104 protein-coding genes, 1 tRNA gene and 1 pseudogene (1 of these 106 only partly in view) are annotated in these 112,109 nt (G+C 74.3%); 61 read left to right on the top strand and 45 right to left on the bottom strand.

Features of this window, described 5'->3' with window-relative positions; genetic code table 11:
- Window positions 1–126 precede the first annotated feature (126 nt).
- Window positions 127–3,363 carry a fused isobutyryl-CoA mutase/GTPase IcmF gene (gene icmF / locus DNK53_RS10880; protein ID WP_110182248.1) on the bottom strand — a complete coding sequence of 1,079 codons (3,237 nt, stop codon included), beginning with the start codon at window positions 3,361–3,363 and terminating at the stop codon, window positions 127–129.
- A gap of 102 nt (window positions 3,364–3,465) precedes the next feature.
- Window positions 3,466–4,008, bottom strand: coding sequence for a MarR family winged helix-turn-helix transcriptional regulator (locus DNK53_RS10875; RefSeq protein ID WP_110182247.1), 543 nt, complete (start codon window positions 4,006–4,008; stop codon window positions 3,466–3,468).
- A gap of 75 nt (window positions 4,009–4,083) precedes the next feature.
- On the opposite strand from DNK53_RS10875, the gene DNK53_RS10870 reads away from it, so the two are divergent.
- The 5 genes from DNK53_RS10870 (at window position 4,084) to npdG (ending at window position 8,396) form a co-directional block, all read left to right on the top strand.
- Window positions 4,084–4,701 carry a rhomboid family intramembrane serine protease gene (locus tag DNK53_RS10870; protein WP_110182246.1) on the top strand — a complete coding sequence of 206 codons (618 nt, stop codon included), beginning with the start codon at window positions 4,084–4,086 and terminating at the stop codon, window positions 4,699–4,701.
- An 85-nt stretch (window positions 4,702–4,786) separates the two neighbouring features.
- Window positions 4,787–5,650, top strand: a complete 864-nt coding sequence (locus DNK53_RS10865; RefSeq protein ID WP_110182245.1) for a 3-hydroxybutyryl-CoA dehydrogenase — start codon at window positions 4,787–4,789, stop codon at window positions 5,648–5,650.
- Between the two features lie 42 nt (window positions 5,651–5,692).
- Window positions 5,693–6,871 carry a thiolase family protein gene (locus tag DNK53_RS10860; RefSeq protein WP_110182244.1) on the top strand — a complete coding sequence of 393 codons (1,179 nt, stop codon included), beginning with the start codon at window positions 5,693–5,695 and terminating at the stop codon, window positions 6,869–6,871.
- Window positions 6,871–7,623 carry an enoyl-CoA hydratase/isomerase family protein gene (locus DNK53_RS10855; RefSeq protein ID WP_110182243.1) on the top strand — a complete coding sequence of 251 codons (753 nt, stop codon included), beginning with the start codon at window positions 6,871–6,873 and terminating at the stop codon, window positions 7,621–7,623. Before DNK53_RS10860 ends, DNK53_RS10855 begins: the two co-directional genes overlap by 1 nt.
- 98 nt (window positions 7,624–7,721) lie before the next feature.
- Window positions 7,722–8,396 carry an NADPH-dependent F420 reductase gene (gene npdG / locus DNK53_RS10850; protein WP_110182242.1) on the top strand — a complete coding sequence of 225 codons (675 nt, stop codon included), beginning with the start codon at window positions 7,722–7,724 and terminating at the stop codon, window positions 8,394–8,396.
- Between the two features lie 34 nt (window positions 8,397–8,430).
- Here the strand turns inward: npdG and DNK53_RS10845 are convergent, their stop codons facing one another.
- Entirely contained in the window at window positions 8,431–8,979 is a 549-nt protein-coding gene (locus DNK53_RS10845) for a hypothetical protein (protein WP_110182241.1), read from the bottom strand.
- 109 nt (window positions 8,980–9,088) lie between these two features.
- On the opposite strand from DNK53_RS10845, the gene DNK53_RS10840 reads away from it, so the two are divergent.
- Window positions 9,089–10,060, top strand: coding sequence for an aldo/keto reductase (locus DNK53_RS10840; RefSeq protein ID WP_110182240.1), 972 nt, complete (start codon window positions 9,089–9,091; stop codon window positions 10,058–10,060).
- A 51-nt stretch (window positions 10,061–10,111) separates the two neighbouring features.
- On the opposite strand, the gene DNK53_RS10835 is transcribed toward DNK53_RS10840, so the two are convergent.
- The 5 genes from DNK53_RS10835 to DNK53_RS10815 are packed head-to-tail and all read right to left on the bottom strand — an operon-like array spanning window position 10,112 to window position 15,793.
- Window positions 10,112–11,128: a LacI family DNA-binding transcriptional regulator gene (locus DNK53_RS10835; RefSeq protein ID WP_204163856.1), complete on the bottom strand. Its 1,017-nt coding sequence runs from the start codon at window positions 11,126–11,128 to the stop codon at window positions 10,112–10,114.
- A 14-nt stretch (window positions 11,129–11,142) separates the two neighbouring features.
- On the bottom strand, window positions 11,143–12,627 hold the full coding sequence (locus DNK53_RS10830) for a GH1 family beta-glucosidase (protein WP_110182238.1): 1,485 nt from the start codon (window positions 12,625–12,627) through the stop codon (window positions 11,143–11,145).
- A complete protein-coding gene (locus DNK53_RS10825; RefSeq protein WP_110182237.1) occupies window positions 12,624–13,442 on the bottom strand; it encodes a carbohydrate ABC transporter permease in 819 nt (272 codons plus the stop codon). The genes DNK53_RS10830 and DNK53_RS10825 overlap by 4 nt, the downstream gene beginning before the upstream one ends.
- A complete protein-coding gene (locus DNK53_RS10820) occupies window positions 13,439–14,443 on the bottom strand; it encodes a carbohydrate ABC transporter permease (RefSeq protein ID WP_239456478.1) in 1,005 nt (334 codons plus the stop codon). The genes DNK53_RS10825 and DNK53_RS10820 overlap by 4 nt, the downstream gene beginning before the upstream one ends.
- A 51-nt stretch (window positions 14,444–14,494) precedes the next feature.
- Window positions 14,495–15,793, bottom strand: coding sequence for an extracellular solute-binding protein (locus tag DNK53_RS10815; RefSeq protein ID WP_110182235.1), 1,299 nt, complete (start codon window positions 15,791–15,793; stop codon window positions 14,495–14,497).
- A gap of 263 nt (window positions 15,794–16,056) precedes the next feature.
- On the opposite strand from DNK53_RS10815, the gene DNK53_RS10810 reads away from it, so the two are divergent.
- The 4 genes from DNK53_RS10810 to DNK53_RS10795 all read left to right on the top strand — a co-directional run bounded on the left by DNK53_RS10810 (window position 16,057) and on the right by DNK53_RS10795 (window position 20,725).
- Window positions 16,057–17,163 carry an ABC transporter ATP-binding protein gene (locus tag DNK53_RS10810; RefSeq protein ID WP_110182234.1) on the top strand — a complete coding sequence of 369 codons (1,107 nt, stop codon included), beginning with the start codon at window positions 16,057–16,059 and terminating at the stop codon, window positions 17,161–17,163.
- Between the two features lie 70 nt (window positions 17,164–17,233).
- Entirely contained in the window at window positions 17,234–17,854 is a 621-nt protein-coding gene (locus DNK53_RS10805) for a DUF4386 family protein (protein WP_162599889.1), read from the top strand.
- 454 nt (window positions 17,855–18,308) lie between these two features.
- Window positions 18,309–20,534: a carbon starvation CstA family protein gene (locus DNK53_RS10800; protein ID WP_110182232.1), complete on the top strand. Its 2,226-nt coding sequence runs from the start codon at window positions 18,309–18,311 to the stop codon at window positions 20,532–20,534.
- A complete protein-coding gene (locus DNK53_RS10795) occupies window positions 20,531–20,725 on the top strand; it encodes a CstA-like transporter-associated (seleno)protein (protein WP_110182231.1) in 195 nt (64 codons plus the stop codon). The genes DNK53_RS10800 and DNK53_RS10795 overlap by 4 nt, the downstream gene beginning before the upstream one ends.
- Before the next feature lie 21 nt (window positions 20,726–20,746).
- On the opposite strand, the gene DNK53_RS10790 is transcribed toward DNK53_RS10795, so the two are convergent.
- Together DNK53_RS10790 and DNK53_RS10785 are read right to left on the bottom strand one after the other, a co-directional pair.
- A complete protein-coding gene (locus tag DNK53_RS10790) occupies window positions 20,747–21,505 on the bottom strand; it encodes an SDR family NAD(P)-dependent oxidoreductase (RefSeq protein WP_110182230.1) in 759 nt (252 codons plus the stop codon).
- Window positions 21,506–21,548: 43 nt separating this feature from the next.
- A complete protein-coding gene (locus DNK53_RS10785; RefSeq protein WP_110182229.1) occupies window positions 21,549–22,715 on the bottom strand; it encodes an acyl-CoA dehydrogenase family protein in 1,167 nt (388 codons plus the stop codon).
- A 139-nt stretch (window positions 22,716–22,854) separates the two neighbouring features.
- Here DNK53_RS10785 and DNK53_RS10780 point away from each other — a divergent pair, with 139 nt between their 5' ends.
- From DNK53_RS10780 to DNK53_RS17515, 3 genes are all read left to right on the top strand, one after another.
- Window positions 22,855–24,510, top strand: coding sequence for an AMP-binding protein (locus DNK53_RS10780; RefSeq protein WP_110182228.1), 1,656 nt, complete (start codon window positions 22,855–22,857; stop codon window positions 24,508–24,510).
- A gap of 5 nt (window positions 24,511–24,515) precedes the next feature.
- A complete protein-coding gene (locus tag DNK53_RS10775; RefSeq protein WP_239456477.1) occupies window positions 24,516–25,118 on the top strand; it encodes a TetR/AcrR family transcriptional regulator in 603 nt (200 codons plus the stop codon).
- A 78-nt stretch (window positions 25,119–25,196) separates the two neighbouring features.
- Window positions 25,197–25,340 carry a hypothetical protein gene (locus tag DNK53_RS17515; RefSeq protein WP_162599888.1) on the top strand — a complete coding sequence of 48 codons (144 nt, stop codon included), beginning with the start codon at window positions 25,197–25,199 and terminating at the stop codon, window positions 25,338–25,340.
- Window positions 25,341–25,349: 9 nt separating this feature from the next.
- On the opposite strand, the gene DNK53_RS10770 is transcribed toward DNK53_RS17515, so the two are convergent.
- The 3 genes from DNK53_RS10770 to DNK53_RS10760 all read right to left on the bottom strand — a co-directional run bounded on the left by DNK53_RS10770 (window position 25,350) and on the right by DNK53_RS10760 (window position 28,046).
- Window positions 25,350–25,553 (bottom strand): hypothetical protein, encoded by a 204-nt coding sequence (locus DNK53_RS10770; RefSeq protein ID WP_110182227.1) that lies wholly within the window; start codon window positions 25,551–25,553, stop codon window positions 25,350–25,352.
- 119 nt (window positions 25,554–25,672) lie between these two features.
- Window positions 25,673–27,565, bottom strand: a complete 1,893-nt coding sequence (gene typA, locus DNK53_RS10765; RefSeq protein WP_110182226.1) for a translational GTPase TypA — start codon at window positions 27,563–27,565, stop codon at window positions 25,673–25,675.
- A gap of 58 nt (window positions 27,566–27,623) precedes the next feature.
- Entirely contained in the window at window positions 27,624–28,046 is a 423-nt protein-coding gene (locus tag DNK53_RS10760; RefSeq protein WP_110182225.1) for a DUF6188 family protein, read from the bottom strand.
- A 102-nt stretch (window positions 28,047–28,148) separates the two neighbouring features.
- Here DNK53_RS10760 and DNK53_RS10755 point away from each other — a divergent pair, with 102 nt between their 5' ends.
- The 5 genes from DNK53_RS10755 to DNK53_RS10735 all read left to right on the top strand — a co-directional run bounded on the left by DNK53_RS10755 (window position 28,149) and on the right by DNK53_RS10735 (window position 32,541).
- Window positions 28,149–28,664, top strand: a complete 516-nt coding sequence (locus DNK53_RS10755; RefSeq protein WP_110182224.1) for a ferritin — start codon at window positions 28,149–28,151, stop codon at window positions 28,662–28,664.
- 3 nt (window positions 28,665–28,667) lie between these two features.
- Window positions 28,668–29,630, top strand: coding sequence for an MBL fold metallo-hydrolase (locus DNK53_RS10750; protein ID WP_110182223.1), 963 nt, complete (start codon window positions 28,668–28,670; stop codon window positions 29,628–29,630).
- Window positions 29,623–30,396, top strand: a complete 774-nt coding sequence (locus DNK53_RS10745; protein ID WP_110182222.1) for a type 1 glutamine amidotransferase — start codon at window positions 29,623–29,625, stop codon at window positions 30,394–30,396. The genes DNK53_RS10750 and DNK53_RS10745 overlap by 8 nt, the downstream gene beginning before the upstream one ends.
- Before the next feature lie 73 nt (window positions 30,397–30,469).
- Entirely contained in the window at window positions 30,470–31,111 is a 642-nt protein-coding gene (locus DNK53_RS10740; RefSeq protein WP_110182221.1) for a DUF4126 domain-containing protein, read from the top strand.
- Window positions 31,108–32,541 (top strand): protealysin inhibitor emfourin, encoded by a 1,434-nt coding sequence (locus DNK53_RS10735; protein ID WP_110182458.1) that lies wholly within the window; start codon window positions 31,108–31,110, stop codon window positions 32,539–32,541. The genes DNK53_RS10740 and DNK53_RS10735 overlap by 4 nt, the downstream gene beginning before the upstream one ends.
- 7 nt (window positions 32,542–32,548) lie before the next feature.
- Here the strand turns inward: DNK53_RS10735 and DNK53_RS10730 are convergent, their stop codons facing one another.
- The gene (locus DNK53_RS10730) at window positions 32,549–33,553 is read right to left on the bottom strand and encodes a helix-turn-helix transcriptional regulator (protein WP_110182220.1); all 1,005 of its coding nucleotides are present in this window, start codon (window positions 33,551–33,553) and stop codon (window positions 32,549–32,551) included.
- A gap of 112 nt (window positions 33,554–33,665) precedes the next feature.
- Here DNK53_RS10730 and DNK53_RS10725 point away from each other — a divergent pair, with 112 nt between their 5' ends.
- Together DNK53_RS10725 and DNK53_RS10720 are read left to right on the top strand one after the other, a co-directional pair.
- Entirely contained in the window at window positions 33,666–34,385 is a 720-nt protein-coding gene (locus DNK53_RS10725) for an alpha/beta fold hydrolase (protein WP_110182219.1), read from the top strand.
- Between the two features lie 31 nt (window positions 34,386–34,416).
- Complete coding sequence (locus DNK53_RS10720; RefSeq protein ID WP_110182218.1) at window positions 34,417–35,109, top strand: aspartate/glutamate racemase family protein; 693 nt, start codon at window positions 34,417–34,419, stop codon at window positions 35,107–35,109.
- Between the two features lie 70 nt (window positions 35,110–35,179).
- Here the strand turns inward: DNK53_RS10720 and DNK53_RS10715 are convergent, their stop codons facing one another.
- Window positions 35,180–35,968: an SDR family oxidoreductase gene (locus DNK53_RS10715; protein WP_110182457.1), complete on the bottom strand. Its 789-nt coding sequence runs from the start codon at window positions 35,966–35,968 to the stop codon at window positions 35,180–35,182.
- 28 nt (window positions 35,969–35,996) lie between these two features.
- Here DNK53_RS10715 and DNK53_RS10710 point away from each other — a divergent pair, with 28 nt between their 5' ends.
- From DNK53_RS10710 to DNK53_RS10695, 4 genes are all read left to right on the top strand, one after another.
- Window positions 35,997–36,896, top strand: a complete 900-nt coding sequence (locus DNK53_RS10710) for a ribonuclease H family protein (protein WP_110182456.1) — start codon at window positions 35,997–35,999, stop codon at window positions 36,894–36,896.
- A 117-nt stretch (window positions 36,897–37,013) separates the two neighbouring features.
- The gene (locus tag DNK53_RS10705; RefSeq protein WP_162599887.1) at window positions 37,014–37,382 is read left to right on the top strand and encodes a hypothetical protein; all 369 of its coding nucleotides are present in this window, start codon (window positions 37,014–37,016) and stop codon (window positions 37,380–37,382) included.
- Window positions 37,383–37,570: 188 nt separating this feature from the next.
- The gene (gene mshA, locus DNK53_RS10700; protein WP_420846493.1) at window positions 37,571–38,824 is read left to right on the top strand and encodes a D-inositol-3-phosphate glycosyltransferase; all 1,254 of its coding nucleotides are present in this window, start codon (window positions 37,571–37,573) and stop codon (window positions 38,822–38,824) included.
- Complete coding sequence (locus DNK53_RS10695) at window positions 38,821–39,339, top strand: type III secretion system chaperone family protein (protein ID WP_110182216.1); 519 nt, start codon at window positions 38,821–38,823, stop codon at window positions 39,337–39,339. The genes mshA and DNK53_RS10695 overlap by 4 nt, the downstream gene beginning before the upstream one ends.
- Here DNK53_RS10695 and DNK53_RS10690 read toward each other — a convergent pair.
- The 3 genes from DNK53_RS10690 to DNK53_RS10680 all read right to left on the bottom strand — a co-directional run bounded on the left by DNK53_RS10690 (window position 39,284) and on the right by DNK53_RS10680 (window position 42,365).
- Window positions 39,284–40,315, bottom strand: coding sequence for a DMT family transporter (locus DNK53_RS10690; protein WP_110182215.1), 1,032 nt, complete (start codon window positions 40,313–40,315; stop codon window positions 39,284–39,286). The genes DNK53_RS10695 and DNK53_RS10690 overlap by 56 nt on opposite strands.
- 155 nt (window positions 40,316–40,470) lie before the next feature.
- Entirely contained in the window at window positions 40,471–41,148 is a 678-nt protein-coding gene (locus tag DNK53_RS10685) for a response regulator transcription factor (RefSeq protein ID WP_110182214.1), read from the bottom strand.
- On the bottom strand, window positions 41,145–42,365 hold the full coding sequence (locus DNK53_RS10680; protein ID WP_110182213.1) for a sensor histidine kinase: 1,221 nt from the start codon (window positions 42,363–42,365) through the stop codon (window positions 41,145–41,147). The genes DNK53_RS10685 and DNK53_RS10680 overlap by 4 nt, the downstream gene beginning before the upstream one ends.
- Window positions 42,366–42,487: 122 nt before the next feature.
- Between DNK53_RS10680 and phoU the strand changes: the two genes are divergently transcribed.
- Entirely contained in the window at window positions 42,488–43,138 is a 651-nt protein-coding gene (gene phoU, locus DNK53_RS10675) for a phosphate signaling complex protein PhoU (RefSeq protein WP_110182212.1), read from the top strand.
- Window positions 43,139–43,244: 106 nt separating this feature from the next.
- On the opposite strand, the gene DNK53_RS10670 is transcribed toward phoU, so the two are convergent.
- Both DNK53_RS10670 and DNK53_RS10665 read right to left on the bottom strand, forming a co-directional pair.
- Window positions 43,245–43,988: a phosphoglyceromutase gene (locus DNK53_RS10670; protein ID WP_110182211.1), complete on the bottom strand. Its 744-nt coding sequence runs from the start codon at window positions 43,986–43,988 to the stop codon at window positions 43,245–43,247.
- Window positions 43,988–44,503, bottom strand: coding sequence for a copper chaperone PCu(A)C (locus DNK53_RS10665; RefSeq protein WP_110182210.1), 516 nt, complete (start codon window positions 44,501–44,503; stop codon window positions 43,988–43,990). Before DNK53_RS10665 ends, DNK53_RS10670 begins: the two co-directional genes overlap by 1 nt.
- Window positions 44,504–44,739: 236 nt before the next feature.
- Between DNK53_RS10665 and DNK53_RS10660 the strand changes: the two genes are divergently transcribed.
- Together DNK53_RS10660 and DNK53_RS10655 are read left to right on the top strand one after the other, a co-directional pair.
- Window positions 44,740–45,225 (top strand): CarD family transcriptional regulator, encoded by a 486-nt coding sequence (locus DNK53_RS10660; protein ID WP_110182209.1) that lies wholly within the window; start codon window positions 44,740–44,742, stop codon window positions 45,223–45,225.
- Window positions 45,226–45,331: 106 nt separating this feature from the next.
- Window positions 45,332–45,946: a 2-C-methyl-D-erythritol 4-phosphate cytidylyltransferase gene (locus DNK53_RS10655; protein WP_110182208.1), complete on the top strand. Its 615-nt coding sequence runs from the start codon at window positions 45,332–45,334 to the stop codon at window positions 45,944–45,946.
- Here DNK53_RS10655 and DNK53_RS10650 read toward each other — a convergent pair.
- On the bottom strand, window positions 45,912–46,637 hold the full coding sequence (locus DNK53_RS10650; protein WP_110182207.1) for an IspD/TarI family cytidylyltransferase: 726 nt from the start codon (window positions 46,635–46,637) through the stop codon (window positions 45,912–45,914). The two genes, DNK53_RS10655 and DNK53_RS10650, sit on opposite strands and share 35 nt — an antisense overlap.
- Before the next feature lie 198 nt (window positions 46,638–46,835).
- Between DNK53_RS10650 and DNK53_RS10645 the strand changes: the two genes are divergently transcribed.
- From DNK53_RS10645 to DNK53_RS10635, 3 genes are read left to right on the top strand one after another with little or no spacing between them, the layout of a single operon-like run.
- Window positions 46,836–48,350, top strand: coding sequence for an MFS transporter (locus tag DNK53_RS10645; RefSeq protein WP_110182206.1), 1,515 nt, complete (start codon window positions 46,836–46,838; stop codon window positions 48,348–48,350).
- The gene (locus tag DNK53_RS10640) at window positions 48,350–50,431 is read left to right on the top strand and encodes a molybdopterin oxidoreductase family protein (RefSeq protein ID WP_110182205.1); all 2,082 of its coding nucleotides are present in this window, start codon (window positions 48,350–48,352) and stop codon (window positions 50,429–50,431) included. The genes DNK53_RS10645 and DNK53_RS10640 overlap by 1 nt, the downstream gene beginning before the upstream one ends.
- Before the next feature lies 1 nt (window position 50,432).
- Window positions 50,433–51,890, top strand: coding sequence for an FAD-dependent oxidoreductase (locus tag DNK53_RS10635; RefSeq protein WP_239456476.1), 1,458 nt, complete (start codon window positions 50,433–50,435; stop codon window positions 51,888–51,890).
- On the opposite strand, the gene DNK53_RS10630 is transcribed toward DNK53_RS10635, so the two are convergent.
- Complete coding sequence (locus tag DNK53_RS10630; protein ID WP_110182204.1) at window positions 51,866–52,441, bottom strand: dihydrofolate reductase family protein; 576 nt, start codon at window positions 52,439–52,441, stop codon at window positions 51,866–51,868. The two genes, DNK53_RS10635 and DNK53_RS10630, sit on opposite strands and share 25 nt — an antisense overlap.
- 10 nt (window positions 52,442–52,451) lie before the next feature.
- Window positions 52,452–52,874: pseudogene (gene soxR, locus DNK53_RS10625) on the bottom strand (redox-sensitive transcriptional activator SoxR); the annotation flags it as partial.
- A gap of 26 nt (window positions 52,875–52,900) precedes the next feature.
- On the opposite strand from soxR, the gene DNK53_RS17790 reads away from it, so the two are divergent.
- The 4 genes from DNK53_RS17790 to DNK53_RS10605 all read left to right on the top strand — a co-directional run bounded on the left by DNK53_RS17790 (window position 52,901) and on the right by DNK53_RS10605 (window position 57,304).
- Window positions 52,901–53,080: a hypothetical protein gene (locus DNK53_RS17790; RefSeq protein ID WP_110182202.1), complete on the top strand. Its 180-nt coding sequence runs from the start codon at window positions 52,901–52,903 to the stop codon at window positions 53,078–53,080.
- Window positions 53,081–53,203: 123 nt separating this feature from the next.
- Entirely contained in the window at window positions 53,204–55,840 is a 2,637-nt protein-coding gene (nirB, locus tag DNK53_RS10615; protein WP_110182201.1) for a nitrite reductase large subunit NirB, read from the top strand.
- Window positions 55,837–56,199 carry a nitrite reductase small subunit NirD gene (gene nirD, locus DNK53_RS10610; RefSeq protein ID WP_110182200.1) on the top strand — a complete coding sequence of 121 codons (363 nt, stop codon included), beginning with the start codon at window positions 55,837–55,839 and terminating at the stop codon, window positions 56,197–56,199. The genes nirB and nirD overlap by 4 nt, the downstream gene beginning before the upstream one ends.
- Window positions 56,186–57,304 (top strand): uroporphyrinogen-III synthase, encoded by a 1,119-nt coding sequence (locus DNK53_RS10605; RefSeq protein WP_110182199.1) that lies wholly within the window; start codon window positions 56,186–56,188, stop codon window positions 57,302–57,304. The genes nirD and DNK53_RS10605 overlap by 14 nt, the downstream gene beginning before the upstream one ends.
- Here DNK53_RS10605 and DNK53_RS10600 read toward each other — a convergent pair.
- Window positions 57,283–58,239, bottom strand: coding sequence for an alpha/beta fold hydrolase (locus DNK53_RS10600; RefSeq protein WP_110182198.1), 957 nt, complete (start codon window positions 58,237–58,239; stop codon window positions 57,283–57,285). The genes DNK53_RS10605 and DNK53_RS10600 overlap by 22 nt on opposite strands.
- Window positions 58,236–58,763 carry a 2-C-methyl-D-erythritol 2,4-cyclodiphosphate synthase gene (ispF, locus tag DNK53_RS10595; protein ID WP_275425748.1) on the bottom strand — a complete coding sequence of 176 codons (528 nt, stop codon included), beginning with the start codon at window positions 58,761–58,763 and terminating at the stop codon, window positions 58,236–58,238. Before ispF ends, DNK53_RS10600 begins: the two co-directional genes overlap by 4 nt.
- 33 nt (window positions 58,764–58,796) lie before the next feature.
- Here ispF and DNK53_RS10590 point away from each other — a divergent pair, with 33 nt between their 5' ends.
- Window positions 58,797–60,380: a molybdopterin-dependent oxidoreductase gene (locus DNK53_RS10590; RefSeq protein WP_110182197.1), complete on the top strand. Its 1,584-nt coding sequence runs from the start codon at window positions 58,797–58,799 to the stop codon at window positions 60,378–60,380.
- Between the two features lie 23 nt (window positions 60,381–60,403).
- Here DNK53_RS10590 and DNK53_RS10585 read toward each other — a convergent pair whose 3' ends face one another.
- Window positions 60,404–61,696 (bottom strand): peptidase C39 family protein, encoded by a 1,293-nt coding sequence (locus DNK53_RS10585; protein ID WP_110182196.1) that lies wholly within the window; start codon window positions 61,694–61,696, stop codon window positions 60,404–60,406.
- Window positions 61,697–61,783: 87 nt separating this feature from the next.
- Here DNK53_RS10585 and cysS point away from each other — a divergent pair, with 87 nt between their 5' ends.
- The 4 genes from cysS to DNK53_RS17785 all read left to right on the top strand — a co-directional run bounded on the left by cysS (window position 61,784) and on the right by DNK53_RS17785 (window position 66,888).
- Window positions 61,784–63,214, top strand: a complete 1,431-nt coding sequence (gene cysS / locus DNK53_RS10580) for a cysteine--tRNA ligase (RefSeq protein ID WP_110182195.1) — start codon at window positions 61,784–61,786, stop codon at window positions 63,212–63,214.
- Window positions 63,215–63,222: 8 nt separating this feature from the next.
- Window positions 63,223–64,179 carry a 23S rRNA (guanosine(2251)-2'-O)-methyltransferase RlmB gene (gene rlmB / locus DNK53_RS10575; RefSeq protein ID WP_110182194.1) on the top strand — a complete coding sequence of 319 codons (957 nt, stop codon included), beginning with the start codon at window positions 63,223–63,225 and terminating at the stop codon, window positions 64,177–64,179.
- A 43-nt stretch (window positions 64,180–64,222) separates the two neighbouring features.
- Complete coding sequence (locus tag DNK53_RS10570; protein WP_204163855.1) at window positions 64,223–65,806, top strand: metallophosphoesterase family protein; 1,584 nt, start codon at window positions 64,223–64,225, stop codon at window positions 65,804–65,806.
- Between the two features lie 122 nt (window positions 65,807–65,928).
- Window positions 65,929–66,888, top strand: coding sequence for a hypothetical protein (locus DNK53_RS17785; RefSeq protein WP_204163854.1), 960 nt, complete (start codon window positions 65,929–65,931; stop codon window positions 66,886–66,888).
- Window positions 66,889–67,099: 211 nt separating this feature from the next.
- Here the strand turns inward: DNK53_RS17785 and DNK53_RS10560 are convergent, their stop codons facing one another.
- A complete protein-coding gene (locus tag DNK53_RS10560; protein ID WP_275425747.1) occupies window positions 67,100–68,155 on the bottom strand; it encodes a GTP pyrophosphokinase in 1,056 nt (351 codons plus the stop codon).
- Between the two features lie 229 nt (window positions 68,156–68,384).
- On the opposite strand from DNK53_RS10560, the gene DNK53_RS10555 reads away from it, so the two are divergent.
- A complete protein-coding gene (locus DNK53_RS10555) occupies window positions 68,385–69,275 on the top strand; it encodes a calcium-binding protein (protein ID WP_162599886.1) in 891 nt (296 codons plus the stop codon).
- A gap of 121 nt (window positions 69,276–69,396) precedes the next feature.
- Entirely contained in the window at window positions 69,397–70,041 is a 645-nt protein-coding gene (locus DNK53_RS10550) for a hypothetical protein (protein WP_110182192.1), read from the top strand.
- Window positions 70,042–70,605: 564 nt separating this feature from the next.
- Here the strand turns inward: DNK53_RS10550 and DNK53_RS10545 are convergent.
- Window positions 70,606–71,172, bottom strand: coding sequence for a mismatch-specific DNA-glycosylase (locus DNK53_RS10545; RefSeq protein WP_110182191.1), 567 nt, complete (start codon window positions 71,170–71,172; stop codon window positions 70,606–70,608).
- 3 nt (window positions 71,173–71,175) lie between these two features.
- The gene (locus DNK53_RS10540; RefSeq protein ID WP_239456475.1) at window positions 71,176–72,522 is read right to left on the bottom strand and encodes a phosphodiester glycosidase family protein; all 1,347 of its coding nucleotides are present in this window, start codon (window positions 72,520–72,522) and stop codon (window positions 71,176–71,178) included.
- Window positions 72,523–72,547: 25 nt separating this feature from the next.
- Here DNK53_RS10540 and DNK53_RS10535 point away from each other — a divergent pair, with 25 nt between their 5' ends.
- Entirely contained in the window at window positions 72,548–73,738 is a 1,191-nt protein-coding gene (locus tag DNK53_RS10535) for a site-specific DNA-methyltransferase (RefSeq protein ID WP_239456474.1), read from the top strand.
- A gap of 98 nt (window positions 73,739–73,836) precedes the next feature.
- Here DNK53_RS10535 and DNK53_RS10530 read toward each other — a convergent pair whose 3' ends face one another.
- The 3 genes from DNK53_RS10530 to DNK53_RS10520 all read right to left on the bottom strand — a co-directional run bounded on the left by DNK53_RS10530 (window position 73,837) and on the right by DNK53_RS10520 (window position 77,462).
- Entirely contained in the window at window positions 73,837–74,679 is an 843-nt protein-coding gene (locus DNK53_RS10530) for a DUF559 domain-containing protein (protein WP_162599885.1), read from the bottom strand.
- Window positions 74,680–74,833: 154 nt separating this feature from the next.
- On the bottom strand, window positions 74,834–76,258 hold the full coding sequence (locus DNK53_RS10525) for a WS/DGAT/MGAT family O-acyltransferase (protein WP_110182187.1): 1,425 nt from the start codon (window positions 76,256–76,258) through the stop codon (window positions 74,834–74,836).
- Between the two features lie 73 nt (window positions 76,259–76,331).
- Window positions 76,332–77,462, bottom strand: a complete 1,131-nt coding sequence (locus DNK53_RS10520; protein ID WP_204163853.1) for a glutamate--cysteine ligase — start codon at window positions 77,460–77,462, stop codon at window positions 76,332–76,334.
- Window positions 77,463–77,544: 82 nt separating this feature from the next.
- Between DNK53_RS10520 and DNK53_RS10515 the strand changes: the two genes are divergently transcribed.
- Complete coding sequence (locus tag DNK53_RS10515; RefSeq protein WP_239456473.1) at window positions 77,545–78,855, top strand: threonine/serine exporter family protein; 1,311 nt, start codon at window positions 77,545–77,547, stop codon at window positions 78,853–78,855.
- Here DNK53_RS10515 and DNK53_RS10510 read toward each other — a convergent pair.
- Together DNK53_RS10510 and DNK53_RS10505 are read right to left on the bottom strand one after the other, a co-directional pair.
- Complete coding sequence (locus DNK53_RS10510; protein ID WP_162599884.1) at window positions 78,833–79,375, bottom strand: DUF402 domain-containing protein; 543 nt, start codon at window positions 79,373–79,375, stop codon at window positions 78,833–78,835. The two genes, DNK53_RS10515 and DNK53_RS10510, sit on opposite strands and share 23 nt — an antisense overlap.
- Window positions 79,376–79,429: 54 nt before the next feature.
- Window positions 79,430–80,272, bottom strand: coding sequence for an SDR family NAD(P)-dependent oxidoreductase (locus DNK53_RS10505; protein ID WP_110182183.1), 843 nt, complete (start codon window positions 80,270–80,272; stop codon window positions 79,430–79,432).
- A gap of 61 nt (window positions 80,273–80,333) precedes the next feature.
- Here DNK53_RS10505 and DNK53_RS10500 point away from each other — a divergent pair, with 61 nt between their 5' ends.
- From DNK53_RS10500 to DNK53_RS10480, 5 genes are all read left to right on the top strand, one after another.
- The gene (locus tag DNK53_RS10500) at window positions 80,334–80,774 is read left to right on the top strand and encodes a pyridoxamine 5'-phosphate oxidase family protein (RefSeq protein WP_162599883.1); all 441 of its coding nucleotides are present in this window, start codon (window positions 80,334–80,336) and stop codon (window positions 80,772–80,774) included.
- 40 nt (window positions 80,775–80,814) lie between these two features.
- Window positions 80,815–84,723, top strand: coding sequence for an ATP-dependent RNA helicase HrpA (gene hrpA, locus DNK53_RS10495; protein ID WP_110182181.1), 3,909 nt, complete (start codon window positions 80,815–80,817; stop codon window positions 84,721–84,723).
- A gap of 135 nt (window positions 84,724–84,858) precedes the next feature.
- Entirely contained in the window at window positions 84,859–85,461 is a 603-nt protein-coding gene (locus DNK53_RS10490) for a hypothetical protein (protein ID WP_110182180.1), read from the top strand.
- Between the two features lie 172 nt (window positions 85,462–85,633).
- Window positions 85,634–86,167, top strand: a complete 534-nt coding sequence (locus DNK53_RS10485) for a type II toxin-antitoxin system PemK/MazF family toxin (protein ID WP_239456472.1) — start codon at window positions 85,634–85,636, stop codon at window positions 86,165–86,167.
- Between the two features lie 94 nt (window positions 86,168–86,261).
- Entirely contained in the window at window positions 86,262–87,650 is a 1,389-nt protein-coding gene (locus DNK53_RS10480; RefSeq protein ID WP_110182179.1) for an ABC transporter substrate-binding protein, read from the top strand.
- Window positions 87,651–87,654: 4 nt separating this feature from the next.
- On the opposite strand, the gene DNK53_RS10475 is transcribed toward DNK53_RS10480, so the two are convergent.
- Window positions 87,655–89,022 (bottom strand): ribonuclease D, encoded by a 1,368-nt coding sequence (locus DNK53_RS10475; RefSeq protein WP_110182178.1) that lies wholly within the window; start codon window positions 89,020–89,022, stop codon window positions 87,655–87,657.
- Entirely contained in the window at window positions 89,022–89,648 is a 627-nt protein-coding gene (locus tag DNK53_RS10470) for a DUF3000 domain-containing protein (protein ID WP_110182177.1), read from the bottom strand. The genes DNK53_RS10475 and DNK53_RS10470 overlap by 1 nt, the downstream gene beginning before the upstream one ends.
- A gap of 72 nt (window positions 89,649–89,720) precedes the next feature.
- Here DNK53_RS10470 and hemE point away from each other — a divergent pair, with 72 nt between their 5' ends.
- A complete protein-coding gene (gene hemE, locus DNK53_RS10465) occupies window positions 89,721–90,764 on the top strand; it encodes a uroporphyrinogen decarboxylase (RefSeq protein ID WP_239456471.1) in 1,044 nt (347 codons plus the stop codon).
- A 13-nt stretch (window positions 90,765–90,777) separates the two neighbouring features.
- Here the strand turns inward: hemE and DNK53_RS10460 are convergent, their stop codons facing one another.
- Together DNK53_RS10460 and DNK53_RS10455 are read right to left on the bottom strand one after the other, a co-directional pair.
- Entirely contained in the window at window positions 90,778–91,755 is a 978-nt protein-coding gene (locus DNK53_RS10460; protein ID WP_110182175.1) for a DUF4349 domain-containing protein, read from the bottom strand.
- A gap of 37 nt (window positions 91,756–91,792) precedes the next feature.
- Entirely contained in the window at window positions 91,793–92,719 is a 927-nt protein-coding gene (locus DNK53_RS10455; protein ID WP_110182450.1) for a LysR family transcriptional regulator, read from the bottom strand.
- Between the two features lie 153 nt (window positions 92,720–92,872).
- On the opposite strand from DNK53_RS10455, the gene DNK53_RS10450 reads away from it, so the two are divergent.
- The 4 genes from DNK53_RS10450 to hemG are packed head-to-tail and all read left to right on the top strand — an operon-like array spanning window position 92,873 to window position 97,459.
- Complete coding sequence (locus DNK53_RS10450) at window positions 92,873–94,036, top strand: LLM class flavin-dependent oxidoreductase (protein WP_110182174.1); 1,164 nt, start codon at window positions 92,873–92,875, stop codon at window positions 94,034–94,036.
- On the top strand, window positions 94,033–94,650 hold the full coding sequence (locus DNK53_RS10445) for a flavin reductase family protein (RefSeq protein ID WP_110182173.1): 618 nt from the start codon (window positions 94,033–94,035) through the stop codon (window positions 94,648–94,650). Before DNK53_RS10450 ends, DNK53_RS10445 begins: the two co-directional genes overlap by 4 nt.
- Entirely contained in the window at window positions 94,647–96,020 is a 1,374-nt protein-coding gene (locus DNK53_RS10440) for an MFS transporter (protein ID WP_110182172.1), read from the top strand. Before DNK53_RS10445 ends, DNK53_RS10440 begins: the two co-directional genes overlap by 4 nt.
- 23 nt (window positions 96,021–96,043) lie before the next feature.
- Entirely contained in the window at window positions 96,044–97,459 is a 1,416-nt protein-coding gene (hemG, locus tag DNK53_RS10435) for a protoporphyrinogen oxidase (RefSeq protein WP_110182171.1), read from the top strand.
- Window positions 97,460–97,482: 23 nt separating this feature from the next.
- Here the strand turns inward: hemG and DNK53_RS10430 are convergent, their stop codons facing one another.
- Both DNK53_RS10430 and DNK53_RS10425 read right to left on the bottom strand, forming a co-directional pair.
- Complete coding sequence (locus DNK53_RS10430; protein ID WP_162599882.1) at window positions 97,483–97,869, bottom strand: hypothetical protein; 387 nt, start codon at window positions 97,867–97,869, stop codon at window positions 97,483–97,485.
- A 78-nt stretch (window positions 97,870–97,947) separates the two neighbouring features.
- A complete protein-coding gene (locus DNK53_RS10425) occupies window positions 97,948–98,811 on the bottom strand; it encodes an AraC family transcriptional regulator (protein WP_110182169.1) in 864 nt (287 codons plus the stop codon).
- Between the two features lie 122 nt (window positions 98,812–98,933).
- On the opposite strand from DNK53_RS10425, the gene hemQ reads away from it, so the two are divergent.
- Both hemQ and DNK53_RS10415 read left to right on the top strand, forming a co-directional pair.
- Window positions 98,934–99,644 carry a hydrogen peroxide-dependent heme synthase gene (gene hemQ, locus DNK53_RS10420; RefSeq protein ID WP_110182168.1) on the top strand — a complete coding sequence of 237 codons (711 nt, stop codon included), beginning with the start codon at window positions 98,934–98,936 and terminating at the stop codon, window positions 99,642–99,644.
- A 55-nt stretch (window positions 99,645–99,699) separates the two neighbouring features.
- Window positions 99,700–100,605, top strand: coding sequence for a hypothetical protein (locus tag DNK53_RS10415; RefSeq protein WP_110182167.1), 906 nt, complete (start codon window positions 99,700–99,702; stop codon window positions 100,603–100,605).
- Between the two features lie 12 nt (window positions 100,606–100,617).
- Here the strand turns inward: DNK53_RS10415 and msrB are convergent, their stop codons facing one another.
- Window positions 100,618–101,022, bottom strand: coding sequence for a peptide-methionine (R)-S-oxide reductase MsrB (msrB, locus tag DNK53_RS10410; RefSeq protein ID WP_110182166.1), 405 nt, complete (start codon window positions 101,020–101,022; stop codon window positions 100,618–100,620).
- 67 nt (window positions 101,023–101,089) lie between these two features.
- Here msrB and DNK53_RS10405 point away from each other — a divergent pair, with 67 nt between their 5' ends.
- Genes DNK53_RS10405 through DNK53_RS10395 form a run of 3 tightly spaced genes read left to right on the top strand, consistent with a single transcriptional unit; the run spans window position 101,090 to window position 103,822 of the window.
- Window positions 101,090–102,172, top strand: a complete 1,083-nt coding sequence (locus DNK53_RS10405; protein WP_110182165.1) for a DNA polymerase domain-containing protein — start codon at window positions 101,090–101,092, stop codon at window positions 102,170–102,172.
- The gene (locus tag DNK53_RS10400; RefSeq protein ID WP_110182164.1) at window positions 102,169–102,744 is read left to right on the top strand and encodes a mycothiol transferase; all 576 of its coding nucleotides are present in this window, start codon (window positions 102,169–102,171) and stop codon (window positions 102,742–102,744) included. Before DNK53_RS10405 ends, DNK53_RS10400 begins: the two co-directional genes overlap by 4 nt.
- Window positions 102,745–102,754: 10 nt before the next feature.
- Window positions 102,755–103,822: a hypothetical protein gene (locus tag DNK53_RS10395; protein WP_110182163.1), complete on the top strand. Its 1,068-nt coding sequence runs from the start codon at window positions 102,755–102,757 to the stop codon at window positions 103,820–103,822.
- A 15-nt stretch (window positions 103,823–103,837) separates the two neighbouring features.
- Here DNK53_RS10395 and DNK53_RS10390 read toward each other — a convergent pair whose 3' ends face one another.
- Genes DNK53_RS10390 through DNK53_RS10380 form a run of 3 tightly spaced genes read right to left on the bottom strand, consistent with a single transcriptional unit; the run spans window position 103,838 to window position 108,287 of the window.
- Window positions 103,838–106,570, bottom strand: a complete 2,733-nt coding sequence (locus DNK53_RS10390; RefSeq protein WP_110182162.1) for a stealth conserved region 3 domain-containing protein — start codon at window positions 106,568–106,570, stop codon at window positions 103,838–103,840.
- Complete coding sequence (locus tag DNK53_RS10385; RefSeq protein WP_110182161.1) at window positions 106,570–107,151, bottom strand: hypothetical protein; 582 nt, start codon at window positions 107,149–107,151, stop codon at window positions 106,570–106,572. The genes DNK53_RS10390 and DNK53_RS10385 overlap by 1 nt, the downstream gene beginning before the upstream one ends.
- Before the next feature lie 8 nt (window positions 107,152–107,159).
- Window positions 107,160–108,287 carry an ATP-dependent DNA ligase gene (locus DNK53_RS10380; RefSeq protein ID WP_110182160.1) on the bottom strand — a complete coding sequence of 376 codons (1,128 nt, stop codon included), beginning with the start codon at window positions 108,285–108,287 and terminating at the stop codon, window positions 107,160–107,162.
- Window positions 108,288–108,347: 60 nt separating this feature from the next.
- On the opposite strand from DNK53_RS10380, the gene DNK53_RS10375 reads away from it, so the two are divergent.
- Window positions 108,348–108,426 (top strand) — tRNA-Gln (locus DNK53_RS10375).
- Window positions 108,427–108,443: 17 nt separating this feature from the next.
- Here DNK53_RS10375 and DNK53_RS10370 read toward each other — a convergent pair.
- Window positions 108,444–109,883 carry a hypothetical protein gene (locus tag DNK53_RS10370; protein ID WP_110182159.1) on the bottom strand — a complete coding sequence of 480 codons (1,440 nt, stop codon included), beginning with the start codon at window positions 109,881–109,883 and terminating at the stop codon, window positions 108,444–108,446.
- A gap of 169 nt (window positions 109,884–110,052) precedes the next feature.
- Here DNK53_RS10370 and glmU point away from each other — a divergent pair, with 169 nt between their 5' ends.
- Window positions 110,053–111,492, top strand: a complete 1,440-nt coding sequence (gene glmU, locus DNK53_RS10365) for a bifunctional UDP-N-acetylglucosamine diphosphorylase/glucosamine-1-phosphate N-acetyltransferase GlmU (protein WP_110182158.1) — start codon at window positions 110,053–110,055, stop codon at window positions 111,490–111,492.
- A gap of 168 nt (window positions 111,493–111,660) precedes the next feature.
- Window positions 111,661–112,109, top strand: partial view of a ribose-phosphate diphosphokinase gene (locus DNK53_RS10360; protein WP_110182157.1) — the 5' end (the start) only. Its footprint extends 523 nt past the window's final position; the window shows 449 of its 972 coding nt (coding positions 1–449); the start codon lies at window positions 111,661–111,663; its stop codon lies beyond the right edge, outside the window.

Here is a 112,109-nt window from a genome sequence, read left to right as displayed (position 1 = left end):
CCGTGGGAGGTGTCAGAACGCGGGGGACTATCGGGATCCCCGCCCGGGGAGGGAGGAGGTGGGCGGGAAGCGGGGTGGGGCGGGGTGGATCGGGTGGGACTGTGTGGAACGGGTTGGGGCGGAGGGTCAGACGTTGCGGCGGTACTGGCCGCCGACCTCGAAGAACGCCTCGGTCACCTGCTGCAGCGAGCAGACGCGGGCGGCGTCCATCAGCACGGCGAAGACGTTCTCGCCCGAGACGGCCGCGTCCTTGAGGCGGGCCAGCGCCTCCTGGGCCTCGGGGCCGTGGGCGGCCTGGAACTCGCGCACCCGGCGCAGCTGCGACTCCTTCTCGGCCTCGGTCGCCCGGGCCAGCTCGACCTCGGCCGGCGAGACGTCGGAGTCGGGCTTGACGAACGTGTTGACGCCGATGATCGGCAGCGAGCCGTCGTGCTTGCGGTGCTCGTAGAGCATCGACTCGTCCTGGATCCGGCCGCGCTGGTAGCCGGTCTCCATCGCGCCGAGCACGCCGCCGCGCTCGTTGAGCGAGTCGAACTCGCGCAGCACGGCCTCCTCCACCAGGTCGGTGAGCTCGTCGATGATGAAGGAGCCCTGCAGGGGGTTCTCGTTCATCGCCAGGCCCCACTCGCGGTTGATGATCAGCTGGATCGCCAGGGCGCGGCGCACCGACTCCTCGGTCGGGGTGGTGACCGCCTCGTCGTAGGCGTTGGTGTGCAGGCTGTTGGCGTTGTCGTAGATCGCGATGAGCGCCTGAAGCGTGGTGCGGATGTCGTTGAAGTCCATCTCCTGCGCGTGCAGGCTCCGCCCGGAGGTCTGCACGTGGTACTTCAGCTTCTGCGACCGCTCGTTGGCGCCGTACTTCTCCTTCATCGCCACCGCCCAGATCCGGCGGGCGACGCGGCCCAGCACCGAGTACTCCGGGTCCATGCCGTTGGAGAAGAAGAACGACAGGTTGGGCGCGAAGTCGTCGATGTCCATCCCGCGCGCGAGGTAGGCCTCGACGTAGGTGAAGCCGTTGGCGAGCGTGAACGCGAGCTGGCTGATCGGGTTCGCCCCGGCCTCGGCGATGTGGTAGCCCGAGATCGAGACCGAGTAGAAGTTCCGGACCTTCTGCTGGATGAACCACTCCTGGATGTCGGCCATCATCCGCAGGGAGAACTCGGTGGAGAAGAGGCAGGTGTTCTGCCCCTGGTCCTCCTTGAGGATGTCGGCCTGCACGGTGCCGCGCACGTTGGCCAGGGCGTACGCCGCCAGCTGGGCGTGCTCGTCGTCGGACGGCTCGCGCCCCTCGGCCTCGCGGAACTTCTCGACCTGCTGGTCGATGACGGTGTTGAGGAAGAAGGCGAGCACCGTCGGGGCGGGCCCGTTGATCGTCATGCTCACGCTGGTGCTCGGCGCGACCAGGTCGAAGCCGTCGTACAGCACCTTCATGTCCTCGAGCGTGGCGACCGAGACGCCGGAGGTGCCGACCTTGCCGTAGACGTCGGGGCGCGGGTCGGGGTCGCGGCCGTAGAGGGTGACCGAGTCGAAGGCGGTGGAGAGGCGGGTGGCCTCGCCGTCGGAGCTGAGGATCTTGAACCGGCGGTTGGTGCGCGCGGGGTCGCCCTCGCCGGCGAACATCCGGGCCGGGTCCTCGCCGTCGCGCTTGAACGGGAAGACGCCCGCGGTGAAGGGGAAGAACCCGGGCAGGTTCTCCTTGCGCCAGAAGCGGACCAGCTCGCCGTGGTCGGCGTACCGGGGAAGCGCGACGCGGGGGATCTTGTTGCCGCTCAGCGACTCGCGGGTGAGCGTGGTGTGGATCTCGCGGTCGCGGACCTTCACGACCTGCTCGTCGCCGGAGTACGACTCCACGACGGCCGGCCACGCCTCGATCTGGTCGGCCACCTCGTGGGGCAGCTGCTTGCGCGCCTTCTCCAGCAGGCCGCCGACGTTGTCGGCGCCCTCGCCGGCCTCGACCAGCTCGCCCTGCACCACGTCGAGCCGCTGCACGCGGCGGGCGGCCTCGACGTACTCCTCGGTCCGGCGGTGGTAGTCGCGGACCGTCTCGGTGATCTCGGCGAGGTAGCGGACCCGGTCGGTCGGGACGACCTGGCGGATCCCGGAGGAGTGGCGCACGTCGACGTGGGGCAGCGTCCCCTCGGCGACGGGCAGGCCCAGCTCGCCGAGGACGCCGCGCAGGTGCTGGTAGAGCGCGGTGACGCCGTCGTCGTTGAAGGTCGCTGCGCTGGTGCCGAAGACCGGCATGTCGTGCGGCTGCTTGCCGAACGCCTCCCGGTTGCGCACCATCTGCCGGCCGACGTCGCGCAGCGCGTCCTTGGCGCCGCGGCGCTCGAACTTGTTGATCGCGACCGTGTCGGCGAAGTCGAGCATGTCGATCTTCTCCAGCTGCGAGGCGGCGCCGAACTCGGGCGTCATCACGTAGAGCGAGGTGTCGACGAAGGGGACGATCGCCGCGTCGCCCTGGCCGATGCCGGGGGTCTCGACGATGACCAGGTCGAAGCCGGCGGCCTTCGTCGTGGCGATGACGTCGGCCAGGTGCTCGGGCACCTCGTGGGCGCCGCGGGTGGCGAGGCTGCGGAAGAAGACGCGGTCGCCGTCGAGGGAGTTGGCGCGGATCCGGTCGCCGAGCAGCGCGCCGCCGCCCTTGCGTCGGGTGGGGTCGACCGCGACGACGGCGATCCGCAGCTTGTCCTGCTGGTCGACGCGGAACCGGCGGACGATCTCGTCGGTGAGGCTCGACTTGCCGGAGCCGCCGGTGCCGGTGATGCCGAGGACGGGGGTGGTGCGGGCGGCGGCCGCCTCGCGGATCCGGGCCAGCACGTCGTCGGGCAGCTGGCCGGTCTCGGCGCCGGTCAGGGCGCGCGCCACGGCGGTGCGGTCGCCGGTCAGCACCTCCTCGGCGCTGACCTGGCGGATCGCCCACGGGTCGAAGTCGCAGTCGCGGACGACGGAGTTGATCATCCCGACGAGGCCCATCTTCTGGCCGTCCTCGGGGGAGAAGATGGTGACGCCCGACTCGCGCAGCCGCGTGATCTCGGCGGGCACGATCACGCCGCCGCCCCCGCCCACGACCTTGACGTGGCCGGCGCCCGCGGCGCGCAGCGACTCCACGAGGTACTCGAAGTACTCCACGTGGCCGCCCTGGTACGACGAGACCGCGACGCCCTGCACGTCCTCCTCGAGCGCCGCGTCGACGACCTCCTGGACCGAGCGGTTGTGGCCGAGGTGGATCACCTCGCAGCCCTGGGACTGGAAGATCCGCCGCATGATGTTGATCGAGGCGTCGTGGCCGTCGAAGAGGCTCGAGGCGGTGACGAGGCGGACCGGGTGGGTCGGCACGTGCAGGTCGGGGGAGTGAGACATCGGAACCCTTCGCGGGGGAGTGGTAGGACTTCCAAGTATCTCGATACTAGGACGCCCAACTATCGGAGGGGAAGCCCGAGGTGCGCTACCCTCAGGTAGCTCTCAACGGGTCAGGTCCGGGGCGACGTGGTCGCCGGCTCCGGCCCGCAGCTCGGCGAGCAGCCCGGTGAGCTGCTTGACCCGTTCGGGGGAGAGGCCGGGCTTCTCGAAGACCTCGCTGTTGAGCGCGACGGTGGCCCCCTCGACGACCGCCCGACCCTCGTCGGTGAGGGAGGCGAGCACGACCCGGCCGTCGTCCGGGTGCCGCAGCCGCTCGGCGTACCCCTGCTTCACCAGGCGGTCGACCGCGCTCGTCACGCTGGTCGGGTGCACCTGCAGCAGGGAGCCCAGCCGGGTCATCGGCATCGCGCCCTCGCGGACGAAGGAGAGCAGCCGCAGCACCTCGTAGCGGGCGAAGGTGAGCCCGAGCGGGCGCAGCGCCCCGTCGATCCGCTCCATCAGCAGCTGGTGGGCGCGGACCACCGAGGTCACCATCGCCATCCCGTCGGCGGCCTCGTCCCAGCCGTGCCGCACCCACTGCACGCGCGCCTCCCGGATCGGGTCGCGTGGCCCGGGGGCGGCGTCGGGGGCGGGCGGTCGGCTCATGCGGCCACGCTAGCGCATTTCCTTGGACGTCCTACGACCTCAGCGCGGGTTGTCCCGGCCGCCTAGCGTGGGGGCATGTCAGGCTGGTCGTCCGCCTCCCCGGGTCCGTACGTCGAGCGCGGGCCGTCGCGCTTCGCCGCCTGGCGGACCGCCGCGCTGTGGAGCGCCGGCTTCGTCGCCCTGCTCTGGGTGATCGAGGGGTACGACGCCGCCACCGGCAACCAGCTCGACGACGAGGGGATCCGCCCCGGCTACTCCGACGGCCTGATGGGGATCCTGCTCGCCCCGCTGCTGCACCTGGGGTGGGACCACCTGGTCGCCAACTCGGTCCCGCTGCTGGTGCTCGGCTTCCTGATCCTCCTCTCGGGCGTGGGGCGCTGGCTCGTCGTCACGACGGTGGTCTGGATCGTCGGCGGGCTCGGGACGTGGTTCTTCGGCGGCGTCGGCACGGTCCACCTCGGGGCGTCGATCCTGGTCTTCGGGTGGCTCCTCTACCTGCTGGTCCGCGGCGTCTTCACGCGGCGGCCGGGGCAGATCGCGCTCGGCGTCGTGGTCTTCCTGCTCTACGGCGGCGCGCTGTGGGGCGTCCTGCCCGGTCAGGCCGGGGTCTCCTGGCAGGGCCACCTCTTCGGAGCCCTCGGCGGGCTCTGCGCGGCGTGGGGGACCCGTTTCGAGGACCGCCGCGTGCGCTGAGGCGACCCGCCGGGTTCGGGTTACCGAGCGGTACTGCGTACCGTCTGGGGCGTACTCAGTCCCGGAGATCGGAAGGTGGCACCCCATGCCGGTGCAGTCGCAGGTGCAGAAGGTCGGAGTGGTCGGGTGCGGGCTCATGGGGGCCGGCATCGCCGAGGTCAGCGCGCGAGCCGGGCTCGACGTGGTGGTCGCGGAGTCGAGCGCGGCGACCGCCGACGCCGGCCGGGCCCGCCTGGAGAAGTCGCTCGCCCGCGCCGAGGCCAAGGGCAAGGTCGACTCCGCCGCCGCCGTGCTCGAGCGCGTCCGGGTCGTCACCGACCTCGGGGAGCTGGCCGACCGCGAGCTCGTGGTCGAGGCGATCGTCGAGGACGAGGACGCCAAGACCGAGCTCTTCCGCACCCTCGACAAGGTCGTCGAGGACCGGTCGGCGATCCTGGCCTCCAACACCTCCTCGATCCCGATCATGAAGCTCGGCGTCGTGACGGAGCGGCCCGAGCAGGTCATCGGGATCCACTTCTTCAACCCCGTGCCGGTGCTCCAGCTCGTCGAGCTCGTGCCGAGCCTGCTGACCGCCGACGAGACCACCGCGCGCAGCCGCGCCTTCGTCGAGGAGACCCTCGGCAAGAAGGCGATCGACTGCCAGGACCGCGCCGGCTTCGTGGTCAACGCGCTGCTCATCCCGTTCGTCCTCTCGGCGATCCGGATGCTGGAGTCGGGCTTCGCCACCGCCGAGGACATCGACCGCGGCCTGGTGCTGGGCGCCGCGCACCCGCAGGGCCCCCTCGCGCTCGCCGACCTGATCGGCCTCGACACGACGAAGGCCGTCGCGGAGTCCCTCTACGAGGAGTTCAAGGAGCCGCTGTACGCCGCCCCGCCGCTGCTGGCCAGAATGGTCGACGCCGGCCTGCTCGGGCGCAAGACGGGTCGGGGCTTCTACACCTACTCCTGAGCGCCGCCACGGCGGCGCCCGCTCCTGACGACAGAGGGACACATGAACAACGACAGGATCGTCGTCCTCGACGGTGCCCGCACCCCCATCGGCAGCTTCGGCGGCGTCTTCAAGGACGTCCCCGGCCACGAGCTGGGCGCGACCGCGGCCCGGGAGGCGCTGAAGCGCTCCGGGATCGCCGGCGAGGAGATCGAGGAGGTCGTCATGGGCTGCATCGGGCAGGTGGGCCCCGACGCCTACAACGCCCGCCGCGTCGCCGTGGCCGCGGGCCTTCCGAAGAACGTGCCGGCCTACACCGTCAACCGGCTCTGCGGCTCCGGCCTGCAGGCCGTCTGGTCGGCGGCGATGGAGATGCGCTGGAACGACCTGGACTTCACCCTCGCCGGCGGCGACGAGTCGATGACCCGGATGCCGTTCTACGACTTCGGCGCCCGCACCGGCTACAAGCTGGGCAACCGCGAGCTCGCCGACGGCACCGTGATGATGCTGACCGACCCGTTCCACGGCATCCACATGGGCGTCACCGCGGAGAACGTGGCGGAGAAGTACGACGTCTCCCGGCAGCGGCAGGACGAGTTCGCCGCCGAGTCCCAGCGTCGCGCCGCGAGCGACGCCGCGCGGGCGGCGTTCGCCGAGGAGATCGTCGAGGTCGAGGTGGGCGGCCGCAAGCCGTTCACCGTCTCCGTCGACGAGCACCCCAAGCCCGACACCACGCTCGGGACGCTCGCCAGCCTGCGGCCGGCGTTCAAGAAGGACGGCACCGTCACCGCCGGCAACGCCTCGGGGATCAACGACGGCGGCGCCGCGCTGGTGCTGGCCCGGGAGTCGGCGGTCATCGAGCGCGGCCTCACCGGCCTGGTCACCATCGAGGCCGTCGCCACCGGCGCGATGGAGCCCGAGCTGATGGGCTACGCCCCCGTGCTGGCACTGCAGAACCTCTTCGAGAAGACGGGCACCACCCCCGACGACATCGGGGTGATCGAGCTCAACGAGGCGTTCGCCTCCCAGGCCGTCGCGGTGATCCGCGACGCCGGGCTGCGCCCCGACCGGGTCAACCCCTACGGCGGGGCGATCGCGCTCGGCCACCCGGTCGGCGCGACCGGCGCCATCCTCACCCTGCGGGTCGCCAAGGACATGGTCCGCCGCGACCTCGAGCTGGGCATCGTCACGATGTGCATCGGCGGCGGCCAGGCGCTGGCCGCGCTCTTCCGGAGGGCCTGATGGCGGCACTGGTCTCGTACGCCGTCACCGACGGTGTCGCGCACCTCGAGCTCGACCGTCCCGACGCCGCCAACGCCTTCGACCTGGCGACGACCCGTGAGCTCGCGGACGCGGTCGGGCGGGCGGCGGCCGACCCCGAGGTCCGGGCCGTCCTGGTGACCGGGGCCGGGCCCAGGTTCTGCGCGGGCGGCGACGTCGCGTCGTTCGCCTCGGCGGAGGACCAGCCGGCGTACATCCACCAGCTGGCGCTCGAGCTCGACGCCGCCTTCCGCGCCCTGGCGACGACGGAGAAGCCCGTGGTCGCCGCGGTGCAGGGCGCGGTCGCCGGCGCGGGGCTCGCGCTGATGCTCAGCTGCGACGTGATCGTCTCCGACCCCGCCACGAAGTTCGTCTTCGCCTACCCGGGCATCGGCTTCACGCCCGACTGCGGGGCGTCCTACCTGCTGCCGCGGGCGATGGGGCAGCAGCGGGCGCTGGCCTTCGCCCTGCTCGGCCGCCCGGCCACGGCCGACGAGGCCGTCGACTGGGGCCTGGTCACCGAGGTGCACGCCGACCCCGCGACCCGGGCGCGGGAGCTCGCGACCGCCCTGGCGTCCGGCCCCGCCACGGCGCTGGGCCACGTCCGTCGGCTGCTGCGTCAGAGCTGGGAGATGTCGCGCACGGAGACCGGGGTCGAGGAGGCCCGGACGATCACCGAGATGGTCCGCGGTGCCGAGGCGCAGGCGCTGATCGAGAAGTTCGTCTCCCGCTGAACCACCCCGCCGAGCCACCCCGCTGAACCACCCCGCTGGCCCACCCCGTCGACCGTGACAGGGTGACCCGCAACCCCCCGACGACGAGGAGCACGCACGTGACCGAGCTGCAGGACAAGACGATCGCGATCCTGGGCGGGACCGGCCCCCAGGGGCGCGGCCTGGCCCGGCGCTTCGCCCAGGCCGGGCTCACCGTGGTGCTGGGCAGCCGGGCGGCCGAGAAGGCCGAGGCCGCCGCCGCGGAGCTGACCGGGGCGCTCGGCTCCACGGGGAGCGCCGTGACCGGCGCGGCCAACGCCGACGCGGCCGCCGCGGGCGACCTGGTGCTCGTGGTGGTGCCGTGGGACGGGCACGCCGAGCTGCTCCGCGAGCTCAAGCCCCACCTCGACGGCAAGGTCGTCGTCGACTGCGTCAACCCGCTGGGCTTCGACAAGCAGGGCCCCTTCGCGCTGAAGGTCGAGGAGGGCTCCGCCACCGAGCAGGCCGCGGCGATCCTCACCGACTCCACTGTGGTCGGTGCGTTCCACAACGTCTCCGCGGTGCTGCTCGAGGACCCCGAGGTCGACTCGATCGACACCGACGTGCTCGTGCTGGGCGACGAGCGGGAGGCCACCGACCTGGTCCAGGCGCTCGCCGACGCGGTCCCCGGCATGCGCGGGGTGTACGCCGGCCGGCGGCGCAACGCCCACCAGGTCGAGGCCCTGACGGCCAACCTCATCGCGATCAACCGGCGCTACAAGGCCCACGCCGGCGTCCGGGTCACCGACGTCTGACCCGTCCCCCTCGGCGGAGGCCCGGCCCACGGGGTCAGCCCCCGGCGAGCACCCGGTCCACGGCGGTCAGCAGCGCCGCGCGGTCGCGCACGTAGAAGCGGACGACGCCGCCGTTGCGCAGCGGCAGGCTCACGGCGTCCATCCCGATGGGCGTGCCGTAGGAGCCGCCCAGGTAGCGGAACTCGGGCGTCGCCGACCCCGGCAGGTGGACGTCGCCCATCGAGGAGCGGAGCCGGGCGCCGATCGACGGCTGCTCGCGGTCGAGGCCCCGCACCCCCGCCGGGTCGAGGTCGGCGACGGGCATCCGGTCGCGCCCGACCTGGAGCGTCGTGCGGGTCAGCCGGGTACGGCCGTAGAACTCCATCGACCACAGGGTGATCAGCGTGACCCAGACCGGGACGCCCCACGCCAGGCCGTAGGCGAACGCACCGACGAGCAGGTCGCCGATCCCGTCGTCGAGCCCGCCGTCGAGCAGGGGCGGCACGAACGCCACCGCCAGCATGGCCACCCACGTCCCCCACCACAGCCACGGAGCCACGGCCCGACCGCGGAAGACCACCTCGTCGCTGTCCCGGCTCGTCATGGGGGCGAGGGTAGCGGCCGGGCTCCGGCGCGCACCGGGGCGTCCGGCCGAGCGGCTCGCTGACACACTGGCGGGGTCGGGGACCGGAGAGCAGGACGAGGAGACGGGCATGCGGTACGAGAAGCTGGGGGGCAGCGGGCTCGAGGTCTCGGCGCTGACGTTGGGGTGCATGAGCTGGGGCGACCCGAGCCGCGGCGGACACCCGTGGGTGATGGACGAGGACGCCGCGCGGCCGATCGTCCGCGCCGCCCTCGAGGCGGGGGTCACCGTCTTCGACACCGCCAACGTCTACTCCGGCGGCAGCAGCGAGGAGATCACCGGCCGGCTGCTGGCCGAGATGGCGCCGCGCGACGAGGTCGTCATCGCGACCAAGGTGCACGGCCGGATGGGTCCCGGCCCGACCGGCTCCGGCCTCTCGCGGGCGGCGATCATGGCGCAGGTCGACGCCAGCCTGCGCCGGCTGGGCGTGGACCACGTCGACCTCTACCAGATCCACCGGTGGGACCCGCGCACCCCGATCGAGGAGACCATGGAGGCGCTGCACGACGTGGTGAAGGCGGGGAAGGCCCGCTACCTCGGGGCGTCGTCGATGTACGCCTGGCAGTTCGCCAAGGCCCAGCACGTCGCCGACCTCGGCGGCTGGACGCGGTTCGTCTCGATGCAGAACCACTACAACCTGATCTACCGCGAGGAGGAGCGCGAGATGCTCCCGCTCTGCGCCGACATGGGCGTGGGCGTCATCCCGTGGAGCCCCCTGGCGCGCGGCCGGCTCACCCGCGACTGGGACACCGAGACCGCGCGGGTGCAGACCGACGAGTTCGGGGCCACCCTCTACCGCGAGGGCGACCGGGCGGTCGTCGACGCGGTGGCCGCCGTCGCGGGTCGCCGGGGGATCCCGCGGGCGCAGGTGGCCCTGGCCTGGCTGTCGTCGCGGCCCTCCGTCACCTCCCCGATCGTCGGGGTGACGAAGCCGCAGCACCTCACCGACGCCCTGGCCTCGCTCGAGGTCGAGCTGACCGACGACGAGGTCGCCGAGCTGGAGGCCGGCTACGAGCCGCACGCGGTCGCCGGCCACCGCTGACGCCGTACGCCGTCCGCTCGGGCCCCCGTTCCGGGGCCGGCGGGCGCGTCGTCAGGCGCTCTCGCGCCACACCAGCCGCGGCGGGATGATCACCTTCATCGGCCGCCCCGAGCCGTGGCCGTCGACCTGCTCCAGCAGCAGCCGGGTCGCCCGCTCGGCCATCTCCTCGACCGGCTGGCGCATCGTGGTGAGCGGCGGGGTGGTCCGCTCGGCGACCCCGAGGTCGTCGTACCCCACCACGGCCACGTCGTCGGGCACCCGTCGCCCGGCCGCGGCCAGCACCCGCAGCGCGCCCGCTGCCATGAGGTCGGAGGCGACCACGATCCCGTCGAGGTCGGGGTGGGCGGCCAGCAGGGCGCGGGCGGCGGTCTCGCCGCTCTCCTGGGTGAAGTCGCCGTGCTCGACGGCGTCGTCGGGCAGGCCAGCGGCCGCCAGCGCCTGCCGCCACCCCTCCAGCCGGTCGGCCCCGGCGGTCATGTCGGCGGGGCCGGCGATGGTGGCGACCCTCCTGCAGCCGCGCTCCAGCAGCGCCTCGGTGGCCTGCCGGGAGCCGGCGACGTTGTCGACGTCGACGTAGGCGACCCGGTCGTGGGCCGTCCACGGCCGGCCGCCGAAGACGCACGGCAGGTCGGAGCCGGCGAGCTGCTCGGCCAGCCCGTCGTCTCGGTGGTGGGAGACGACCAGGGCGCCGTCGACGTGCCGGTTGGTGAGGTAGCGCAGGGTCCGGGCGCTCGAGGCCCCCGGCCGGGCCAGCAGCAGCACGAGCTGCAGGTCGTGCTCGGTGAGCACCCGCGTCACCCCGCGCAGGGTGCCGGCGAAGAACGGGTCGGAGAAGATCCGCTCGTCGGGCTCGGGCACCACCACGGCGATCGAGTCGGTGCGCCGGGTCACGAGGCTGCGGGCCGCCGGGTTGGGGACGTAGCCGAGGCTGCGGACGGCCGCCTCCACCGAGGCGCGGGCCCGGGGGCTGACGCGGGACCCGCCGTTGATGGCACGGGAGGCGGTGGCGCGGGAGACGCCGGCGACGCGCGCGACCTCGTCGAGGGTCGGGGTCCCGTTCCCGTTCACCCGGCTCACGGTAGTCACCCGCGCGACCCCGTCCCCGGCAGGGTGGAGGTCCGGGCCACGTCGGTGTACCAGCGTGCGCTCGACTTCGGCGTACGCCGCTGCGTGGCGTAGTCGACGTGGACCAGGCCGAACCGCTTGGCGTAGCCGAAGGCCCACTCGAAGTTGTCCATCAGCGACCACTGGAAGAAGCCGCGCACGTCGACGCCGTCGGTGATCGAGGCGTGGGTGGCGCGCAGGTAGGCGTCGAGGAAGGCGATCCGGTCGGGGTCGTGCACCCGCCCCTCGGCGTCGGGAGCGTCGGCGAAGGCCGCGCCGGTCTCGGTCAGGTAGACCGGCGGGAGGTCGTACTCCGAGTGCAGCCGCACCAGCAGGGCGTGCAGGGAGTCGGGGTCGACCTCCCAGCCCATGTCGGTGACCGGCAGGTCGCGGGCGGGGAACGTGACGTGCTCCGAGCCGACGAAGGGGGAGAGCGCGACCCGGTCGGGCTTGTCGGCGTCGCGCGCCATCACGTCGGTGTGCGGGTGCCCCGAGACGGCGTTGCCGTGGTAGAAGTTCACGCCCAGCACGTCGATCGGCGCCCCGACGAGCGCGAGGTCGCCGTCGTGGACCGCGTCGGTCCAGGGCCGCCCGGCGTGCTGCAGGTGGCCGGTGTCCTCGAGCAGGTCGAGCGGGTAGGCGCCGCGCAGCACCGGGTCGAGGAAGAGCCGGTTGTGCAGCGAGTCGACCCGGCGGGCGGCGTCCACGTCGACGGGGTCGCCGGGGTCGTGCGGCAGGGCGTGGGTGAAGTTGAGGCTCACCCCGACCCGGCCGCGCTCGCCCCGGACGCCGCGGCGGCGCAGCTCCTCGACGACCAGGCCGTGGCCCAGCAGCAGGTGGTGGGCGGCGACCAGCCCCGCGGCGCCCTCCTGCCGGCCGGGGGCGTGGTGCCCGGCGGCGTACCCCAGCAGCGCGGAGCAGAAGGGCTCGTTGAGGGTGGTCCAGGTCGGCACCCGGTCGCCGAGCGCGTCGTGCACGCTCGCGGCGTGCTCGAGGAACCGGTACGCCGTGTCGCGGTTGGTCCAGCCGCCCGCGTCCTCGAGCGCCTGGGGCAGGTCCCAGTGGTAGAGCGTCAGCCAGGGCGCGATGCCGCGGCCGAGCAGCTCGTCGACGAGCCGGTCGTAGAACGCCAGCCCGGCGGGGTTGACCGCCCCGCCGTCGGGGCGGACCCGCGGCCAGGCCACCGAGAAGCGGTACGACGTGAGGCCGAGGTCGGCCATCATCGCGACGTCGTCGGGCATCCGGTGGTAGTGGTCGCAGGCGACCTCGCCGGTGTCGCCGTGGAGCACGGCGCCGGGGGTGGCGGAGAAGGTGTCCCAGATCGACGGGGTGCGGCCGTCCTCGGCCACCGCGCCCTCGATCTGGTACGACGCGGTGGCCGCGCCCCAGGTGAAGTCGGCGGGGAACCGCAGCTCGCCCGTCGGACGGGGTCGGGTGGAGGGGGAGGTGCTCTGGACGGTCATCCCTTGACTGCTCCTTGCATGATGCCGGCGACCAGCTGGCGGCCGGTGAGGACGAAGAGGGCCAGCAGCGGCAGCGTCGAGAGCGTGGCGCCCGCGAGCACCAGGCTGTAGTCGACGTAGTAGCCGCTCTGCAGCTGCTGGAGGGCGATCTGGACGGTGGGGTTGCTGGCAGGCAGCACGATCAGCGGCCAGAAGAAGTCGGTCCAGGTGGCCATGAAGGTGAAGAGCCACAGGATCGCCGCCGCGGGCCGGGCGGCCGGGACCGCGACGTTGAGGAAGGTCCGGGCCATCGAGCAGCCGTCGACCCGGGCGGCCTCGATCAGCTCGTCGGGCACGGCGTCGACGAGGTACTGGCGCATGAAGAAGACCCCGAACGCCGTCACCATCCCCGGCACGATCAGCGCCCACATCGAGCCGACCCAGCCGAGCTTCGCCATGACGATGAAGAGCGGGATCACCCCGAGCTGGGTGGGCACCGCCAGGGTGGCCACGACGAAGACCATCAGCGGCGTCCGGCCGCGGAACGAGAGCTTGGCGAAGGCGAAGCCGGCCAGGGTGGAGAAGAAGACCACCGAGGTCGCGACCGTGCCCGAGACCAGCAGGCTGTTGCCGAGCGCCTTCCAGAAGGGCACCGCCTCGATCGCGCGCTGGGCGTTGTCGAGGAAGTGGCCGCCGGGCAGCAGCGGGGGCACCCGGCCGGCGAGGTCGCCGCGGCTGTGGGAGCCGACCAGGAACGACCAGTAGAGCGGCGCGCAGGAGCCAAGGACGAAGGCGGTGAGGAGGCCGTAGACGAGGAAGCCGGGGCGGCGGTTCACGACGCCACCCCCTCACCGGCCGCGTCCCGTCGGGACCGGCGTACGGCGCGTCCGTGCGGCCGGCCGGCCAGCGAGCCGGCACGCTGGCTGAGCCAGAGGTTGAGCACCGCGAAGACCACGATGATGAGGAAGAGCAGCCAGGCCACCGCCGAGGCCATGCCGAGGTCGCGGACCCGCCAGCCCAGCTCCCAGAGGTACATCGTGAGCGTCTGGTACTGCCGGTCGGAGCCGCCGAGCCCCTGGGTGTCGAAGAGTCGCGGCTCGGCGAAGATCTGCAGCCCGCCGATGGTCGAGGTGATGATGACGAAGAGCAGCGTGGGGCGGATCATCGGGAGGGTGATCGAGACGAACTGGCGCACCTTGCCGGCGCCGTCGAGGGCGGCGGACTCGTAGAGGTCGCGGGGGACCGCCTGCATCGCGGCGAGGAAGATCAGCGCGTTGTAGCCGGTCCAGCGCCAGTTGACCATCGACGCGATCGCGACGTGGCTGGCGAGGGTGTTGGTGTGCCAGCCGATCGCGTCGAGGCCGATCGCCTCGAGGCCGGAGTTGACCAGGCCGTACCGGTCGCCGAAGACGTTGCCGAAGATCAGCGCGACGGCGGCCGGCGCCACCACGAAGGGGAGCAGCACGCTCATCCGCCACAGGGTGCGGCCGCGCAGCTGGGTGTCGAGCAGCCCGGCGAGCCCCAACGCCAGCAGCACCTGCGGCACCGAGGAGAGCAGGAAGATGCTGACGGTGTTGCGCAGCGCGTTCCAGAAGAAGCGGTCCTCCAGCACCCGACGGTAGTTGTCGAGGCCGGCGAAGTCGCCCTGGCCGCCGAGCAGGCTCCACGCGTGCACCGAGACGTAGGCGGTGTAGAGCAGCGGGAACAGCCCGACCAGCGCGAAGAGCAGGAAGAACGGCGAGACGTAGAGGTAGGGGGAGGCCTTGGCCTCCCACCTGGCCAGCCGCGACCGCCAGGGCCGGCGGGGCCGGGGGGTGGGACCCGCCGGGGAGGCCACGGGTGCCTCCCCGGCGGGAGCTTCGAGGTGGAGGGTCATCGGGTCGACCGGTCAGCCGAGCCGCTCGACGTCGGCCAGGAACGACTCCCACGCCTCGTCGGGGGACTCCTTGCCCTCGTCGACCCGCTGGATCGCCTGCTGGAAGGCGGTGTTGATGTCGGCGAACTTCGGACCCTTGTGGGGGATGAACTCGATGGCCTTGGCCCGCTCGGCGAGGATCTCGCCGGTCGGGGCGCCGTTGAAGAAGTCGTTGGTGCTCTCCAGCAGCACCGGGTCGTCGAGCGCCTCGACCTGGCTGGGGAACGTGCCCTTGGCCTCGAACGCCTTGATCTGCTGCTCGGGGGCGGTGAGCCACTTGGCGAGCTCGATCGCCTCCTCCTGGTGCTCGCCCTGGACGGGGACCGTCAGGTAGGAGCCGCCCCACAGGCCGGCGCCGCCCGGGAAGACGTCGGCGATGTCCCAGCCCTCGACGCCCTCGGCGTTGCCCTCGATCACGCCCAGCATCCAGCCGGGGCAGGCCATGGTGGCGAAGCCGTCCTGCTGGAAGGAGGCGACCCAGTCCTCGCTCCACTGGACGAGCTGGGTGGACAGGCCCTCCTCCGACAGCGAGGTGACGGTGTCGAAGATCTCCTTCACCTCGGGGTTGTCGGCGGCGATGACGTTGTTGTCCTCGTCCTCGAAGGTGTACTCCGTCTGGTTGACCATCGCCTGCGCGGTGGCGCCCGACGCGTCGTACCAGGCGACGTCCGGGACCTTCTTCACGAAGCCGCGGCCGGCGTCGAAGTAGTCCTCCCAGGTGGTGAAGAGCTGGGCCACCTCCTCGCGGTCGGTCGGCATGCCCGCCTTCTCGAAGAGGTCGGCGCGGTAGCAGATCCCCTCCGGGCCGATGTCGGTGCCGTAGCCGATCAGCTTGCCGTCGTCGGTGGTGGCGGCCTCGGTCTTCCAGTCGAGCCAACGGCCCTCGACCTCGGGGTCGGAGAGGTCGGCGAAGGCGTCGGACTCCTCCATCAGCGCGGCCAGCCAGTCGACCTCGATCGCCTCGATGTCGGAGAGGCCGGAGCCCGCGGCCAGCTTGGTGTAGAGGTTGTCCTGGTGCTCGTTGGCGGTGCCGGCCTTCTTCTGGACGACCTCGACCTCGTCCTGCATCGAGTTGTACTCCTCGATCAGGCCCTCGTAGCCGAACTCGTTGAAGGTCGCGACCGTGAGCCGGATCTTCCCGTCCGCCCCCTCGCCCTCGGCGTCGCCGCCGCAGGCGGCCGCCGTGGCGGTGAGCGCGAGGGCGAGCAGGGCCCCCGTGGCGGCGCGGACCCTGCGCCTGTCGTCCTTCTGGTCCCTCGTGACACCGTGCACCGTCGTCTCCTCACACGCTCCTGCTGACGCGGGCCGGGTGGCCCGTCGCGGTCGACCGACGGTGGGGCGCGGTCCCGCCGCCGGGGCGACCGGGGTGTGGAAGCGCTTCCACTTCGATCTCTCTCCGACAGTGGCAGGGGTCACAGGGTCTGTCAACACTGAGCGTGATGATTCTGAAACATGTGGTGAGAGCGCTTCCACAAATCGCCATCCGTGTGGCACGGTGGGGTTCCGGAACACTCACAGACGAAGGCGGCGACACCATGGCCCAGGTCCGGTTCGACCACGCGGAACGCCGCTACCCCGGCGCCGAGCGCCCCGCCGTGCAGTCCCTCGACCTCGAGATCGAGGACGGGGAGTTCATGGTCCTCGTCGGTCCCTCGGGGTGCGGCAAGTCCACCTCGCTGCGGATGCTCGCCGGCCTCGAGGAGTGCACCGGCGGGACCATCTCGATCGGCGGCCGCGACGTCACCGGCGACCTGCCCCGCGACCGCGACATCGCGATGGTCTTCCAGAACTACGCGCTCTACCCCCACATGAGCGTCGCCGACAACATGGGCTTCGCGCTCAAGGTGGCGCGGATGCCCAAGGAGGAGCGGACCCGCCGCGTCCGCGAGGCCGCGGAGCTGCTCGACCTGACGGAGGTCCTCGAGCGCAGGCCCAAGGCCCTGTCGGGCGGGCAGCGGCAGCGGGTCGCGATGGGTCGCGCGATCGTCCGTCAGCCGCAGGTCTTCTGCATGGACGAGCCGCTCTCCAACCTCGACGCCAAGCTCCGGGTCTCCACGCGGACCCAGATCGCCGCCCTCCAGCAGCGGCTCGGCACCACCACCGTCTACGTCACCCACGACCAGGTCGAGGCGATGACGATGGGCGACCGGGTCGCCGTCCTCAAGGACGGGCTGCTGCAGCAGGTCGACACCCCGCTGGCGCTCTACGAGCGCCCCGCCAACCTCTTCGTCGCCGGCTTCATCGGCTCGCCGGCGATGAACCTGCTCCCCGCCGAGGTGGCCGACGGGGTCGCCGTCGTCGACGGGTGCCCGGTCCCGCTCGACCGGGAGGTTGCGGCCCGGGCCGGCGAGCGGGTGGTGCTGGGCGTGCGGCCGCACGCCTGGCGCGTCGTGACCGCCGGGCCGGGCGCCGGCGGCGCCACGGACTGCACGCTGCCGGTCACGGTCCAGGTCGTCGAGGAGCTCGGCTCCGACGCGTTCGGCTACGCGGTGCGTCCCGGTGACGCCGCCGCGACCGCCCCCGTCGTCGTACGCCTCGAGCCGCACCAGACCGTCACCAAGGGCGACCGGGTGGGCCTGGCGATCGACCCCGGCCAGGTGCACGTCTTCGATCCCGGCTCCGGGGAGCGGCTGTCGGCCTGACGGGGCCGGGACGGGGGGGCCTCCGCGGGGGTGGCCCCGGAGCGGCCCGGCGGGGGCTAGGTTGAGCCCCGTGAGGATGGACTGGCTGCCGGTCTCGGCGGCCGCGCTGCTGACCGGGGCGACCGCGCTCTTCTTCGGCGCGCTGGTGACCCCGCGGCCGACCCGCGACGGGAGCCTCGTGCGGCGGGCCGTGACCGAGGGGGAGTCCTGGACCGTCGTCGCCGCCCTCCTCACCGTGGGCGCCGTCGGGCTGGTCGTCGGCCTGCCCTGCCTGCTCACCCTCTTCCAGCGCACGGCGTTCCGGACGGCCCTCGCCGCAGCCGTCCTGCTGGCGGCGGGCTCCGTCATGCTGGCGGCGTTCGCCCAGCAGCTCCTCCTGCTGCGCAGCCTCGCCCGGCACGGCGCGGTCACCGACCGGACCGTCGAGGCGATGAGCGAGAACGACGTCCAGCAGGCCCTGATCGGCGCCGGCTTCCTCGTCTTCTACGTCGGCGAGGTGGTCCTCGCGCTGGCCCTCTTCCGCGCTCGGACCACCCCGGCGTGGGTGCCGTGGGCCCTCGTCGGCCACGTCGTCCTCGTCCTCGTCGCCCTCCGGGTGCTGCCCGAGGACCTGCAGGGCGCCCCCGCCCTCCTCATGGCCGCCGCCTTCGCCGGCGCCGGGATCGCCGCGACCCGCACCGCCCGGCCGTAGGTGGGCGCGTGGATCCCCGCTCAGGCGGGGATCGCTGAGCTTCGTGCGCTTTGCACGGGGCACGAACCCGCAGGACCCCCCGCCAAGTTCGGGCTCGGCGGGCTGCGCGGCGGCTGGCGACGTCGTACGGCGCGTGGTTGCGCGGCGCCGCGTCTGGCCGGGCGGAGGGGGACCAGGCCGGGTGCGACCGCGGAAGAAGGGTGAGACCCGCGCGGACACGTTGCCCTGGAAGGCGGATCACCTGCGTCGGCACCGAACCTGGCGCGGGCTCCTGCAGGTTCGTGGGGGTTGCAGGGGGCACGAACCTCAGCAATCCCCGCCTAGGCGGGGAATCCATGGAACCCGCAACCCGCCCGCCCCAGCAGGTGCTTGTGATCTGGGTCACGGAGGGGTACGACTCAGAGTGGGCCCGCGTCCCGCCCCGGGGCGCGCCCGCTCTCGGAGGAGGACAGCCATGTCCGCGTCGACCCGGACCGCCACGCCGCCGCAACCGCCAGCCCCCACCGGCGGGGGGACCGTCTCGAAGGTCGTCTGGGTGCTGGTCGCGGTGGTCGGCGCCGCCTGCTGGACGGTGCTCGCGCTGTCGCGCGGAGAGGAGGTCTCGGCGCTGTGGATCCTCTTCGCCGCGCTCGCCTCCTACGCCATCGCCTACCGCTTCTACGCCCGGTTCATCGCCACCAAGGTCCTCGGCGTCGACGACACCCGGGCCACCCCGGCCGAGCGCCTCGAGGACGGCCGCGACTTCGACGTCACCGACCGGCACGTCCTCTTCGGCCACCACTTCGCCGCGATCGCGGGCGCCGGCCCGCTGGTCGGCCCGGTCCTGGCCGCGCAGATGGGCTACCTGCCCGGCACGATCTGGATCATCGTCGGCGTCATCCTGGCCGGCGCCGTGCAGGACATGGTGGTCCTCTTCTTCTCGATGCGTCGCGACGGCAAGAGCCTCGGGCAGATGGTGCGCGAGGAGATCGGCCCGGTCGGGGGCGTCGCAGCCCTGATCGCCGTGTTCGCGATCATGATCATCATCCTGGCGGTGCTCGCGCTCGTCGTGGTCAACGCGCTCGCCGAGTCGCCGTGGGGCGTCTTCTCGATCGGCCTGACCGTCCCGATCGCCCTCTTCATGGGCTTCTACCTCCGCGTGCTGCGGCCGGGACGGGTCGCCGAGGTGACGGCGATCGGCGTCACCCTGCTGCTGCTCGCGATCATCGGCGGCGGGTACGTCGAGCAGTGGGGGCTCGAGGAGGCCCTCACCCTCTCCAAGGAGCAGCTGACCCTCGCCCTGGTGGTCTACGGCTTCGTCGCCTCGATCCTCCCGGTGTGGATGCTGCTCACCCCGCGCGACTACCTGTCGACGTTCATGAAGGTCGGCGTCATCGTGCTGCTCGCCGCCGGCCTGGTGCTCGCGGCCCCGAACCTGCAGAACGAGGCTGTCACCGACTTCGCCCTCGAGGGCACGGGCCCGGTCTTCGCGGGCAAGCTCTTCCCGTTCGTCTTCATCACGATCGCGTGCGGGGCGCTGTCGGGCTTCCACGCCCTGATCTCCTCGGGGACGACGCCCAAGATGGTCGCCAAGGAGAGCCAGGTCCGGATGATCGGGTACGGCGGCATGCTGATGGAGTCGTTCGTCGCGATCAGCGCGCTCATCGCCGCCAGCGTGATCGACCCCGGGCTCTACTTCGCGATGAACTCCCCGGCGGGCGCCACGGGCGCGGACCCGGCCACAGCCGCCGAGTTCGTCACCAACCTCGGCTTCACGATCAGTCCCGGCGACCTCGAGGCCGCCGCGGCGTCGGTCGAGGAGGGCACGCTGATCTCGCGCACGGGCGGCGCCCCGACCCTGGCCTTCGGCATGTCGTCGGTCTTCACCGAGGCGTTCGGCGGCGGGCTGGCGGCGTTCTGGTACCACTTCGCGATCATGTTCGAGGCGCTCTTCATCCTCACCGCCGTCGACGCCGGCACCCGGGTGGGCCGGTTCATGCTGCAGGACACGGTCGGCAACCTCTGGCCGCGCTACGCCGACCTCCACTGGAAGCCCGCCTCCTGGTCGGCCTCCGCGGTGGTGGTCGGGCTCTGGGGCTACATGCTCTACGTCGGCGTCACCGACCCGCTCGGCGGGATCAACCAGCTCTTCCCGCTCTTCGGCATCGCCAACCAGCTGCTCGCCGCGATCGCCCTCACCCTCTGCGTCACCCTGCTGATCAAGCACGGCAAGGTGAGGTGGTGCTGGGTGCCGGGCATCGGCCTGGTCTGGGACCTCGTGGTCACCATGACGGCGAGCTGGCAGAAGGTGTTCTCCGACAACCCGGCGATCGGCTACTTCAGCCAGCGCTCCCGCTACCAGGACGCGCAGGACGCCGGCGAGCTGCTCGCGCCGGCCGCCGACCAGTCGCAGATGGACCAGATCATCTTCAACTCCACGCTCAACGGCACCCTGCAGGCGCTCTTCGCCCTGCTCGTGATCGTCGTGGTCGGCAACGCCCTGGTGATCTGGGTGAAGGCGGCCCGGGCGGGTGGGCTGCCGACGACCGAGGTGCCGAAGCAGCCCTCGCGCCTGGTGGCGCCGTCCGACTTCTTCGCCACGCCCGCGGAGAAGGAGGCGGTCCGCCGCTGGCAGGAGGAGCGTGAGCTGGCCGGGACGGCGAGCGGCCGCACCGGCGGCGAGGGTGGGGAGCGACCGTGACCGTCGCGGAGGCCGCGCTGGGCCGGGTGCGGGGCGTACGCCGCTTCGTCCGCGCCTTCACGGGCGAGGCGAAGTGGGACGAGTACGTCGAGGCGTGCCGGCGGTCGGGCGTCGCCCCGGTCAGCCGGCGGGAGTTCGAACGGCACCGGGCCGAGCACCAGGAGCGCTCGGCCCGGTCCCGCTGCTGCTGAGCGGGGAGGTCCGGGGGAGCGTCAGCGCGGGGCCATCCGCAGCGCGCCGTCCATCCGGATGACCTCGCCGTTGAGGTAGTCGTGCTCGACGAGGTTGACCGCCAGCTGCGCGTACTCGTCGGGGCGGCCGAGCCGCTGCGGGAAGGGCACCCCGGCGGCGAGCCCGGCGCGGAACTCGTCGGAGACGGTGGCGAGCATCGGGGTCTCGACGATGCCGGGGGCGATGGTGAGCACCCGGATGCCGAACTGCGCCAGGTCGCGGGCCGCCGGCAGGGTCAGGCCGACCACGCCGCCCTTGGAGGAGGCGTACGCCGCCTGGCCGACCTGGCCGTCGTACGCCGCGATCGACGCGGTGTTGATGACGACGCCGCGCTGGCCGTGCTCGAGCGGCTCGGTGGCGGCGATCTTCTCCGCGGCGAGCGTCATGACGTTGAACGTGCCGACGAGGTTGACCTGCACGACCTTGGCGTAGAACGCGAGGTCGTGCGGGCCCTTCCTGCCGAGGATCCGCATCGACGGGCCGATGCCCGCACAGCTCACGACCGTGCGCAGCGGTACGCCGGCGCCCGCCGCGGTCTCGACGCCGGCGGCGACCTGCTCGGGGTCGGTGACGTCGACGGGGACGAGCTCGACGCCCTCGGGAGCGGTGGCGCCCTCGATCGAGGCGGGCAGGTCGAAGGCGAAGACCTTGGCGCCCTTGGCGGCGAGGGCGGCGGCGGTGGCCGCGCCCAGGCCGGAGGCGCCTCCGGTGACGATCGCGGCGGTGTCGTTGAGCTGCACGGTGGTTGTCTCCTGTTGCTGGGGGGAGGGGGAGGAGGGTGGCTCAGGCGTGCGTGATCGCGCCGCCGTCGCCCTTGGCGAGCGACCGCGAGATCACCATCCGCTGGATCTGGTTGGTGCCCTCGAAGATCTGCATCACCTTGGCCTCGCGCATGTAGCGCTCGACCGGGAAGTCGCGGGTGTAGCCGTAGCCCCCGAGCACCTGGACGGCGTCGGTGGTCACCTTCATGGCGTTGTCCGTGGCGACCATCTTCGCCACCGACGCCTCGCGGCTGAAGGGCAGCCCCCGGTCCTTGAGTCGGGCGGCGTGCAGGGTGACGGCGCGGGCGGCCTGGACGGCAGCCTCCATGTCGGCGAGGACGAAGGCCAGGCCCTGGTGGTCGATGATCGCCTTGCCGAAGGTCTCGCGCTCCTTGGCGTAGGCGACCGCCTGGTCGAGCGCGCCCTGGGCGAGGCCCGTGGCGACCGCGGCGATGCCGAGCCGGCCCGAGTCGAGCCCGGCGAGCGCGATCCGCAGCCCCTCGCCCTCGGCGCCGAGGCGGCGCTCGACGGGGACCCGGACGTCGTCGAGCCGCATCGTGGCGGTGTGCGAGCCCGTGAGCCCCATCTTGCGCTCGGGGGTGTCGGCCGAGAGGCCGGGGGTGTCGGCGGGGACGAGGAAGCAGGAGATCCCGTTGCGGTCGTCGGAGGTCCGGGCCATCACCTTGTAGAAGTCGGCCTGGCCGCCGTGGGTCACCCACGCCTTCGCGCCGTTGAGCACGTACTCGTCGCCGTCGAGCCGGGCGCGCGTCCGCATCGCGGCGGGGTCGGAGCCGGCGTGCGCCTCCGACAGGCAGTAGGCGCCGAGCAGGTCGCCGCCGAGCATGTCGGGCAGCCAGCGCTCCTTCTGCTCGGCGGTGCCGAAGTTGACCAGCCCGAAGCAGGAGAGCGCGTGCACCGAGACGCCGACGCCGACCGACGACCAGACCGCGGCGATCTCCTCGAGCACCTGGAGGTAGACCTCGTAGGGCTGTCCGCCGCCGCCGTACTCCTCGCCGTACGGGAGCCCGAGCACGCCGACCTCGCCGAGCAGGCGGAAGACGTCGCGCGGGAAGGTCTCGGTCGCCTCGGCCTCGGCGCTGCGGGGCGCGAGCTCGCGGCCGGCCAGGTCGCGGACCAGGGTGAGGAGCTCGGCGGCCTCCTCGGTCGGGAGGTGGCGCGTGGCGGGCATGGGCGTCTCCTGTCTGTCGGGTGCCGGTCCGGAGTCTGGCTGGTGGAGCGGGATGGCGTGGACCACGCCGAGTCGATACTGTAGCGCAGTCGTCAGTATCGTTTTCAGTACCGATCTTCTCCAGACACCAGGAGGGCCCATGACCCCCGACCAGCGCGTGGCCGAGCTGCTCGCCACCTTCGACGCCCCCGAGATGGTCGTCGCCGACCTCCTGTGCGACCGGCACCCCGCCGAGGCGGTGGGGTTCACCGTCGTCGAGCCCGACCTCTCGCTCGTCGACGTGACGTACGGCGAGCTCGCCGACCGCTCGCGCCGCTTCGCCGCCGCGCTGGTCGCCCAGGGCGTGCGGCCCGGCGACCGGGTCGCCACCCTCATGGGCAAGTCGCTCGACCTGGTCACCGCGGTCCTCGGGATCTGGCGCGCCGGGGCCGTCCACGTGCCGCTGTTCACCGCCTTCGCCACCCCGGCCATCGCCCTGCGGCTCGCCGGCGCCGACGCCCGGCTGGTCGTCTGCGACGCGAGCCAGCGCGGCAAGCTGCTCCCGGGAGAGGACCTCGCCGCCGACGACGTCGACTGGCGCGTCGTCGTCGCCGGCGCGACCGCCCGCGACGTGGCGCAGCCTGACGACCTCCTCCTCGACGAGCTGCTCGACGCGGCCGACCCGGCGCAGGCCCCCGTCGTCACCGTCGACGGCGGCACCGAGTTCGTCCGCCTCTTCACCAGCGGCACCACCGGCACCCCCAAGGGCGTGCCGATCCCGGTCCGGGCGCTGGCGGCCTTCGTGGCCTACCTGGAGTACGGCCTGGACGTCCGCGAGGACGACGTCTACTGGAACGCCGCCGACCCCGGCTGGGCCTACGGCCTCTACTACGGCATCGCCGGGCCGCTGGCCGCCGGGCGCCGCAACATCCTGCTGCAGGCGGGCTTCTCCCCGGCCACCACCTGGGAGGTCGTGCAGCGGCTCGGCGTCACCAACCTCGCCGCCGCGCCGACCGTCTACCGGTCGCTGCGCAGCTCCGACGTGCCCGTGCCCGAGGGGCTGCGGCTGCGCCGGGCCACGTCGGCCGGCGAGCCCCTCAACCCCGACATGGTCGCGTGGGGCGAGCGGGTGCTGGGCGCGGAGATCCACGACACCTACGGCCAGACCGAGCTCGGCATGTCGATCGTCAACGGGTGGCACGACGACGTGCGCCAGCCCGTCAAGGCCGGCTCGATGGGCCGCCCGATGCCGGGCTGGGCCGCCGCGGTGCTCCGCAACGACGCCGACGAGCCGGCCGCGCCGGGCGAGGCGGGACGGGTCGTCATCGACCTGGCCGGCAGCCCGCTCATGTGGTTCACCGGCTACGTCGACGCCCCCGACAAGACGGCCGAGCGGTTCAGCGAGGACGGTCGCTGGTACTACACCGGCGACGCCGGCCACGTCGACGAGGACGGCGACTACTTCTTCTCCTCCCGCGACGACGACGTCATCATCATGGCCGGCTACCGGATCGGCCCCTTCGAGATCGAGTCGGTCCTGGTCGCCGACGACCGGGTCGCGGAGGCCGCGGTCGTGGGCGTCCCCGACGACCTGCGCGGCGAGGTGGTGGAGGCGTTCGTGGTCCTGGCCCCGGGGGTCGAGTCGACGCCCGAGCTCGCCGCCGAGCTGCAGCACCGGGTCAAGACCAAGCTGGCCGCCCACCTCTTCCCCCGCACGGTCCACGTCGTCGACGAGCTGCCCAAGACCCCCTCGGGCAAGATCCAGCGGTTCCACCTGCGCCGGGCGCGGGCGGCCGAGATCGCCGCGGGGGCGTGACGGGCGTGTCCCCGTCCGCCCGCGCGGCGCCGCGCCGACGTCGTACGGCGCGGCAGCAGGACCTGCTGCGCCGCCTGGTCGACCTGATGGCGGCGGAGGGGTTCTCGCAGTTCACCCTCGACGACCTCGCGGAGCGGCTGCGCTGCTCCAAGACCACCCTCTACGCGCTGGCCTCCTCCAAGCAGGAGCTGGCCGTCGAGGTGGTCCGGGAGTACTTCCGGGCCTCCGTGCCCGTCGTCGAGGCCCGGGTGGAGGCCGCGCACGGGCACGCCGAGCAGGTGACGGCGTACCTGATGGCGGTCGCCGACTACCTGCGGCCGCTGTCGCGGGAGTTCCTGGAGGACCTGCTCGCCTTCCCGGCGACCGCCGAGGTCTACCGGTTCAACACCGCGGCCGCGTCGGCCCGGGTGCGGCAGCTCGTCGCCGAGGGGATCGCCGCGGGCGCCTTCCGCTCGGTCAACGCCCACTTCGTCGCCGAGATGGTCGCGGCCACCATGCAGGCGATCCAGCGCGGCGAGATGTTCGCCCGGTTGGAGATGTCGGACGCCGAGGCGTACGCCGAGCTGGCGTCGCTCGTCGTCCACGCCCTGGCCCCGGCCGAGGACTGAGGGTCTTCGTGCTCCCGTGGAGTCACCAGCTGACGCAACGGGAGCACGAAGGCACGGATGAGTGGGTACGACGTCACCATGACGTCCCAGGAGAACGAGCCCCAGCCCACCGACCAGCCGACGGACGAGACCATCGAGGAGCAGTCCGGCGCCGAGGGTCAGGACCAGGACGCGGAGCCGACGCTCAACGCGCCCGAGGAGGGTCGCCCCGACGGCCGGTGAGCTGACGACTCAGCGCCTGCGCGCCAGCGCCGCCTCGGCCGTGCCCCAGCCGAGGCTGACGACGACGACGGCGAGCACCCGCCCCCAGAAGGGGACGCCCAGGAGGGCCACGACGACGAAGACCGTCAGGAGCAGGGCGAGGAACCGGAGGTCGGGCCGCGCCCACGCGCCGTCCTCGTCGACCATCCCCAGGTACTGCCCGAGTCGTCGCATCTCGATCCCCCGATCGCCGTGGCCGTGCCTCCTCGCGGAGGCTGGCGGACCTGGGAACGGCACAGGGCCCGCCGTCCATCGCTGAACGGCGGGCCCTGCGTCGGTCGTGCGACGGGGTCCTACTTGTTGGCCTTCCGGGCGCGCGAGGCGGCCTTGGCGCGGACGTTCGCGTCCAGCTCGACCTTGCGGATGCGGACCGTCTCGGGGGTGACCTCGACGCACTCGTCCTCGCGGCAGAACTCCAGGCACTGCTCGAGCGAGAGCTTCTTCGGCGGGATCAGCTTCTCGAAGTTGTCGGAGGTGGCGGACCGGATGTTGGTCTGCTGCTTCTCCTTGGTGATGTTGACGTCCATGTCGTCGGCGCGCGAGTTCTCGCCGACGATCATGCCCTCGTAGACCTCGGTGGTCGGCTCCACGAAGAGGACGCCGCGCTCCTGCAGGGAGGTCATCGCGTACGCCGTGGCGGCGCCGGCGCGGTCGGCGACCAGCGAGCCGTTCTGGCGGGAGCGGATCTCGCCGGCCCACGGGAAGTAGCCCTCGGAGATGTGGTGGGCGATGCCGGTGCCGCGGGTCTCGGTGAGGAAGTCGGTCCGGAAGCCGATCAGGCCGCGCGCCGGGACCACGAACTCCATCCGCACCCAGCCGGTGCCGTGGTTGGTCATGCCCTCCATCCGGCCCTTGCGGTTGGCGAGCAGCTCGGTGATGGTGCCGAGGAACTCCTCGGGCGCGTCGATGGTGAGGCGCTCGAAGGGCTCGTGCACCTTGCCGTCGACCTCCTTGGTCACCACCTGCGGCTTGCCGACGGTGAGCTCGTAGCCCTCGCGGCGCATCTGCTCGACCAGGATGGCCAGCGCCAGCTCGCCGCGGCCCTGCACCTCCCAGGCGTCGGGGCGCTCGGTCGGGAGGACCCGGAGCGAGACGTTGCCGATCAGCTCGGAGTCGAGCCGGTCCTTGACCAGGCGGGCGGTCACCTTCGAGCCCTTGACCCGGCCGACCAGCGGCGAGGTGTTGGTCCCGATGGTCATCGAGATGGCGGGCTCGTCGACGTGGATGAGCGGCAGCGCGACCGGGTTCTCGGGGTCGGCGAGGGTCTCGCCGATGGTGATCTCGGGGATGCCGGCGACGGCGACGATGTCGCCGGGGCCAGCGCTCTCGCCCGGCTGGCGCTCGAGGCCCTCGGTCACGAGGAGCTCGGTGATCTTGACGTTCTTGACCGAGCCGTCGCGGCGCATCCACGCGACCTGCTGGCCCTTCTTCAGGTTGCCCTGGCGGATCCGGAGCAGCGCGAGCCGGCCGAGGAACGGCGAGGCGTCGAGGTTGGTGACGTGGGCCTGCAGCGGGGCGCCCTCGTCGTACTCGGGCGCCGGGATGGTCTCGAGGATCGTCTTGAAGAGCGGCTCGAGGCTGTCGCCCTCGGGGAGCGCGCCGTTCTCGGGCGCGGTGAGCGCCGCGATGCCGGCCTTGCCGGAGGCGTAGACGACCGGGAAGTCGAGCGCGTCCTGGCTGTGGGAGTCGTCGAGCAGGTCCATGAAGAGCTCGTAGGTCTCGTCGACGACCTCGGCGATCCGGGCGTCGCCGCGGTCGGTCTTGTTGACGACCAGGATCACCGGCATGTCGGCGTTGAGCGCCTTGCGGAGCACGAAGCGGGTCTGGGGGAGCGGGCCCTCGGAGGCGTCGACCAGGAGCACGATGCCGTCGACCATCGACAGGCCGCGCTCGACCTCGCCGCCGAAGTCGGCGTGGCCCGGGGTGTCGATGATGTTGATGACCATCGGCTGGCCCTCGGCCGCCGGACCCGCGTAGTGGATCGCGGTGTTCTTGGCGAGGATCGTGATGCCCTTCTCCCGCTCCAGGTCGCCGGAGTCCATGACGCGCTCGGCCACGCCCTCGGCCTGGTGGGCGGTGAAGGCGCCGCCCTGACGGAGCATCGCGTCGACGAGGGTGGTCTTGCCGTGGTCGACGTGGGCGACGATGGCGACGTTGCGCAGGTCGGTCCTGCGGGTGGAAGACATGGAGGTACGGCGTCACTTTCGGTTCGGGTCTGAGGACCCGTTCGGGCCGTCCGCCATCTTAAGGGCTGACGTCACCATTCCCCGCCTCGGCGGAGCCTCCCCGGGCGTCGCCCGACCAGACGGCCAGGTCGCCCCCGGGCATCGAGACCACCAGCGCGCCGCCGGGGCCGCTGACCTGCCAGGCCTCGAAGGAGGCGTCCGGTGGCACGTACAGGACATGCCCGGTGACCGCGAGCGTGAGGCCGCCGTCGGGCTCGACCTGCCACGAGTCGAGCGGGCTCCCGAGGAGCCCCGTCAGCGCGGCGACGGCCCTGGCCTCGGCCCCGGGGCCGTCGGCGGAGCGCAGGCGGCCAGCAGGGCGGCTGAGCTCGTAGTCGTTCTCGACCGACAGCAACCACCCCTCTCCGAGGCCGAGGAGGAGGATGAGCGAGGCGTCGTCGAGCCGCACCGAGGTGAGCGGCAGGCCGGTCAGGTCGATCACCCCCGGAAGTATGGCGGAGCTGCCGACGGCGGCGCGATGGCTCGGGGAAGGGCAGCCGAACCTTCGGTGCAGACGTCGGTGCCGCCCCCTACGCTGAGCCGCATGAAGCTCACCCCCTCCCTCGTCGACGCCTTCAACGCCCAGATCACGCTGGAGTTCCACGCCTCCTTGGTCTACCGCCAGCTCGCGATCGAGCTCGAGCTGCAGGACCTGCCCGGCATGGCCGCCTGGCTGCGCGCCCAGGCCGACGAGGAGATCGTGCACGCCAACAAGTTCATCGACCACGTCTCCGACCGCGACAACCACCCGCGCATCGGCGCCCTCAGCGCGCCCGACGTCAAGGAGGGAGGCACCGTGCTGGAGGTCTTCCAGGCCGCCTACGCCCACGAGCAGAAGGTGTCCGAGTCGATCCGCCAGCTCTACCGCCTCGCCGAGGCCGAGGGTGACCTCGACTCCCGCCCGCTGCTCAACTTCTTCCTCGAGGAGCAGATCGAGGAGGAGGCGACCGTGAGCGAGATCGTGGGCCGCGTCGAGCTGATCAACGAGGACGGCCCCGGTCTGCTCCGGCTCGACGCCGAGCTGGGCGCGCGCACCCCGGCCGCCACCGAGGCCAGGTAGCCGGTGCGGCTGCGCCTGGGCCGGCCCGACCTCGCGGCCCACGACCACCTGCGCGGGCTCCCGCGCGCCGCGGGGGTCGGGGCCGGGGCCGGCCCGTCCGTCGCCTGGCTCGGGGTCAGCACCGTCCTGGTCGACGACGGGGAGTCGGCGCTGCTCACCGACGGCTTCTTCTCCCGGCCGGGCCTGCTCAAGGTGGGGCTGGGCCGGCTCGAGCCCGACCAGGCGCGGATCGACGAGGCGCTGGGCCGGGCGGGGATCGACCGGCTCGAGGCGGTGCTCCCCGTGCACACCCACTACGACCACGTCCTCGACTCCGCCACCGTCGCAGCCCGCACGGGTGCGGTGGTGGTCGGCGGGGAGTCGACCACGCACGTCGCCCGCGGCCACGGGCTCCCGGAGCAGTCCGTCGTCCTGGCGCACCCCGGGGAGCCGCTGACCCTCGGCGCCTACGAGGTCACGCTCGTCGAGGGATCGCACTGCCCGCCCGACCGCTACCCCGGCGAGATCACCGCACCGGTGCCGCGGCGCGCGCGCACCACGGCGTACCGCTGCGGCGAGGCCTGGTCGACGCTCGTCCACCACCTCCCCAGCGGGCGACGGCTCATGGTGCAGGGGTCGGCCGGGTGCATCCCGGGCAACCTCGCCGGACACGCCGCCGACGTCGTCTACCTCGGGGTCGGCCAGCTCGGCCTGATGGACCACGCCTACGTCGACCGCTACTGGGACGAGACCGTGGGTCAGGTCGGCGCCCGGGTGGCGGTGCTGGTCCACTGGGACGACTTCTTCCGCCCGGTGACCGCCCCGCTGCGCGCCCTGCCGTACGCCGGCGACGACCTGGACGCCTCCGTCGAGCGGCTGCGGCTGCTCGCCGACCGCGACGGCGTGGTGCTGCGGATGCCCGACCTGTGGGAGCGGTGCGACCCGTGGGGCCTGCTGCCCGACGCCGGGGGAGCGGGCGGTGGCTGAGCCGCGGATCCTCGTGGTGGAGCACCAGGCGACGTGCCCGCCCGCGCTGCTCGGCGAGTGGCTGGCCGCCGAGGGGAGCGACCTGCGGACCTGGCACGCGTGGGTGAGCGACGAGCCGGTCCCGGTGCTGGAGGAGCACGACGCCCTGCTGGTGCTGGGCGGCGAGATGGGGGCGTACGACGACGCGGTCGCCCCCTGGCTGCCGGCGGCGCGGCGGCTGGTCCGGGACGCGGTCGCCAGCGGCGTGCCCACCCTCGGCGTCTGCCTGGGCCACCAGCTCGCCGCGGTGGCGCTGGGCGGCCGGGTCGAGCGGAACCCCGCGGGCCAGACCGCCGGTCTGCGCCCCGTCGGTTGGACCTCCGAGGCGGCCGACGACCCCCTGCTCGGGCCGGTCGCCGCCGCCGCGCCGCGGGCGCGCGGGATCCACTGGAACAACGACGTGGTGACCGCCCTGCCCGCGGGGGCACGGGTGCTGGCCGGCACCGCGGACGGCGCCCCGCAGGTGGTCCGGTACGCCGACCGCGCGTGGGGGGTCCAGCTGCACCCGGAGGCCGACGAGCACGTGGTGGCCGCCTGGGCGGACGGCGACCGGGCCGACCACCTCGAGCGCGGGATCGACACCGACGCCGAGCTCGCCGCGATCGCTGCGGCGCGCGCCGAGCTGGCCGCCACGTGGCGACCGCTGGCGGCGGGCCTCGTGTCCTTGGCCCGGGAGCAGCGGACAGGGGAGGCGCTGCCCCGACCGGGGGCGCGTCCGGCGGACTGAGCAGGGGGCTGGCGGCTGTCGGTGGCGCGTGCCACGGTGTTCCCACGCACCGGCACTGCTCGAGGAGGACCGCATGCTCGCCGCCCTCACCGGGACCGGCCTCTCGGCCGCTGCCGGGCTGAACGCCTACATCCCGTTCCTCGTGGTGGCGCTGGTCGCGCGGTTCACCGACGCGATCACGCTGCCCGAGGGTTATGCGTGGATCGAGTCCTGGTGGGCCATCGGCATCGGCGCGCTGCTGCTGCTCGTCGAGGTCGTGCTCGACAAGATCCCGGTCGTCGACTCGGTCAACGACGCGATCCAGACCGCGATCCGCCCCGCCACGGGCGGGCTGGTCTTCGCCGCGACCCAGGCAGCGGAAGACCTGGAGGAGTCCACCGGCTGGTTCGCCGACAACCCGTGGCTCGGGGTCGTCGTCGGGGTGGTCGTCTCGGCGGTGGTGCACGGCGGCAAGGCGGTGGCCCGCCCGGCGATCGACGCGGGCTCCCTCGGCACGGCGACACCGGTCGTCTCCACCGCCGAGGACGGCTTCTCGGTGGGGCTGGCGCTGGCCGCGGTCTTCTGGCCGGTGCTGGTCGTGGTGCTGCTGGTGGTCCTGGCGGCGGTCCTCGGCGCGGGCGTGGTGGTGGTCCTGCGGTGGCGCCGGCGGCGCGCGGCGCGCAGGGAGGGGCCCGGGGCGTCCGCGTCCGGGACGGACAGGGGGAGGACGAGATGACGGGGACGACGGGGACGAGGTGCGGCTTCGTGCCGCCCTACCTGCTGCAGGGGATCGCGCGGTCCTCGGCCCAGCGGGCGGCGGCGCTCAGCCAGGACACGCTCCGCGTGGACGCGGGCTTCCGCGACGCGCGCCGGACCGAGGGGTCGCGCGGCGGCTTCGCGGTGCACACGACCGAGCTGGGGTCCTCGTCGACGCTCGCCCGGGTGGCCTGGACCGTCCACGACGCCGAGCGCGGGACGCGGCTGCCGGGCCGGCCCGCCCGGCGGGCCGGCGAGGAGGCGACCGGCGACGTCGCCGTCGACGAGGCAGCCGCGGGGATCGACGCCACGCTGCGCCTCTTCTCCGAGGTCTTCGGCCGCCGTTCCTACGACGACGCCGGCGCCTACGTCTCGCTCACGGTCCACTACCGCGAGCACTACGACAACGCCTTCTGGGACGGCCACCAGCTCGTCTTCGGCGACGGCGACGGCGAGGTCTTCGACCGGTTCACCAAGCCCGTCGACGTGCTGGCCCACGAGTTCGGCCACGCGGTGGTCGACGGCTCGGCGAGGCTCGTCTACGCCGACCAGAGCGGCGCGCTCAACGAGTCGGTGGCCGACGTCTTCGCCGCCTGCCTGCTCCAGTGGCTCGCCGGGCAGGAGGCCGACGAGGGCAGCTGGCTGGTCGGGGAGGGCCTCTTCCTGCCCGGGATCCGGGCCCGCGCCCTGCGCGACATGGCCGCGCCGGGCACGGCGTACGACGACCCCGTGCTGGGGCGGGACCCGCAGGTCGGCCACCTCGACGACCTCGTCGTCACCACTGAGGACAACGGCGGCGTGCACCTCAACTCCGGCATCCCCAACCGCGCCTTCCACCTGGCCGCCACCCGCCTGGGCGGTCGGACCTGGGAGCGGGCGGGCCAGGTCTGGTACGCCGCGCTGGTCGGCGACCTCGTCGGCCCCCGCAGCGACTTCGCCGGGTTCGCCGCCGCCACCGTGGCCGCGGCCGCCGAGGTGCTCGACGACGCGGCCGCCGCCGTGGTCGCCGACGCCTGGACCGAGGTCGGCGTCGTGCCCGCCGTCGACAGCGCCGCCGGGCCGTCTCGCCCTCGACCCACCGAAGCGCCGCGGTCCGCACCCGTCGAGGTGGAGCCGGTCCCGGCGGCCGGCCGCCTCTGCGTGCGACGGTCGGGCGGGTTCACGGGGCTGACCACCAGCGCCGAGCTCGACCTCGCCGCGCTGCCGCCCGAGGTGCGGGCCGGCGAGCTGGCCGAGCTCGTCGACGCCGCCCGACGGGTCCGGGTCCAGCCGGACCCGCCGGTGCCCGACGCCTTCGTCTACACCTTCGAGCTCCCGGGCCTGGAGCCGCTGTGCGTCCCCGAGACCGCGCTGACCGGCGAGCTGCGGCGGCTCGCCGACCTCGTCGCCGAGCTGGGCGGTCCCGCCTGACGGGGAGTCAGGCCTCCTCGCGCACGGCCGCCGCGAGCCGATCGGCCACCTCGGCGACGGCCTCCCGCAACCTCGGCCCCTCGACGACGCGGAAGGGGAACGGCACCCGGGCCAGCCCCTCGGCGGCATAGGCCTGCGGGTTGCGGGTCGTGCCGACCAGCAGCGTGCCGGTGCCGTGCTCCTCGAGTCGCCCGAGGTGGGAGGAGACCCACGGCCTGACCTCGTCGAGGGGAGCGTCGATGAGCACCCGGGTCGGCAGCTCCCACCCCGAGGCGAGGTGCTCGGCCAGCGCGGCTACAGGATCGAGGTCGGCGGGCGGCACGAACGTCTCGCCGGTCGTGTCGACGCTGACGAGGCGGTCGATCCGCCAGGTGCGGACGGCGTCGGCGTGGTGGCTGTGGCCCAGCAGGTACCACCGGCCGTAGCGCACCACGACCGCCCACGGGTCGACCACCGACTCCCGCAGCCCGCCCGTCGCCGGGTCCCGGCGGCCGAGCCGGACGCGCTCCGCGGCCGCGGCCGCGGCCACGAGCCGGCTGGCGAGGTGGGGGTCGGTGCGGGGGCGGGTCCGGTCGGGGGTGGCCGCCACGTGCGCGTGCAGGGAGGCGGCGCGCTCCCGGACCCCCTCGGGCAGCGCGCGGACCACCTTGCCCAGTGCGGCGCCCACCGGGCCGTCGCTCCCCGTGCCGGCGGGGTCGCCCTCCAGCACGGCCATCACCAGCACCAGGGCCTCGGCCTGGGTGAAGCTGACCGGCGGCAGCCGGGTGCCACGCCCCAGCCGGTAGCCGCCGTACGGGCCGCGCACCGAGGTCACCGGGACGCCGGCCTCCCGCAGGATCGCGACGTACCGGCGCGCGGCCCTCTCGGTCACGCCGAGGCGCTTGGCGAGCTGGGCGGCGGTGGTGCCGGGGCGCGCCTGGAGCAGCTCGAGGGCGCGCAGGGCCCGAGCGGTCGGGGCGGTGCGCCCGGACTCGGGCGCGGGGCCGGTCTCCGGGTCCGTCACATCGGTCATGGCGAGGACGCTACGACCTCGGCCGCAGACACCGGAAGTAGATCGTCCGGAATGGCCCCTAGCGTGGACCAGGACGACACGGCGAGACGCCGACGGGACGACGGAGGAACGCATGAGGACGGTGCTGGTCGCAGGGCTCTGGTTGGACGCGCGGGCGTGGGCGGAGGTGGTCCCGGCGCTCGCGGAGCTGGCCGTCGACGGGGTGCCGGTCTCGCTGCCGGGGCAGGGTGCCCCCGCGCCCGAGGGACGTGCGACCACCCTCGACGACCAGCTGGCCGCCGTCGTCGCCGAGGTGGACGCGACGCCGGAGGGGGAGCAGGTCGTCGTGGTGGGCCACTCCGCGGCGTCGACCCTGGCCTGGGCCGCGGCCGACGCGCGCCTCGACCGGGTCGCCGGGGTGGTGCTGGTCGGCGGGGTGCCGACCACCGACGGGACGGCGTACGCCGACTTCTTCCCGCCCGCCGACGACGTCGTGCCCTTCCCGGGGTGGGAGCCCTTCGAGGGGCCCGGCATCGCCGACCTCGACGCGGAGGCCCGGGCCGCCCTCGCCGCCCTCACGCTGCCGGTGCCGCACAGCGTGACCACCTCGACGGTGCGCTACACCGACGCGAGGCGTCGCGACGTGCCCGTGGTGCTCGTCTGCTGCGAGTTCACGCCCGAGCAGGCCCGGGAGTGGATCGCGGGCGACGTGCCCGAGCTCCAGCAGGCGACCCGGCTGCGGCTGGTCGACCTCGACGCGGGCCACTGGCCGATGGCCAGCGCGCCCGTCCCCTTCGCCCGCTGCCTCGCCGAGGCAGCCGCGTGGTGCGCGAACCCGGACGCGACTGCCTGATCCGGGAGCGGCAACTGGCAGACTGGCCCGGGTGAAGACCATCGGACTCGTCGGCGGCATGAGCTGGGAATCCAGCGCGGTGTACTACAAGCTCCTCAACGAGGGGGTGGAGGAGCGGGTCGGCGGGCTGGCGTCCGCGCGCTCCGTCATGGTCTCGGTCGACTTCGCCGAGGTCACCGCCCTGCAGGAGCAGGAGCGGTGGGACGAGGTCGCCACGATCCTCGCCGACGCGGCGCGCGGCGCCGAGCGGGCCGGGGCCGACTTCCTGCTCCTGTGCACCACGGCGTTCCACCGGGTCGCCGAGCAGGTCGAGGCGGCGATCGACGTGCCGCTGCTCCACCTGGCCGACGTGGTCGCCGCCGACTGCGCCGAGCACCGGCTGGAGTCGGTGGGCCTGCTCGGGACCAGCTTCGCGATGTCGCGCAGCTTCTTCACCGACCGGATCGCCTCCCACGGCCTGCAGGTCGTGGTCCCCGACGAGCGGCACCACGCCACCCTCGACCGGATCATCTACGACGAGCTGGTCCACGGGAAGGTCGTCGACGACTCGCGTCGCCAGGTGGTGGCGATGGTCGAGGAGCTGTGGGACGCCGGCGCCGGCGGGGTGATCCTCGGCTGCACCGAGCTCGAGCTCCTCGTCCGCCAGGCCGACGTCGAGCTGCCCGTGCTCGGCTGCACCACCCTGCACGTCAAGGCCGCCCTCGACCGGGCCCTGACCGACTGACCCTGGCCGACGGACGCCGGCCGTCCGTCCGCCGGCCGCCAGAGCATGGCCCGGCGCGGGGCCCGGTCGCTCAGACCCGGTGCACCTTGTGCTGCGCCGCCTGGGCGCGGGGCTTGATCACGAGCTCGTCGATGTTGACGTGCGCGGGCCGGGTGGCGATCCAGGCGATCGCGTCGGCGACGTCCTCGGCGACCAGCGGGCCGGGCACGCCCTCGTAGACGCCGGCCGCCCGGTCGGCGTCGCCGCCGAACCGGTTGAGGGAGAACTCCTCGGTCGCCACCATCCCGGGCGCCACCTCGCTCACCCGGACCGGCTGGCCGACCAGCTCGAGGCGCAGCGTCTCGGTCATCACCTTCAGGCCGTGCTTGGCGGCGGTGTAGCCGGCCCCGCCCTCGTAGGCGACCCGCCCGGCGGTGGAGCCGACGTTGACCAGCACGCCGTCGCCGCTGGCCCGCAGCGCCGGGAGCAGCGCCTTCGTAACCCGCAGGACGCCGAGCACGTTGACGTCGTACATCCGCTGCCAGGCCTCGACGTCGGCGGCCTCGACCGGCTCGAGACCGATCGCCCCGCCGGCGTTGTTGACCAGCACGTCGAGCCGGCCCGGCGCCCCGCCGGTCAGCCCCGCGACGGCCGCGGCGAGCTCGGTCACCGACTCGTCGGCCGTGACGTCGCAGGCCACGGCGGTGCCGCCGATCTCGGCCGCGAGCGGCTCGAGCCGGTCGAGCCGACGGGCCGCGCAGACGACGTGGAATCCGGCCGCGGCGAGCGCGCGGGCGGTCGCGGCGCCGATCCCGCTGCTCGCCCCCGTGACGACGGCGAGGCGGGTGCCGGAGGGGAGGGTGGGGGTGGATGGGCTCATGGGCGCCATGATGGCAGGATCCCCGGTCGTGACGATCATCGCTGCGGCAGACGGCTCGGCCCTCGGCAACCCCGGTCCCGCGGGCTGGGGGTGGTACGTCGACGGCGAACGGTGGGCGTGCGGCGGCTGGCCCGACGGGACCAACAACATGGGCGAGCTGATGGCTGTCCTGGACCTGCTCCAGCAGAGCGCGCACCTCGACGACGACCTGCACGTGATCTGCGACAGCACCTACGTCATCAACTCGATCACCAAGTGGATGCCGGGGTGGAAGCGGCGCGGCTGGAAGAAGGGCGACGGCAAGCCCGTCATGAACGTCGAGCTGATGAAGGCGCTCGACGCGGCCATGGCGGGGCGCCGCGTCACCTTCGAGTGGGTCAAGGGCCACACCGGCCACGTGCTCAACGAGCACGCCGACCGGCTCGCCACCGGCGCGGCCCTTGCCTTCAAGGAGGGGCGCGAACCTGATCCCGGCCCCGGCTTCGCGGGTGCCAGCACCGCGCACCCCGAGGCCTCCCGTGGCCAGGTCGCCGACGAGCCCGACCTCTTCTCCGAGCTCGCCGAGGCGCCCGACCACGTCCCGTCCCCCGAGGAGGAGGTGGTCGCCCTGGAGCGGAGCCTGCTCACCGACGAGGTGCGGGCGGACCGCGCGGCCGTCGCGGCGCTGCTCCACCCGCAGTGGCAGGAGGTGGGCGCGTCGGGCCGCCTGTGGAGCCGCGAGGAGCTGCTCGCCGAGGTCGGCCCCCTGCCGGGCGGGGAGGAGACGACCCTCGACGTGGTCTCGGTCGAGGAGGTCGCTCCCGGCCACGTCCTGCTGCTCTGGCGCAGCCTCGGGCCCGACGGCCAGGCGCTGCGCAGCTCCTTGTGGCTCCGGCACCAAGGAAGATGGGTTCAACGGTTTCACCACGCGACGGCCGAACGTAGGTAAAATGTGACAGAGGCCGCAGCCGTGTCGCGAGCCGTGTCGGAGGGCACGGGCGTCGCTGCGCCTCGGATCACAGCACCTCGACCAACCGTGGCTTTGCCTCACAGGAAGTGGAAACCAATGACCGTACGTCAACTGGGTGGCGGACTGGGCCTCCTCGGCGGACTCGTGTGGATCGCTCGCTGGCTGCTGTCGCCGGAGGGCAGCGCCTCCGACGTCCTGCGCTACGCGGGCCTGGCTTTCGTGCTCCTCGGACTCGTCTGCGTGGGCCTGACCCTGGTGAAGGGCCAGGCGCTCTGGCTCGACATCGTCGTCGGCTTCGCCGCGCCCGCCCTCTTCTGGGCGATCTACGAGATGGTCCGCGCCGAGATCGCCGAGCCCGCCCTGCTCTTCCACGGCATCGTGGGCGTCCTGTGGGTGCTCGTCGGCATCGGGCTGATCGTCAAGGGCAAGCCACGCGTCCAGGAGCCCGTCGGCGCGACCGTCTGACGCACCACCAGCCGCCCACCGCCCGCGGGGCCGCCACCGTCGTCGACCCGGTCGGTTCCCCGTCAGCACCGACGGGGAATCAACCGGGCCGTCGTCTACGTTGTGTCGGGCGCGGCCACGACGCTGCCCCGAGCACGGGTGCCCCGACGTGACCGCCTGACGGACGCAGACGACGGAAGGCCTCACGCGTGGACCGGGTGGCGATGATCAGCCTGCACACCTCCCCCCTCGACCAGCCCGGGGTGGGCGACGCGGGCGGGATGAACGTCTACGTGCTCGAGCTCTCCCGCCGCCTGGCCAGCCAGGGCGTCGCCGTCGACATCTTCACCCGCGCCACGGCCTCCAGGCTGCCGGCGGTCGTCGAGGCCGCCGAGGGCGTCCTGGTGCGCCACGTCCCGGCCGGCCCCTTCGAGGGGCTGGCCAAGGCCGAGCTCCCCGCGCAGCTGTGCGCGTTCGCCCGCGAGGTGCTCCGCACCGAGGCGATCCACCCGGTGGGCCACTACGACGCGGTCCACTCCCACTACTGGCTCTCGGGCCAGGTCGGCGCGCTCGCCCGCGACCGGTGGCAGGTGCCGCTGGTCCACTCGATGCACACGATGGCGAAGGTCAAGAACGCCGCCCTGGCCGACGGCGACACCCCCGAGCCGCTCGCTCGCCTGATCGGCGAGGAGCAGGTGGTGGCGGCGGCCGACGTGCTGGTGGCCAACACCGACGAGGAGGCGCGCCAGCTCGTCGAGCTCTACGACGCGGAGCCCCACCGCCTCGAGGTGGTCCACCCCGGCGTCGACCTGGGCGTCTTCCGGCGGCGCGACCGCGACGCCGTACGCCGTGAGCTGGACCTGCCCGTCGACGCCCACGTCCTGCTCTTCGCGGGCCGGATCCAGCCGCTCAAGGCCCCCGACGTGCTCCTGCGGGCCGTGGCCCTGCTGCTGGAGCGGGACCCCGCACTGCGCCCACGGGTCGTGGTCCCGGTGGTCGGCGGCCCGTCCGGCAGCGTGCTGGAGCACCCCGAGTCGCTCGCCCAGCTCGCCGCCGAGCTCGGCCTCGACGACGTCGTGCGCTTCGTCCCGCCGGTCGACCAGGCCACCCTGGCCCGCTGGTACGCGGCGGCCAGCCTCGTGGCCGTGCCGTCCTACAACGAGTCGTTCGGGCTGGTCGCCGTGGAGGCCCAAGCCACCGGGACCCCGGTCGTGGCGGCCGCCGTGGGTGGGCTCACGACCGCCGTCGCCGACGGCGAGAGCGGGCTGCTGGTGGAGGGCCACCGCCCCGAGGACTGGGCCCACGTGCTGCGCCGCGTGCTCGTCGAGCCCGGGCTGCACCAGCGGCTCGCCGACGGCGCCCTCGCCCAGGCGGGCCGCTTCGCCTGGGAACGGACGGCCCAGGAGACCCTGGAGACCTACGGACGCGCCGCGTCCCTGATGAGGACGGAGGTGCCGGCATGAACGAGGACGTCGCCCAGGTGGTCCGCGACCACCTGACCGAGCACGGGATCGAGCACGACGAGACGGCGCCCGGTGTCTTCTCCTTCGACCTCCCCGGCGAGAAGAAGCTGCGCACCCCGGTCCGCCTCGACGTGGGACCGCACGCGCTCGGGGTGCACGCCTTCGTCTGCCGCAACCCCGACGAGAACCACGAGCGGGTCTACCGCTGGCTGCTGGAGAAGAACCTGCGGCTCTACGCCGTGGCCTTTGCCGTCGACGCCAGCGGCGACATCTACCTCGACGCCCGGCTGCCGCTCTCCGCCGTCGACGGAGACGAGCTCGACCGGCTGCTGGGCTCGGTGCTCAGCTATGCCGACGAGTCGTTCAACCAGATCCTCGAGCTGGGCTTCGCCAGCTCGATCCGCAAGGAGTGGGAGTGGCGCACCTCGCGCGGCGAGTCCACGGCCAACCTCGAGGCGTTCAGGGGTTGGCTGGAGTCGGGGGACGAGCCCGGAACGGTCGGGTCACCCGGCTGAGCAGCACCCCGGCGATGCAGAGCATCCCGCCGGCGAAGGCCAGCGCGGGCGGGACCTCGCCCAGCAGCGCCCACGCCAGGAGCGCCGTGAGGAACGGCACCAGGAAGGTCGACATCGAGAACCGGCCCGCGTCGGCGTGGGAGAGCGCGTAGGCCCAGGTCGTGAAGGCGATGGCGCTCGGGAAGACGCCGAGGTAGGCGATCCACCACAGGTCGGCGGCCCCCGCGTCGCGGACCACCCCGACCAGCTCCCACGCCCAGGGTAGGCAGCCGACCAGGCCGACGACGTAGTACCAGAACGTCATGTCCAGGGCCGTCATGCCGCTGCCCAGGAGCCGCTTCTGGGTGAGCACGCCGACCGCGAAGCCGACCGCGGCAACCACGCCGAGCACGACCCCCAGGACGTCGCCCTCCGTGCTCCCCGAGGAGGCGCGCGCGATCAGCACCACCCCGCCGAAGCCGACCGCCAGGCCCGCCACCAGCCACCCGGTCAGCCGGTCGCCGAGGAAGACGGTCGCGAGGAGGGCGACCAGGATCGGCCCCAGCTGCACCAGCAGGGCGGCGGTGCCGGCGTCGACCCGCCGCTCCGCCTCGTTGAGGGCCACGTTGTAGACCGTGATCCAGGCCAGCCCGCCGAGCACCACCAGGGGCCACTCGCGGCGGGTGGGGGCCCGGAACGCCCGGGCCGGCGCGCCGGTGGCCGCCTCGCGGCGGGCCGAGCCCCGCGACTGCAGCCGCACCATCAGCCCGAGCGCCAGCACCGCCACGAGCAGGCGGCCGAGGCTCAGGGAACCGGGAGGCACCGTCTCCCCGAGGTGCCGGATGGCCACGAAGGCCGAGGCCCAGGTGAGCAGGGTGAAGACGACCGCGAGGAGGGGGAGCCAGGGGGAGCTACGGCGCCCGTCCGGCGCCGAGGTCGGCGCCGTGTCCGGACCGGGGGAGGCCGCGGCGCGGGGCCGGGCGGTGGGGGTGCTCACCAGCAGACCCTAAGCGGCGCCCCCGCCGCGCGTCTCGCGGGTTTCGACCGTCGCTCCCCCCGCCCCAAGTCACGCGGTGTCCTGACGACCGGTGCTGCGTCAGGTCAGGGTGGGTAGTGGTCGTAACAGCGCGTTACTTGGGGGAGGGGTCGGGGTCAGAGGTCGAGCTTGTAGCCCAGTCCGCGGACGGTGACGAGGTAGCGGGGCTGGGACGGGTCGGGCTCCAGCTTGGCGCGCAGCCGCTTGACGTGGACGTCGAGGGTCTTGGTGTCGCCGACGTAGTCCGACCCCCAGACCCGGTCGATCAGCTGGCCGCGGGTCAGCACCCGGCCGGGGTTGCGGAGGAACATCTCGAGCAGCTCGAACTCCTTGAGGGGTAGCCGCTGCTCCTCTCCGTCCACGGTGACGACGTGGCGCTCGACGTCCATCCGCACCGGGCCCGCCTCGAGCGTGTCGGGCTGCAGCTCGGGCTCGGCCCCGCGCCGCAGCACCGCCCGAATCCGGGCGACGAGCTCGCGGGGGGAGTAGGGCTTGGTGACGTAGTCGTCGGCGCCCAGCTCGAGCCCGACCACCTTGTCGACCTCGTCGTCCTTGGCCGAGACCATGATCACCGGCACGCTGGACGTCGCCCTGATCTGGCGGCAGACCTCGGTGCCGGGCACCCCGGGCAGCATCAGGTCGAGCAGCACGATGTCGGCGCCGTGCCGGGCGAACTCCTGCAGGGCGGTGGTGCCGTCGGCGGCGATCGACACCTCGAACCCCTCCTTGCGGAGCATGTAGGCGAGGGCGTCGCTGTAGCTCTCCTCGTCCTCGACGACCAGTACGCGGGTCATCGGACCCCTCTCTCGGTGGGCAGCGGCCCCCGCGACCCGGTGGGCGCGGAGGGCTGCGGTGCGGTGGGCTGCGGTACGGCGGGGGCGCGGGGCGGGGCCTCGGTCGTGCGGGGCAGGGTGAGGGTGAAGGTGGAGCCCTGGCCCTCGACCGACCACACGGAGACCTCGCCGCCGTGGGTGGCGGCGACGTGCTTGACGATGGAGAGGCCGAGCCCGGTGCCGCCGGTGGAGCGGTGGCGAGCGGGGTCGACGCGGTAGAAGCGCTCGAAGATCCGGTCCAGCTCCTCGGGCGGGATGCCGATGCCACGGTCGATCACCGAGATCTCCACGAGGTCGTCGCGGGCGCGGGCGCTCAGCACCACCGACGTGCCCTCGTCGGAGTAGGCGACGGCGTTGGCGACCAGGTTGGAGACGGCAGCCCCCACCTGCCGAGCGTCGCCGGGCACGCTCAGCCCGGGCTCGGCGTCGGTGACGAGCTCGATCCCTCGGGCCTGCGCGTCGGTCGCCGAGGTGTCGACGGCCTGCGCGAGGACCTCGTCGAGGGAGACGACCGCGTCGTCGTCGACCGGGTCGTGGGACTGGAGGCGGGAGAGCTCGATCACCTGGTGGACGAGCTGGGTCAGCCGGTCGCTCTCGACCAGCATCCGCCCCGCGAAGCGCTGCACGGCCTCGGGGTCGTCGGCGGCCTCGGCGACCGCCTCGGCGAGCAGGTGGATCGCGCCGACGGGCGTCTTGAGCTCGTGGCTGACGTTCGCCACGAAGTCGCGGCGCACCTCCTCGACCCGGCGCTCGCGGGTGCGGTCCTCGGCGAGGACGAGGACGAGGCGGGCCCCGAGCGGCGCGACCCGCGCGCTCACCGAGCGCGGTGCGGAGCGCTCCCGGCGCAGGCTGAGCTCGGTCTCGCGGATCTGCCCGTCGCGACGCACCTGGGCCACCAGGTCGGCGAGCTCGTCGGGCACCAGGCGCTGCTCGTGGACCAGCCCGAAGGAGTACGCCGGCGCGGAGGCCTTGAGGACACGGTCGTCCTCGCCGACCACGACCGCGCTGCTGCGCAGGACCGAGAGCACCGTGTCGACGCCCGGCGGGACCACCGGTTCCGTGGTCGCCGGGTGCAGCCGCCGCTGCTGACGCTCGCTGATGTGCCAGGCCAGGACGCCCACCGCCCCGACGACGACGCCGATGAGCGCGGCGAGCGCAGCCTGGGTCGTCGGGTCCACGTCGTCGATCGTAGGCCAGCGCGTGCGGCGCCCCGGCCGCGTGGGCGGCCGTGCGGCGAGTGTTCACGCCCCGTTCAACTCAGGTCCCCGTCCGGTCACCTGCACCCCCTACGGTTCGGGTCATGCGTGAGGCCTTCCATGACCAGCTCGACTCCGTCTTCGACGACCTCGTCGACATCAGCCGTCTCGTCGGTGTCGCCGTCGAGGAGGCGACCCGTGCCCTCCTCACCGGCGACGCGGCGCTCGCGGAGCAGGTGATCTCGGCCGACGCCGCGATCGACCTGGCACGCGAGCGGGTGGAGGACAAGGCCTTCGCCCTGCTGAGCCTGCAGGCGCCCGTCGCGGGCGACCTGCGCCTGGTGGTGGCGGGGCTGCGGATGGTCAGCGAGCTGGAGCGGATGGGGGACCTGTCGGTGCACGTGGCCAAGGTGGCCCGGCTGCGGGCGCCCGCGGTGGCGGTCCCGGAGACGGTCCGCCCCACCGTCGTCCGGATGGCCGAGGTGGCCCGCGACATGGTCGCCCAGGTGACGCGGATCGTCGCGGAGCGCGACGTCGAGGCCGCGCACTCCCTGGCCCGCGACGACGAGGAGATGGACCTGCTCCGTCGGTCGAGCTTCGCGGTGCTGCTCGGGAAGGACTGGCCCCACGGCGTCGAGGCCGCGGTGGACGTGGCCCTGCTCGGCCGCTACTACGAGCGGATCGCCGACCACGCCGTCTCGGTCGGGCGCCGGGTGGTCTTCGTGGTGACGGGCAGCCCGCTGCTCAGCGAGTGACGGCCCCGGGCCGGGCCCGTCGGTCGACGGCCCGGCTCCGGTCGCGACCAGCGCCGGGGCCAGCGCCGGGATCAGCGCCGGGGTCGGCGCGGGATCAACAGTCGGGTCAGCGGCCCTGGTTGGCGACCGCGGCAGCCGCGGCGGCGGCGGCCTCAGGGTCGAGGTAGCGACCACCGGCGGTGATCGGACGCAGGTCGTCGTCGAGCTCGAAGACGAGCGGCATCCCGGTCGGGATGTTGAGGCCGGCGATGTCCTCGTCGCTGATCTGGTCGAGGTGCTTGACCAGGGCGCGGAGGCTGTTGCCGTGCGCGGCCACCAGCACAGTCTTCCCGGCGCGCAGGTCGGGGACGATCTCCGCCTCCCAGTAGGGCAGGAAGCGGGCGATGACGTCCTTGAGGCACTCGGTGCGCGGCATCTCGTCGCCGAGGTCGGCGTAGCGCGGGTCGCCCGCCTGCGAGAACTCGTCGGCGTCGTCGAGGGGCGGGGGCGGGGTGTCGAAGCTGCGGCGCCAGAGCATGAACTGCTCCTCGCCGTACTCCTCGAGCGTCTGCTTCTTGTCCTTGCCCTGGAGCGCCCCGTAGTGGCGCTCGTTGAGCCGCCAGGACCGCTTGACCGGGATCCAGTGGCGGTCGGCCACGTCGAGCGCGATCGCGGCGGTGTTGATCGCGCGGCGCTGCAGCGAGGTGTGGACGACGTCGGGCAGCAGGCCCTCGGCGCGCATCAGCTCGCCGCCGCGGACGGCCTCGGCGCGCCCCTTGTCGGTCAGCGCGACGTCGACCCAGCCCGTGAAGAGGTTCTTGGCGTTCCACTCGCTCTCGCCGTGGCGGAGCAGGACCAGGGTGTGGGCCATCAGTGGTCCTCCGCCGTCGCGACCTCGCACACCTCGTCGCCGGACGGGACGCCCGGGATCTCGGCGTAGTCGCCGCAGTTGGGGCGAACCGGGACGTCGAGGCTGACGCTGTCGCCGTGCGAGAAGTCCAGCGTGACCTCGACGAAGGTGCCCGGCTCCAGGTCGCCCTCGACCGTCACGGGGGAGTCGGAGGCGGCCAGGTTGGCGAAGCCGTTGGGCGGGAGCGTGACGTCCTCGAGGCCGGAGAAGGTCAGGCCCTCGGAGGTGATCGACTCCAGCGTCGACTCGTCGTTGTCGAAGCTGTTGGCGAACGAGCTGACGAAGACGGCCTCGCCGGACTCGGCGGCGACGATGACGGCACCGAGCACGTCGACCTTGCCGTCGCGGGCGTTCGTCGCGACGCCGGGGGTGTAGTCCCGGTCGGTGGCGTAGTCGAAGCCGCAGGAGCTCAGCACGGGGGCGAGGGCGAGCGCGAGGCCGGCGAGCGCGGTCGTACGACGATGGGGCGTGTGCATGGGGCAGAGCGTAGCGCCGACCGGGCCCGGCCGGGCTGGCGGGCCACGATGCAGCCGGCCCGCCGGGGGCGCGGGAGCCCCCGGGAAAAGGGGCGCGCGGCAGTGGTCCGGATCACGCTCCACCACACCCTGGTCCGGTCTGTCAAGCCCGAACAGGCCTCTGACCTGCGAAAACGCCGTCGGGAGGTGTCTAGGGGACGTGCTAGACTGGGATCCTTGAAAGGGGAACTCAACATATGACTTTCACCGTGGGCGAAACGGTTGTCTACCCGAATCACGGGGCCGCCATCATCGAGGACATCGAGACGCGGAAGATCAAGGGGGAGGACCGCGAGTACCTGGTCCTCCGCATCGTGGCCCAGCAGGACCTCGTCGTCCGGGTGCCCGCGTGCAACCTCGACCTCGTCGGCGTCCGCGACGTCGTGGACAAGGAGGGCCTCGACCGGGTCTTCGACGTGCTGCGTGCCGCGCACGTGGAGGAGCCGACCAACTGGTCCCGCCGCTACAAGGCCAACCTGGAGAAGCTGCACTCCGGCGACGTCATGAAGGTCTCCGAGGTCGTCCGCGACCTGTGGCGCCGCGAGCGCGACCGCGGGCTCTCCGCCGGCGAGAAGCGGATGCTGGCCAAGGCGCGGCAGATCCTGGTCTCCGAGCTGGCCCTGGCCGAGCGCACCAACGAGGACAAGGCCGAGGCGCTCCTCGACGAGGTGCTCGCCTCCTGAGGCACCGACGCCCCGGCGTCCGAGAGGCCCCGAAGACCACGGTCGTCGGGGCCTCTCGCCGTTCCCGGCCTGTCGTCGCGGCCGGGGGCCTAGGCTGGGGCACGCCATGACGCCAGACCCCTACGACGTGCACGACGACGACGAGCCGCGGCCGCGGGGCCGGGTCCTCGACGAGGACCGCGGCGCCCTGCCGTACGCCCTGCTGCACGGCGAGGCCCTCGTGGTCTGCGCCGCGTGGGCGGTGGGCGAGGCCGGAGTCCGGCTGCTGGACCACGGGACCCCCTGGAGCGAGGTGCAGGAGGAGGGCGGGCCGCTGCTGCTGCACGACTCCCTCTGCCCGGCGACCCCGGCGGAGTTCCTCGCCGACTGCGTGGCGCGGGCGACGGCCACCGGGCGGGTGGTGGTCGGGGTGCGCCCCGTGACCGACACCGTCAAGCAGGTGTCCGACGGCGTGGTCGGCGGGACGGTGGACCGCGAGGGCCTGCGGGTCCTCTGCAGCCCGGTCGTGCTGCCCGCCGAGGTGGTACGCCGGCTCCCCGACCTGCCCTCCACCGACCTGGCCACGCTGCTGGACGCCCTGGTCCTCCCGCTGGGCCAGGACCGGAGCGCCTGGCTCGAGCTCGTCGAGGCGCCGGCCGAGGCGCGCCGGGTCCGGGACCTCGACGACGTGCGGCTGCTGGAGCAGCTCACCGGTCGTCCGGACGCCCTCCCGGGCTCCTGAGCAGCGCCTCGGCGAGGGCGACGTCCTCGGGGAAGGTGACCTTCAGGTTGCGCGCCGTCGACCCCACGGCGGCGATCCGCACGTCGGGGCCGGCGTACCGCTCCACGCAGCTCGCGGTGTCGGTCCCCTCGAAGCCCTGCGGGCCGGCCTCGGCGTAGGCGGCCAGCAGCGCCCCGGCCCGGAACGCCTGCGGCGTCTGGACGGTGCCGAGACCGCCCGCGGCGACGGCGCCGTCGAGGTGGACCAGCGGGGGCGCGGGCACGACGGGGACGGCTCCGCCGTGCTCGGCGGCCGCCGCGAGCAGCCGCTCGACGAGCTCCCGGTCGACCAGCGGGCGGGCGCCGTCGTGGATGGCGACCACCTCGACCTCCCCGGCGGCGACGGCGGGCCGGAGCACCCGGAGCGCGGCCTCCTCCGAGGCGTGCCGGGTGGCGCCGCCGGTGACGAGGGCGACCTCGCGGTCGCCCAGGTGCGGCGCGAGGGCGGCGCCGACCGCCTGCTCCTCGCCCGGGCGCGCGACGACGACGACGCGTACCACGTCGGGCACCGAGAGGGCGACCAGGACCGAGTGGGCGAGCACGGGCAGGCCCGCCAGCGGCAGCAGGACCTTGTTGACCGGCGTCCCGTCGGCCACTGCGCCGACCCGGGAGCCGGAGCCGGCGGCCAGGACGACGAGGGCGGAGGCGGGCACGACGGGCAGGATACGGCGGCCCGGCCGGGGCGCCGGGTCCCGGGGCCGCGAGGTCGCGAGGGAGGTGGCCGTGAGGGCGTGAGAAGAAGTTGACACCTGGGTGAAACACAGCGGGCGGTGTGCGAAACATCCCCGCCGGAGGCTTCACGGGTCGACGTCGACCACCCGCCGACCCCCGCCGAACCCACGGAGGACCCGATGGCCACCCTCACCGACACACCCGTCGCCCCGGACCCGACCCCCGCCCCGCCCGCCGCCCGCCGGCGCCGCACGGGGCGGTGGATCGACGACTGGCACCCGGAGGACCCGGCCTTCTGGGAGAACGGCGGCAAGCAGGTCGCCCGGCGCAACCTGCTCTGGTCGATCTTCGCCGAGCACCTGGGCTTCTCGGTCTGGCTGATCTGGAGCGTCTCCTCGGCCTTCCTGCTGGCCCAGGGCTTCAGCTTCACCGCCCAGCAGCTCTTCCTGCTGGTGGCGCTGCCCAACCTCGTCGGCTCCCTGCTGCGGCTGCCCTACACGTTCGCCGTGCCGAAGTTCGGCGGCCGCAACTGGACCGTGGTGAGCGCCCTCCTGCTGCTGGTGCCGACGCTGCTCTTCGCCTTCTTCGTGCAGCGGCCGGAGACGCCGTACTGGGTCTTCTGCCTGGTCGCGGCGACCGCGGGCTTCGGCGGCGGCAACTTCGCCTCCTCGATGGCCAACATCAACTTCTTCTACCCCTCGAGCAAGAAGGGCGCGGCGCTCGGCCTCAACGCCGCCGGCGGCAACCTGGGCGTCTCGCTGATCCAGCTGCTGCTGCCGGTGATGGTCGGCGGGGCGGGGATCTTCGGCCTCGTGAAGGCCCGGGAGTCGGGGATCAGCCTGGAGGTGGCCGCCTACGTGTACGCCGGCCTCGCCGTCGTCGCGGCGTTCGCCGCCTGGCGCTGGATGGACAACCTGGGCCCGGCCGTCTCGCGGCCGCGCGAGCAGCTGGCGGTGGTCCGCAACCGGCAGACCTGGGTGATGTCGTTCCTCTACATCGGCACCTTCGGCTCCTTCATCGGCTACTCCGCCGCGATGCCGCTGCTGATCAAGCTCAACTTCTGGGTGCCGGAGCCGGCGCCGCTGGGCACCGGCATCTTCTTCGCCTACTACGCCTTCCTGGGTGCGGGCGTCGGCTCGGTCACCCGCCCCTTCGGCGGGTGGCTCGCCGACCGGCTCGGCGGCGCCCGGGTGACCCTCGGCGCCTTCCTCGGGCTGGTCGTCTTCACCCTGGCCGTGCTGTGGACGCTCACCCGGCTCACCCCCAACCCCACCGCCGACCCGGCGATCGCGCTGGAGAACCAGTCCTGGTTCGGCTGGTTCCTCGCGTTCTTCCTCTGCATCTTCGCCTGCACCGGGATCGGCAACGGCTCCACCTACAAGATGATCCCCGCGATCTTCCGGGTCCAGGCGGAGCACGCCACCACCCCGCACACCCCGGAGCGCACCCGGGCGCTGCACGACGCCACCAAGCAGGCCTCCGCCGCCATCGGCGTCATCGGCGCCGTGGGCGCGGTCGGCGGGTTCCTCATCCCGCTCGCCTTCTCCGCCCCCTGGGTCGCCGAGCCGATGGAGGCGACCAAGGGCGCCTTCGTGGTCTTCACCGGCTTCTACGTGATCTGCGCGGTCGTGACCTGGGGCGTCTACCTGCGCCGTCGGTCCGGCGCAACGGGCCTCGCGGCGGCGAGGATCTGATGACCACCGCGTCGACGGCGACCCACTGCCCCTACTGCTCGCTCCAGTGCGGGATGCGGCTGGTCGGGCGCCGCAGCCCCGAGGTGCAGGAGTGGCCGGAGTTCGAGGTCAACGCCGGCGCGCTGTGTCGCAAGGGGTGGAGCGCCGCCCGGCTGCTGGGCGACCGGGAGCGGCTCACCACTCCGCTGCTGCGGGACCGGACGACCGGGGAGTTCACCCCGGTGGGCTGGGACGAGGCGCTCGACCTGGTGGCCGCCCGGCTCGCGGCGCTCCGGTCCCAGCACGGCCCGGACGCGGTCGGCGTCTTCGGCGGGGGCGGGCTCACCAACGAGAAGGCCTACCAGCTCGGCAAGTTCGCCCGCGTCGTCCTCGGCACCAGCCAGATCGACTACAACGGCCGGTGGTGCATGTCCTCGGCCGCCTCGGCGGGGACCCGGGCGTTCGGCGTCGACCGCGGGCTCCCGTTCCCACTCGCCGACGTCGAGCAGGCCGACGTCGTGGTGCTGGTCGGCTCCAACCTCGCCGAGACGATGCCGCCGGCGGCCCGGCACCTCGACCGCCTGCGGGAGCGCGGCGGCCGGGTGGTCGTGGTCGACCCGCGGCGCACGGCCACGGCCGAGCGGGCCGACCTCTTCGTGCAGCCGGTGCCGGGCACCGACCTGCCGCTGGCCCTGGGCGTGCTCCACCTGCTGGTGGCCGCGGGCGCGGTCGACGAGGAGTACGTCGCCGACCGGACGACCGGCTTCGAGGCCGTGCGCGCCTCGGTCTCGGCGTGGTGGCCCGAGCGGGTCGAGCGGGTCAGCGGCGTCCCGGCCGCGCAGCTGCGGGAGCTCGCCGACCTGCTGGCCTCCCGCCGTCCCACGGGGGAGCGGGCCCGGGTCGTGGTGCTCACCGCGCGGGGGGCCGAGCAGCACGTGAGCGGCTCCGACACCGTCCTGGCCTGGATCAACGTCGCCCTGGCGCTGGGCCAGTGCGGGCGGCCGTACGCCGGCTACGGCTGCCTCACCGGGCAGGGCAACGGCCAGGGCGGTCGCGAGCACGGCCAGAAGGCCGACCAGCTGCCCGGCTACCGGTCGATCGAGGACCCGGCGGCCCGCGCCCACGTCGCCGGGGTCTGGGGCGTGGACCCCGCCTCGCTGCCGGGCAAGGGGCGCTCGGCCCACGAGCTGCTGATGGCGCTCGGCACCGACGACGGACCGCGGGCGCTGCTGGTCCACGGCTCCAACCTCGTGGTCTCCGCGCCGAACGCGTCCCGGGTCGTCGAGCGGCTCGCCGCCCTCGACCTGCTGGTCGTCTGCGACTTCGTCCTCTCGGAGACCGCCGCCCTCGCCGACGTGGTGCTGCCCGTCACGCAGTGGGCGGAGGAGTCGGGGACGATGACCAACCTCGAGGGCCGGGTGCTGCTGCGCCAGCGCGCGGTGACGCCCCCCGCGGGCGTGCGGACCGAGCTCGAGGTGCTCGCCGGCCTCGCCGAGCGGCTGGACAGCCCGGTCCCGCTGGCGACCGACCCCGAGGAGGTCTTCACCGAGCTGCGGGCCGCCTCGGCCGGTGGCAAGGCCGACTACGCGGGCATCACGTGGCAGCGGATCCGCGACGAGCAGGGGGTCTTCTGGCCCTGCCCCGACGTCGACCACCCGGGCACCCCGCGGATGTTCGCCGACCGCTTCGCCCACCCCGACGGCCGCGCCCGGTTCCACGTCGTGGACCACGCCGGCCTCGCCGAGGAGCCGTGCGCCGACTTCCCGGTCCACCTGACCACGGGGCGGGTGCTGGCCCAGTACCAGTCCGGCGCCCAGACCCGGCGGATCCGCGACCTCCCCGACACCGGGCCGTACGTCGAGCTGCACCCGCTCCTGGCCACCCGCCTCGGCACGGCCGACGGCGAGCCGCTCGAGGTGGTGACCCGGCGGGGCCGGATGGTCGCTCCCGGGCGGGTCTCGGAGTCGATCCGGCCCGACACCGTCTTCGTCCCGTTCCACTGGGCCGGCGCCAACCGGCTCACCTCCGACGCGCTCGACCCGGCGTCGCGGATGCCGGAGTTCAAGGCCTGCGCGGCCCGGCTGGCGGTGGCCGGTGGTTGAGGTGACCGGGCCGACCGGGGGACGGGCCGGCGAGCGGCTGGTGGTGGTGGGCGCTGGGATGGCGGCGACCCGGCTGGTCGAGGGGCTCGTCGCGGGGGGCTACCCGGGCCGCGTCACCGTGGTCGGCGAGGAGGAGCACGCGCCGTACAACCGGATCCTGCTCTCCGCCGTGCTCGAGGGGAGCCACCGCGAGGACGCCCTCACCCTGCGCGACCCGGCCTGGTTCGCCGACCACGGGATCGACCTGCGGCTCGGCACCCGGGTGGCCGAGGTCGACCGGGAGGCCGGCGAGGTGGTGCTGGTCGACGGGCACCGGATCGGCTGGGACCGGCTGGTCCTGGCCACCGGCGCGATCCCGACGCTGCCGCCGATCCGCGGCCTGGTGGGCCTGGACGGGAGGCTGCACGAGTCGGTGCACGCCTTCCGCAGCGTCGCCGACTGCCACCGGCTGCTCGACCGGCTGGCCGAGGGCCTGCCCGGCCGGTCGGTCGTCGTCGGCGGCGGGCTGCTCGGCCTCCAGGTCGCTCGCGCGCTGGCCGTGCGCGGGGTGGCCACCGAGGTGGTCGAGGGGAGCACCCACCTGCTCTCGGGACAGGTGGGTGAGGCCGCCGGAGCGGTCCTGCGGCGCGACCTGGAGCGGCTCGGCACGGACGTCTACACCGGCGTCCGCGCCGTCCGGCTCACCCCCGACGGGCTGCGCCTCGACAACGGCGTCGACCTGCCGACCGACCTCGTCGTCCTCACCGCGGGCGGCCGCCCCTCGACCGCCCTCGCCCGCCGGGCGGGGCTGATGGTGCGCCGCGGCGTCGTGGTGGGACGGTGGCTGGAGTCGGTCACCGACGAGCGGGTCCACGCGTTGGGCGACTGCGCCGAGCGGCTCGGCCGCACCACCGGCTTCGTCGCGCCCGCCTGGGAGCAGGCCGCCGTGCTGGCCGCGCACCTGTGCCGCGGCGGCGAGGAGGCCGGCAGCAGGGTGACGGGCGGGTACGACGGCCACCGCGCCGTCGCCCGGCTGCGCGCCAGCGGTCTCGAGGTCGCCGTGCTCGGCGAGCCGGAGACCACCCCTGGGGACGTCGTCGAGGTGAGCAACCCGCTCCGGGGCACCTACCGCAAGCTCGTCGTGCGCGGGGGCGTCATCGAGGCGGCGACGCTGGTGGGCGACCTCTCGCACGTCGGGCTGGTCACCCAGCTCTTCGACCGGCGCACCGTCCTCGGCCCGGCCGAGCCGGGGGCGCTGCTGATGCCGCCGACGCCCGCCGTCCCGGTGGAGCTGCCCGACGACGTCGAGGTCTGTGCCTGCGCGGGCGTGACCGCGGGCGCCGTCCGGGCCTGCGGCAGGCTGGAGGAGGTGCGGAGCCGGACGCGGGCCACCACCGGCTGCGGCGGCTGCGAGGGCGTGGTCCGGACGCTGCTGGCCGGCGGGGAGCCGGCCGGTCAGGCGGTCGGGAGCACCCGGTAGCGCAGGTACTGCACCTGCCCCACCGGACGGCTCTCGAGCAGCTCGAGCCGGACCTGCCGCCGGTCGTGGGCGAAGTACGCCGTGCCGCCGCCCACGAGCACGGGCAGCACCCGGATCCGGTACTCGTCGAGCAGCCCGAGGTGGGCCGCCTGGGTGCCGAGCTGCGCGCCGCCGACCGCGAGGTCGTCGGTGCCGGGCTCGGCGCGCAGCCGCTCGACCTCCTCGGTCAGGCTGCCGGTGGCCAGCCGGGTGTTGCTCCCGCGCACCTGCTCGGGGGCGAGGCTGCGGGACAGGACCACCTTGGGCAGGGCCCGCCACAGGTCGCGGAACTCCCGCTCCGGGCCGCTGAGCCGGGCCGGGTCGACGTCCTCCCAGAAGAGCATCGACTCGTGGAGCCGCCGGCCCATCAGGTGGGCGCCGAGCCCCCGGACCTCGTCGGTGGCGAGCCGGAAGACCTCCTCGTCGGGCGCCGCCCAGTCGAAGCGCCCGTCGGGGCCGACGACGTACCCGTCGAGCGACGTCGTGAGCGAGTAGGTGAGCAGGCGCGTCATGCGCCCCTGCCTAGCGCTCGGGGGCCGGGCGGCGCAAGGCCCGCGGGAGGAACGCCGCCCCCGGGCTCTCGGGGGAGGCGGCCGCCACGTCGCCGGGGTTGGCGAAGCCGCAGCGACGCAGGCTCAGGCACCCGCAGCCGATGCACCCCTCGAACCCGTCCCGGAGCCGCTCGAGCGCGGCGATCTGCTCCTCGATCCGCCCCCGCCAGTGCCGCGAGATGCGGTGCCAGTCGGCCTTCGTGGGGTTGCGGTGGTCGGGGAGGGTGGCGAGCTCGGCGCGGATCTCCTCGAGGGTCAGGCCGACGTTGGAGGCCGCGCGGATGAACGCGAGCCGACGCAGCACGCTGCGCCGGTAGCGCCGCTGGCCGCCGGCCGACCGGGTCGAGGAGATCAGGCCCTGCTCCTCGTAGTAGCGCAGCGCCGAGGCCGCGACGCGTCGACGGCGACCTCGCGGCCCGTGTGGAGACCCACGGGCGACCGGTCGCCTACGGCTACCTCGACCGGGCCTACCCGTTGCACGCCTACCAGACCGTCTTCTCGACCCGCCCGGGGGTGGTGCAGCGGGCCTACGACGAGGCCGTCGCGGGTGGCTACCTCTGGCACGAGTTCGGCGACTCGGCGCTGCTGCTGCCGGGCTGAGCGGAGGCCGGCCGGCCGTCCGGCAGGCCGGCCGGGCGGGGCCGGGAGGTCGTGAGCCAGGGTTTTCCTGACCGAAACAATCAGAAACGCCGGGGACAACATCGCCGACCTACGTTTTCTGGCATGACGGAGCGAATCCCCAGGACAGACCCGCGCGGGACCCACCAGCGCCGGACCCTCGTGGTCGTCGGGCACGGCATGGTCGGCCACCGCTTCGTGCAGGCGGCGGTCGAGCGGGGCCTCACCGAGACCCACGACGTCGTCGTGGTCGGCGAGGAGTGCCGCCCGGCGTACGACCGGGTGGCGCTGACCTCCTACTTCGCCGCCTCCAGCGCCGACGAGCTCTCGCTGCTCCCCTCGGGCCGGTACGACGACCCGCGCGTCGACCTGCGCCTCGGCACCCGGGTGACGGGGGTCGACGCCGAGGACCGGACCGTGGCGCTCGACGACGGCACGCAGGTCCGCTACGACGCCCTGGTGCTGGCCACCGGCGCCGCTCCCTTCGTGCCGCCGGTGCCCGGCCGCGACCTGCCGGGGTGTTTCGTCTACCGCACGATCGAGGACCTCGACGCCATCCGCGACGCCGCCGCCACGGCCACCTCGGGCGTGGTGATCGGCGGCGGGCTCCTCGGGCTCGAGGCCGCCAACGCGCTGGTCCAGCTGGGGTTGGAGACCCACGTGGTCGAGATGGCCCCCCGGCTGATGCCGGTCCAGCTCGACGAGGCGGGCGGCCGCACCCTGGTCCGCCACGTCGAGGGGCTCGGCGTCACCGTGCACACCGGCGCCGCCACCGAGGCGGTGCTCGGCGAGGAGGCGGTGACCGGGCTCGCGCTCGCCGGCGGCGGCCGGGTCGAGGCGCAGCTCGTGGTCTTCTCGGCGGGGATCCGGCCGCGCGACCAGCTGGCCCGCGACGCCGGCCTGGCCGTCGCGGAGCGCGGCGGGGTGCTCGTCGACGAGCAGTGCCGCAGCAGCGACCCGCACGTCTTCGCGATCGGCGAGTGCGCGGCGCCCGGCGGCGTGATGTACGGCCTCGTGGCCCCCGGCTACTCCATGGCCGAGGTGGTGGTCGACGCCCTGCTCGAGGGGGCGGGGACCTTCACCGGCGCCGACATGTCCACCAAGCTCAAGCTGCTCGGCGTCGACGTGGCCAGCTTCGGCGACGCCTTCGCCACCACCCCGGGCGCCCTGGAGTTGGTCTTCGCCGACGCGGTGGCGGGGGTCTACAAGAAGCTCGTGGTGGGCCGCGCCGAGGACGGCGGCCACCGCCTGCTGGGCGGCGTGCTGGTCGGCGACGCGTCGGCGTACGGCGTGCTCCGCCCGATGGTCTCCTCGGGGATCACGCTGCCCGACAACCCCGAGGAGCTGATCCTGCCGGCGCGCAGCGGCGCCGGTGCCCAGCTCGGCCTGCCCGACGAGGCGGTGGTGTGCTCCTGCAACAACGTGACCAAGGGCGAGATCGGCTCCGCGGTGGCGCTCGACGAGGACGGCGCCCACGCCTGCCAGGACCTCTCCTGCGTGAAGTCCTGCACCAGGGCCGGCAGCACCTGCGGCTCGTGCGTCCCGGTGGTGAAGAACATCATCGAGGAGCACTTCGCCGCCCAGGGCCGGGTCGTCGACAAGGGGCTCTGCGAGCACTTCTCGCTCACCCGCCAGGAGCTCTTCGACCTCGTCGCCGTCCACGGCTACCGCCGGTTCGACGACCTGGTCGAGGCGCACGGCCGGGGCCGCGGCTGCGAGGTCTGCAAGCCGGTCGTGGCGAGCATCCTCGCCAGCCAGTTCAACGGGCACGTCCTCGGCGCCGAGACCAAGGCCCTGCAGGACACCAACGACGCCTATCTCGCCAACATCCAGCGCAACGGCACCTACTCCGTGGTGCCGCGCATCCCCGGCGGCGAGATCACCCCCGAGAAGCTCATCGTGATCGGGGAGGTCGCCCGCGACTTCAACCTCTACACCAAGATCACCGGCGGCCAGCGGATCGACCTCTTCGGCGCGCGGATGGAGGAGCTGCCGCAGATCTGGCGACGGCTGGTCGACGCCGGCTTCGAGTCGGGTCACGCCTACGGCAAGTCGCTGCGGACGGTGAAGTCCTGCGTCGGGTCGACCTGGTGCCGCTACGGCGTCCAGGACAGCGTGGGCCTCGCCATCGCGCTGGAGCTGCGCTACCGGGGGCTGCGCTCGCCGCACAAGCTCAAGGGCGGGGTCAGCGGCTGCGCCCGGGAGTGCGCCGAGGCGCGCGGCAAGGACTTCGGGGTGATCGCGACCGAGAAGGGGTGGAACCTCTACGTCGGCGGCAACGGCGGGGCCAACCCCGCCCACGCGCAGCTGCTCGCCGGCGACCTCGACACCGAGACCCTGGTGCGCTACCTCGACCGGTTCCTCATGTACTACGTCCGCACCGCCGACCGGCTCCAGCGGACCTCGGCCTGGGTCGAGCAGCTGGACGGGGGGCTCGACCGGGTGCGTGCCGTCGTGGTCGACGACGAGCTCGGCCTGGGCGCCGAGCTGGAGGCGGCGATGGTGCGCCACATCGGCTCCTACCGCGACGAGTGGCAGGCCACCCTGGAGGACCCGGACAAGCTGGCCCGGTTCGTCTCCTTCGTCAACGCCCCCGGGACGCCGGACCCCTCCATCGCCTTCACCACCGAGCGCGGCCAGATCCAGCCCGTGGTCCCCGACGACGGGTCCGGCGCGGGCGGCGGCCGGACGCCGGAGCCCGTGCTCGTGGCCGCCACCATCGGCGTGCGGGAGCAGGCGTGACCCCGCCGGTCGGGCAGGAGTGGGAGCCCGTCTGCCGGCTGGAGGACCTCGAGGTCGAGCGCGGCGCCGCGGCGCTGGTCCACGGCCAGGCGGTCGCGCTCTTCCGGACGCACGACGACCGGGTCTACGCCCTGGCGAACCACGACCCGTTCAGCCGGGCGTCGGTGCTGGCTCGCGGGATCGTGGGCACCCGTGGTGAGGTGGACTTCGTGGCCTCCCCGATGCACAAGCACGCCTTCGACCTCCGCACCGGACGGTGCCTGGACGACGACCACGTCTCCGTCGCCAGCTACGAGGTGAGGATCGAGTCCGGGGTGGTCCAGGTCGGGTCGCGCCAGGAGCGACGTGCCAGCGCCTGAGGGTCCGCTCGCGGGCTTCCGGGTCGGGGTGACCGCCTCGCGGAAGGCCGAGGAGCAGATCGCGCTGCTGGAGCGCCGCGGCGCCGAGGTGACCTGGGCGCCGGTGCTGCGCACCGGGATGGCCAGCGCCGAGGACGAGGCGCTGCGTGCCGCGACCGCGGGGGTGCTCGCGGGCCCGGTCGACCTGCTGGTGGCCACCACCGGCGTCGGGATGAAGGCGTGGCTGGCGGCCGTCGAGCAGTGGGGGATGCGCGAGGCCCTGCTCGCCCACCTGGAGCGGACCGAGATCATCGCCCGCGGTCCCAAGACGGTCGGGGCGTTGCGCGCGGGCGGGCTGCGCGAGCTCTGGTCGCCGGACTCCGAGTGCTTCGACGACGTCCTGGCGCACCTGCGGGGCCGCGACCTGCGGGGCAGGAGGATCGTGGTCCAGGAGCACGGGCAGTCGCTCTCGATGGTGGCGCACGCGCTGCGGCGCCAGGGGGCCGAAGTCCAGGTCGTCACGGTCTACCGGGTCGAGCCCGCTCCCGACCCCGCCGCCACCTTCCACCTCGTCGACCTCGTCGCCGACCGGGCCCTCGACGCGGTCACCTTCACCGCCGCGCCGGCGGTCCGCGCCTTCCTCGACGCCGCCGAGGCGACCGGGCGCCACGAGGAGGCGCTGGAGGCGTTCCGCGGCGACGTGCTGGCAGCCAGCGTCGGGCCAGTCACCGCCGCCGCCCTCCAGCCGCTGGGGGTGCCGACCCGCTGGCCCCGGCGGTCGCGGCTCGCCGCCATGGTCACGCTGCTGGAGCAGGAGCTCCCGACCCGCCGGCACGGCCTGGTCTACGCGGTGGCCGGCGGCCACGTGCTCCGCGTGCACGGGGAGCGGGTGCTGCTCGACGGCGGGGAGGTCCGGCTCACCCCCGCCCCTCAGGCGGTCCTGCGCGCCCTGCTCTCGCGGCCCGGTCACGTGGTCGGCCGGGGCGAGCTGCTCGGGGCGCTGCCGTCGGGCACGGCCGGCTCGGAGCACGCCGTCGAGATGGCGGTGGCCCGGCTGCGCCGGGCGATCGGCCCGGCCGCGGTCCAGACCGTGGTGAAGCGGGGCTACCGGCTCGCGCTGGGCTGACCCGCCTGGCCCGACTGGCCCGCCTGAGCGGCCTGACCCGCCTGGGCCGCGAGGACCAGGTCGACCAGGTGCTCGGTGACCAGCTCCTTGCGCTCCAGGGGCAGCATGTGGCCCGCGCCGGGCGCGATCACCAGCCGCGACCGGCGCAGGTGGCTGGCGATCCGCCGGGCGTGCGGGACCGGCGTGAGCAGGTCCCGGCTGCCCACGAGCACCCGGGTCGGCGCGTGGGCGTAGGCCTGCAGGGCCGCTGCCCGGTCGTGGAGCTGCATGTCGTCGTAGAAGCCGCGCATCGTCGCGGGGGAGCAGTTGATGAGCTGGTCGACGACCAGGCCGGCGTCCCGGGGCCGCAGGGGGTCGCCGAAGAGGAACCGGTTGACGACGGCGCGCTCGATGGTCGGCGTACGGCGGCGCGCGCGGCGGCTGAGCGTGCGGGCGCGCAGCTCCAGCACCTGCGGGATCCGGGCCCTGGCCCGGGGCCCCAGCTCGGGGAGACCCAGGGTGACGGCGTGCAGCCCGCCGGAGGAGGTGGAGACCAGGAGCACGCCGGCGGCACGGGCGGCCAGGTCGGGCCGGTGCTCGGCGAGCGCCATCAGGGCCATCCCGCCGATCGAGTGGCCGGCGAGCACGAGTGGGCCGCGCGGCGCGTGCAGGTCGACCAGGTCGGCCATGTCGCGGGCGAGGTTGGCGACGGTGCAGCTCTCCCGCGGGGCCGGGTCCGACTGCCCGTGGCCGCGGTGGTCCCAGGTGAGGATCCGCACGTCGTGGCCGAAGCGGGAGAGCAGCTCGAGCACCTGGTAGTGCCAGTCGTCGTGGTCCGCGGTCCAGCAGTGCGCCAGGACCACGGTGACCGGCTCGGCCGCGGCGGGGTCGGCCCGGCGCCCGGCGTCGGGACCGTGGACCCGGACGTGGAGCTGGAGCCCGTCGAAGGTCCTCACGGGGAGTCCTCGTCGTCGTCGGCCACCGCCACCACGAGCGCGGTGGCCACGGCGGCCACGCCCTCGCCGCGGCCCGTGAGGCCGAGCCCGTCGGTGGTCGTCGCGGAGACCGTGACGGGGGCGCCGACCGCGGCGCCCAGCGCCGCCTCGGCCTCGGCGCGGCGGGGGCCCAGCCGCGGCCGGTTGCCGACGACCTGGACCGCCACGTTGCCGATCTCGAACCCGGCGGCCCGGACCCGGGACGCCGTCTCGGCCAGCAGCGCCGCCCCCGACGCCCCGGCCCACCGGGGCTCGCTGGTGCCGAAGTTGCTCCCCAGGTCGCCCAGCCCGGCCGCCGACAGCAGTGCGTCGCACGCCGCGTGCGCGGCGACGTCGGCGTCGGAGTGGCCCTCGAGCCCGTGGCTCTCCCCGGGCCAGGCGAGCCCGGCCAGGTGCATCGGGACGCCGGCGACCAGGCGGTGCACGTCGGTGCCGATGCCCACCCGGGGCAGGGACGGACGGGGGTGCGTGGGACGGGGGCTCACGCCGACGATGATGCCTGAGCCACAATCCTCCTCATGCAGACGTCTCGCCCGTGGGGCCTCCTCGGCGTCGCCGCCGGGGTCGCCGGGCTCGCGACGAGCTACCTCGCGGCCAAGGCGCTGACCATCCGGGACCCACCCCTGGTGGCGGCGGCCGAGCTGGTCGTCCGGTTCACCCCCGGCGCGGTCGTGGAGTGGGCGATCGAGACCTTGGGCCCGGCCGACAAGCCGGTGCTCATGCTGCTCGTGGTGCTGGTCCTGCTCGCCGGCTTCGTCGCCGCCGGCTGGGCCTGGCCGCGCGGCTGGTGGCGCTCCGTGCTGGTCTGGGTGCTGCTGGCGGGCGCCGGGCTGCTGGCGGTCCAGCTGCAGCGCGGTGCCGGGATGGTGGACGCGGTGCCGATCGGCGTCGGCCTGGCCACCTCGCTGCTCTGCCAGGCGCTGCTGGTCAGGCTGGCCGGCCCCGCGAGCCCCGCCGGGGAGACCGCAGCGGAGACCGCAGGGGAGACCGAGGGGCACAGCTCGCCCGAGGGGCGCACCGGTGCCGCGCCCGGGCGGCGCGGGCTGCTGGCGGGTCTCGGCGCCACCGTGGTGCTGGCGGTCGCCGCGACGACCTTCGGGCGGGTCGTCGGCAACCGCAAGCGGGCGATCCAGGAGAGCCGGCGCCTGGTGCGGATCCCGGGCGTCACCGACCGCGACCCGCCGCCGCGCGCCCGCGTCGACGTGCCGGGGGTGACGAGCTGGCAGACGCCCAACGAGGACTTCTACCGGATCGACACCACCCTGGCGGTGCCCACGATCGACCCGTCCCAGTGGCGGCTGCGGATCCACGGGATGGTCGAGCGCGAGGTGGTGCTGACCTACCAGCAGCTCATCGACATGGAGCTGACCGAGGCGTGGATCACGCTCAACTGCGTCTCCAACCCGGTCGCCGGCCCGCTGATCGGCAACGCGTGGTGGAGCGGGGTGCTGACCGAGCGGCTGCTCCGGATGGCCCGGCCGCTGCCCGACGCCGACGCGGTCCTGCAGACCTCCGACGACGGATGGAACTGCAGCACCCCCCTGAGCGCGATGACCGACGTGCGCGACGCCATGGTGGCGGTGGCGATGAACGGCGAGCCGCTGCCGCTGGAGCACGGCTTCCCCGCCCGGACGATCGTGCCCGGCCTCTACGGGTTCACCTCGGCCTGCAAGTGGGTCGTCGACTGGGAGGTCACCCGCTTCGTCGACGTCGACGCCTTCTGGACGCAGCGCGGCTGGGCCGAGCAGGCCCCGGTGCGGCTCGGCTCCCGGATCGACGTCCCCTCGGCCGGCGACACCGTGCCGGCCGGCTCCGTGCGGGTGGGCGGCATGGCCTGGCACCAGCACGTCGGCATCTCCGCGGTCGAGGTCGCGGTCGACGGCGGCGACTGGCAGTCGGCGGAGGTGGCCCTGCCGCGGACCAACGACACCTGGGTCCAGTGGGCGGCGACGGTCGAGGTCGGTCCGGGCGACCACGTGCTGCGGGTCCGGGCCCGCGACAAGCGCGGGGAGGTGCAGACCGGGGTGCGCCGCGACGTGGTCCCGGACGGCGCCACCGGGTGGCACGAGGTCGGGTTCAGCGCCTCCGACGAGGACGACTGACCCGCGACCGGAGAGAGGAGGGCTCAGTCCTCCAGGACGTAGGTGAGGCCGCCGGAGCCGTCCAGCCAGACCTGCTCGAACTGCGCGCGGGGGTAGGTCCGCCGCACGCCGGCGTTGCTGGACGCGGCCGGGTCGTTGACCACCACGTCGCCGGTCGCGGTGAAGCCCACCACGACCATGAGGTGGCCGGCGGTGGAGGAGATGGGCGCGCCGGGCAGCTGGCCGGGACCGAAGGCCACCGAGACGATCAGCGGGGTGCCGGCGGCGACGTGCTCCTCGGCCGCGCGCAGGTCGGGCAGCCGGGTCACCCGGGTGCGGGGGAGCAGCGTACCGGCGTAGGCGGTGTTGAAGGCCCAGTTGCCGGTGCCGCGGTACCCGTGGTCGTAGACCTGCTGCGCGGTGTGGTCGACGACGGCGTCGGTGTGGCCGCCGCCGAAGCTGCGGGCCGCCTCAGGCAGCACGCCGTAGAAGTCGAGCACCATGGCCAGCGAGGTGGGGGAGCACCAGGCCTCGCCGCCGTTGCCCCACTGCGGGTAGTGGCCGCGGTGCGTCATCTGCGAGTACGTCGGGACGTCGAGGACGGTGCCCGCCCCCGGGCCGGGCTGCGAGGTCGCGCCGCGCGGCGCGACCCGGCTTGCCATGGCGCCGACCCGGTCCAGCGACGGCGCCGCCTTCGTCCCCTGGCGCCGCACCAGCTGGACCTTGAGCTGCCACCCGGTCGCGCCCGCGGGGTCGGCGACCTTCACGGTGTCGGTGGCGACGCGGGCGAGGTCGTCGTCCTGGCTGCCCAGGGTGGTCCTCCGGATCCCCCTGGTGCCGGACGTCCACCGGGCGACGGTGTCCCAGGAGCCGGTCGACCCGTCGGCGGCCTGGACGCGCGCCTTCACCTCCACCCAGCTGTCGCCGGGGGTCGTCGCCTGCCAGGAGGGGATGAGCTCGGTGAAGCCGAAGCCGGGCGCGACCCACGGCGAGGTCCAGACGCCCACGTCGTAGCGACGGCCGTCGTACGTCCGCTGCTTGGTGGGCTTCTTGAGCCGCACGGAGCCGCGGGCGATCCGGGTGCCGTTGCGGCTGCCGGGCCGCAGCTCGTGGCCCGCGTCGAACGAGGTGTCCGCGACCTGCGTCGCCGAGCGGCGGGCCGAGGCGTCCGCGTCGTCGCCTGCGGAGGCCGGAGCCGCGGCCAGCGGCACGGCGGCGGAGAGCGGCAGGGCCAGGGCCGCGGCGGCTGCCACGAGCCGGGGCCCCGAAGCGCGGGCGGTGGCGCGGGAAGGAGCACGGGAGGGGGTGCGGGGGGCGGTGCGGGACAGGCGGGTCACCTCGGGGACGATACGTCACACCAGTCCCACCCGTCACCGACTTCCGCGATGCCGGGAGGCGGCTCCGCCACCCCTAGACTGGCCCGCGTGACTCTCAGGCTCCACGACACCGCCTCGCGCGAGGTGCGCGACTTCGTCCCGCTGCAGGAGGGGAAGGTCGGCCTCTACGTCTGCGGGCTGACGGTGCAGTCGGAGCCGCACGTGGGCCACGTCCGCTCCGGCGTCAACTTCGACGTGTTGCAGCGCTGGCTGCGGGTCCGGGGCTACGACGTCACCTTCATCCGCAACACCACCGACATCGACGACAAGATCCTCGCCAAGGCCGAGGAGCAGGGGCGTCCCTGGTACAACCTCGCCTACGAGATGCACCGCGAGCTCGACCGGGCGTACGCCGCGCTCAACGTCGCCCCGCCGACGTACGAGCCGGCCGCCACCGGCCACGTGCCCGAGATGGTCGAGCTGATCGAGGCGCTCGTCGAGCGCGGCCACGCCTACCCGGCCGAGGACGGCTCCGGCGACGTCTACTTCGACGTCCGCTCCTGGCCGACGTACGGCGAGCTGACCCGGCAGCGGATCGACGACATGGAGGCCGCGGAGGACGCCGACCCGCGCGGCAAGCGCGACCCGCGCGACTTCGCGCTGTGGAAGGGCTGGAAGGTCGACCGCGAGCCCGCCACCGCCTCGTGGCCCTCCCCGTGGGGGCGAGGGCGGCCGGGCTGGCACATCGAGTGCTCGGCGATGGCCGGCAAGTACCTCGGCACGGCCTTCGACATCCACGGCGGCGGCATGGACCTGCGGTTCCCGCACCACGAGAACGAGCAGGCCCAGTCGCGCGCGGCGGGGCACCCCTTCGCGGCGTACTGGATGCACAACGCCTGGATCACCACCGCCGGCGAGAAGATGAGCAAGTCGCTGGGCAACAGCCTGACCATCCCGGCGGTGCTCGAGCGCTACCGCGGGATCGAGCTGCGCTACTACCTGGTGGCCGCCCACTACCGCAGCCACGTCGAGTTCTCCTTCGACGCCCTCGACGAGGCCGTCACCGGCTTCCGCCGGGTGGAGGCGTTCCTCGAGCGCGCCGGGGTGGCGGGCGAGGCCGGCAGCGTCGTCCTCGCCGACCTGCCGGAGGCCTTCGTCGCCGCGATGGACGACGACCTGGGCACCCCCGCGGCGGTCGCCGTGCTGCACGACACCGTCCGCGACGGCAACCGCCTGCTGGCCGACGGGGCCGACGCCGCCCCCGTGGCCGCGCGGGTGCTCGCGATGCTCGACGTGCTGGGCCTGCACCCCGCCGACCCCGCCTGGGGCGGCGGCGACGAGGCCGCCACCACCCGCCTGACCGAGGCCGTCGACGTGCTCGTCGCCGGACTGCTGGAGGAGCGGGCCGCGGCCCGCGCCGCGAAGGACTTCGCCACCGCCGACGGCCTCCGGGACCGTCTGAAGGCGGCCGGCATCGAGATCGAGGACACCCCGTCGGGGCCGCGCTGGTCGCTGGCCCAGGCGCACGGGAAGGACTGAACGAGGACATGGCGGGCAACTCACAGCGCAAGGGCTCCATCCGGAAGTCCAAGAAGGGCCCCACGGTCGGGTCCGGCGGGCGCGTCAAGCGTGGCCTCGAGGGCAAGGGCCCCACGCCGAAGGCGGAGGACCGGCCCTACCACAAGGCGCACAAGGCCAAGCAGCGCTCGGAGCGCGACGCGGCCAGGCCGCGGCGCCGTACGACGAAGAGCACCGACGCCGAGTGGGTGGCGGGGCGCAACAGCGTCGTCGAGGTGCTGCGGGCGGGCGTCCCCGTGACGGGCGTCTACGTCGCCGAGGGCGCCGAGCGCGACGGCCGGCTCCGCGAGGCCTTCAAGCTCGCGGCCGAGCAGGGCCTCTCCCTGCTCGAGGTGACCCGCAACGAGATGGACCGGATGACCGGCGGCGCCGTGCACCAGGGGCTCGCCGCCCGGATCCCGCCCTACGAGTACGCGCACGCCGACGACCTGCTCGACCGGGCGGCGGAGGCCGAGGAGCCGCCGCTCGTGGTGGCGCTGGACTCCGTCACCGACCCGCGCAACCTCGGCGCGGTCGTCCGCTCCGCCTCCGGCTTCGGCGCGCACGGCGTGCTGGTGCCCGAGCGCCGGGCCGCCGGGATGACCGCGTCTGCCTGGAAGACCTCGGCCGGCGCCGCCGCGCGCACCCCCGTCGCCCAGGCGGTCAACCTGGTGCGCCAGCTGAAGGCCTACCAGGAGGCCGGGTGCATGGTGGTCGGCCTCGACGCGGAGGGCACCGTCTCGCTGCCCGAGCTGGCCGCCGAGGGCGGGCTCGCGGAGGGGCCGCTGGTGCTGGTCGTCGGGTCGGAGGGCAAGGGGCTCTCCCGTCTGGTGGCCGAGACCTGCGACGCGCTCGTCTCGATCCCGATGGTCAACAGCCTGGAGTCGCTCAACGCGGGGGTCGCGGCGTCGGTGGCGCTCTACGCGATCTCGCAGGCGCGCGCCTGAGCCGAGCCGGGGGCGTGAGCGGCCCTTGGCTACCGTGGGGGTGATGCCCTCGCGACCCGAGCCCTCCGCCGTGCTGCGCTGGACCCTGCTCCTCGGCATCTGGGGACTGGTCGCGGTCGCGGTCGGCTCCGCGCTCTTCCTCAGCAGCAGCCGCACCACGGTGCTGGCGGGCCACGACGCCGTCGTCACGCCGACGCTGGAGGGGCACGTCGTCCTCGTCACCGGGCCCGTCCTGCCCGACGTGCGCACCGACGTGCCCGGTGGCATCGGGGTCCGGATCGCGCTCGGCAAGACCGACGTGGAGTCGACCGACGAGCTCTTCGACCGCTACGCGCTGATCGCCTCGAGCGCCGACGCCCAGATCGCGAAGGTGCAGGGGCTCGTCGTGGAGATGGCGCTCGCCTCCGCGCTGCGCGGGCTGGCGGTGGGCGCCGTCCCGGTGCTCACCTACCTGCTGCTCGGCCGGGCCCGCCGGCGCGACCTGCTGCAGGACCTGCGGACGCTGCGCCCGCGCCCGCTGCTGGGGGCGGGACTGGTGGTCGCGGTGGTGGTGGCGCTCTGGCAGCCCTGGTACGGCGAGGACGCGCCGGTGGACCGCAGCCGCAGCTGGATCCCGCTCGCGGAGTTCCTGGGCGACGGGGTGCCGCTGCCCGAGGGGGCGCGGCGGATCGAGGTGCGCGCCGACGTCACCGCCAACCAGACCAAGCGCCTGATCGCGAGCGCGGTCGACACCTACACCAAGAGCCAGGAGTGGTACGACGCCGCCGCCGAGGCCGCGGCCGAGGTCGAGGTGCGCGAGCCCGACGAGGACGAGACCGTCGTGCTGCTGGTCTCCGACCGGCACGACAACGTCGGGATGGACCGGGTCGCGCGGGCGGTCGCCGACCGGGCGGGGGCCACCGGCGTGCTGGGCGCCGGCGACGACACCTCGACCGGCAAGCCCTGGGAGGCCTTCTCGCTGGACTCGTTCGACCGGGCGTTCGACGACCTCGACCGGTGGGTGGTGACCGGCAACCACGACCACGGCGAGTTCGTGGGGGAGTACTTCGACGACCTGGGGTGGACCCGGCTGGTCGGCGAGGTGGAGGAGGGGCCCGCCGGCGGGCGGATCCTCGGCGTCGGCGACCCGCGCAGCAGCGGGCTCGGCAGCTGGCGCGACGAGACGGGGCTGACCTTCGGCGAGGTCGAGGAGCGCCTCGCCGAGACGGCCTGCGACTCCGAGGAGCGGATCAACACGCTGCTGGTCCACGACGTCAAGCTGGCCCGGGAGGCCCTGGAGCGGGGCTGCGCCGACCTGGCCGTCGGCGGCCACCTGCACGTGCAGAACGGGCCCGACGAGGTGGTCGGCCCCGAGGGCGAGGTGGGCTACTCCTGGACCAACGGCACCACCGGCGGGGCGGCGTACGCGATCGCGGTCGGCAGCAAGCCCCGGCGGGACGCGGAGATGACGCTGGTGACCTACGACGAGGACGGGGTGCCCGTGGGCCTGCAGTGGGTGCGGGTCCGCACCGACGGCCGCTTCCTGGTGGGGCCCTGGGAGGAGCTGACGTACGTCGCCACCGAGGAGCCCGGGCAGGCCGGGGTCTCGGTCGACGACTCCCGGGCGGGCGGCCGCCCCCGGGACTGAGGGCCCGCCGGGAGCGCTGCGGTCCACCGCCGAGGGTGCGGCGCGCGGGTGGGCACGGGTGGGGGATCATGTGGCCTGTTCCTCACCCATGCCGAGGAGCACAACCGGGTATAGGAGAGACCATGGACCCACGCAAAGCACTCGCCCAGGTGGCTCGCCGCACGACCGGCCTCGTCACCCGCCCGCAGGAGACCGTGCAGGAGATCGTCGGCGACGTCCGCGACGTCGTCGGCACCGGGGTCGGCCTCGCCGGTCAGGTCGTCGGGGGTGCGGTGGCCCGCGCCGGCCAGCTGCTGGACCGCGGGGACGCCTCGGTCGACACCCCCTGGCCCGTGGACTCCCCCCGGGAGAAGCCGGCCGAGGCCCCCGTCGAGGAGTCGGCGCCCCCGTCCCCCCACGGCGACCCGCTGGTGCCCCGGGCGAAGAGGCCCGTGAAGGCGGCGCCCGCGAAGGCTGCTCCGGCCGCGAAGAAGGCCCCCGCGAAGGCTGCTCCGGCCGCGAAGAAGGCCCCCGCCAAGGCTGCTCCGGCCAAGACTGCTCCCGCGACTGCGGCTCCGGCCGCGAAGGCTGCTCCCGCGACGGCGGCACCGGTGGCGAAGCAGGCCCCGGCCGCGAAGAAGTCTCCGGCGAAGAAGGCCTCGTCCGACTCCCCGGGTGGGAAGCTGCCGTCCCGGAAGGCGCCCGCGAAGGTCGCGAAGGACAAGCCCGTGCCGGCCGCGATCGCCCAGGTGGCGGCGGCCTCCGACGTGGACACCAGCGTGCCCGAGCCTGCGTCGGCGCCGGTCGCCGAGGGGAAGGCGACCGAGACGAAGCCCGCCGCGAAGAAGGCGCCCGCCGCCAAGAAGGCCCCGGCTGCGAAGAAGGCGCCGGCCGCGAAGAAGGCCTCGGCCGTGAAGAAGGCGCCCGCCGCGAAGAAGGCGCCCGCCGAGAAGGCCCCGGCGCAGCAGCCCTCGACCCCCGAGGGGGCGGCGCCCGCCGCGCCCGTCACCGCTGGGGCGTCCGCCCCGCCGGCCGCTCCGGCCGAGCCGCAGCTGCCGCTCCCCGGTGCCGGTTCCGGGACCGGGTCGGATTCGCAGGCATAGGGGGCGAGGGTGAGGGGTACCTCCCTCTCACCCCCTCCCACGGTCGCCGGCCCCGTCCCCCCGTCGTGCCGGCACCGGGCCACCGCCGGGCGCAGGTCCTCAGGACCCGCGCCCGGCGGTTCTGCGTCCGGACGGCCGGCCGGGTGACGGGTCGGCGACGCGCCGGCCGACAGGCCGCTGACGGGTCGGGGTGTCGGTCCGGTGCCGGGGCTCAGGGAGCAGCCGGCTCCTCGGGGTGGTCGACGAGCTTCTCCAGCCGCGCCCGCAGCAGCGGGACCCGGTGCGCGTTGCCGGTGAGCCCGACGTACTGCTCGCCGAAGATCGCGAGGAGGGCGTCGTCCAGGCGGCGGACGGCCCCCGCGGGGTAGCGGTACCCCATCCGCCGGATGACCGCCTCGGGGTCCACCGACGTGAGGAGGGCGCCGAGCTCGTCCAGCGAGGTGATGCCCAGCTCCAGGACGAGCCCCGCGATCCACCCGTAGTGGTCGGTGTGCGACCAGCCGGCGTCGGCGTACTGCGCCGCCAGGAAGGCGGCCAGCTCCTGGCCGCTGATCCGCGGGTCGTTCGGGTCCTGCTCCGTCTCGGCGGGCAGGACGTTGGCCGCCTCCTGCAGCCGCGCCCGGATCGCGGAGAACTCCTGGTCGGCGAGCTCCAGCAGGCCGGCCGCCAGCGTGAAGCGCCGGTCGAGGTCGGGTGCGTGCTCCTCGGGGACGGTGCCCTTGTAGCGGATGTCGTGCTCGAACTCCGCCCACGCGTGCTGGAGGACGGTCCGGACCTGGATGCTGGCGCGCATCCCCGCGAGGTCCTGGAAGCCGTCGGGGGCGGGGTCGGGAACCTCGACGAGGAGGTGCCGGCTGGAGTAGCCGAAGCGTCCTTGCCGGGCCGTCTCGACGCCGAGGTCGCGGTCGTCGACGACGCGGAGCTCGTCGTCGAGGAGCTGTGCGACGGCGGCGACGTCGCCGTGCACGTAGGTGATGACGCGGACCCCGACCTGGTCGGTGATCTCGGTGAGGGGGTCGACGTCCTCGGGCTCGGCGGCCGCCAGGCGCGCCGCCTTCGCGGCGAACGAGGCCACGGTCTTGGTGCGTCCGTCCACCGAGAGGTAGTTGATCCCGGCCTCGTCGAGCAGCCCGGTGACCAGCTCGACCAGCCGCTGGGTCGGGACCACCAGGCCGGGCTGCATGGCGGCGTACCTGCGGACGGCCTCGCGCACCGGTACCTCGGGGGACGGGACGGAGGCGGGGGACGACTCTTCCGGCTCTGCCATGGGAACAGCCTGCCCGCCCGGTCCACACCGCGCTGACACTGGCCCAGACCAGCTGCGGTTTCTGCATCGTTGATCTGTGTCAATCCCCAGACTTGGTGATACTGAAACTCCGGCCTCGTGGACGACGCGTCCACACGGCACCCGTACCGGCCCCGGGAGGCACCCCATTCGCCGCTCACTGCTCCTCGTCCCGCTGCTCCTCCTCGCCCTCTGCCTCGCCGCCCCCGCGGTGGCGGCGAAGAAGGCCACGAAGGGCGACGACGTCCTGACCGGCAACAAGAAGGGCAACGTCATCAAGGCGCTCGCCGGGGACGACGTCCTCAAGGGCCGGGGCGGCGACGACCGCCTCTTCGGCCACCCGGGCGACGACAGCCTGCTCGGCGGCCCGGGGAACGACCAGGCCGACGGCAACGCCGGTGACGACCGGCTCTACGGCGACGCCGGCAACGACCGCCTCAACGGCCACGGCGGCAACGACCAGGCCTGGGGCGGCGCCGACGCCGACGCGATCCTCCTGCACGCCGGCGACGACGTCGCGTGGGGCGAGGCGGGGGACGACTCCCTCGACGGCATGGTCGGCAACGACACGCTCGACGCCGGTGACGGCAACGACACGGTCTCGGGCGGCCCGGGCAACGACGTGATCCTGGGTGGGGCCGGGGACGACGCGGCCCGCCGCGGCGAGAAGGTCGGCGGCCTCATGGGCGCCGTGGGCGACGACCAGGTCTTCGGCGGCGAGGGCAACGACCACGTCTCGGGCGGTGACGGCATCGACCGCGTCGACGGGGGGCCGGGCGACGACGAGCTGGACGGCGGTCCGGGCGACGACGTCATCATCGACGGCCCCGGCAACGACCAGATCACCGGCGACCCGGGCAACGACCTGATCTTCCTGGGCCCCGGCTCCGACGAGGGCTACTCGGAGGAGGGCGACGACATCTACTACGTCCTCAACGACGGCGAGTACGACCAGATCTACTGCCAGGAGGGCTACGACCAGGTCATCTACGTGGGCTCGATCGACTCGGCCGACAAGATCGGGCTGGTCAACAAGTGGGACGGCAAGGACTGCGAGTCCGTCTCGGTCGTGGACGTCGCCCCCGCTGGCTGGCCCTACTGAGGGACGGCCACGCCCTGACCGGGCGGTGACCGGGCCGTGACCGTGCCCTGACCGCGCCCTGACCAGGCCCTGACCACGCCGTGACCGCGGCCGTGCCCGCCCCCGGGCTACCGTCGCCGTCATGGCACGGGCGCGGTTCCAGGGACAGATCGCCGGCGTGGGCACCACGAGCGGCCTCCGCGCGGTCGTGGGTCGCTGGGAGCACTCCCCGTTGGGGGCCTTCGCCGACGTGATGGTGGAGACCGCCTCCGGGCACCGGGTGCTCTTGGCGCCGCGCCCGGAGGTGGCCGACTTCGTCGCCGCGACCTACACCTTCGACGAGGTGCGGATCGAGCCCGTCGACGTCGACGTGGCCTCGGGGACCGGGCGCGACGGCCTGCCCGCCGGCCGGCTGCGCTGGGAGGTGAGCACCCCCTCCCTGCAGCTCTCGTGCGGGGTGGGGCGGCGCACCGCGCTCGGGGTCGCCGTCTCCCTCGTCCCCGACCGGGTCGCCACGGCCCCGGCCTGGACCCGCGTCACCGACCCGGTGGCGCGGCTGCTCGTGCGCGGCGTGCGGACCCGCGGCAGCGCCGGCGGGGGACGACGCGAGTTCTACGGCGCCACCGACGTGCGCGGCATCGACTCGGCCGCCGGCCGGTTCGACGGCGACCGGCTGGGCTCCCTGGCCCCGCTCGACCCGCCGTGCCGGTTCGGGTTCAGCTCCGCTCCCCGGCGGCCGGTGCTCACCAGCCTCGTGACGACCGTCGAGGTGCCGGACCCGCGCTGAGCCGGCACGACCAGGGGGTCGGCCGGGCCCAGCACGCTGAACTCGTCCCGGCTGGCGAAGCAGGCGGCCACGCACGAAAGCCCGACCTCCTCGGCCGCCGTCGCGAGGGCTGAGAGCCACGCCCGGTCGTCCGCCCCGGGACCGCCCCCGCCCGGTCGGGTGCGCAGGACCGAGAGCCCGGTCGCCCGGGCCGCCGCCGGGCCGGCGAGCTGCCGCTCCAGCTCGAGGAGGAAGCCGCCCAGCGCGGCGAGCCGCTCGCCGGAGGGCGGCCGGACCGCGTCGGTGACCTCGACGAGCGGGGAGGGGCGGCGCCCCTCCCAGGTGTACCTCAGCCAGACGGAACACCCCGCGAGGTCGGTGCCCGGCCGGTGCGGGAAGCCGAGCCGGCGGACGTGCAGGCGCCAGGCGGCTTGGGCGGCGGTGGGGGAGTCGTGGGTGGTCATGGCGCCAGCGTGGCCGTCGCGGGTCGGCCCGCCCGGCGCCCCTCCACAGCCCGCGGCGCGGCCGGGCTCCTCCACAGGCTGACGCGCGCGGCCCGGTCCCGGCGGCGCCGGAGGACTCGGGTCAGAGGACGCCCGCGGCGCGCGCGGGGGCGGCGTACGCCTCCGCCAGCGTGGCCACGGTCTGGTGGGCGTTGAGGCCCGAGGGGTTGGGCAGCACCCAGAGCTCGGCGCCGGCGAGCGGCTCCAGCTGGCGCCCGGTCACGGCCTTGCGGGCCCCGAAGGCCGACCGGTAGGCGGTGATCCCGAGGACCGCCACCACCCGCGGCCGGACCCGGGCGACGAGCTCGCGGAGCCGCGCACCGCCGGCCGCCAGCTCCTCGGCGGTCAGCTCGTCGGCCCGGGCCGTGGCCCGGGGCACCAGGTTGGTGATGCCCAGGCCACGGGCCCTGAGGTGGTCGCGGTCCTCCTCCGTCATCCCGGCCGCCGGGTCGATCCGACGCTCGAGGATCCCCGCCAGGTGCAGTGCGGGGTAGAAGCGGTTGACCGGGTGTGCGAAGTGCGTCTGGGTGGCCGCGGTCCACAGCCCGGGGTTGATCCCGACGAAGAGGAGCCGCACGTCGGCACCGAGCAGGTCAGGGACCTCGGCGTCCCGGAACTCCTCGAGCTCGGCCCGGGTGAACCTGGCCACGCGTCAGCTGATCGGGTTGGAGAAGACACCCAGGCCGTTGGGGACCCGGCGCTGCGCACCGTCGGAGGGCGAGTTGAGGACCGAGAGCTCGCCCGTCGGGGAGTGCGCGACCATCGTGGTCGAGCCGCCGCCGTCGAGGTTGATCGCGTTCTCGGCGCCGAGCGCCGTCATCATGTTGGCCAGCTCGACCATCGTGTAGCCGCGGCTGTGGGCCTGCCGGCCGTCGACGGTGAGGATGAGGACCTTGTTGGCGTCCTCGTCGATCCCGACCGCGGTGCGGGGGTGCATGAGCTGGTCGTTGACGACGACGCGCTGCCCGTCGACGAGCAGCGGCCGGTCACCCGAGACGGCGACCTTGGGGGAGCCCTTGACCCGCCACTTGAGGCCGAGCCGCTCGCCCTTCCTCAGCCGCTTCAGCAGGCCCGCGCCGGCGCCGCGGCCGACCAGCAGCTTGCCCTGGATCTTCTTGCCCGAGGTCAGCCCGTAGCGGTTGGAGACCACCCGGCCCTTGCGGATGACGACCTGGCGGGCCCGCTTGGCCCCGTCGGTGACCGAGTAGCCCCGGGTCTTGCCCCACTTGGCGGTGTAGACGCCCACGCCGCCGCGCGGGACGACGGGGGAGTTGAACCCGGAGAACGTGATGTTGGGGTGCTTGTTGTTGCGGAACTTCCCGACGAACGGGAGCTCGCCCACGTGGGGCCGGCCGTTGCCGTCGACCCAGAAGCTGCTGTTCCACCCGGACTCGGGGGCGTGGCGCAGCCCGCCCTTGCGGGCCCGGCCGACCCCGAGGGGGGCGCCGGTGTCGCCGATGTCGAAGAAGTCGCCGTTGACCGCCGCGACCGCGCCGGTCGCCTCGGCCATCTTGTGGACCGTCGTGCCCGCGGCGACCTTCTCGGTCGAGAGCAGGTCGAAGCTGTTGGCGGGGTTGACGATGTCGACGGTGACCAGCTGGAAGCGGACGGTCTGCGGGATCGAGGGGCCCCGCGGCTCGAGCTGGTCCCACGTCCGGTAGTCGATCCCGGGGGCCATGCTCCAGCTCTGCTCGGAGATCAGGGTGGCGGGGGCGCGGCGGGCGGCAGGGCTCGGGGCGGCGACCCACCCGGCCTTGCCGTCGCTGGCGTGGCGGGGGTCCTGGGCGGTGCCGGTGCCGGGGGCGCGCTCTCCCGTGGCGCGCCCGGCGTCGGCCGCCAGGAGGTCGGCGACCGCGTCGGTGGCCGGTCGGTCGGGCCGCTCCTGCGCGGTGGCGGTGGGGGCGGCCAGGGCCAGGGTGCAGGAGCCCACGGCGAGGCCGGCCACGGTGCCGCGCAGGGTCCGGCGGACGGGTGCGTTCATGCGTGTCGGTGAAGGCATGGGCTCCAGAGTAGGTGTGACAGGAGTGACGAGCACTAACCTGCTGGTCGTGGGCGTGTGGAACACCTTCGTCGAGGGGGACAACCTCGACGTGATGACGGGGCTCGACGCCGGCTCGACCGACCTCGTCTACGCCGACCCGCCGTACAACACCGGCAACGACTTCGCGTACGCCGACCGCTTCCGCACCACCCGCGGCGGCCTCGCCGGACGGCACCGGGCCTGGCTGGAGATGATGCGCCCCCGGCTCGAGCAGGTGCACCGCGTGCTCTCGCCCGAGGGTGCCGTCTTCGTGAGCATCGACGACCACGAGGGGGCGCGCCTGCGGCTGCTGATGGACGAGGTCCTCGGCGAGGAGAACTTCCTGGCCCAGGTCGTGGTCAACCTCAACCCCAAGGGGCGCCAGCTGGGCCGCGGCTTCGCCACCGACCACGAGTACCTCCTGGTCTACGCCCGCGACGCCCGCCGCTGCGCGCTCGACGCCTCGAGCCCCGACGCGGTGGACCCCGACGACTTCCCCGAGGTGGCCGCCGACGGGCGGCGGTTCCGGCACCTCCCGCTGCGCAACACCAACAAGAAGTTCAACCCCCGGACCGCTCCCACGCTCCACTTCCCGGTGCACGGCGACCCCGACGGCGGCCGGGTGGCCCTCGACCCCTTCCCGGGCTCGGTGGAGGTCCGCCCCGTCTTCGGCGACGGGGCGCCCGCCGTGTGGCGGTGGTCCCGGCCGCTCATCGCAGCGCGGCCCGACGACCTGGTCTGCCGGGAGATCCGCGGGCTGCGCGGGCCCCGGGTCGACGTCTTCCAGCGCGACTGGCTCGAGCGGCCGGGAGGGCGTCGCAAGAAGCTGCGCACCATCTGGCACGCCGCGGAGGTGGGCTCCACCGACACGGCCGTCGCCGAGGTCAAGGAGCTGGTCGGCCACGTCTTCGAGTCGCCCAAGCCCACCGGGCTGCTCCGGCGGATCCTGCGGACCATGCCGTCCGACGCCCGGGTGCTCGACCCGTTCGCGGGCAGCGGCACCACCGGCCACGCCGTGGCCCTGGCCAACCTGGAGGACGGCGGCAGTCGCCAGTGCCTCTCCGTCAACTCCGCCGAGCCCGTCCGGCCGGGCTCGCACGCGGAGCACGCCGGGCTGGCCACGGTCGCCGACGTCACCCGGGCCCGGCTGCGGGCCGTCGCCGAGCGACTGGGGGGCGGGTTCGAGGAGCGCTGAGGCTCCGGCCCTCCCGACAGGACGAACGGCGCGGCTCGCCGACGACGTACGGCGGGTCGCGGCGTACCTCCTGTCCTGCGGGCCGGCCAGGCAGGCGTTCAGACGAGGGCCGCCAGGACGGCACGCACGTACCCGGGCTGGAGCATCACCTGGCGCCAGGTGAAGCGCAGCACCCGCCAGCCCGCCACGACGAGCGCGTTGTAGCGCGTGCAGTCCTGGTCGTGCTCGGCGTGGCCGGCGTGGTGGGTCCACGAGTCGGCCTCCAGCACCAGCAGGCGGGCGGGGTCGGCCAGGTCGGGGTGCAGCACGAGGCCCCCGACGTTGATCGCGTGCTGGGGGAGGACGGTCAGCCCAGCCTCCACGGCGAGGGCGCGCAGGACCGACTCGAACGGGTTGGCGGCGCGCCCGTCCGCGAGGGCGACGACCCGCCGGGCGCGTGCCGATCCGGGTCCGCGGAGGTCGGCGGCCGCCGCGCGGAGCGTCGCGCCGCACACCGCGCGCTGCCGCAGCGCCGAGTCGACGACGGCGAGCGCCTCGTCGAAGGGCAGGTCGCGGGCGCAGTCGAGGGCGGTCCGCAGTGGCGTGGTCACGCCGCCGCGGGCCTCGTCGTCCCGGACGGCCCGCCAGTGCAGGTGCACGGCCGGGTGGTCGCCCCGGCGCAGGTGGCGGCGGGGGCTGACAGTGACGTGCGGCAGGTCCGGCGGCACCTTCACCTTCCAGCCCCAGTGCAGCGCCGCGTCGGTGTGCGAGAGGACGCCGTGCAGTCGGACGGCGGCGGCCCGGTGGGCCGGGGTGCTGCCCAGGACGTAGCGGCCACGGCCGGCGCGGACCACCAGCCCGGACCGGACCGCGGTGTGCAGGCGGCGCCGGGAGGTCAGGGTGACCAGCTCGGCCGTGGAAGCGACGCCGCCGAGCCGTCGCAGCGCCTCCTCCACCCCCACGCGTCGAGTCTGGTGCAGCCCAGGGGGTGGGTGCGGGCGTTGTGCACAGGTCCTCCCGACAGGACGAACGGCGCGGCACGCCGACGACGTACGGCGGGTCGCGGCGTACCTCCTGTCGGGCAGGCCCCGGCGGGGCCGCCACCAACGCGAGCCGTCAGGCCACGGCGCGCTCGAGGGCGGTCAGCTCGTCGTCGAGCATGCCGAGCATCACCTGCAGGCGGGGCACGGTGCGCCGGCAGCCGGTGAGCCCGAAGCACATCGAGCCCGCGTAGGAGGTGCAGGTGATGTTGAGGGCGGTGCCGTGGATGGGGATCGAGGCCGGGTAGGTGCCGAGCAGCCGGGCGCCATTGAAGTACTTCGGCGCGGTCGGGCCGGGCACGTTGCTGATGATGACGTTGTACGCCGGTCCGGTGAGGCCGCTCATCCCCAGCACCACCGGCAGGAGCGCCGGCACCTGGCCGAGCCCGCTCATCGCCACCACCTGCAGCGGGGTCATCTGGGCCAGGGCGGCCTTGCCGGACGCCATCGACTCGTGCACCGCGCGGAGCCGGCTGGCCGGGTCGCCGACCTCGGTGGCGAGCCGGACCATCACCGCGCCGACGGCGTTGCCCCCGCGGGCCGAGGGGAGGTGCGACTCCTTCGCCTTGAGGCCCACCGGGACCATCGCGACGAGGCTCTGCCGCGGCAGGTCGTCGTGCTGCAGGAGGTAGCGGCGCAGCATCCCTGCGCACATCGCCACCACCACGTCGTTGACCGTGGTGCCGCTGGCCCGGCCGACCGCGTGCAGCCGCTCCAGCGGCCAGTCCTGCGCGGCGAACCGGCGGGCCCCGGTGATCTGCTGGTTGAGCATCGTGCGCGGAGCGTGCAGCGAGAGGGTCGAGGTCTCGTGGCGCACCGAGCGGGAGAGGGTGCGGACGAGCGCCGAGGGCAGTCCGGCCGCCTCGGCCGCCATCCCGAGGGCGGTGCGCAGGGCCGCCACGGGCACGTACGACGGCCCCTCGCGGTCGTCCGCGGGTGCACCGCCGCGGGGGGCCGCGGGGTCGGCGGGGTCCGGGAGGTCGGCGTGCCGGGCCCAGGGGGGCAGGGTGCCGCGGTCGTCGGGGTCGTCGCTGAGCACCCGGTTGGTCAGCCGCATGGCGGAGACGCCGTCCATCAGCGCGTGGTGGACCTTGTGGTAGATCGCCACCCGGCCGTCGCGGAGCCCCTCGATCACGTGGGACTCCCACAACGGGCGCTCCCACGGCAGCCGCGTGGAGTGCAGGCGGCTGACCAGCTCGAGCAGCTCGCGGGTCCGGCCCGGCCGGGGCAGCGCGTTGTGCCGGACGTGGTGCTCGATGTCGAAGTGTCGGTCGGTCTCCCAGACGAGCTGGCCCGCGGTGCGCAGCGACCGCTGCGGGTGGCGCAGGTAGAGCGGCGACATCTCCGGCACGGTGCGCAGCTGCTCGACGAGGTGGCGCACGTAGCCGCGGCCGGCGTCGTCGGGCCGGGCGAAGAGGTGGAGCCCGCCGACGTGCATGGGCATCTGCCGGCTCTCGACCATGAGGAACCCGAGGGCGGTCGGGTCGACGGGGGAGACCATCGCCCGAGCATGGCACAGCGGAGGGCCCCGCAGGAGGGGTCTGCGGGAGCCGTCCGCCAGGCGGGGCCGGCCGTCAGGCCAGCGAGCTGCGCAGCTCGGTGACGACCGAGTCGACGACGGCCACGAGGTCGCCGCCCGACTCGTGGGCGACCGCGCGCTGCCGCTGGTAGGAGGCCCCGCGGGTGGGGATGTCGGCGACCCGGCGCAGCTCGTCGGCGCAACCGAGGCGGCGGGCGACCGGCTCGAGCCGCTCGAGCAGGTCGGCGAGGTCGTCGGTGACGAGGCGCTCGCGGGAGTCGCCGTCGAGGATGATGATCGCGTCGAGCCCGTAGCGGGCGGCCCGCCACTTGTTCTCCTGCACGTGCCACGGCGGCATGGTGCTGATCGACTCGCCGGCGGCGACCCGGGCATCGAGGTCGACGACGAGGCAGTGCACGAGCGCCGTGAGGGCGCCGAGCTCGTCGAGGGTGGAGACGCCGTCGCAGACCCGCGTCTCGAGCGTGCCGAGCCTCGGCGCGGGGCGGATGTCCCAGCGGACCTCGTCGAGCTCGTCGATGACGCCGGTGACGAGCTGGTCGTGGGCGAAGGCCTCGAACTCCGACCAGCGCTGGAACTGGAAGGGCAGCCCGGCGGTGGGCAGCTGCTGGAACATCAGCGCCCGGTTGGAGGCGTAACCGGTGTCCTGGCCGGCCCAGACCGGCGAGGAGGCCGACAGGGCGAGCAGGTGGGGGTAGGAGTTGAGCAGCCCGGTGAGGACGGGCATCACCCGCTCCCGCTCCGGCAGCCCGACGTGCACGTGGACGCCCCAGATCAGCATCTGCCGGCCCCACCACTGGGTCCGGTTGATCAGCTCCTCGTAGCGGTGGCCCTCGGTGATCTGCTGCGCCGACCAGCTGGCGAAGGGGTGGGCCCCGGCGCCGAAGAGGTCGACCCCCAGCTCGTCGCCGGCGCGGGCGACCACGTCGACGGTGCCGCGCAGCTGGTCCATCGCCTCGTCGACCGTGTGGCAGATCCCCGTCACCGCCTCGACCGTGTTGCGGAGCAGCTCCTGGTGGAGGCGCTCGGGGTGGTCGAGACGGGGGCCGGCGAGGGCGAAGAGGTCGGCGGCCGCGTTGGCGAGGTCCCGGGACTCCCGGTCCACCAGCGCGAGCTCCCACTCCACCCCGAGCGTGGGCTCCGGGGAGCCGTGGAAGTCGATGCGCACACCGCCAGAGTAGGCGGGGCGTCCCCGGACGGGCCACGACGCGCGTGGCACCATGGCCGCCGTGCCGGACCAGAGTGCTGAGGTGGACGTCAAGGAGCTCAACCTGACGCTGGACCTGTGCCTGCGGATCGGCGAGATGCTGCTCGCCAACGGCGCGGGAGCGGCCGACGTGACCGCCACGATGGGCGCCGTCGCCCACCACCTGGGGCTGCGCAACACCGACATCGACGTGACCTTCACGCAGGTCTCGATGGGCTACCAGTACGACGCCGCGATGCCGACGCTGCTGATGATCCGCCAGATCAAGCAGCGCGACATCGACTACGAGGACCTCACCCAGGTCGACCACCTCGTGCGGGACCTGCTGCGCGGCGAGCTCGACCTCTACCTGGCCCGCAACCGGATGGCGACGATCGTCTCGGTCGGCCACCACCGCAAGCGGTGGGCGGTGACGGCCGGGACGGGGGTGATGTGCGCCGCGGTCGCGCTCTTCCTGGGCGGCGGGCCGCTGGTGGTCGCGATCGCCTTCGTGGCCGCCGCGACGATCGACCGGGTCCAGCTCTTCCTGGCCCGCTGGCGGCTGCCCACCTTCTACCTCCAGGTGGCCGGCGGGACGGTGGCCACCCTCTTCGCGGTCGGGGCGGCCGCCACCGGGATGGACGTCGACCCGTCGCTGGTGGTGACGGCCAACATCATCATGCTGCTGGCCGGGATCGGCTTCATGGGCGCCCTCCAGGACGCCCTGTCGGGCTTCTACGTGACCGCCGGCGCGCGGATCATCGAGGCGTTGCTGGCCACCGCGGGGATCATCGCCGGGGTGAGCGGGGGCCTGACGGTCGGCGGGATGCTGGGGGTCGACGTGGGCCAGCTCGAGCCCGGCGCCTCGGGCTGGCAGGACATCGGGGTCCTCTCCTTCGGGGCGGCGCTGTGCGCGGCGGCCTTCGCCTACTCGGCGTACTCGCCGAAGCGGATCCTGCTGCCCATCGCCGTCGTGGCCGGGACGGCGGCGGCGATCTTCCGGATCGTCGACGAGACGGACGCCGGGCGCCCGTGGGCCGCGGCGACCGCGGCGTTCTTCATCGGGCTGGTCAGCTACGCCGTCTCGGGGCGGGTCAAGGTGCCGCCGCTGGTGGTGGTGGTCTCCGCGATCGTCCCGCTGCTGCCGGGGCTGTCGATCTACCGGGGCCTGTCGCTGCTCGGGGAGGGCGGCGCCGCGGTCTCCCAGGGGCTGCTGGCGATGGTGACCGCCGCGTCGGTGGCGATCGCCTTGGCCTCCGGGGTGATCCTCGGCGAGTACGTCGCCCAGCCGGTCAAGCGGGAGGCCAGGCGGCTCGAGCAGCGGCTCGCCGGCCCCCGGCTGGTGGGTGTGTTCAGGGCGCGCCAGAAGCGGTGAGCGCCGCCAGCGCGTCGAGCCAGCGGCGGTGCGCCCCGTCGTACGGCGGGTGCCCGCCGCGCACGGCCGCCAGCACCGCCGCGCAGCCCGCCCGCGCCGCCTCGACCACCTCGTCGGGGTAGCCGAGGGCGACGCGGTGCTCGTCGAACTCGTCCTCGTCGTCGACCAGCACCCGCCCGTCGTCCCCGGCGAGCACGTCGAGGTCGAGGTCGACCGCGCGCAGCGTCCCGCCGTCCCAGGTCGCCGGCGTGGTGACGTCGACGTAGAGCGCGACGGGCACGCCGCCCAGCGGCGGCAGGGAGCCCGCGCCGGGGCCGTGGAAGGTCGCCAGCGACCAGGCCGTCGGGTCGCCGTCGGCGGGGCGGGGGACCAGGACGACCTGCTCGTTGGGCCCGACGAAGGTGTGGCCCGGCCGGGTGAAGCGGGTGCCGCGGGGGACGCCCACCCAGTCGCCGTGCTCGTCGCAACCGAGCCAGAGCGCCTCGTAGGTCCAGTGCGGCCGGTCGCCCCACTTGGTCATGGCGCAGCGCACCGGCGAGCCGGCCGGGCGCGCGGGCCGCGGCGCGGCCACGGCTCAGACCACCTTGGTGCGCGCGGGCAGCGCCCGCCGGGCGACCCGGGCGACGAGGTCCTGGTAGCGGGCGCCCGTGGTCTTGGCCAGGTGGTGCAGCGCGTGCGCGTCGGCCCCCACCAGCACCCGGGCCTTGTGCGCCAGCATCCCCCTGACGATGATCCGGGCGGCCTCGGCGGGCTCCATCTTGGCCAGCCTCTGGTCGAAGAAGTCGGCGGTGCGCTGCTTGTCGTCCGGGTCGGCGACCCGGGCGTTGCGGGCGATCGCCGTCTTGATCCCGCCCGGGTGGACGACGGTCACCTGGACGGGGTGGCGGGCGACGATCATCTCCTCGCGCAGCGCCTCGGACATGCCGCGGACGGCGTACTTGGCGGCGCAGTACATGCTCTGCCCCGGCATCGAGACCAGCCCGAAGAGGCTGGAGAGGTTGACCACGTGGCCGTCGCCGGAGGCGATCAGGTGGGGCAGGAAGGCCTTGGTGCCGTGCACGACGCCCCAGAAGTTGATCCCCATGATCCACTCCATGTCGCCCGGGTCGAGGTCGGCGAAGTCGCCGGCCAGCGCCACCCCGGCGTTGTTGACCAGCGCGTTGACCCGGCCGAAGTGCTCCGCGACCGCGTCGGCGTACGCCGTCCAGGCGGCGCGGTCGGCCACGTCGAGGCGGTCGGTGCGGACCTCGCGCGCCCCCGCCTCCTGCGCCAGCCGCCCGGTCTCGGCGAGCCCCGCCTCGTCGACGTCGGAGAGCGCCAGGCACGCCCCGCGCCCCGCCGCCTCCACGGCGAGCGCCCGGCCGATGCCCGAGGCGGCGCCGGTGATCACCACGACCTTGCCGTCCAGAGTCCTCATGCGGCGACACTAGCGCTGCGACCCCTCGCCCGGACGGCACCGGCGTGCCACGATGGGGAGCATGGACGAGGTGGTCGAGCTCTCCGTCGACGAGTGCCGCGAGCTGCTCCGCGGGGACGTGGTCGGTCGGGTCGCCTTCACCACCCCGCGCGGACCGCGGATCGTGCCGGTCAACTACGTCGTCCGCGAGGGCGTGCTGGAGGTCCGCACCACCTCCTACTCCGAGCTGGCCACCTACGCCCCGGGCGCCTCGGTCGCCTTCGAGGTCGACCACCTTGACCGGGAGCGCATGCGTGGCTGGAGCGTGATCGTGCTCGGCCGCTGCGAGCGGGTGCTCGACCAGTCGGCGGCGGTCTTCGAGCAGCCCGGCGACGGCCCCCGGCCGTGGGCCGGCGGGCACCGGTCGATGCTGCTGCGCATCCACGCCGAGGAGGTCACCGGGCGCCGGGTCGGCAGCGAGCACTGGCCGCACCCGGTCGTGCCCGGCCCGCACGAGGGCTGAGCGGCTCCGCGGACCACCGCCCGGGCACAATGGGGGCACCATGTCCTCACCCGCGCCCGACGCCGCCGCCGAGCCGGTGATCACCTACCCGGCCGAGCTGCCGGTCTCGCAGCGTCGCGACGACATCGCCGAGGCGATCCGCGACCACCAGGTCGTCATCGTCGCGGGCGAGACCGGGTCGGGGAAGACGACGCAGCTGCCCAAGATCTGCCTCGAGCTGGGCCGCGGGCGCCGCACCGAGGACGCCGACGGGCGCCCCACCGGCGGTCTGATCGGGCACACCCAGCCCCGGCGGATCGCTGCCCGCTCGGTCGCGGAGCGGATCGCGGAGGAGCTCGGCACCGAGCTGGGCGACCTCGTCGGCTACCAGGTGCGGTTCACCGACCGCACCTCGCGCTCGTCGCGGGTCAAGCTGATGACCGACGGCATCCTGCTCGCCGAGCTGCAGCGCGACCGGATGCTGCGCCGCTACGACACGATCATCATCGACGAGGCCCACGAGCGCAGCCTCAACATCGACTTCCTGCTCGGCTACCTCAAGCGGCTGCTGCCGCGCCGTCCCGACCTCAAGCTGGTCGTCACCTCCGCGACCATCGACGTCGACCGCTTCGCCCGGCACTTCGCCGACCGCCACGGGCGGCCCGCGCCGGTCGTCGAGGTCTCGGGCCGCACCTTCCCGGTGGAGGTCCGCTACCGGCCGCTGCTCGAGCTGCCCGAGGAGGACGAGGAGGGCGAGGCCGTCCAGCGCGACCAGACCGAGGCCATCCTCGACGCCGTGCGCGAGCTCTCCCGCGAGGGGCCCGGCGACGTGCTGGTCTTCCTGCCCGGAGAGCGGGAGATCCGCGACACCGCCGAGGCGCTGGGGGCGCTCGGCTCCGACCGGCTCGAGGTGGTCCCGCTCTACTCGCGGCTCTCGGCGGCCGAGCAGCACCGGGTCTTCTCCAGCCACCCGGCGACGGTGCGCCGCGTCGTCCTCGCGACCAACGTCGCGGAGACCTCGCTGACCGTGCCTGGGATCCGGTACGTCGTCGACACCGGCGTCGCTCGGATCTCGCGCTACTCCGCGCGGACCAAGGTGCAGCGGCTGCCGATCGAGCCCATCAGCCAGGCCTCGGCCAACCAGCGCTCCGGCCGCTGCGGCCGCGTCGCCGAGGGCATCGCGATCCGGCTCTACTCCGAGGAGGACTTCGAGTCCCGCCCCGAGTTCACCGACGCCGAGATCCTGCGCACCAACCTCGCCTCGGTCATCCTGCAGATGACCTCCTTGGGGCTCGGCGACCTCGCCCGCTTCCCCTTCGTCGACCCGCCCGACCAGCGCAACGTCGCCGCCGGCGTCCAGCTGCTTGAGGAGCTCGGCGCGCTCGCCACCGGCCCCGGACGCCCTGCTCCGCGGGTCGAGGAGCGAGCGAAGCGAGCGTCTCGAGACCGAGGCCCCAGGCTCACCAGGCTGGGCCAGCGGCTGGCCCGGCTGCCGATCGACCCGCGGCTGGGCCGGATGGTGCTGGAGGCCGAGCGGCTCGGCTGCGTGCGCGAGGTGATCGTGATCGCCGCGGCACTCTCGCTGCAGGACCCCCGCGAGCGCCCCGCCGAGAAGCAGGCGCAGGCCGACCAGCTGCACGCCCGGTTCAAGGACAAGTCGTCCGACTTCCTCACCTGGCTCAACCTGTGGCGCCACCTCAAGGAGCAGCAGCGCGAGCTCTCCTCCAGCGCCTTCCGCCGGATGTGCAAGCGGGAGTTCCTCAACTACCTGCGGGTGCGGGAGTGGCAGGACTTCGAGTCCCAGCTGCGCCAGGTCTGCAAGGAGATGAAGATCGAGGTCGGCCGCCCCGCCGACGTGCCCGACGCCGACGGCATCCACCAGGCGCTCCTCTCCGGGCTGCTCTCGCACATCGGGGCGCTGGAGGAGCGCGACCCCTCGACAGGGTCAGGGCAGCGGAAGGCCGCAGGCTCCGGCCGCCGCCCGATGCGCGAGTACGCCGGCGCCCGCGGCGCCCGCTTCGCGATCTTCCCCGGGTCGGTGCTCAAGGGGAGCAACCCGGCGTTCCTCATGGCCGGCGAGCTCGTCGAGACGGGCCGGCTCTGGGCCCGGCAGAACGCCGCGATCAAGCCCGAGTGGGCCGAGCGGCTCGGCGCCCACCTGGTGAAGCGGACCTACAGCGAGCCGCACTGGTCCAAGAAGCGGGCCGCCGTCACGGCCCTCGAGAAGGTGACGCTCTACGGCGTCCCGCTGGTCGCCGACCGGCCCGTCAACTACGGCCGGATCGACCCCGTGGTCTCCCGGGAGCTCTTCATCCGGCACGCGCTGGTCCAGGGGGAGTGGGCCGAGCTGGCGTCGGGGCGGCACCGCTTCTACACCCAGAACATGGCCCGGCTCGCCGAGGCCGAGGAGCTCGAGCACCGCGCCCGGCGCCGCGACATCGTGGTCGACGAGGAGACCCTCGTCGACTTCTACGACGCCCGCGTCCCCGCCGAGGTGGTCAGCGGCGCCCACTTCCTCAGCTGGTGGAAGCAGGAGCGGCGGCAGCGCCCCGACCTGCTCACCTTCGACCTCGACATGCTCACCCACGACACCGCCGAGGAGGTCGCGGCCGCCGACTTCCCGACCGAGTGGCACGGCGACCACCTGACCTTCCCGATCAGCTACCACTTCGAGCCGGGGGCCGCCGACGACGGCCTCACGATCGACGTCCCGGTCGCGACCCTCAACCGGGTCGAGGCCGACGACTTCTCCTGGCTCGTGCCCGGCCTGCGCGAGGAGCTCGTCACCCACCTGCTGCGCAGCCTCCCCAAGAACCTGCGGGTCTCCTTCGTGCCCGCGCCCAACACCGCCAAGGCGTTCCTCGCCGCGGTGCCGCCGGGGGAGGAACCGCTGCTCGACGCGCTCGAGCGGCACCTGCGGGCGACCACCGGGGTGCACGTGCCCCGCGAGGCGTGGGACTGGGCCAAGGTGCCCGAGCACCTGCGTCCCACCTTCCGGGTGGTCGCCGAGGACGGCGCCGAGGCCGGCCGCGGCAAGGACCTCGAGGCGCTGAAGAAGCCGCTGCGACCCGCCTTCGCCGCCGCCGTCGCGGAGGTGGCACAGGACACCGGGATGACCGCCACCGGCCAGACCGCCTGGACGTTCGGCACCCTCGAGGAGTCCTTCACCCAGCGTCGCGCCGGCCACGAGGTGCGCGGCTTCCCCGCCCTCGACGACGAGGGCGGGACCGTCGGGCTCGGGGTCCACGGCTCCGCCGACGAGGCCGCGGCGCGGCACCGGCTCGGCGTACGGCGCCTCCTGCTGCTGGCGCTGCCCGGCACCGCCCGCCTCCTCGACGGCCTGTCGAACGCCGAGAAGCTCGGCCTGGCGGCGTCGCCGTACCCCTCGGTGGGCGAGCTGCTGGAGGACCTGCGCGCCGCCGTCCTGGTCGACGTCGTCGACGCCCACCCGCCCGTGCGGGACGCGGCCGCGTTCGACGCCCTGGTGGCCGTCGCCGGGCGCGACCTGGAGCAGGCGCTCGCGGCCGGGGTCCACGACGTCGTCCGCGTGCTCGCGGCGTGGCGGGCGGCGGACAAGGCGCTGTCGGGCCGCGCCGACCTGCACACCCTGCCGGCCCTCACCGAGATGCGCGCCCAGCTCGGGCGGCTCGTGCACCGCGGCTTCCTCGGCGAGGCCGGGATGCGGCAGGTGCGCCACTACCCGCGCTACCTCGCGGCGCTCGAGCAGCGGCGGGACAAGCTGGCCGGTCAGCTCGCGCGCGACCGCCAGCTGATGGAGCAGGTGGCCGACCTGCAGGCCGCCCACCTCCACCAGCTCGAGGCCCTGCCCCCCGGCCGCCCGCCCGGAGAGGCGCTGCGCGAGGTGCGGTGGATGCTCGAGGAGTACCGGGTCTCGCTCTGGGCCCAGCAGCTCGGGACCGCCCGCCCCGTCTCCGACCAGCGCATCCGCAAGGCACTGGCCGCCACCTGACGGCCCGTCCCACGCGTCCCACGAATCCCCGCTCAGCCGGGGATCGCTGAGGTTCGTGCCCCTTGCAAGCCGCGCCAACCACCAGTTTCCCCGCCTGAGCGGGGATCCCTGCACCCCGGTCGTACGCTGGCGGGCATGGCCGAGCGACCCCACCACCGCCCGATGATGCCGGGCGACCAGCTCTTCGCCGGGCTCGAGGCGGGGGCCGACCCGCTGCTCCTGCAGGAGGCGGCCGACCGGGCGGCGGCGCTGCTGGTGCGCGGGGCCCGCGCCTCGGACGACGCGTCGGTGGCGGAGCGGGTCGTGCGCCTGGCCGACACCGAGGGGCTCGAGGTCCTCGCCGAGCTCTGGGCGGGCTCGCCGGCCGACTCGCTGGCCGGTGCGCTGTGGCGGCTCTACCTGCTCCGCTCGTGGGTGTACCGGACGCCGCAGCAGGTCGCCGCGGAGTTCGAGGCCGGCCGGGCGGCCGCGCCGTTCGCCCGGGTCGTCGCGGGTGTCGCCGACCCGCCGGGGGTCGAGCAGCTCCGGGGGATGGTCGACGACGTGCTCCGCGGGATCTCGCGCGGCGACTTCGCCGACGTGCTGCACCGGGCGGCGGCGTTCGCCCACGTCGTCGCGGTCGGCCGCGCCACCCTGGCCGAGCGGGACAGCCCGCACGACGACGCGACCAGGATGCTGACGCTGGCCGAGCAGCTCGAGGCCGCCGCCCACCTGGAGATGCGCGGCGAGCTCGCCTGACGGGCTGGGGAGATCCCGCGTCGAGGAGTCGGTGCGCCACTACACTGGGCGACGGTGGTGCGCCGGGCTGCGGCAGCCCCGGGTCCCGAAATAAGCCGCCACGAGCGGCCACGCGCCGTGAGGCGCTCCCGGTCCGGCGCACCCCCTCGCAGGTCGGCCTAGCATGGCCGCCATGGGTCTCCTCCGTCGCACGCTCGACGTCCTCGTCCAGAAGAACGCCGTACGGCGGTCCCGGCCGACCGGCACCGCGCCGGGGTGGCCGACGGGGTCTCCCGCAGGGTCGTCGTCGAGCGCCCGGACGGGGACGCCGGCACCCCGCGGCCCGGTGGTCACCTACGGGCCCGAGGTCGACGGCGAGCCCGACCCCGGCGAGGTCGTGTGGGGGTGGGTGCCCTACGAGGACGATCCGCGCCAGGGCAAGGACCGGCCGGTGCTGCTGCTGGCCCACCACGACGGGGAGTGGCTCGGGCTCATGCTGAGCAGCCAGGACCACGACCGCGACGCCGAGGACGAGGCGCGGTGGGGCCGGCACTGGATGGACGTCGGCACCGGCGGCTGGGACCGTCAGGGCCGCCCGAGCGAGGTGCGGCTCGACCGGCTGATCAGGCTCGACGACGCCTCGATCCGCCGCGAGGGTGCGGCGCTGGACCCGAAGGTCTTCGAGATGGTCGTCTCGGAGGCGCGGCGCATCCACGACCTCGGCTGAGCCGGGCTGGTCGCGGTCGCTAGGGTGGCGGGCGCGCCGCAGGCGCGGGCGGCCGCCGCGGCCGCCCTGGTCGCGCACCCGAGGAGTCCCGCCGATGTCGTCCCGTCGTCCCGCCCTGGTGGGCGCCCTGCTCAGCCTCGCCCTGGTCGCGGCGGGGTGCACGGGCGACGACCCCGGCCCCGGCGCCCGTCCCGACGGGTCGAGCACCCCGGCCACCCCGCAGGCGACGGCCGAGCCGACCCCGCTGACGCTAGGCGTCTACGGCAGCAAGCAGGAGCTGGCCGCCTGGGCCGACGTGGTGGAGCAGTTCAACGTCACCTACGACAGCGGCGAGGTGACGCTGGTGGAGTGGCCCGACCACGACTCGGCCGTGGAGGCGATGGCCGGAGGGGAGACGCCCGACGTCTTCATGGCCGTCCGGCAGGACCTCGACCAGCTCCTCGGCGAGGAGCTGGTCCGCCCCGTGAGCGAGCTGCTCGACGAGCGCGGCGTCGACTTCGGCGACGACTTCTCCCGCGACGCGGTGGAGTCCTTCAGCCTCGAGGGCGAGCTGCAGTGCATGGCCTACTCGGTCTCCCCGATGGTGATGTTCCTCAACACCGACCTCGTCGACTTCGACAAGATGGAACGCCGCGGCCTCGACGTCTCCTCGCGCTGGGACCGCTGGTCGCTGGCCGAGTTCGAGGCGGCCGCCGACTTCGCGGCGCGCCCCGCCCGGGGCACCAGCGGCGTCCACATCGACCCGACGGTCCGCGGCCTGGCGCCCTTCGTCCAGTCCGGCGGCGGCGCGGTCTTCGACGACGACGAAGCGCCCACCTCGCTGTCCTTCTCCTCCGACGAGAGTCGCGCGGCGCTCGAGGAGACCCTCGCGGTGCTGCGGGACCCGAGCCTCACGCTGACCGAGGAGCAGCTGGAGCGTCGTACGCCGCTGCAGTGGTTCCGCCGCGGCAAGCTCGGGATGATCGCCGGCCACCGCGACCTCGTGCCCGAGCTGCGGCAGGTCGAGGGGCTCAACTTCAACGTGATGTCGATGCCGACGCTGGAGGCTGCGAGCACCGTGGGCGAGGTCACCGGTCTCTGCCTGTCGTCGCGGACGAAGGACGCCGCAGCGGCCGCCGACCTGATCGCCTACGCGGTCGGCGAGGACGCCACCGCCCGGGTGGCCCAGGAGGGCGCGATGGTGCCGGCCAACCTGGCCGTCGCCGCCTCCGACGTCTTCCTCCAGCCGGGCCGCCAGCCGGGCCGCAGCCGGGTCTTCAACACCGCCGTCCGGGGCATGGCGATCGCGCCGCTGCTGGAGTCGTGGGACGACCTCGAGCGGGCCGTCGCGCCGTTCCTGCTCCAGCTGCTCACCGAGCCCGGCGACCTCGACCTGGACGCCGTGACCGAGGCGGCCGACGAGGCCTCCCGCGAGGTGCTCGACCCCGAGGAGGTCGAGTCGGAGCCGGCCGAGGAGACCCCCGCGCCCGAGGGCGGGGAGTAGCGGCTCAGCCGGCCGTCGGCCCGGCGTCGGCTTCGGCGTCGGGCTCGGGGTCGGGTTCCACGTCGCCGGCCAGCACGGCCCGGACGAGCGCGTCGAGGACCAGGTCGACCTGCCAGGGCCTCACCGAGAGGTCGGCCAGCTGGGCGGCGAGCTCCGCGGCCAGGGCCTCGGGCTCCCGGGTGGTGGGCGGGGCCCACATCACCCGGCGGACGGGGTCGGGGCTGACCAGGTTCTCCACGGGGAGGCCGTGCTCCTCGGCGAGGGCCTTGGTCGCCTCGCGGGCGGCCTTGAACCGGCGGTCGGCGGCGGGATCGCGCTCGGCCCAGGCGCGCGGGGGCGGCGGGCCGTCGGGGCGCGGGGAGCGCTGCGGCAGGTCGGACTCGGGCATCTCCCGGGCGCGCTCCAGCGCCGCGACCCAGCGGTTGGCGTAGCGCTCGGCGCCCCGCCCGTGGAACCCGGGCGTGCGCAGCAGCGCGCGGCGGTCGGTGGGCATCGCGGTGGCGGCGGCCACCAGCGCGGAGTCGGGGACCACCCGGCCGGGGGTCACGTCGCGCTGCTGGGCGATCTCGTCGCGCGCCTCCCACAGCTCGCGAACGGCGCCCATGGCGCGGCGGCCGCGCAGCTTGTTGAGCCCCGACGTACGCCGCCACGGCTCGGCGCGGACCGTCGGGCGGAAGCCGGTCAGGTGGGCGAACTCCTGCTCCGCCCACCCGTCCTTGCCCTGCGCGACGAGCTCGGCGGCCATGTGGTCGCGGAGCTCGACGAGCACCTCGACGTCGAGCGCGGCGTACTCGAGCCAGGGGCGCGGCAGCGGGCGGGTCGACCAGTCGGCCGAGGAGTGCTCCTTGCGCATCCGCAGCCCGAGGATCTGCTCGACCAGGGTGGCGAGGCCGACCCGGGGGTAGCCGAGGAGGCGGCCGGCGAGCTCGGTGTCGAAGAGCCGCCGCGGCTCCAGCCCGAGCTCGCGCAGGCAGGGGATGTCCTGGGTGGCGGCGTGGAGGATCCACTCCTCGTCGCCGAGCGCGTCGGCGAGCTGGGGGAGCCGGGAGCCGAAGGGAATGGGGTCGACCAGCCAGGTGCCGGAGTCCCCACGGCGCAGCTGGATCAGGTAGGCGCGGCTGGAGTAGCGGTAGCCGGACGCGCGCTCGGCGTCCAGGGCCACCGGCCCGGTCGCGGCGGCGAGCGCCGCGCAGGCGCGCTCCAGCGCCTCGGGGGTGTCCACCACGTCGGGGACGCCGTCGCGCAGGGTCAGGAGGGGAGCCGGCTCCGTCTCGGGTGCGTCGTCGGCCGGGGCCTCGCCCGGGACCTCTCCCTGGGTCTCGGGGGTCGGCGCGTCGTCCTCCGCGGACCTCTTCGTCCGCTCGCCGGCCATCAGGCGCCGGGCCCCCGCTGGCCGCGCCGGCTCGGCATCGCGGTCACGCCCTCGGGGACGGGGGGCAGCCCGGCGGCGGTGCACAGCAGCTCGCCCCAGGCCTCGACGTGCGGGGCCAGGTCGAGGTGGCCGTCCTCGTCCTCTGCGGGGGTCCAGGAGGCGCGCACCTCGAGCTGGGCGGTGCCCTCCTCGTGGGACATCCCGCCGAAGCTCTCGGAGGCGACGCGGGTGACCGTGCCGGACTCCGCGCCCCAGCGGGCGCCGTGTGCGGAGAGCGCCTCGACCAGCCAGCTCCAGCCGACGGCGCCGAGCATCGGGTCGGTGACCAGCTCGGGGTCGATGTCGGCCCGGGCGTAGGCGACGCAGCGGAAGGTGCCGTTCCACGCGTCGTTGCCGTCGGGGTCGTGCAGCAGGATGAGGCGGCCGGTGGCGACCTCCTCGTCGGCGACCGTGACGTCGGCGCTGAGGGCCGAGGACCACGGCGCGATACGCTGGGGCGCGGGCATCTCCTCGCAGGAGACCTCGGGGCGCAGCGCGGCCCCGCGCAGCTGGGCGACGGCGGCCCGGAACGACGCCGGGACCTCCGCCGGAGCCGCGCCGGAGCGGGGCTCGGAGTGGACGACCATGACCGCCAACCTACGTCGGGGGCGCATGCTGCGATGTGCCAACACGCCGCCTGACCTGCGATGATCGCGGGCGTGACCACCACCCCTGCACTCCGCGACAGCGCGTTCCTCAAGGCCGTCCGGGGCGAGCCCGTGCCGCACACCCCGGTGTGGTTCATGCGGCAGGCGGGCCGCTCCCTGCCCGAGTACCTGCGGGTGCGCGAGGGGATCGGGATGCTGGAGTCCTGCATGGACCCCGACTTGGTCGTGGAGATCACCATGCAGCCCGTGCGCCGGTACGGCGTCGACGCCGCGATCTTCTTCTCCGACATCGTGCTGCCGCTCAAGGCGGTCGGCGTCGACCTCGACATCAAGCCGGGCATCGGTCCCGTCGTCGCGGAGCCGGTGCGCACGCTCGCCGACGTCGAGGCGATCCCCGACCTCACCCCCGAGCACGTCCCCTTCATCACCCAGGCGGTGCAGGGACTGGTCGGCGAGCTGGGCGGCACCCCGCTGATCGGCTTCGCCGGGGCCCCGTTCACCGTGGCCTCCTACCTCGTCGAGGGCGGCCCGTCCAAGGAGCACGCGAAGACCAAGGCGATGATGTTCGGGGCGCCGGAGGTCTGGGACGCGCTGATGCGCAAGATCGCCCGGATGGCCGCGGAGTACCTCCGCGTCCAGGTGGCCGCCGGCGCCTCCGCCGTCCAGCTCTTCGACTCGTGGGCCGGGGCACTGACCCCGCGCGACTACCGCGAGCACGTCATGCCGCACTCCACCCGGGTCCTGGCCGAGGCCGGCGAGCTGGGGGTGCCCCGGATCCACTTCGGGGTCGGCACCACCAACCTCCTGCCGCTGATGGGCGAGGCGGGCGCCGACGTGGTGGGCATCGACTGGCGGACCCCGCTGGAGCGCGGGATCGAGCTGGTCGGCGACCGCGCGGTCCAGGGCAACCTCGACCCGACCCTGGTCTTCGCGCCCACCGAGGTGATGACCGCCCGGGCGGCCGAGGTGATCGAGGCCGGTCGCGCGGCGCGCGGCCACGTCTTCAACCTCGGCCACGGGGTGATCCCCTCCACCGACCCCGACCAGCTCGCCCGGCTGACGGAGTTCGTGCAGTCCTACCCGGTCGAGGGCTAGCTGTTCTAGCCAGCTAGGCGGGGCCGCCTCCGGGGGTCGCCCGGCGGCGTCGCGGAAGGCGTCGTACCGCCCACCAGGCGGGCACGCCCAGCAGCCCCAGCGCCACCAGCCACGGGAGCAGCAGCCCGGCGCCGGTGGCGAGCACGGCGGCCGCCCCGGTCAGGCCCCGCCAGCCGGCGGCCAGCCCGTGCAGGAACCCCTCGTCGTCGTCCTCGACGAGCGGCTCCCGCTCGGGGTCCTGCCGGGAGACGTGGACGGTCACGGTGGCCATCGACGTCTGGTCGGCCAGCCACGCCTGCTGCTGCTTGAGCGAGTCGAGCTCGGCCTGCCGCCGGGTCAGCTCGGCCTCGACGCTGACGACGTCGGCGAGCCGCTCGGCGCGGTCCAGGAGCAGCTCGACCCGGCGCAGGCTCCGCTCCTGGGCGCGGATCCGCACCTCGTTGTCGATCACCTGGGTGGTGACGTCCTCGGTGGTCCGCTCGGTGCCGAGGAGGCGGCCGGACTCCTCGATCCGTCCGATCGCGTCGTCGTACCGGTCGACGGGGATCCGCAGCACCATCCGGGCCCAGGTCACCTCGCCCTCGTCGGTGGTCGCCTCCTCGTCGCTGACCTCGCCCCCGAGCGCGTCGGCGACCCGTTGCACCTCCTGGCGCACCTTCGCCACGTCGGGGGCGTCCAGCGACACCGTCGCGGTGGCGATCACGGCCCGCCGCGCGACCGCCGGGGCCACCCGGGTGCCGCCGCCCGAGGCGGACTGCCGCCCGAGGTCCGCGTCGGACGAGTCGCCAGACCCGCCCTCCGAGCCGCCCTCCGAGCCGGGCGCCGCGTCGTCCGCCGCCCCGACGTCCTCCTGGACGCGCACGTCGGAGAGCCCCGAGGGCTCGCCGCCCGCGGAGTCCCCCGACCCTCCCGCTTCGCAGCCCGCCAGCAGCAGGCCCGCCGTCACCAGGGCGACGGAGGCCGTCGCCCGCCCCGCTCGTCGTGTCCTCATGGCCGTACGACGTCGGCGCGGGCGCGGCGGTTCCGCGTCAGGCGATCCGGTCGCCGGCGTCGGGCTGCGACAGGGTCGCGGCCCGCTCGCGGAGCAGGGAGTGGAGGCGCTCCAGGTGCGGGGTGCGCCGGTCGTGGACGCGCGTGCGCAGCACGAGGTGGACGCGGACGTCGAGCCCGGCGAGCGGTCGGTGGGTGATCGCGCCGGCACGCTGCAGCGCGTCCCCGTCGACGCTGAAGCGGGGCAGGAAGGTGAGCCCGGCCCCGTCGGCGACCATCGCCTTGCCCAGCTCGGCACCGTCCGTGCTGGCGCAGGCGCGGGGCCAGCGGTCCTCGAAGGCGCGGACCGCGAGGCGGTGCATGAGGTAGCCCTCGCGCATGGCCACGAAGGGCTCGGCGCGCAGGTCCTCGACCAGGACGAGCCGGCGCTCGGCGAGCGGGTGGTCGGCGGGCATCACGACCACCACGGGCCCGGTGAGCAGGGGGGCGTCGACGAGTCCCGGCGGCGGGTCGTCCCCCTCGAGGACGTTGACGAGCCCGAGGTCGAGGCTGCCGGTGAGGAGCTGCTCGTCCAGGGCGTCCTGGCGGCCGTTGACGACCTCCACGCGGCTGTCGGGGTGCTCGGCGGCGAGCCGGCGGAGCACGGGGTTGAGCAGGGTGGAGGTGGCGGTGCTGACCGTGCCGAGCCGCAGCAGCCGGCTGCCGAGGCTCCGGTCGCCGGCCGCCTCGCGCAGCCGGACGACGGCGTCCAGGACGGCCTCGACGTGGGGGAGGAGCTCGCGACCGTCCCGGGAGACGCGGGCGCCGGAGCGGCGCCGGTCGAGCAGCGTCACCCCCAGCTCGCGCTCCAGCCGGGTGACCGACTCGCTCAGCGCGGGCTGGGAGAGGTGCAGGTGCTCGCTGGCGCGTCGCAGGGATCCGTGACGGGTGACGGCCAGGAGGCACTCGAGCTGTTCCACGCGCATGGACATAACTCTACCTAAACAGGTGACTTAATAGGTTTTCCCGTCCGCCCTGTCGGCGGAACCACGCGGCGGCGAGGGGCTCTCGGAGCCCCCGGAGGGTTAAAGTCAATTAAGCCACTAGACAAACCAGAGTCGTCCCCGTCGGAGGAAGTCATGTCCTTGAAGTTCCACTGGTTCCTGCCCACCAACGGCGGCGACGGCCGCCACGTGGTCGGCGGCGGCCACGGCGTCAACCCCGGCGCCGCCGGCCGCCTGGCCGACGTGCCCTACCTCGGCCAGGTCGCCCGCGCGGCCGAGCAGTCCGGCTTCGACGCCGCGCTCACCCCGGCCGGAGCCTGGTGCGAGGACGCATGGCTCTCCACCGCGATGCTCAGCCAGGTCTCCGACCGGCTCCGCTTCCTCGTCGCCTTCCGCCCCGGCCTCGTGGCGCCGTACCTCGCCGCCCAGATGGCCAGCACCTTCCAGAACATGACCGGCGGCCGGCTGCTGCTCAACGTCGTCACCGGTGGCGAGCCGCACGAGCAGCGGATGTTCGGCGACTTCCTCGACAAGGACGCGCGCTACGCCCGGGCCGACGAGTTCCTCACCATCGTCCGCCGGTTGTGGGAGGGCGAGACCGTCGACTTCTCCGGGGAGCACCTCTCGGTCGAGGCGGCCAAGCTCTCGCAGATCCCGGACCCGGTCCCCGAGATCTACTTCGGCGGCTCCTCGCCGGCCGCGGGCACGGTCGCAGCGCGGCACGCCGACGTCTACCTCACCTGGGGCGAGCCGCCCGCGCAGGTGAAGGAGAAGATCGAGTGGATCCGTTCGCTGGCCGACGCCGAGCAGACCCGGAACGGGCGCCCGATCCGGTTCGGGATCCGGCTGCACACGATCACCCGCGACACCGCCGAGGAGGCATGGGCGGAGGCCGACCGACTGCTCGCCGGGATCGACGAGCAGACGCTGGCCGACGTCCAGTCCGGGCTCGCCAGGAGCGAGTCCGAGGGCCAGAAGCGGATGCTCGCCCTGCACGGCGGCTCCCGCGACGACCTGGAGGTCCACCCCAACCTGTGGGCGGGCGTCGGCCTGGTCCGCGGCGGCGCGGGCACCGCGCTGGTCGGCAGCCACGAGGAGGTCGCGGACCGGATCGCCGAGTACGCCGACCTGGGCATCTCCGAGTTCGTCCTCTCCGCCTACCCGCACCTCGAGGGTGCCTACACCTTCGGCGAGGGCGTGCTGCCGATCCTCGAAGAACGCGGCCTGTGGAAGGACCCGCGACCCGCCGTCCGCGGCGGCACCGCCGTGCCCTTCGCGACCGTGGGGAGGACGGCATGACCGTCATCCCCGAGACCTCGGGCGCCGACCTGGACCCGCGCGTCCTGCGCGACGTCTTCGGCACCTTCCCCAGCGGCGTCGTCGCCGTCGCCGGCCGGGTCGGCGGACAGCTCGTCGGGATCGCGGCCAGCTCGTTCACCTCGGTGAGCATCGACCCGCCGCTCGTCTCCTTCTCGGTCGCCCGGACCAGCAACACCTGGCCGGTGCTCCGGGACGCGGGCGAGCTGGGGATCAGCGTGCTGGCCGACCACCACGACCGGCTCTGCCGCCAGCTCGCCGGGCCCGCGGACCGGCGGTTCGACGACCTGGCGCTGCGCAGCAGCGCGGGCGGGGCGCTGCTGCTCGACGAGGCGGTGGCGAGCCTCACCTGCTCGCTGCACGCCGAGGTCGAGGCGGGGGACCACGTGATCGTCCTGCTCCGCGTGCACGCCGTCTGCGCCGAGGGCGACCGAGCCCCGCTGGTCTTCCACGAGAGCGGCTTCAAGCGGCTGCACCGCGACGACCTCGACCCCGCCGCCCTCGACGGGCGGATCAACGGCGAGCCCGTCCGCAAGCCCGTCGGGGAGCCCGGGACCGAGCCCGGGACCGCGCGCGGCGCCGAGGACGCGGCATGAGGTCGGCCGTCGGCGCGGCGACCGCCAGCCCGCGCAAGGTCGCGGTCGCCTCCGCGGTCGGTGCCACCATCGAGTGGTACGACTTCTTCCTCTACGGCACCGCCGCCGCGGTCGTCTTCGACAAGCTCTACTTCAACGGCCTCGACGGCCCGGCAGCGCAGTTCGCCGCCTTCGGCACCTTCGCCGTCGGCTTCCTGGCCCGCCCGCTCGGCGGGGTGGTCTTCGGCCACTTCGGAGACCGGATCGGCCGCAAGCAGATGCTGCTGCTCACGCTGCTCATCATGGGTGTCGGCACGGTCCTCATCGGCCTGCTGCCCACCTACGACCAGATCGGGGTCTGGGCGCCCGTCCTGCTCGTCGTGCTCCGGGTGCTGCAGGGGATCGGCGTGGGCGGGGAGTACGGCGGCGCCGTGCTGATGGCGGTCGAGTACGCCCCCGCGCGGCGACGCGGCTTCTTCGGCAGCTTCGCCCACATCGGGGTGCCGGGCGGGATGTTCCTCGCCGCCCTGGCCTTCTCGATCGCGGGGCTGCTGCCCGAGGAGCAGTTCCTCGCCTGGGGCTGGCGCGCCTGCTTCGTGGCGAGCATCTTCCTGCTCGGCATCGGTGCCTGGATCCGGCTCTCGGTGATGGAGACCCCGGCCTTCGCCAAGGTGCAGGAGGCCGAGGAGGTCTCCCGGCTGCCGCTGAAGGACCTGCTGGCCAGCCAGCCGCGGCCGCTCCTGCTCGGGATGGGCACGCGTCTCGTCGAGGGCTTCACCTTCAACCTCTTCTCCGTCTACCTGCTGGCCTACGTGGTGACCAACCTCGGGCTGCCCCGCGACTGGGCGCTGCAGGGGATCGTGGTCGGGTCCTTCCTCGGCGTGGTGCTGGTGCCGCTCGCCGGGGCCTGGTCGGACCGCCTCGGCCGCAAGCCCGTCTACCGGCTCGGCGCCTGGATCGCGCTGCTCTTCGCCTTCCCGGCCGCCGCGATGGTCCAGTCGGAGAGCCGGGCGGCCATCTTCGTCACCTTCGTGGTGGGGCTGGGCGTGATCTACGGCGTGGTCTACGGGCCGCTGGCGTCGTTCTGGTCCGAGCTCTTCGAGACCCGCTACCGCTACACCGCGCTCAGCACGCTCTACCAGGTCTCCGGGATCGTGGCCTCGGGGCTGACGCCGCTGATCGCGGCCTGGCTGGTCGCCCGCGGTGACGGCACCCTGTGGTGGGTGGCCACCTACAACGTCGCCGTCGCGGCGCTCTCGCTGACCTGCGCGCGGTTCCTCCCCGAGACGCGCGGGCTCGACCTCGACACGCTCGAGGCGGTCGGGGCGCGCCCCGGCGCGGAGGCTCCGGTCCCCGGTTGGCGGGCGCCCGAGCCCCCGGTCAGGGTGTGAGCCGCGTCTGAGAGATTGGGGGCATGGAGCAGGAGTCGCCGAAGGGTCGGGTCGTGGTGGTCGGGGCCGGGATCGCCGGCCTCGCGGCCGCCCGGCTCCTGGTCGCGGCCGGCCGCGAGGTCGTCGTCCTCGAGGGCTCGCCCGAGGTGGGCGGCAAGCTGCGCCGGGCCCCGGTGGCCGGGGTGCCGGTCGACGTGGGCGCCGAGGCGATGCTCAACCGTCGGCCCGAGGGCGTGGAGCTGGCCCGCGAGGTCGGGCTGCCCGTCGAGCACCCGACCGTGGCCTCCTCCCGGATCTGGACCCGGGGCGCTCTGCGCCCGCTGCCCCGCTCCCTGATGGGCGTCCCGCTCGACCTCGACGCGCTCGCGGCCTCGGGGGTGCTCTCCGACGCCGGCCTCGCCCGGGTCCGGCAGGAGCCCTCGCTGCCGCCCACCGCCGTGGAGGGGGACGTCTCCGTGGGCGACCTGGTGGCGGCGCGGTTCGGCGACGAGGTGGTCGACCGGCTGGTCGAGCCGCTGCTGGGCGGGGTGTACGCCGGGCACGCCCGCCGACTCTCGGCGCGGGCCTCGGTGCCCCAGCTGGTGGCGTTCGCCGAGCGCGGCTCGCTGCTGGAGCAGGGCGCCGCGATCCCCACCACCTACGACCTGCCCGTCTTCGCCGGCATCCCCGGTGGCATGGGCCGGCTGCCCGCGGCCCTCGCCGAGGGGCTGGACGTGCGGACCGGCCAGACGGTCCGCGAGCTGCTCCCGACCCCGACCGGCTTCGCCCTCACCGTGGGGCCGACCACCGCCCCGCGGCTGGTGGAGGCGTCCGCGGTCCTCCTCGCCACCCCGGCCGCCCCGACCGCCCGGCTGCTCGCCGACCTCGCCCCCGGCGCCGCCGCGGAGCTCGCCGGGATCGAGCACGCCTCGATGGCCGTGGTGACCTTCGCCTTCCGCGCCGCGGACGTGGCCGTGCTGGAGGCGTCGGGGTCGTCGGGCTTCCTCGTGCCGCCCGTGGACGGTCGCCGGATCAAGGCCTCCACCTTCTCGTTCGCCAAGTGGGGCTGGGTCCGGGCAGCGGGGGCCGCCGAGGGGGTCGTCCACCTGCGCACCTCGCTCGGCCGGCACGGCGAGGAGGTGGCCCTCCAGGCCAGCGACGCGGAGCTCGTCGCCTGGTCGCTGGCCGAGCTCGCCGACGCGACGGGCCTGCGCGCCGTCCCGGTGGACACCCACGTCCAGCGCTGGGGCGGCGGCCTGCCGCAGTACGCCGTCGGCCACCTCGACCGGGTCGCCCGGGTCCGCGCGGCCCTGCCGGCCGGCGTCGCGGTCGCCGGGGCGGCGTACGACGGGGTCGGGATCCCCGCGGTCGTCGCGTCCGCCCGACTGGCCGTCGCACGCCTCCTCGCGGCTCCTCCCCGGGACGTCATCAGGGCGGGTCGCTCCGACGACCGGGGTTGATGACGTCCCGCGGGGGCGCTGCGCTACGACGCGCGGCGGAAGAGCCCGGCGGCGACGAGGAAGCCGGCGGCGTACCCCGCGTTGACCATCAGGACGTCGGGCACGTTGCCGCCGGCCGCCACGTGCACCTCGGCCAGCAGCAGGGTCGCCGTCACCACGACCTGGGTGAGCGCGGCGGCCAGCGCCACCGCGACCATCGGGGCCGCCCGAAGCCGCGCCAGCGCGGAGCCGAGCAGCACCACGACCGGCACCATGACGTAGGCCCGGTCGGGGGCGCCGCCCTCGCCGACGATCCCCAGTGCCCCGGCCCCGAGCACGAGCGCGAGCAGGGTGCCCAGGGTCAGGGCGAGGCCGAGCCGGTGGGCGGTGGGGCCGGCCGGAGCGGTCGCGGTGCTCGTGGTGGTCGTCATGAGCGCCACGCTAGGGCCGCGCCCCGGGGGAGGTGGAGGGGAAGTCGTGGAGGTCCTGTGCAGATCGTCGACCGCGCGTCAGCGGTCGGGCTCGACCGGCATCCAGATCTCGCAGGTGGCGGCGGAGAAGTCGGCGGCGCGCTCGAGGACCGCGGTGATCGTCGGCCCCGGCACGAGTCGCCACGGGTTCGAGGGGAACCACTCGGTGGCGGTCGCCGCCCACATGTCCTGCAGGGCCTGCGGGTGCGCGCCCGAGGAGCGGAAGACGGCCCAGGTGAGCGCGGGTACGTCGACCACGTCGAGGTCGCCGGCGTCCTGGCGGGTGGCGACGCCGTGCAGGTAGGTGAGCTCGCTGCCCTCGGGGGCGTCGGGCTCGAGGCCGTCGGTGACGGCCAGCAGCCCGGCCGGTTCGCCCTCGGCCATGGCCTTGAGGCGCTGGTGCTCCTCGGCCGGGATCGAGGCGACGAAGTCGGCGATGTGCGGGTTGACGCCGCGGTGCACCAGCGGCACGCGGGTCGCGTGGCCGACGAGGCGGAACGAGGGCTTCTCGACGATGCGGGTGTCCATGGGGGTGCCTCCTGTGACGGTGAGGTGGAAGTGCAGGGGTGCCTGTGACCGGAGCGGCCCGCCGTCGCGGCGTACGTCGCCTGGGCCGGCGCCGTGCACGCCACGGAAGGCGCGGCTGAAGGCCTCGGTGGAGCCGTAGCCGTGGCGGACCGCGACGGTGAGCAGGTCGTCGTCGCCGGTCAGGAGCTGTTGCGCCGCGACGGTCATCCGCCGGCGACGCACGTACTCCGAGAGCGGCATGCCGGCCAGCGCCGAGAAGATCCGGCGCAGGTGGTACTCGGTGGTGCCGAGCCGACGGGCCAGCGCGGGCACGTCGAGCTCGGCGTCGAGGTGCTCCTCGACGGCCGCCACGACCTGGTTCAGTGCTGCGATCACACGTCCACGCTAGGGCGGGTCGGTGCCCCGCCGCCCGATCTTCCGTGCCCGGTCCGGTCGGGGTCCGCCCCGGACCGGGACCGGCTCGGCGTGACCTGGGTCATGGGAGCAGAATGGCTCACATGACCGACGCAGCCCCCACCCACGCAGCCCGTCTCAAGGAGCTCAACGAGACCATCCGCTACACGATGTGGTCGGTCTTCAGGCTCCGCGACCTGATCGGGGACGCCGACCGCGCCGCCGAGGCCGCCGAGGTCGAGGAGCTCTTCGCCAAGCTCGCCGCCGACGACGTGGTGGTCCGGGGCACCTACGACGTGAGCGGGCTGCGCGCCGACGCCGACGTGATGGTGTGGTGGCACGCCGAGGAGAGCGAGCAGCTCCAGGCCGCCTACAACGCGTTCCGTCGCACGGCGTTCGGCCACCGGCTCGACCCGGTCTGGTCGCAGATGGCGCTGCACCGCCCGGCCGAGTTCAACCGCAGCCACATCCCGGCCTTCCTCGCCGACGAGACGCCGCGGGCGCACATCTGCGTCTACCCGTTCGTCCGCTCCTACGAGTGGTACCTGCTGGAGGACTCCGAGCGCCGCCAGATGCTCGCCGAGCACGGCCAGATGGCGCGCGGGTACGCCGACGTGCGGGCCAACACGGTCGCCAGCTTCGCGCTCGGCGACTACGAGTGGATGCTCGCCTTCGAGGCCGACGAGCTGCACCGGATCGTCGACCTGATGCGGCACCTGCGGGCCTCCGAGGCGCGCCGCCACGTGCGCGAGGAGGTGCCGTTCTACACCGGCTCCCGCGCGTCGGTCGCCGACCTGCTCACCCGCCTGCCCTGACACCTCTCCCGAGGCGGGGCTCCCGCGGCGGGGGCGGACCCGTCATGATCGGGGCATGTCCCGTCGCGTGCGCCGCCTCGCCAGCACCCCCGTCGCCCCCGTGGTCGCCCCCGTGGCGGCCCTCCTAGTGGCCCTGCTCGCCCTGACGGCCTGCGGGGCGGACGACCCGGTCGCCGACGACCCGACCCCGTCGGCGCCGACCTCGCCGACGGCCGTCCCGGCGGCCGAGGGCGAGGTCACGACGCTCGGCCCCGTGCTGGTCCTGGACCAGGGCGACCAGCCCGTGGCCTGCCTGGGCGGCGCCGCGGAGTCGCTGCCCCCGCAGTGCGAGGGCACCCGGCTCGAGGGCTGGGAGTGGGAGGAGCACCCCGAGCACGAGTCGACCGGCGGCGTCCGGTGGGGGGACTTCGCGCTCACCGGGACGTGGGACGGCACCGTCCTGGAGGTCACCGAGGCGGTGCCCGCCGCCGGCTACGACGGGGAGTGGCCGGGCGACGAGACCCCCGGGACGCCGTGCCCCGAGCCCGCCGGCGGCTGGCAGGTCGAGGACCCGGCGAGGACGTCGGGCGCCACCCTCGACGAGGTGCTGCGACGGGCCGGCCAGCTCCCGGGCTACGCGGAGGCGTGGCTCGACACGAACGACATCACCAAGCCGGAGGAGACGGTCGTCAACGTCCGGGTGACCCAGGACGTGGCGAGGGCGGAGAAGACCCTGCGTCGCACCTGGGGCGGTCCGCTTTGCGTGCAGGAGGCCCGCTTCACCGAGGACGAGCTCGTGGCGCTGACCACCGACCTGCAGGAGCTGCCGGGCGTGCTGGACAGCTCGGCGTTCGGCGACGTGGTCGCCCTGACCGTGCTGCACGACGACGGCTCGATCCAGGCGTGGGTCGACGCCGAGCACGGCGACGGCCGGATCGAGGTGCGCCCGGTCCTCGTCCCCGTCACCGACGAGGAGGAGTGAGGCCGGCCGGCCTCAGGGGGCGTCGGCGGGCTTGAGCGTGAGGCTGAGGCTGTTGATGCAGTAGCGGTCGCCGGTCGGCGTGCCGTAGCCGTCGGGGAAGACGTGGCCCAGGTGCGACCCGCAGCTGGCGCAGCGCACCTCGACCCGCTTCATCCCGTGGGAGTTGTCCTCGACGTACTCGATGGTGTCCGTCACGGGCTGGTAGAAGCTGGGCCACCCGCAGCCGGAGTGGAACTTGGTCTCCGACTCGAAGAGCTCGTGGCCGCAGGCCCGGCAGGAGTAGGTGCCGGCCGTGTCGGTGTCGTTGTACTCGCCGGTGAAGGGCCGCTCGGTGCCGGCCTGCCGCAGGATCGCGTACTCCTCGGGGGACAGCTCGGCCCGCCACTCCTCGTCGGTCTTCTGCACCTGGTAACCCATGGCGCCAGCGTAACGAGCGCGTGGTGGGCGCTGGCCGCTGTCGGCGCGGGCGGCCATGATGGGCGGCATGGCGAAGACGACCGAGGCGTTCGTGCAGGCCGGCGACCGGGAGGTCCGGGTCTCCTCGCCCGAGCGGGTGGTCTACGAGGCGACCGACCGGACGCCGGCGATCACCAAGCTCGAGGTCGCCCAGTACTTCGCCGACGTGGAGGACGGGCTGATGCGGGCGCTGCGCGACCGCCCCACCGCCCTGGAGCGGTGGCCCTCGGGGGTGCGCGAGGGGTTCCAGCTGGCCACCGGCCCGCAGGACAAGGACGCCGAGGCGTTCTACCAGAAGCGGATCGCCAAGGGCGCGCCCGACTGGATCGAGTCGGTGGAGATCACGTTCCCGTCGGGCCGCAAGGCGCGGGAGGTCTGCCCGACCGAGGTGGCCGTCCCGGTCTGGTGCGCCCACATGGGGACGCTCACCTTCCACCCGTGGCCGGTGCGACGGGCCGACGTGGACCGCCCCGACGAGCTGCGGATCGACCTCGACCCGCAGCCGGGGACGACGTTCGCCGACGTGGTGCGCGTCGCCGGGGTGGCGCGCGAGCTCTTCGCCGACCTCGGGATCCGCGCCTTCGCCAAGACGAGCGGCAACCGCGGGGTCCACGTCTTCGCCCGGATCCGCCCCGAGTGGGAGTTCGCCGACGTGCGGCACGCCGCCATCGCCTTCGGTCGCGCGCTGGAGGAGCGGGACGCCGGGGTGACCACGGCGTGGTGGAAGGAGGAGCGGGGGGAGCGGGTCTTCGTCGACTACAACCAGAACACCCGCGACCGCACCATCGCCTCGGCGTACTCCCTGCGCCCCCTGCCCGGAGCGCCGGTCTCCACGCCGCTGACCTGGGAGGAGCTGGCCGGGCTCGAGGACCCGCGGGGCCTCAACCTGCTCACCGTGCCGGGGCGGCTCGCGGCCGACGGCGACCCCTGGCGCGAGATCGACGACGTCGCCCACGACCTGACGCCCCTGCTCGACCTGTGGGAGGCCGACCCCCGCGAGCTCAACTACCCGCCCGACCACCCCAAGATGCCGGGCGAGCCGCCGCGGGTGCAGCCGAGCAAGAAGGTCGCCGAGCACTGGGACGCCGCCGGCAACAGGATCGAGCCGTGAGCGACGACGAGCGCCGCCCGGCCCGCGAGCCGGTCCGGCACGGCGCCTCGGGCGGCGAGCTGCTCAGCGACTACCTCGACTGGCTGCGCGGCGAGGTGGTGGACGCCGTCCTCGACATGCACGCCGGCGACCGGCGTCGCTCCCGCCTGCCGTCGGGCTGGACCCCGATCGAGCTGCTCTCCCACCTGATGCACATGGAGCGTCGCTGGTTCCTGTGGGGCTTCCTCGGCGAGCAGGTGCCCGACCCGTGGGGCGACTTCACCGTCGACGAGCCGTGGGCCGCCGACGACAGCGACGAGCTGCGCCCCGGGGCGCGGTGGGTCGTCCCCGACGGCGTCACCGCGGAGCGGCTGGCCGAGCGGCTCGAGGCCGTGGCCGAGCGCACCCGCGACCTCCTGCGCCACCGGCCGCTCGACACCCCGGCCGCCCTGGGCGGGCGGTTCCACGACCACCAGCCGACCCTGGAGTGGATCGCCTACCACGTGCTCGCCGAGTACGCCCGGCACGCGGGGCACCTCGACGTCGCCGTGGAGATCGCCCACGACGCGGGCGCGCCGCGCGGCACCGACTAGCCTGCACCCCGTGACTCCTCCGACCCGCCCGAAGCTCGTCCTGGTCACCGGCTCGGGCCGCAGCGGCACCAGCAGCGTCGCCGGCACCCTCAAGCGCCTGGGCCTGCACGTCCCGCAGCCGGAGGTCCCGGCCGACGACGCCAACCCGCGCGGCTACTACGAGCCGCTGTGGGTGACCGAGTTCCACAAGGACGTGCTCAACCCCGTCCCGGTCCGCACGATCGACACCCGGCCCGACGCCGCCGAGATCGCGATCGAGGCCGGCTCCGCGCCCGAGGTCGAGGCCCGCCTGCGGGAGTGGCTGGCCGAGCAGCTCGACCCCTCCCTCCACGACGGCCAGGTGCTGGTCAAGGACCCGCGGGCCTTCTGGATCCTCCCGGTCTGGACGGAGGTCGCGGCCGGGCTGGGCGCCGACGTGGTCACGCTGACGATGCTGCGCCACCCGACCGAGGTGGTGCGCTCGCGCGACACGGCGTACCTCACCGAGCAGACCCCGAAGTTCCGCCGCCAGCGGGAGACCGCCAACGTCGCGGCCTGGGTCAACGCCGCCCACCTCACCGAGCTCGCCACCCGCGAGCAGGACCGGGCCTTCGTCCGCTACGCCGACCTCGTCGAGGACTGGCGCACCGCGATGGCGCGGGCCGGCGAGCAGCTGGGCCTGACCTACACCGCCGACCTCTCCGACCGCGGCCACCACGAGGTCGACGACTTCGTCGACGCCCGGCTCAACCGCTCCGCCATCACCTGGGACGACCTGTCGGTCCCCGGCGACCTGCGCACGCTCGCCGACCGCACCTGGGAGGCGATGAACGCGCTGGTCGAGGCCCCCCACGACGACCGCGTGGTCGAGGAGCTGGGCGAGCTGCGCGCCCACTACGCGGCGATGTTCGACCACGCCGAGGCGATCTCGATGGACGCCACGACGGCCCGGGTGACCGCCGGCCGCCGCGAGGTGCGGCGCAAGAAGGACGCCGAGCTGGCCGACCTGCGCCGCGAGCTCGAGACCCTGCAGGCCGAGAACGCCGCGCTGCGCCGCTCCCTGCCGAACCGGCTCGTGGCCCGGCTGCGCGGGCGCTGACCCGTCCGTCGGCCCTCAGCCGCCCGGCCGCTCCCAGGGGGCCGGCACCGGGAAGTAGAGGTCGAGGAAGTCGGCCAGCAGGGCGTCGACCCGCTCGGCGTCCACCGCGAAGTCGTGGTGGTCGCCGACGCAGAAGAAGTCCTTGTCGCGGGCCCGCAGCTGGCGCAGCTGGCGCTCCACCCGGGCGTTGGACAGGTCGATGAACGCGTGCTCCGCGTGGGCCTCGAACGCCGTGCCGGTGGCGAGCCCGTGGTGCTGGGCCAGCGAGCTCAGCATCGACACGTCGGTGGGGGAGCGGAACGGCGCGTGGGCGGTCGCGGCGACTGCGTCGGCGTACCGCTCCGCGACCTCGGCGAGCACCGAGACCCGGTGCGGGTGGGGGGAGTGCGCCATCACCCGGGTCAGCGTGGCGCCCAGCTCGTCGCGCAGCAGCCGGCGGTTGTTGCGAGCCGCCTGGAGGAAGGGCTTCGGCTCCCCGGCCGCGCCACCATCCTCGGGCGCCAGCCCGACGAGACCCTCGCCGACGAAGGCGGCGAAGTCCCCGCCGGGGGAGAAGAAGGTCTCCTTCTGCAGCGGCCGGCCGAGGAAGACGTCGTCGTTGAGGTAGACGAAGTGCTCGGCCAGCCCCGGCACCCGGTGCAGCGCGGTCTCGATCGCCTGGGAGCTGAAGGTCGGCAGGGCGGAGGCGGGCAGGATCTCGCGGTGGTCGACCAGCCGGACCCGGCCCGACGCCATGGCCTCGTCGGTCAGCCAGGCGGGCCGCTGCCCGGCGGTGACGAGGTGGATGGTGCGCACCCACGGGGCGAAGAGGTGGACGCTGCGCATCGACCAGCGCAGCTCGTCACGGCTGCGGAAGCGGGCCTGCCCGCTGGCCTCGCGGCGCTGCCCGGCGTGGCCGGCCTCGGCGAGCCGCGCCTCCCGCGCGGCGTTCCACGCGGGGTCGTCGCCGTCGACCCACGTGTAGACGACGTCGACCGGGAAGCGGCACTCGTCGACCCGCGGCTCCGCCATCACCGGCAGCGTCGGCACCTCGCGGCCGTGCACCGGGACCCGCGCGGTGGCGGCCCGCGGCGGCACGGAGGCGTCGTACGCCGGGGGGCGCGGCGCCACGAGCCGGTCGCCGTCGCGGTCCCACAGCTCCAGCCACGCCCCGGCGCCGCGCAGGTGACTGGGGCGCCCGTCGTCGCCCCGGGGCCACGGCTCCAGCGCGAGCCGCGGCGTCATCGCGCGGGCCTGGAGCGCCACCATCTCGGCCACGGGCAGGCGCCGCTCGGGCCAGCCGCGGTCGCCGGGGTCGAGCAGGCTCAGGTGGGCGGGGGCGTCGGCCAGCCGGGACAGGACCGTCGCCCGGTGCTCGGCCGGGACCACCACGGTGGCCGGGTCGGCGCCGTGCGGCGGCACGACGAACCAGTCGTCGAGGCCGGCGACGGCGTCGAGCAGGAGGCCCAGCGCCTCGCCGCGGGCCTCCTCGGGAGTGACCAGCGGGACGGCGACCCCCGGGGCCCGCTCCTGGGTGTGCCGGGGTAGCGGGAGGCGCGGCGGGCGCGGCCCGGCAGCGGCGGCCTCGACGCGGGTGCGGCCGGCGCGGCGCCCCGCGACCCGGCCGAACAGCTCCTCCCAGCGCGCGGCGACCGCCTCCGGTGCATACGCGCGGGCCGCCTCGTGGGCGCCCTGCCCGAGCCGGCGCAGCAGGACCTCGTCGGCGAGCAGCCGACCCAGGGCGGCGGTCAGCCCGGCCTTCGCGCCGGCGGCGACCAGGAGGCCGCTCACCTCGTGCTCGACGAGCTCGCGGGGGCCCGAGGGGCAGTCGTAGGTGACCACGGGGACGCCCGCCGACATCGCCTCCTGGGCGACCAGCGGGAACCCCTCGGTCCGTGAGCTCAGGGCGCAGACCGACGCGGCGGCCCACTCGGCCGTCATGTCGTCGACGGCGCCCGGCAGCTCGACCCGGTCGGCGAGCCCCGCCTTGGCGACGTGGGCGACCAGCTCCTCGCGCAGCGGCCCGTCGCCGAGGATCCGCAGCCGCCAGCCGTCGGCGAGGCCGCGGTCGACGAGCTGGCCGAAGGCGCGGACCAGGTGGACGAACTGCTTCTCCGCCACCAGCCGCCCGGCGGCGACGACGAGACGCTGGTCGAGGGCGGAGCGGGGCTGCGGGAGGGGCGGCAGCGGGTTGGGCACGACCACGAGCTCGGGGGCGACCGGGCCGAGCTCGTGGGCCAGCCAGCTCGCGGAGGCCTCGGTGAGCAGCGCGACGGCGTCGGCGCGGGGGGCGAAGGAGAGCAGCGGCTCCATCCCGCCGACCCGGTCGGCCGACGAGCGGTGCTCCTGGTGGACCACCGCGACCTCGTCGGGGACCAGCTGGACGGCGACCGCGAGCAGCGCAGGGGTGACGGTGACGAGGACGTCGACGTCGAGGCCGGGCAGCGCCTCGGCGAGCGCGGCGTCGGTGAGGGCGGAGAACTGCCCGTCCCACCGGGCCGGCACCAGGACCGAGGGCCGCTTCTCGAGGCCGTCAGGGTGCGGGGTGCGCAGGTCGGCCAGGTGGCGGACCTCGACCCGCGGGTCGATCGGGTAGTGCGGGGCGTCGGCGGTGCGGGTGACGCTGAGCAGCGTCACGTCGTGCCGCTCCGCCAGGGCGCCCGCCTGGGTGATCGCCGAGCGCGAGGTGCCGCCCATGCCGTCCAGGTTGAGCACCAGGAAGGCGACGCGCAGCCGGTCGGCGCCGCGCCGGCGCAGGAGTCGCCGCATCAGAGCCCGGTGACGCCCTCGCCGCCGCCGGCCTGCTCGTCGAAGGTCTCGTGCTCGAGCAGGTGGAGGACCGGGACGCCGAGCTTGCGGCGGGCCCGGGAGGACCAGTCGACGTGGAAGAACTCCGCGACCACGTGGGGGCGGGTGAGGATGATCGCCTCGCGCCCGTCGACCTCGCGGACCAGCGCCTCGAGCGCCTCGACCGGCGGGTCGCTGATCGCCCGGCCGATCGCGCGGGACCCGGTCGCCGACAGGGCGGCGAGGCTGGTCGCCAGCTCCGCGGCGGCGCGGTCCTCGCACTCGTGGCGGACGGCCTCGTAGTCGATGTCGCTCATCACCGCGGGGGCCGCGAGCAGCTCGCCGCTGCCCAGCGCGCCCATGGCGGCCTCGACCCGACCGGCGGCGTCCTCGACGGGGATGAGGACGTGGTAGACGACCTCGTCGCCGATCTCCTCGTGGAGGGAGTGGATCTGCCGGGCGTCGGTGGCGCTCACCTCGTGCTCGGCGAGGACCACCACGTCGTAGGTGCCGACCCCGTCGTCGATGCGCTCGTTGCGTGTGCTGTCGCCGCTCTGGCTCATTCCCGCCCTCACCCCTCGGAGTCCGTTCCCAGGATCCTACCGAGGTCGTAGCCCACCGGCTCGTCCAGTTGCCCGTAGTCGCACGACTCCGGGTCCCGGTCGGGACGCCACCGCTTGAAGTGGGCGGTGTGCCGGAAGCGGCGCCCCTCCATGTGGTCGTACTTGACCTCCAGCACCCGCTCGGGCCGCAACGGGACGAACCCGAGGTCCTTGTCGGCGCTCCAGCGGCTCTTGGTGCCGGGCACCCGGTCGGGGTTGGCGACCGCCCAGCCGTCGCCCGACTCCTGCATCCAGGCGCCCCACGGGTGGTCGGCGACGTCGCAGACCAGTTCCTGCATCTCCTCCCACAGCTCGGCGCGGCGCTTCTCGGTGAAGCTGGCGCTGACCCCCACGTGCTGCAGGGACCGCTCGCCGACGGGACCGTCGTACAGGCCGAGCAGGAGGCTGCCCAGCAGCGGCCGCTCCGGCGTCGAGGTCTTGTGCGGCCGCATCCCGGCGACCACGACGTCGGCGGTGCGCTCGTGCTTGACCTTGAGCATGGTGCGGGCGTTCTGCGCGTACGGCGCGTCCAGCGGCTTGGCGACCACCCCGTCGAGCCCGGCGCCCTCGAAGGTGGTGAACCACTCCTCGGCCTGCGCCACGTCGGTGGTCGTCCGGGTGAGGAAGCAGGGGCCGGCGAGGCCGCCGAGCACCCGCTCGAGCTCGGCCCGGCGCTCGGCGAAGGGACGCGCCGTCCAGTCCTCGTCGCCGAGGGCGAGGAGGTCGAAGGCGACGAAGCCGGCCGGGGTCGTCTCGCTGAGCATCCGCACCCGCGAGGCGGCGGGGTGGACCCGCTCCTGGAGCACCTCGAACTGCAGCCGCTGCCCGCCGCCCGCGGTGGGCAGCGCGACGAAGAGCTCGCCGTCCAGCACGACCCGCTCCGGCAGCTGCTCGCGGACCGCCGCCACCACCTCGGGGAAGTAGCGGGTCAGCGGCTTGGTGTTGCGGCTGGTCAGCTCGACCTCGTCGCCGTCGCGGAAGACGAGGCAGCGGAAGCCGTCCCACTTCGGCTCGAAGCTCATCCCGCCCTTCGTGGGGACGGCGGGGACGGACTTGGCCAGCATCGGCCGCACCGGCGGCATCACGGGGAGGTCCACACGGCCGAGCGTAGGGGAAGGAGCACACCGCGGGGAGGCGTCGATAGGGTGGGCCGCCTATCCCCGGTTGGTCTGCCGGCAGGGCCCGCCTGACTTTGAATCAGGACTAGCGACGTAGGTTCGACTCCTACCCGGGGAGCTCGGGCGGTCGTCGGGTCAGGCCTCGCAGCGCCGCCTGACCTCGGCCACGCAGGTGTCGGTGCCCTTCGCGCCGTCGGCGGAGTCGAGGCCCTCGCCCCCGTCGAGCAGGTCGTCGAACCGGCCGCCGACGAGCGTGTCGTCGCCGGCGCCGCCGAGGAGCCGGGCGGGCCGCGCGCAGTCGATGTCCTCCACGTAGCCCTCGGAGCGCAGCTCGTCGGCGCCGCCCGCCCCGACGACCAGGGTGTCGCAGGAGTAGCCGGTCAACCGGTTGGGGCCGTCGTCGCCGGTGATCGTCACGGTCTCGTAGGCGCTGAGGGTGAGGTCCTCGATGCCGGCCAGCGGGACGTCGTACGCGATCCCGCGGTCGGCCACCGAGACGCTGACGCGCTGGGTGACCAGGTCGGCCACCACGGTGCCGGACAGCTCGGTCAGCGACACCTCGTCCCGACCGCTGCCGCCGTCGAGGCCGGGACCGCTCGTGCGCAGCGGGGCGGCGGCGAAGTGGTAGACGGCGAGCCGGTCGTCCCCGCCGCCCGTGCTGGCGGAGACGGTGGTGTCCCGCGGGAGGGTGACGGACTCGGAGCGGTCGGAGCCGGCGACGTGCAGGCTCTCGCCGGTCAGGCCCGAGAGGTAGTAGTCCTCGAACCCCGCGTGCCGGACCAGGGTGGTGCCGCGGTCGGCCAGCGTCCCGGCGGTCGTGTCGAGGAGCCACTGCGCCGCCGGGTCCGTGCCCTCGCCCGCCATGTAGGTGAAGCGGTCGTCGCCGGTGCCGCCGAGGAACCGGCCGCCACGGTTGTCGGTGGAGTACCACCAGAGCTCGTCGTCCGCGCTGCCCAGTCGGACGACGTCCGCGTTGGCGGTGCCCGGGTGGCCGACGACCACCCGGTCGCGGCCGCCGCGCGTGGCGACGACGTCGCGGTGCCGGTCGTCGGCCAGCGTGTTGGTCTGGGCGGCGTACACCTCGTCGGTCGCCCGCCCGCCGCGGTAGGTGTCGGGCCCGGCGCCGAGGACGGCCCACACGCGGCCCCTGCCCTGACGGACCACGACCCGGTCGGCCCCGCGACCGGTGTGGACCTGCATGGCGCGCCCTCCCGTGACGCAGACGAGGTCGTCGCCCCCGCGGGTGAGGACCATCCGGGCGCCGCTGGTCACGACCACGTCGCGGCCGCGGGTGCCGCGCAGCACCTGGCCGCGCTGCCCGACGAGCGTGGCTCGCCTCCCGCGGCAGCGCGGCGGGGACGCGCTCCGCGTCGCCCGGGGAGAGCTCTGCTGCGGCGGCGTCCCGGTCGCCCGGTCGGGGCCCGGCGCCGGGGCAGCCGGGGGCGTGCCGCCGTACGACGGCGTCAGGGCGCTGCCGGCCGGTGTCAGGGCGGCGACGAGAAAGGCGACCAGAGTGGTGGCGAGGGTGGTGGCGAGGGTGGTGACGCGAGTGGGGCGGGTGCGCTGCGGTGCCATGGGGTCCTCCCGAGAGGTGGCGGGCCCGATTACCGTAGCGAGGCCGGCTGGTCGTGTCGCCGAGGTTGGCGCGGTTTCCTGCGGGTTCGTGGGGGTTGCATCCCCCACGAAGTTCGGCGATCCCCGCTCAGCCGGGGATCCACACGGGCCGCGACTAAGGTGGCGGACCATGGAGAACCTCACCGTCATCGTCCTCGCCGCGGGCGGGGGCACCCGCATGAAGTCCAAGACCATGAAGGTGCTGCACCCGGTCGGCGGGCGCTCGATGATCGGGCACGTGCTCAGCGCCGTGCAGGCGATGGAGCCGTCGCGGATCGTCGCCGTGGTCGGCCACCAGCGCGACCAGGTCGGGCCCCACATCCAGCAGCTCGTCCCCGACGCCGTGCTGGCGGTCCAGGAGACCCAGGACGGCACGGGCCACGCGGTGAGGGTGGCGTGCGAGGCGGCGCACGTGCGGGAGGGCACGGTCGTGGTGGCGGCGGGGGACACCCCGCTGCTCGACGGCGAGAGCCTGCGGGCCTTCGTCGAGGACCACGCCTCCTCGGGTCGCGCGGTGAGCATCCTCACGGGCGTGGTGGAGGACCCGTTCGGCTACGGCCGGATCGTCCGCGACGAGACCGGCGACGTGGCCGCGATCGTGGAGGAGAAGGAGGCCGACGAGGAGGTCCGGGCGATCCGGGAGATCAACTCGGGGATCCTCGCCTTCGACGCCGGCTTCCTCACCGACGCGCTCGCGCGGATCCGCAACGACAACGCCAAGGGCGAGTACTACCTCACCGACGCCGTGGGCCTGGCCCGCGAGGCGGGGCTGCGGGTCGGCGCCTTCACCGTGGACGACGTCCGCCAGACCGAGGGCGCCAACGACCGCGCGCAGCTGGCCGAGCTGGGCCGCGAGCTCAACCGGCGGATCGTCACCAGGTGGATGAAGGAGGGGGTCACGGTGATGGACCCCGCTACCACCTGGATCGACGCCGACGTGGTCCTCGAGCCCGACGTGACGGTCCTCCCCGGCACCCAGCTCCTCGGCGCCACCGTGGTCCGGGAGGACGCGGTGGTCGGCCCGGACACCACCCTCAAGGACTGCGAGGTGGGCGTCGGCGCCCGGGTCGTCCGCACCCACGCCGAGCTGGCGGTGGTCGGCGACGGCGCCACGGTCGGACCGTTCTCCTACCTGCGTCCCGGCGCCCGGCTCGGCGCCGAGGGCAAGGTGGGCGCCTTCGTCGAGGTCAAGAACGCCGACATCGGGGACGGCGCCAAGGTGCCGCACCTGTCCTACGTGGGCGACGCCGAGATCGGGGAGGGGACCAACATCGGCGCCGGCACGATCTTCGCCAACTACGACGGGGTGGCCAAGCACCGCACGGTGGTCGGCCGGCACGCCCGCACCGGCTCCAACAACACCTTCGTGGCACCGGTGCGGATCGGGGACGGCGCCTCGACCGGCGGCGGCACCGTGGTGCGCGAGGACGTCCCCGCGGGGGCGCTCGCGGTGTCGTCCGGTGCGCAGCGCAACATCGAGGGCTGGGTGGTCTCGCGGCGCAGCGGGACGGCCCAGGCCGAGGCCGCCCAGGGCGGCGTGCTGGACGGCGGCGCGGGTACCGAGGAGTAGCCCTCACCGCCTCCGGCGGGCCGGATGTGGCGCGCGCAACTCGGAGGCGACCGAGGGGTGACCCGGGGTTGGGCGGGGCCGGGATCGTGGGACACAATCCAGCGGTACGGGCCCAGCTCGGCCGGGTCACACCCTCCATCCCCCGCGAGGAGTCCAACCGTGAGCGGAATGAAGCGCACCACGGAGAAGAACCTGATGGTCTTCAGTGGCCGGGCGCACCCCGAGCTGGCCAGCGAGGTCGCCGACCTGTGCGGCAGCGGCCTGGTCCCGCAGTCGGCCTACGAGTTCGCCAACGGCGAGATCTACGTGCGCTACGAGGAGTCGGTGCGCGGCTGCGACGCGTTCGTCATCCAGAGCCACACCTCGCCCATCAACGAGTGGGTGATGGAGCACCTGATCATGGTCGACGCGCTCAAGCGCGCCTCGGCCAAGCGGATCACGGTGGTGATGCCGTTCTACGGCTACGCCCGGCAGGACAAGAAGCACCGCGGCCGCGAGCCGATCTCCGCGCGGCTCGTCGCCGACCTCTTCAAGACCGCCGGCGCCGACCGGCTGATCACGGTCGACCTGCACTCCGACCAGATCCAGGGCTTCTTCGACGGTCCGGTCGACCACCT

Source organism: Nocardioides solisilvae (genome assembly GCF_003194625.1).
Lineage (GTDB): Bacteria > Actinomycetota > Actinomycetes > Propionibacteriales > Nocardioidaceae > Nocardioides > Nocardioides solisilvae.
The sequence above is the reverse complement of the archived record's forward strand: the minus strand, read 5'-3'. Positions and strand labels throughout refer to the sequence as shown.

Bases quoted from the DNA above. Each gene is read 5' to 3' on its own strand.
- DNK53_RS10755 (WP_110182224.1), top strand. From the start codon at position 28,149: ATGAAGCTCACCCCCTCCCTCGTCGACGCCTTCAACGCCCAGATCACG.
- DNK53_RS10730 (WP_110182220.1), bottom strand. From the start codon at position 33,553: ATGACCGATGTGACGGACCCGGAGACCGGCCCCGCGCCCGAGTCCGGG.
- DNK53_RS10590 (WP_110182197.1), top strand. From the start codon at position 58,797: ATGCAGACGTCTCGCCCGTGGGGCCTCCTCGGCGTCGCCGCCGGGGTC.
- DNK53_RS10510 (WP_162599884.1), bottom strand. From the start codon at position 79,375: ATGACCAAGTGGGGCGACCGGCCGCACTGGACCTACGAGGCGCTCTGG.
- DNK53_RS10445 (WP_110182173.1), top strand. From the start codon at position 94,033: ATGACCGTCATCCCCGAGACCTCGGGCGCCGACCTGGACCCGCGCGTC.
- DNK53_RS10845 (WP_110182241.1), bottom strand. From the start codon at position 8,979: ATGACGAGCCGGGACAGCGACGAGGTGGTCTTCCGCGGTCGGGCCGTG.
- hemG (WP_110182171.1), top strand. From the start codon at position 96,044: ATGGAGCAGGAGTCGCCGAAGGGTCGGGTCGTGGTGGTCGGGGCCGGG.
- DNK53_RS10500 (WP_162599883.1), top strand. From the start codon at position 80,334: ATGGACGAGGTGGTCGAGCTCTCCGTCGACGAGTGCCGCGAGCTGCTC.
- DNK53_RS10830 (WP_110182238.1), bottom strand. From the start codon at position 12,627: ATGACCGTCCAGAGCACCTCCCCCTCCACCCGACCCCGTCCGACGGGC.
- DNK53_RS10735 (WP_110182458.1), top strand. From the start codon at position 31,108: ATGACGGGGACGACGGGGACGAGGTGCGGCTTCGTGCCGCCCTACCTG.
- glmU (WP_110182158.1), top strand. From the start codon at position 110,053: ATGGAGAACCTCACCGTCATCGTCCTCGCCGCGGGCGGGGGCACCCGC.
- DNK53_RS10870 (WP_110182246.1), top strand. From the start codon at position 4,084: ATGTCAGGCTGGTCGTCCGCCTCCCCGGGTCCGTACGTCGAGCGCGGG.
- DNK53_RS10455 (WP_110182450.1), bottom strand. From the start codon at position 92,719: ATGCGCGTGGAACAGCTCGAGTGCCTCCTGGCCGTCACCCGTCACGGA.
- DNK53_RS10485 (WP_239456472.1), top strand. From the start codon at position 85,634: ATGGGTCTCCTCCGTCGCACGCTCGACGTCCTCGTCCAGAAGAACGCC.
- DNK53_RS10505 (WP_110182183.1), bottom strand. From the start codon at position 80,272: ATGAGGACTCTGGACGGCAAGGTCGTGGTGATCACCGGCGCCGCCTCG.
- DNK53_RS10800 (WP_110182232.1), top strand. From the start codon at position 18,309: ATGTCCGCGTCGACCCGGACCGCCACGCCGCCGCAACCGCCAGCCCCC.
- DNK53_RS10645 (WP_110182206.1), top strand. From the start codon at position 46,836: ATGGCCACCCTCACCGACACACCCGTCGCCCCGGACCCGACCCCCGCC.
- DNK53_RS10540 (WP_239456475.1), bottom strand. From the start codon at position 72,522: ATGCCTTCACCGACACGCATGAACGCACCCGTCCGCCGGACCCTGCGC.
- DNK53_RS10715 (WP_110182457.1), bottom strand. From the start codon at position 35,968: ATGAGCCCATCCACCCCCACCCTCCCCTCCGGCACCCGCCTCGCCGTC.
- DNK53_RS10440 (WP_110182172.1), top strand. From the start codon at position 94,647: ATGAGGTCGGCCGTCGGCGCGGCGACCGCCAGCCCGCGCAAGGTCGCG.
- DNK53_RS10660 (WP_110182209.1), top strand. From the start codon at position 44,740: ATGACTTTCACCGTGGGCGAAACGGTTGTCTACCCGAATCACGGGGCC.
- DNK53_RS10670 (WP_110182211.1), bottom strand. From the start codon at position 43,988: ATGGCCCACACCCTGGTCCTGCTCCGCCACGGCGAGAGCGAGTGGAAC.
- DNK53_RS10490 (WP_110182180.1), top strand. From the start codon at position 84,859: ATGGCCGAGCGACCCCACCACCGCCCGATGATGCCGGGCGACCAGCTC.
- DNK53_RS10685 (WP_110182214.1), bottom strand. From the start codon at position 41,148: ATGACCCGCGTACTGGTCGTCGAGGACGAGGAGAGCTACAGCGACGCC.
- DNK53_RS10665 (WP_110182210.1), bottom strand. From the start codon at position 44,503: ATGCACACGCCCCATCGTCGTACGACCGCGCTCGCCGGCCTCGCGCTC.
- icmF (WP_110182248.1), bottom strand. From the start codon at position 3,363: ATGTCTCACTCCCCCGACCTGCACGTGCCGACCCACCCGGTCCGCCTC.
- DNK53_RS10855 (WP_110182243.1), top strand. From the start codon at position 6,871: ATGGCGGCACTGGTCTCGTACGCCGTCACCGACGGTGTCGCGCACCTC.
- DNK53_RS10630 (WP_110182204.1), bottom strand. From the start codon at position 52,441: ATGACGCGCCTGCTCACCTACTCGCTCACGACGTCGCTCGACGGGTAC.
- DNK53_RS10655 (WP_110182208.1), top strand. From the start codon at position 45,332: ATGACGCCAGACCCCTACGACGTGCACGACGACGACGAGCCGCGGCCG.
- DNK53_RS10415 (WP_110182167.1), top strand. From the start codon at position 99,700: ATGTCCCGTCGCGTGCGCCGCCTCGCCAGCACCCCCGTCGCCCCCGTG.
- DNK53_RS10860 (WP_110182244.1), top strand. From the start codon at position 5,693: ATGAACAACGACAGGATCGTCGTCCTCGACGGTGCCCGCACCCCCATC.
- DNK53_RS10525 (WP_110182187.1), bottom strand. From the start codon at position 76,258: ATGGTCTCCCCCGTCGACCCGACCGCCCTCGGGTTCCTCATGGTCGAG.
- DNK53_RS10875 (WP_110182247.1), bottom strand. From the start codon at position 4,008: ATGAGCCGACCGCCCGCCCCCGACGCCGCCCCCGGGCCACGCGACCCG.
- rlmB (WP_110182194.1), top strand. From the start codon at position 63,223: ATGGCGGGCAACTCACAGCGCAAGGGCTCCATCCGGAAGTCCAAGAAG.
- DNK53_RS10640 (WP_110182205.1), top strand. From the start codon at position 48,350: ATGACCACCGCGTCGACGGCGACCCACTGCCCCTACTGCTCGCTCCAG.
- DNK53_RS10405 (WP_110182165.1), top strand. From the start codon at position 101,090: ATGGCGAAGACGACCGAGGCGTTCGTGCAGGCCGGCGACCGGGAGGTC.
- DNK53_RS10550 (WP_110182192.1), top strand. From the start codon at position 69,397: ATGGCACGGGCGCGGTTCCAGGGACAGATCGCCGGCGTGGGCACCACG.
- DNK53_RS10385 (WP_110182161.1), bottom strand. From the start codon at position 107,151: ATGAGCCAGAGCGGCGACAGCACACGCAACGAGCGCATCGACGACGGG.
- DNK53_RS10560 (WP_275425747.1), bottom strand. From the start codon at position 68,155: ATGGCAGAGCCGGAAGAGTCGTCCCCCGCCTCCGTCCCGTCCCCCGAG.
- DNK53_RS10370 (WP_110182159.1), bottom strand. From the start codon at position 109,883: ATGGCACCGCAGCGCACCCGCCCCACTCGCGTCACCACCCTCGCCACC.
- DNK53_RS10430 (WP_162599882.1), bottom strand. From the start codon at position 97,869: ATGACGACCACCACGAGCACCGCGACCGCTCCGGCCGGCCCCACCGCC.
- DNK53_RS10470 (WP_110182177.1), bottom strand. From the start codon at position 89,648: ATGGTCGTCCACTCCGAGCCCCGCTCCGGCGCGGCTCCGGCGGAGGTC.
- nirB (WP_110182201.1), top strand. From the start codon at position 53,204: ATGACGGAGCGAATCCCCAGGACAGACCCGCGCGGGACCCACCAGCGC.
- DNK53_RS17785 (WP_204163854.1), top strand. From the start codon at position 65,929: ATGGACCCACGCAAAGCACTCGCCCAGGTGGCTCGCCGCACGACCGGC.
- DNK53_RS10810 (WP_110182234.1), top strand. From the start codon at position 16,057: ATGGCCCAGGTCCGGTTCGACCACGCGGAACGCCGCTACCCCGGCGCC.
- DNK53_RS10740 (WP_110182221.1), top strand. From the start codon at position 30,470: ATGCTCGCCGCCCTCACCGGGACCGGCCTCTCGGCCGCTGCCGGGCTG.
- DNK53_RS10480 (WP_110182179.1), top strand. From the start codon at position 86,262: ATGTCGTCCCGTCGTCCCGCCCTGGTGGGCGCCCTGCTCAGCCTCGCC.
- DNK53_RS10570 (WP_204163855.1), top strand. From the start codon at position 64,223: ATGCCCTCGCGACCCGAGCCCTCCGCCGTGCTGCGCTGGACCCTGCTC.
- DNK53_RS10780 (WP_110182228.1), top strand. From the start codon at position 22,855: ATGACCCCCGACCAGCGCGTGGCCGAGCTGCTCGCCACCTTCGACGCC.
- DNK53_RS10705 (WP_162599887.1), top strand. From the start codon at position 37,014: ATGACCGTACGTCAACTGGGTGGCGGACTGGGCCTCCTCGGCGGACTC.
- DNK53_RS10840 (WP_110182240.1), top strand. From the start codon at position 9,089: ATGCGGTACGAGAAGCTGGGGGGCAGCGGGCTCGAGGTCTCGGCGCTG.
- hrpA (WP_110182181.1), top strand. From the start codon at position 80,815: ATGTCCTCACCCGCGCCCGACGCCGCCGCCGAGCCGGTGATCACCTAC.
- DNK53_RS10865 (WP_110182245.1), top strand. From the start codon at position 4,787: ATGCCGGTGCAGTCGCAGGTGCAGAAGGTCGGAGTGGTCGGGTGCGGG.
- DNK53_RS10770 (WP_110182227.1), bottom strand. From the start codon at position 25,553: ATGCGACGACTCGGGCAGTACCTGGGGATGGTCGACGAGGACGGCGCG.
- DNK53_RS10475 (WP_110182178.1), bottom strand. From the start codon at position 89,022: ATGGCCGGCGAGCGGACGAAGAGGTCCGCGGAGGACGACGCGCCGACC.
- DNK53_RS10785 (WP_110182229.1), bottom strand. From the start codon at position 22,715: ATGCCCGCCACGCGCCACCTCCCGACCGAGGAGGCCGCCGAGCTCCTC.
- DNK53_RS10460 (WP_110182175.1), bottom strand. From the start codon at position 91,755: ATGAGGACACGACGAGCGGGGCGGGCGACGGCCTCCGTCGCCCTGGTG.
- typA (WP_110182226.1), bottom strand. From the start codon at position 27,565: ATGTCTTCCACCCGCAGGACCGACCTGCGCAACGTCGCCATCGTCGCC.
- msrB (WP_110182166.1), bottom strand. From the start codon at position 101,022: ATGGGTTACCAGGTGCAGAAGACCGACGAGGAGTGGCGGGCCGAGCTG.
- phoU (WP_110182212.1), top strand. From the start codon at position 42,488: ATGCGTGAGGCCTTCCATGACCAGCTCGACTCCGTCTTCGACGACCTC.
- DNK53_RS10725 (WP_110182219.1), top strand. From the start codon at position 33,666: ATGAGGACGGTGCTGGTCGCAGGGCTCTGGTTGGACGCGCGGGCGTGG.
- DNK53_RS17515 (WP_162599888.1), top strand. From the start codon at position 25,197: ATGACGTCCCAGGAGAACGAGCCCCAGCCCACCGACCAGCCGACGGAC.
- DNK53_RS10390 (WP_110182162.1), bottom strand. From the start codon at position 106,570: ATGCGGCGACTCCTGCGCCGGCGCGGCGCCGACCGGCTGCGCGTCGCC.
- DNK53_RS10695 (WP_110182216.1), top strand. From the start codon at position 38,821: ATGAACGAGGACGTCGCCCAGGTGGTCCGCGACCACCTGACCGAGCAC.
- DNK53_RS10450 (WP_110182174.1), top strand. From the start codon at position 92,873: ATGTCCTTGAAGTTCCACTGGTTCCTGCCCACCAACGGCGGCGACGGC.
- hemQ (WP_110182168.1), top strand. From the start codon at position 98,934: ATGACCGACGCAGCCCCCACCCACGCAGCCCGTCTCAAGGAGCTCAAC.